This window comes from Pinibacter aurantiacus, from assembly GCF_019130065.1.
Taxonomy (GTDB): domain Bacteria; phylum Bacteroidota; class Bacteroidia; order Chitinophagales; family Chitinophagaceae; genus Pinibacter; species Pinibacter aurantiacus.
In genome coordinates this window covers 288,356-403,698 of record NZ_JAHSPG010000001.1, presented here as the reverse complement: position 1 = coordinate 403,698, position 115,343 = coordinate 288,356, and the positions used below count along the sequence as shown (strand labels likewise).

The 115,343-nt window shown below is 42.0% G+C and carries 93 protein-coding genes and 1 pseudogene (2 of these 94 running past the window's edge); 47 read left to right on the top strand and 47 right to left on the bottom strand.

All coding sequences use genetic code 11. The features are described 5' to 3' along the window. Nucleotides 1-728, top strand: the 3' portion of a protein-coding gene (locus tag KTO63_RS01485) for an LBF_2804 family protein (RefSeq protein ID WP_217789346.1). It extends 400 nt beyond the left edge of the window; 728 of the gene's 1,128 nt are visible here — the last part of the coding sequence; its start codon lies beyond the left edge, outside the window; the stop codon is at nt 726-728. A 73-nt stretch (nt 729-801) separates the two neighbouring features. Here KTO63_RS01485 and KTO63_RS01480 read toward each other — a convergent pair whose 3' ends face one another. The 4 genes from KTO63_RS01480 to KTO63_RS01465 all read right to left on the bottom strand — a co-directional run bounded on the left by KTO63_RS01480 (nt 802) and on the right by KTO63_RS01465 (nt 2,960). After that, nucleotides 802-1,158, bottom strand: a complete 357-nt coding sequence (locus KTO63_RS01480; RefSeq protein ID WP_217789345.1) for a glyoxalase superfamily protein — start codon at nt 1,156-1,158, stop codon at nt 802-804. Between the two features lie 96 nt (nt 1,159-1,254). Then, nucleotides 1,255-1,776 carry a TspO/MBR family protein gene (locus KTO63_RS01475; protein WP_217789344.1) on the bottom strand — a complete coding sequence of 174 codons (522 nt, stop codon included), beginning with the start codon at nt 1,774-1,776 and terminating at the stop codon, nt 1,255-1,257. Between the two features lie 113 nt (nt 1,777-1,889). Continuing rightward, nucleotides 1,890-2,501, bottom strand: coding sequence for a hypothetical protein (locus KTO63_RS01470; protein WP_217789343.1), 612 nt, complete (start codon nt 2,499-2,501; stop codon nt 1,890-1,892). 87 nt (nt 2,502-2,588) lie between these two features. Then, entirely contained in the window at nt 2,589-2,960 is a 372-nt protein-coding gene (locus KTO63_RS01465) for a hypothetical protein (protein ID WP_217789341.1), read from the bottom strand. Nucleotides 2,961-3,103: 143 nt separating this feature from the next. Between KTO63_RS01465 and KTO63_RS01460 the strand changes: the two genes are divergently transcribed. After that, nucleotides 3,104-5,515: a heavy metal translocating P-type ATPase gene (locus tag KTO63_RS01460; RefSeq protein ID WP_217789340.1), complete on the top strand. Its 2,412-nt coding sequence runs from the start codon at nt 3,104-3,106 to the stop codon at nt 5,513-5,515. Between the two features lie 98 nt (nt 5,516-5,613). Then, nucleotides 5,614-5,820 carry a heavy-metal-associated domain-containing protein gene (locus KTO63_RS01455; protein ID WP_217789339.1) on the top strand — a complete coding sequence of 69 codons (207 nt, stop codon included), beginning with the start codon at nt 5,614-5,616 and terminating at the stop codon, nt 5,818-5,820. Between the two features lie 146 nt (nt 5,821-5,966). Here the strand turns inward: KTO63_RS01455 and KTO63_RS01450 are convergent, their stop codons facing one another. Then, nucleotides 5,967-6,191: a hypothetical protein gene (locus tag KTO63_RS01450; RefSeq protein ID WP_217789338.1), complete on the bottom strand. Its 225-nt coding sequence runs from the start codon at nt 6,189-6,191 to the stop codon at nt 5,967-5,969. 6 nt (nt 6,192-6,197) lie between these two features. Continuing rightward, nucleotides 6,198-6,719 (bottom strand): RBBP9/YdeN family alpha/beta hydrolase, encoded by a 522-nt coding sequence (locus KTO63_RS01445; protein ID WP_217789337.1) that lies wholly within the window; start codon nt 6,717-6,719, stop codon nt 6,198-6,200. A gap of 167 nt (nt 6,720-6,886) precedes the next feature. Between KTO63_RS01445 and KTO63_RS01440 the strand changes: the two genes are divergently transcribed. The 6 genes and pseudogenes from KTO63_RS01440 (at nt 6,887) to KTO63_RS01415 (ending at nt 12,613) form a co-directional block, all read left to right on the top strand. Continuing rightward, nucleotides 6,887-7,384 carry a DinB family protein gene (locus tag KTO63_RS01440; protein WP_217789336.1) on the top strand — a complete coding sequence of 166 codons (498 nt, stop codon included), beginning with the start codon at nt 6,887-6,889 and terminating at the stop codon, nt 7,382-7,384. A gap of 194 nt (nt 7,385-7,578) precedes the next feature. Further along, nucleotides 7,579-8,181: a TetR/AcrR family transcriptional regulator gene (locus KTO63_RS01435; RefSeq protein WP_217789335.1), complete on the top strand. Its 603-nt coding sequence runs from the start codon at nt 7,579-7,581 to the stop codon at nt 8,179-8,181. Between the two features lie 97 nt (nt 8,182-8,278). Continuing rightward, a complete protein-coding gene (locus KTO63_RS01430; protein WP_217789334.1) occupies nt 8,279-8,818 on the top strand; it encodes a YceI family protein in 540 nt (179 codons plus the stop codon). A 169-nt stretch (nt 8,819-8,987) separates the two neighbouring features. After that, on the top strand, nt 8,988-9,560 hold the full coding sequence (locus KTO63_RS01425) for a YceI family protein (protein ID WP_217789333.1): 573 nt from the start codon (nt 8,988-8,990) through the stop codon (nt 9,558-9,560). 198 nt (nt 9,561-9,758) lie between these two features. Continuing rightward, nucleotides 9,759-10,475: pseudogene (locus KTO63_RS01420) on the top strand (DsbA family oxidoreductase); the annotation flags it as partial. A gap of 383 nt (nt 10,476-10,858) precedes the next feature. Next, the gene (locus tag KTO63_RS01415; protein ID WP_217789331.1) at nt 10,859-12,613 is read left to right on the top strand and encodes an ABC transporter ATP-binding protein; all 1,755 of its coding nucleotides are present in this window, start codon (nt 10,859-10,861) and stop codon (nt 12,611-12,613) included. 86 nt (nt 12,614-12,699) lie between these two features. Here KTO63_RS01415 and KTO63_RS01410 read toward each other — a convergent pair whose 3' ends face one another. Beyond that, complete coding sequence (locus KTO63_RS01410) at nt 12,700-13,848, bottom strand: histidine decarboxylase (RefSeq protein ID WP_217789330.1); 1,149 nt, start codon at nt 13,846-13,848, stop codon at nt 12,700-12,702. Between the two features lie 137 nt (nt 13,849-13,985). Here KTO63_RS01410 and KTO63_RS01405 point away from each other — a divergent pair, with 137 nt between their 5' ends. Then, on the top strand, nt 13,986-14,447 hold the full coding sequence (locus KTO63_RS01405) for an Lrp/AsnC family transcriptional regulator (RefSeq protein WP_217789329.1): 462 nt from the start codon (nt 13,986-13,988) through the stop codon (nt 14,445-14,447). 80 nt (nt 14,448-14,527) lie between these two features. Here the strand turns inward: KTO63_RS01405 and KTO63_RS01400 are convergent, their stop codons facing one another. From KTO63_RS01400 to KTO63_RS01355, 10 genes are all read right to left on the bottom strand, one after another. Continuing rightward, nucleotides 14,528-16,558 carry a M13 family metallopeptidase gene (locus KTO63_RS01400; RefSeq protein ID WP_217789328.1) on the bottom strand — a complete coding sequence of 677 codons (2,031 nt, stop codon included), beginning with the start codon at nt 16,556-16,558 and terminating at the stop codon, nt 14,528-14,530. A gap of 256 nt (nt 16,559-16,814) precedes the next feature. Then, nucleotides 16,815-17,207, bottom strand: coding sequence for an Hsp20/alpha crystallin family protein (locus KTO63_RS01395; RefSeq protein WP_217789327.1), 393 nt, complete (start codon nt 17,205-17,207; stop codon nt 16,815-16,817). A gap of 168 nt (nt 17,208-17,375) precedes the next feature. Beyond that, nucleotides 17,376-19,142, bottom strand: a complete 1,767-nt coding sequence (locus KTO63_RS01390) for an ABC transporter ATP-binding protein (RefSeq protein ID WP_217789326.1) — start codon at nt 19,140-19,142, stop codon at nt 17,376-17,378. Between the two features lie 92 nt (nt 19,143-19,234). Further along, nucleotides 19,235-20,995: an ABC transporter ATP-binding protein gene (locus KTO63_RS01385; protein WP_217789325.1), complete on the bottom strand. Its 1,761-nt coding sequence runs from the start codon at nt 20,993-20,995 to the stop codon at nt 19,235-19,237. 750 nt (nt 20,996-21,745) lie between these two features. Further along, entirely contained in the window at nt 21,746-22,066 is a 321-nt protein-coding gene (locus KTO63_RS01380) for a hypothetical protein (protein WP_217789324.1), read from the bottom strand. A gap of 321 nt (nt 22,067-22,387) precedes the next feature. Then, nucleotides 22,388-22,966: a chemotaxis protein CheB gene (locus tag KTO63_RS01375; protein ID WP_217789323.1), complete on the bottom strand. Its 579-nt coding sequence runs from the start codon at nt 22,964-22,966 to the stop codon at nt 22,388-22,390. Beyond that, nucleotides 22,948-23,775 (bottom strand): CheR family methyltransferase, encoded by an 828-nt coding sequence (locus KTO63_RS01370; protein ID WP_232372980.1) that lies wholly within the window; start codon nt 23,773-23,775, stop codon nt 22,948-22,950. The genes KTO63_RS01375 and KTO63_RS01370 overlap by 19 nt, the downstream gene beginning before the upstream one ends. Before the next feature lie 10 nt (nt 23,776-23,785). Beyond that, nucleotides 23,786-24,151 (bottom strand): response regulator, encoded by a 366-nt coding sequence (locus KTO63_RS01365; protein ID WP_217789322.1) that lies wholly within the window; start codon nt 24,149-24,151, stop codon nt 23,786-23,788. A 145-nt stretch (nt 24,152-24,296) separates the two neighbouring features. Then, nucleotides 24,297-27,914: a response regulator gene (locus KTO63_RS01360; protein WP_217789321.1), complete on the bottom strand. Its 3,618-nt coding sequence runs from the start codon at nt 27,912-27,914 to the stop codon at nt 24,297-24,299. A 34-nt stretch (nt 27,915-27,948) separates the two neighbouring features. Beyond that, on the bottom strand, nt 27,949-29,547 hold the full coding sequence (locus tag KTO63_RS01355) for a hybrid sensor histidine kinase/response regulator (protein ID WP_217789320.1): 1,599 nt from the start codon (nt 29,545-29,547) through the stop codon (nt 27,949-27,951). 282 nt (nt 29,548-29,829) lie between these two features. Here KTO63_RS01355 and KTO63_RS01350 point away from each other — a divergent pair, with 282 nt between their 5' ends. The 6 genes from KTO63_RS01350 to trhO all read left to right on the top strand — a co-directional run bounded on the left by KTO63_RS01350 (nt 29,830) and on the right by trhO (nt 33,337). After that, nucleotides 29,830-30,462 (top strand): DUF4142 domain-containing protein, encoded by a 633-nt coding sequence (locus KTO63_RS01350; RefSeq protein ID WP_217789319.1) that lies wholly within the window; start codon nt 29,830-29,832, stop codon nt 30,460-30,462. 3 nt (nt 30,463-30,465) lie between these two features. After that, the gene (locus KTO63_RS01345) at nt 30,466-31,059 is read left to right on the top strand and encodes a hypothetical protein (RefSeq protein WP_217789318.1); all 594 of its coding nucleotides are present in this window, start codon (nt 30,466-30,468) and stop codon (nt 31,057-31,059) included. A gap of 189 nt (nt 31,060-31,248) precedes the next feature. Continuing rightward, nucleotides 31,249-31,461 carry a hypothetical protein gene (locus KTO63_RS01340; RefSeq protein WP_217789317.1) on the top strand — a complete coding sequence of 71 codons (213 nt, stop codon included), beginning with the start codon at nt 31,249-31,251 and terminating at the stop codon, nt 31,459-31,461. Between the two features lie 111 nt (nt 31,462-31,572). Next, nucleotides 31,573-31,893, top strand: coding sequence for a hypothetical protein (locus tag KTO63_RS01335; RefSeq protein ID WP_217789316.1), 321 nt, complete (start codon nt 31,573-31,575; stop codon nt 31,891-31,893). Then, nucleotides 31,893-32,165, top strand: a complete 273-nt coding sequence (locus tag KTO63_RS01330; protein ID WP_217789315.1) for a type II toxin-antitoxin system RelE family toxin — start codon at nt 31,893-31,895, stop codon at nt 32,163-32,165. The genes KTO63_RS01335 and KTO63_RS01330 overlap by 1 nt, the downstream gene beginning before the upstream one ends. A gap of 134 nt (nt 32,166-32,299) precedes the next feature. After that, nucleotides 32,300-33,337 carry an oxygen-dependent tRNA uridine(34) hydroxylase TrhO gene (gene trhO, locus KTO63_RS01325; RefSeq protein ID WP_217789314.1) on the top strand — a complete coding sequence of 346 codons (1,038 nt, stop codon included), beginning with the start codon at nt 32,300-32,302 and terminating at the stop codon, nt 33,335-33,337. 135 nt (nt 33,338-33,472) lie between these two features. Here trhO and KTO63_RS01320 read toward each other — a convergent pair whose 3' ends face one another. The 3 genes from KTO63_RS01320 to KTO63_RS01310 form a co-directional block, all read right to left on the bottom strand. Then, nucleotides 33,473-34,663 carry a pyridoxal phosphate-dependent aminotransferase gene (locus KTO63_RS01320; protein ID WP_217789313.1) on the bottom strand — a complete coding sequence of 397 codons (1,191 nt, stop codon included), beginning with the start codon at nt 34,661-34,663 and terminating at the stop codon, nt 33,473-33,475. A gap of 227 nt (nt 34,664-34,890) precedes the next feature. Next, nucleotides 34,891-35,679, bottom strand: coding sequence for a DUF4397 domain-containing protein (locus KTO63_RS01315; protein WP_217789312.1), 789 nt, complete (start codon nt 35,677-35,679; stop codon nt 34,891-34,893). A gap of 53 nt (nt 35,680-35,732) precedes the next feature. Beyond that, nucleotides 35,733-36,413 (bottom strand): ArsR/SmtB family transcription factor, encoded by a 681-nt coding sequence (locus tag KTO63_RS01310; protein ID WP_217789311.1) that lies wholly within the window; start codon nt 36,411-36,413, stop codon nt 35,733-35,735. 77 nt (nt 36,414-36,490) lie between these two features. Here KTO63_RS01310 and KTO63_RS01305 point away from each other — a divergent pair, with 77 nt between their 5' ends. Further along, nucleotides 36,491-37,642 (top strand): cytochrome P450, encoded by a 1,152-nt coding sequence (locus tag KTO63_RS01305; protein WP_217789310.1) that lies wholly within the window; start codon nt 36,491-36,493, stop codon nt 37,640-37,642. A 14-nt stretch (nt 37,643-37,656) separates the two neighbouring features. After that, complete coding sequence (locus KTO63_RS01300) at nt 37,657-38,001, top strand: antibiotic biosynthesis monooxygenase family protein (RefSeq protein WP_217789309.1); 345 nt, start codon at nt 37,657-37,659, stop codon at nt 37,999-38,001. 201 nt (nt 38,002-38,202) lie between these two features. On the opposite strand, the gene KTO63_RS01295 is transcribed toward KTO63_RS01300, so the two are convergent. After that, on the bottom strand, nt 38,203-39,531 hold the full coding sequence (locus KTO63_RS01295; protein WP_217789308.1) for a serine hydrolase: 1,329 nt from the start codon (nt 39,529-39,531) through the stop codon (nt 38,203-38,205). A gap of 160 nt (nt 39,532-39,691) precedes the next feature. Here KTO63_RS01295 and secDF point away from each other — a divergent pair, with 160 nt between their 5' ends. The 3 genes from secDF (at nt 39,692) to pgi (ending at nt 45,839) form a co-directional block, all read left to right on the top strand. After that, nucleotides 39,692-42,811 carry a protein translocase subunit SecDF gene (gene secDF / locus KTO63_RS01290; RefSeq protein WP_217789307.1) on the top strand — a complete coding sequence of 1,040 codons (3,120 nt, stop codon included), beginning with the start codon at nt 39,692-39,694 and terminating at the stop codon, nt 42,809-42,811. Between the two features lie 210 nt (nt 42,812-43,021). Further along, on the top strand, nt 43,022-44,041 hold the full coding sequence (ltaE, locus tag KTO63_RS01285; RefSeq protein ID WP_217789306.1) for a low-specificity L-threonine aldolase: 1,020 nt from the start codon (nt 43,022-43,024) through the stop codon (nt 44,039-44,041). A 142-nt stretch (nt 44,042-44,183) separates the two neighbouring features. Continuing rightward, nucleotides 44,184-45,839 carry a glucose-6-phosphate isomerase gene (pgi, locus tag KTO63_RS01280; protein ID WP_217789305.1) on the top strand — a complete coding sequence of 552 codons (1,656 nt, stop codon included), beginning with the start codon at nt 44,184-44,186 and terminating at the stop codon, nt 45,837-45,839. A gap of 61 nt (nt 45,840-45,900) precedes the next feature. Here the strand turns inward: pgi and KTO63_RS01275 are convergent, their stop codons facing one another. After that, nucleotides 45,901-46,260 (bottom strand): carboxypeptidase-like regulatory domain-containing protein, encoded by a 360-nt coding sequence (locus KTO63_RS01275; RefSeq protein ID WP_217789304.1) that lies wholly within the window; start codon nt 46,258-46,260, stop codon nt 45,901-45,903. 200 nt (nt 46,261-46,460) lie between these two features. Here KTO63_RS01275 and KTO63_RS01270 point away from each other — a divergent pair, with 200 nt between their 5' ends. Then, nucleotides 46,461-47,585, top strand: coding sequence for a 5-(carboxyamino)imidazole ribonucleotide synthase (locus KTO63_RS01270; RefSeq protein WP_232372979.1), 1,125 nt, complete (start codon nt 46,461-46,463; stop codon nt 47,583-47,585). Nucleotides 47,586-47,794: 209 nt separating this feature from the next. Here the strand turns inward: KTO63_RS01270 and KTO63_RS01265 are convergent, their stop codons facing one another. Then, complete coding sequence (locus KTO63_RS01265; protein ID WP_217789303.1) at nt 47,795-48,814, bottom strand: hypothetical protein; 1,020 nt, start codon at nt 48,812-48,814, stop codon at nt 47,795-47,797. 278 nt (nt 48,815-49,092) lie between these two features. On the opposite strand from KTO63_RS01265, the gene KTO63_RS01260 reads away from it, so the two are divergent. The 3 genes from KTO63_RS01260 to KTO63_RS01250 all read left to right on the top strand — a co-directional run bounded on the left by KTO63_RS01260 (nt 49,093) and on the right by KTO63_RS01250 (nt 52,322). After that, nucleotides 49,093-49,959 (top strand): glucose 1-dehydrogenase, encoded by an 867-nt coding sequence (locus KTO63_RS01260; RefSeq protein WP_217789302.1) that lies wholly within the window; start codon nt 49,093-49,095, stop codon nt 49,957-49,959. A 25-nt stretch (nt 49,960-49,984) separates the two neighbouring features. After that, a complete protein-coding gene (locus KTO63_RS01255; protein WP_217789301.1) occupies nt 49,985-50,641 on the top strand; it encodes a YgaP-like transmembrane domain in 657 nt (218 codons plus the stop codon). 130 nt (nt 50,642-50,771) lie between these two features. Continuing rightward, nucleotides 50,772-52,322 carry an FAD-dependent oxidoreductase gene (locus KTO63_RS01250; RefSeq protein WP_217789300.1) on the top strand — a complete coding sequence of 517 codons (1,551 nt, stop codon included), beginning with the start codon at nt 50,772-50,774 and terminating at the stop codon, nt 52,320-52,322. Nucleotides 52,323-52,487: 165 nt separating this feature from the next. Here the strand turns inward: KTO63_RS01250 and KTO63_RS01245 are convergent, their stop codons facing one another. Both KTO63_RS01245 and KTO63_RS01240 read right to left on the bottom strand, forming a co-directional pair. Then, entirely contained in the window at nt 52,488-54,257 is a 1,770-nt protein-coding gene (locus tag KTO63_RS01245; protein WP_217789299.1) for a M56 family metallopeptidase, read from the bottom strand. A gap of 5 nt (nt 54,258-54,262) precedes the next feature. Next, nucleotides 54,263-54,649: a BlaI/MecI/CopY family transcriptional regulator gene (locus KTO63_RS01240; protein WP_217789298.1), complete on the bottom strand. Its 387-nt coding sequence runs from the start codon at nt 54,647-54,649 to the stop codon at nt 54,263-54,265. Between the two features lie 338 nt (nt 54,650-54,987). Here KTO63_RS01240 and KTO63_RS01235 point away from each other — a divergent pair, with 338 nt between their 5' ends. Beyond that, nucleotides 54,988-56,172: a L,D-transpeptidase family protein gene (locus KTO63_RS01235; RefSeq protein ID WP_217789297.1), complete on the top strand. Its 1,185-nt coding sequence runs from the start codon at nt 54,988-54,990 to the stop codon at nt 56,170-56,172. A 136-nt stretch (nt 56,173-56,308) separates the two neighbouring features. On the opposite strand, the gene argS is transcribed toward KTO63_RS01235, so the two are convergent. From argS to KTO63_RS01205, 6 genes are all read right to left on the bottom strand, one after another. Beyond that, the gene (argS, locus tag KTO63_RS01230) at nt 56,309-58,087 is read right to left on the bottom strand and encodes an arginine--tRNA ligase (protein ID WP_217789296.1); all 1,779 of its coding nucleotides are present in this window, start codon (nt 58,085-58,087) and stop codon (nt 56,309-56,311) included. Between the two features lie 270 nt (nt 58,088-58,357). Beyond that, nucleotides 58,358-58,957 (bottom strand): peptide-methionine (S)-S-oxide reductase MsrA, encoded by a 600-nt coding sequence (gene msrA, locus KTO63_RS01225; RefSeq protein ID WP_217789295.1) that lies wholly within the window; start codon nt 58,955-58,957, stop codon nt 58,358-58,360. 368 nt (nt 58,958-59,325) lie between these two features. Continuing rightward, entirely contained in the window at nt 59,326-60,504 is a 1,179-nt protein-coding gene (gene nhaA / locus KTO63_RS01220; RefSeq protein WP_217789294.1) for a Na+/H+ antiporter NhaA, read from the bottom strand. A gap of 187 nt (nt 60,505-60,691) precedes the next feature. Continuing rightward, the gene (locus tag KTO63_RS01215) at nt 60,692-62,437 is read right to left on the bottom strand and encodes an OstA-like protein (RefSeq protein WP_217789293.1); all 1,746 of its coding nucleotides are present in this window, start codon (nt 62,435-62,437) and stop codon (nt 60,692-60,694) included. 5 nt (nt 62,438-62,442) lie between these two features. Then, nucleotides 62,443-63,429, bottom strand: a complete 987-nt coding sequence (locus tag KTO63_RS01210; protein WP_217789292.1) for an MlaD family protein — start codon at nt 63,427-63,429, stop codon at nt 62,443-62,445. 212 nt (nt 63,430-63,641) lie between these two features. Beyond that, the gene (locus KTO63_RS01205; protein WP_217789291.1) at nt 63,642-64,589 is read right to left on the bottom strand and encodes an N-acetylmuramoyl-L-alanine amidase family protein; all 948 of its coding nucleotides are present in this window, start codon (nt 64,587-64,589) and stop codon (nt 63,642-63,644) included. A 167-nt stretch (nt 64,590-64,756) separates the two neighbouring features. On the opposite strand from KTO63_RS01205, the gene KTO63_RS01200 reads away from it, so the two are divergent. After that, the gene (locus KTO63_RS01200; protein ID WP_232372978.1) at nt 64,757-67,408 is read left to right on the top strand and encodes a putative LPS assembly protein LptD; all 2,652 of its coding nucleotides are present in this window, start codon (nt 64,757-64,759) and stop codon (nt 67,406-67,408) included. 1,035 nt (nt 67,409-68,443) lie between these two features. Here the strand turns inward: KTO63_RS01200 and KTO63_RS01195 are convergent. The 4 genes from KTO63_RS01195 to KTO63_RS01180 form a co-directional block, all read right to left on the bottom strand. Beyond that, the gene (locus KTO63_RS01195; RefSeq protein ID WP_217789289.1) at nt 68,444-70,345 is read right to left on the bottom strand and encodes an AAA domain-containing protein; all 1,902 of its coding nucleotides are present in this window, start codon (nt 70,343-70,345) and stop codon (nt 68,444-68,446) included. A 164-nt stretch (nt 70,346-70,509) separates the two neighbouring features. Beyond that, nucleotides 70,510-71,802, bottom strand: coding sequence for a DUF3472 domain-containing protein (locus KTO63_RS01190; RefSeq protein ID WP_217789288.1), 1,293 nt, complete (start codon nt 71,800-71,802; stop codon nt 70,510-70,512). A gap of 284 nt (nt 71,803-72,086) precedes the next feature. Next, nucleotides 72,087-73,187: a phosphotransferase enzyme family protein gene (locus KTO63_RS01185; RefSeq protein WP_217789287.1), complete on the bottom strand. Its 1,101-nt coding sequence runs from the start codon at nt 73,185-73,187 to the stop codon at nt 72,087-72,089. 15 nt (nt 73,188-73,202) lie between these two features. Then, on the bottom strand, nt 73,203-74,558 hold the full coding sequence (locus KTO63_RS01180; RefSeq protein WP_217789286.1) for a Gfo/Idh/MocA family protein: 1,356 nt from the start codon (nt 74,556-74,558) through the stop codon (nt 73,203-73,205). A gap of 399 nt (nt 74,559-74,957) precedes the next feature. On the opposite strand from KTO63_RS01180, the gene KTO63_RS01175 reads away from it, so the two are divergent. From KTO63_RS01175 to KTO63_RS01165, 3 genes are all read left to right on the top strand, one after another. Continuing rightward, entirely contained in the window at nt 74,958-78,167 is a 3,210-nt protein-coding gene (locus KTO63_RS01175; RefSeq protein WP_217789285.1) for a SusC/RagA family TonB-linked outer membrane protein, read from the top strand. Nucleotides 78,168-78,191: 24 nt separating this feature from the next. After that, nucleotides 78,192-79,835: a RagB/SusD family nutrient uptake outer membrane protein gene (locus tag KTO63_RS01170; protein ID WP_217789284.1), complete on the top strand. Its 1,644-nt coding sequence runs from the start codon at nt 78,192-78,194 to the stop codon at nt 79,833-79,835. 148 nt (nt 79,836-79,983) lie between these two features. Further along, nucleotides 79,984-82,971 (top strand): glycoside hydrolase domain-containing protein, encoded by a 2,988-nt coding sequence (locus tag KTO63_RS01165; RefSeq protein WP_217789283.1) that lies wholly within the window; start codon nt 79,984-79,986, stop codon nt 82,969-82,971. A gap of 245 nt (nt 82,972-83,216) precedes the next feature. Here the strand turns inward: KTO63_RS01165 and KTO63_RS01160 are convergent, their stop codons facing one another. Further along, a complete protein-coding gene (locus KTO63_RS01160) occupies nt 83,217-84,272 on the bottom strand; it encodes a LacI family DNA-binding transcriptional regulator (RefSeq protein WP_217789282.1) in 1,056 nt (351 codons plus the stop codon). Between the two features lie 106 nt (nt 84,273-84,378). Between KTO63_RS01160 and KTO63_RS01155 the strand changes: the two genes are divergently transcribed. Further along, the gene (locus tag KTO63_RS01155) at nt 84,379-84,957 is read left to right on the top strand and encodes an NUDIX domain-containing protein (RefSeq protein WP_217789281.1); all 579 of its coding nucleotides are present in this window, start codon (nt 84,379-84,381) and stop codon (nt 84,955-84,957) included. A gap of 4 nt (nt 84,958-84,961) precedes the next feature. Here the strand turns inward: KTO63_RS01155 and KTO63_RS01150 are convergent, their stop codons facing one another. Both KTO63_RS01150 and KTO63_RS01145 read right to left on the bottom strand, forming a co-directional pair. Next, entirely contained in the window at nt 84,962-85,720 is a 759-nt protein-coding gene (locus tag KTO63_RS01150) for an oxygenase MpaB family protein (protein WP_217789280.1), read from the bottom strand. Between the two features lie 123 nt (nt 85,721-85,843). Further along, the gene (locus KTO63_RS01145; RefSeq protein WP_217789279.1) at nt 85,844-86,380 is read right to left on the bottom strand and encodes a hypothetical protein; all 537 of its coding nucleotides are present in this window, start codon (nt 86,378-86,380) and stop codon (nt 85,844-85,846) included. 189 nt (nt 86,381-86,569) lie between these two features. Here KTO63_RS01145 and KTO63_RS01140 point away from each other — a divergent pair, with 189 nt between their 5' ends. After that, nucleotides 86,570-87,091: a class I SAM-dependent methyltransferase gene (locus KTO63_RS01140; RefSeq protein WP_217789278.1), complete on the top strand. Its 522-nt coding sequence runs from the start codon at nt 86,570-86,572 to the stop codon at nt 87,089-87,091. A gap of 66 nt (nt 87,092-87,157) precedes the next feature. Here KTO63_RS01140 and KTO63_RS01135 read toward each other — a convergent pair whose 3' ends face one another. Together KTO63_RS01135 and KTO63_RS01130 are read right to left on the bottom strand one after the other, a co-directional pair. Continuing rightward, entirely contained in the window at nt 87,158-87,661 is a 504-nt protein-coding gene (locus KTO63_RS01135) for a DinB family protein (protein ID WP_217789277.1), read from the bottom strand. Nucleotides 87,662-87,910: 249 nt separating this feature from the next. After that, the gene (locus tag KTO63_RS01130; protein ID WP_217789276.1) at nt 87,911-88,327 is read right to left on the bottom strand and encodes a nucleoside-diphosphate kinase; all 417 of its coding nucleotides are present in this window, start codon (nt 88,325-88,327) and stop codon (nt 87,911-87,913) included. Between the two features lie 277 nt (nt 88,328-88,604). Between KTO63_RS01130 and KTO63_RS01125 the strand changes: the two genes are divergently transcribed. The 5 genes from KTO63_RS01125 (at nt 88,605) to KTO63_RS01105 (ending at nt 93,270) form a co-directional block, all read left to right on the top strand. Then, nucleotides 88,605-89,618, top strand: coding sequence for a DHH family phosphoesterase (locus KTO63_RS01125; protein WP_217789275.1), 1,014 nt, complete (start codon nt 88,605-88,607; stop codon nt 89,616-89,618). Nucleotides 89,619-89,631: 13 nt separating this feature from the next. Further along, entirely contained in the window at nt 89,632-90,570 is a 939-nt protein-coding gene (locus KTO63_RS01120) for an FKBP-type peptidyl-prolyl cis-trans isomerase (RefSeq protein WP_217789274.1), read from the top strand. Nucleotides 90,571-90,937: 367 nt separating this feature from the next. Continuing rightward, on the top strand, nt 90,938-91,921 hold the full coding sequence (locus KTO63_RS01115; RefSeq protein ID WP_217789273.1) for a D-alanine--D-alanine ligase: 984 nt from the start codon (nt 90,938-90,940) through the stop codon (nt 91,919-91,921). Between the two features lie 187 nt (nt 91,922-92,108). Next, nucleotides 92,109-92,930: a PASTA domain-containing protein gene (locus KTO63_RS01110; protein ID WP_217789272.1), complete on the top strand. Its 822-nt coding sequence runs from the start codon at nt 92,109-92,111 to the stop codon at nt 92,928-92,930. 16 nt (nt 92,931-92,946) lie between these two features. Then, nucleotides 92,947-93,270, top strand: a complete 324-nt coding sequence (locus tag KTO63_RS01105) for a rhodanese-like domain-containing protein (RefSeq protein ID WP_217789271.1) — start codon at nt 92,947-92,949, stop codon at nt 93,268-93,270. 307 nt (nt 93,271-93,577) lie between these two features. On the opposite strand, the gene KTO63_RS01100 is transcribed toward KTO63_RS01105, so the two are convergent. The 3 genes from KTO63_RS01100 to KTO63_RS01090 form a co-directional block, all read right to left on the bottom strand. Then, nucleotides 93,578-94,489: a UbiA prenyltransferase family protein gene (locus tag KTO63_RS01100; protein ID WP_217789270.1), complete on the bottom strand. Its 912-nt coding sequence runs from the start codon at nt 94,487-94,489 to the stop codon at nt 93,578-93,580. A 144-nt stretch (nt 94,490-94,633) separates the two neighbouring features. Beyond that, on the bottom strand, nt 94,634-95,578 hold the full coding sequence (locus tag KTO63_RS01095) for a toxin-antitoxin system YwqK family antitoxin (RefSeq protein WP_217789269.1): 945 nt from the start codon (nt 95,576-95,578) through the stop codon (nt 94,634-94,636). 108 nt (nt 95,579-95,686) lie between these two features. After that, on the bottom strand, nt 95,687-96,574 hold the full coding sequence (locus KTO63_RS01090; protein WP_217789268.1) for a dienelactone hydrolase family protein: 888 nt from the start codon (nt 96,572-96,574) through the stop codon (nt 95,687-95,689). Nucleotides 96,575-96,711: 137 nt separating this feature from the next. Here KTO63_RS01090 and KTO63_RS01085 point away from each other — a divergent pair, with 137 nt between their 5' ends. Further along, nucleotides 96,712-97,146, top strand: a complete 435-nt coding sequence (locus tag KTO63_RS01085; protein WP_217789267.1) for a secondary thiamine-phosphate synthase enzyme YjbQ — start codon at nt 96,712-96,714, stop codon at nt 97,144-97,146. Nucleotides 97,147-97,487: 341 nt separating this feature from the next. Here the strand turns inward: KTO63_RS01085 and KTO63_RS01080 are convergent, their stop codons facing one another. Further along, complete coding sequence (locus KTO63_RS01080) at nt 97,488-98,102, bottom strand: hypothetical protein (RefSeq protein WP_217789266.1); 615 nt, start codon at nt 98,100-98,102, stop codon at nt 97,488-97,490. Nucleotides 98,103-98,376: 274 nt separating this feature from the next. On the opposite strand from KTO63_RS01080, the gene KTO63_RS01075 reads away from it, so the two are divergent. The 7 genes from KTO63_RS01075 (at nt 98,377) to KTO63_RS01045 (ending at nt 110,894) form a co-directional block, all read left to right on the top strand. Continuing rightward, on the top strand, nt 98,377-98,973 hold the full coding sequence (locus KTO63_RS01075) for an RNA polymerase sigma factor (RefSeq protein ID WP_217789265.1): 597 nt from the start codon (nt 98,377-98,379) through the stop codon (nt 98,971-98,973). A 90-nt stretch (nt 98,974-99,063) separates the two neighbouring features. Beyond that, a complete protein-coding gene (locus KTO63_RS01070; protein ID WP_217789264.1) occupies nt 99,064-100,266 on the top strand; it encodes a FecR family protein in 1,203 nt (400 codons plus the stop codon). Nucleotides 100,267-100,514: 248 nt separating this feature from the next. Continuing rightward, nucleotides 100,515-103,958, top strand: coding sequence for a TonB-dependent receptor (locus KTO63_RS01065; protein WP_217789263.1), 3,444 nt, complete (start codon nt 100,515-100,517; stop codon nt 103,956-103,958). A gap of 16 nt (nt 103,959-103,974) precedes the next feature. Next, entirely contained in the window at nt 103,975-105,396 is a 1,422-nt protein-coding gene (locus KTO63_RS01060; protein ID WP_217789262.1) for a RagB/SusD family nutrient uptake outer membrane protein, read from the top strand. A 107-nt stretch (nt 105,397-105,503) separates the two neighbouring features. After that, nucleotides 105,504-106,610 carry a TlpA disulfide reductase family protein gene (locus KTO63_RS01055; protein ID WP_217789261.1) on the top strand — a complete coding sequence of 369 codons (1,107 nt, stop codon included), beginning with the start codon at nt 105,504-105,506 and terminating at the stop codon, nt 106,608-106,610. Nucleotides 106,611-106,630: 20 nt separating this feature from the next. After that, nucleotides 106,631-107,833: a TlpA disulfide reductase family protein gene (locus tag KTO63_RS01050; protein WP_217789260.1), complete on the top strand. Its 1,203-nt coding sequence runs from the start codon at nt 106,631-106,633 to the stop codon at nt 107,831-107,833. A gap of 415 nt (nt 107,834-108,248) precedes the next feature. Continuing rightward, nucleotides 108,249-110,894 carry a CshA/CshB family fibrillar adhesin-related protein gene (locus tag KTO63_RS01045; protein WP_217789259.1) on the top strand — a complete coding sequence of 882 codons (2,646 nt, stop codon included), beginning with the start codon at nt 108,249-108,251 and terminating at the stop codon, nt 110,892-110,894. 87 nt (nt 110,895-110,981) lie between these two features. Here KTO63_RS01045 and KTO63_RS01040 read toward each other — a convergent pair whose 3' ends face one another. Next, complete coding sequence (locus KTO63_RS01040) at nt 110,982-112,070, bottom strand: SGNH/GDSL hydrolase family protein (RefSeq protein WP_217789258.1); 1,089 nt, start codon at nt 112,068-112,070, stop codon at nt 110,982-110,984. A gap of 281 nt (nt 112,071-112,351) precedes the next feature. Here KTO63_RS01040 and KTO63_RS01035 point away from each other — a divergent pair, with 281 nt between their 5' ends. Then, complete coding sequence (locus KTO63_RS01035; RefSeq protein WP_217789257.1) at nt 112,352-113,806, top strand: DUF1254 domain-containing protein; 1,455 nt, start codon at nt 112,352-112,354, stop codon at nt 113,804-113,806. Nucleotides 113,807-114,139: 333 nt separating this feature from the next. Continuing rightward, complete coding sequence (locus KTO63_RS01030; RefSeq protein ID WP_232372977.1) at nt 114,140-114,532, top strand: putative quinol monooxygenase; 393 nt, start codon at nt 114,140-114,142, stop codon at nt 114,530-114,532. 17 nt (nt 114,533-114,549) lie between these two features. Here KTO63_RS01030 and KTO63_RS01025 read toward each other — a convergent pair whose 3' ends face one another. Together KTO63_RS01025 and KTO63_RS01020 are read right to left on the bottom strand one after the other, a co-directional pair. Then, nucleotides 114,550-115,188: a response regulator gene (locus tag KTO63_RS01025; protein ID WP_217789256.1), complete on the bottom strand. Its 639-nt coding sequence runs from the start codon at nt 115,186-115,188 to the stop codon at nt 114,550-114,552. Next, on the bottom strand, nt 115,185-115,343 hold the end of the coding sequence (locus KTO63_RS01020) for a tetratricopeptide repeat-containing sensor histidine kinase (protein WP_217789255.1). The gene runs 1,908 nt beyond the window's last position; only the last 159 of its 2,067 coding nucleotides appear in the window; its start codon lies beyond the right edge, outside the window — the gene reads right to left on this strand; its stop codon occupies nt 115,185-115,187. The genes KTO63_RS01025 and KTO63_RS01020 overlap by 4 nt, the downstream gene beginning before the upstream one ends.

Here is a 115,343-nt window from a genome sequence, read left to right as displayed (position 1 = left end):
ATATTGGGCTTGAAAAAAAGAACAGGCAAGTGCTTGAATATGGCATCGATCCCTTGCAGCAAGCGAACCGAAAAGTGATCCTTGTATGGAACCTAATGTTCATGCTAAAAGCAACGCTATCTAACTTTGTATTTAAGTTGTTCATTCAGCGAGTTTTTGGGCGATACATGGTGCAAATGCTGAAAGACATGGCGGGCATTCCCATTTTCGCATTTTGGAACGCTTATGGAACACACGTTATTTTGAATAAGGCGAAAATCATTATCATGGGGCAAAACTTTATTGAAGGCATTTCCCAGTCGATCTATAAGGTACAGCCCGAAACCCCTGAATTTAAAGCGATGTTGTATGATACGTTGCAATTCATCGCCATCAGCAAGCGTGATTTTCATGAGAATCATTTTTTGCTTACAAAGAATCTTTTCGCATTGTACAACATAACTGCAAAGGACAAACATCTCTTAACCGAAGACTATCTTGATCGTGTAAAATCATTGGAAACAAAAGAGAAGAACATTGTCCTGCTTTTGATCATCACAGGTTTTTTGCTTGATGGAAAAATTTCTTTCAGGGAAAAACAGACCATTCGCGAAATGAATTTACATGGTGTGTTCGAAGAAACAGAAGCCAATATATCAAGATGGTCCCACGACTTTTTATATGGGAAAGGCCTGGATGAACTATTGGAAAAGTATTTAGGCGACGCATATAAAATGAATGTTGCCTAACGCATATAGCACCAAACGCAGAACGGTTGAAGTTAAACTCGCGTTAGGCGTTCTGCATTAAGCATTAAGCGTTTTATTTTATCTTTTCCACGAACTCAATTTTATTATAAGAAGGATCAATCACTGTTACCAATAAATAGTTTTCATCCCAAGGTGCTCGTTCCAATCCTGGGCGCATGAATTTGTAATCCTTGGCCATGATCTTTTCATGAAACAATTTCAAATCCTTTTTATCGGCCATCACTTTTGCGCCGGGGCTACAATCTCCGTGATGGCCCGATAACTGTAACACAATATCATTCAGCGAAATTTGCATGTACAAAGGCCCATCCTGTGGAATATCCTGCCAGTCAATTTTAAAGCCCAGCCAATCCACATAAAATTTTACTGATTTCTCATAATCATAAATGCGAAAAACAGGAACTACCATGGTGTTGATTTACTGCCAAGATACTATAAAACAAAAAAGACCTTTTGCAAACTTTGCAAAAGGCCCGTTATCGATTTATGCTGGGTAAGAATTTTTTTACAACAATGCTTTCGTTTTCATGAACGGATCTGGATTCTTGAGCGCCTGGTAATCTGCCACTGTACTCGCGAATGTTGTCCACGCTGCTAACGGTGCATAGTTCCACGAAAACTTTCTATCTTTTTTCATGGCAAGTATAAAACTGATAATTGCCAATACTGAGTCTGCCTTGGTCCAAACAGCCGCCAATACAGTACTTCTCTTGTTGAAATAGATATAATTGAACGTAAAAAATATTGCCCAGATCGGAAGTTGCAACCACAGCAAACTTTTCTTGTAAAGGCTATCTTCGCTATTGATCAAATCCTGCAGGGCCCATAGAAGAAAGAAATTATTAATTGTCCATGCGGGCCCGAAAAGCCACGCTGGCGGCGCCCACGGCGCTTGGTTGAATTTTTCCCTGTAAATAGTTTCTTCATCCTCCGAAGATTTACCACCAGCAATCTTTCCAAGGATAGAAACAGCAACAGATAATAAAGCCAGTTGCCACCATTTCAGTTTGATTTTAGCTGTACGCATAGGACGTTTTTGATAGCCCTGAAAAATTCGTGCCGCGGAGAAGTTGAATCATTGAGTTATTGAATAATTGAGTTGTTGACGTCTCATCGGGGTCTTTATCAATTATTCAATCTTCATTTACTCGGCTCCCGGCCGATGCTATCGATTTGCCATTTACCGTTATTGTTGGACAAAAAATATTGCATTTTATCGTTCTCGCTAAATGGCATTAGCACCAATGCTTTCGAATGGTCAGGGAAGCTGACCTTGGCTTTTGCTTCTTGTAATTCTTTTCTATCGATAATGTCTTGCCCCAACATCACAAAATCATAATCAAAGTATGCAGGAGGACCATCGTTCTCAGGATTCTTTTTGAAGTCCTCGTCGGCTTGTTTAAAATAGCTTCTCCAATAATCCAGATAGTGCTGTGAAATATAACCGGTATGTTGAAGTTTTGATAAATACTTTTCTGTTTCAACAAAATTGACTGAATAGAATTTTGTGCTATCGTAATCGCCACCAAAATTGTTTACCATTTGTGGGCTAATGATACTGTCCGCTTCTTTCAAATACCAGCTGAAAAAATTGTAAACAACTTTCTTTGCAGCAATTGATTCCTGGGTGGAGTCAAAATCACTTTTTGCAACCAGGGTATCAGTTTTACTTTTTGATGAAGTCGTGGCTGCTTCATTGCAACCAATTGAAAGCGCAAAAATAATAACGGTAAAAATGGGTAAGGATCTCATGAAGTTATTAACCAGGGTATTTGTTTTGAGGGGCAATAATAGGAAAATAAAGCAACGATATTATTTCGTTTTGAGAAAGACAAGCTTTTAACTTTTATACTTAAACCCCTTAACGACAAAGATTAATCCAAATACTATTAAGAAACCGGAGGCGATAAATTGTCGAGTTACGTCTTCCTGTTCGAAAAGAAAGATGTCACTATCTTCAAGATGTTTTAATCTGAGTATATCGCCTTTTTTATAATCAATGTTGCAGTCAATCCATTTATCATATCGCTGATCATTGTACTTGAAAATCAACAATGCTTTGTGATTAACACAAGATTCTACCCGGATAACAACAGTTTCGACGATTTCCCCCTCTTTTTGTGTTTTATATTCTTGAATTTTCCGAGGTAAAGGGACTAGCCCGGTAAATATGATGAGAAATAGCCCGCCAATAATCAAAAATAATTTCATGTCGCGTGTTTGATGGATAACTGAGTACGCTAAACGAGTCAGTTATTCAGTTATTGCCCCGAAATTATGTAAATGATTTCCAAAATTGTATAACAGCTTGCGGCCTGGTGCTTCGGAACTTTACGGCACAAAATTTAAACATCATGCCAGCTAATCATACCATATATCTTCCTTTAGAAGGAGTTGAAAGCGAACATTGTGCTTTGATCGTTGACAAAGGCTTACAGAAAGTAAAAGGCGTTGTTTCACACAAAGTTGAATTGAACAATCATCGTGCAGTTATTGAAACTGCAGATGAGAATGAAGTGATTCCCGAAGCAGTAAGAACCATTCGAGATCTTGGTTACGACGTAAATACCGTTAAAAAGAATTTTCCTGTGCTGAACATGACCTGTGCGTCCTGCGCTGCCGGAACAGAAGGTACGTTGAAAGCTTTAAACGGCGTGGTAAGCGCCAGTGTGAACTATGCCAACGCATCGGCTCAGGTAGAATATATTCCTTCCATCATTACGGCACAACAACTTAAAGAAGCTGTTCAGTCAACAGGCTACGATCTGGTAATTGAAGAAAATGAAGAAGCAAAAGAATCGCTTGAAGCACTGCGCAACGATCGATATAAATTGTTGCGGAGGAAAACAATTGGAGCAATTGCATTGTCTGTTCCATTGGTTATTATCGGAATGTTTTTTATGAACATGCCGTACGCGAATTACATCATGTGGGCGCTGAGCACTCCAATCGTTCTTATTCTCGGAAAACAATTTTTTGTGAATGCGTGGAAGCAGGCTAAACACAGGTCAGCCAACATGGATACGCTTGTAGCGCTAAGTACCGGCGTGGCTTATTTGTTTAGCGTGTTTAATACTTTGTTTCCCGCTTATTGGCACAATAAAGGTTTGCATGCACATGTGTACTTTGAAGCAGCAGGAGTGGTGATCACATTCATTCTGTTAGGCAAATTGCTGGAAGAAAAAGCAAAGAGCAATACTTCTTCCGCCATTAAAAAACTGATTGGCCTGCAACCAAAAACTGTTATGGTAGTGCATCACGGGGGACATCAAATGGAAATGCCTTTGGCAAACGTGAAACCGGGTGACATAATATTGATCAGGCCCGGCGAAAAAATCGCAGTCGACGGAACCGTAATTTCCGGAAGTTCGTTTGTTGATGAAAGCTTGATCACGGGAGAACCTGTTGCAGTCAGTAAATCAAAAGATGCGAAAGTATTTGCGGGAACCATCAATCAGAAAGGCAGCTTTCAGTTTCGTGCAGATAAAGTAGGTGCCGAGACATTGTTGGCACAAATCATCAAAACCGTACAGGATGCGCAGGGAAGTAAGGCGCCTGTTCAAAAACTGGTGGATAAAATCGCCGGTATTTTTGTACCCGTTGTAATCGGGTTGGCAATGCTTACGTTGATCGCGTGGATCATTTTAGGTGGTGAAAACGGTTTTACACAAGGCTTGCTCGCAATGATCACCGTGTTGGTAATAGCTTGCCCTTGTGCGCTTGGTCTTGCCACACCCACAGCCATAATGGTTGGCGTTGGGAAAGGTGCAGAGCACGGCATACTGATCAAAGATGCCGAAAGCCTTGAACTGGCAAAAAAAGTAAATGCAATTGTGCTTGATAAAACAGGAACGATCACAGAGGGCAAACCTGCGGTTACCAATATTGCCTGGTTGAGTAATGATAATAGCTTCGCAAATGTTTTTGCATCGATTGAAAAACAATCCGAGCATCCGCTTGCGGAAGCTGTTGTAAAATACTTTGATGTAAAAGATTACGTGCCTGTTCATCACTTTGAAAGCATAACAGGAGAGGGCGTAAAGGCACATGTCAACAGCTTGTTCTACTATGTTGGCAATGAAAAGTTGATGCGTAAGAACAATATAACTATCCCTGAAGATCTTCTGTCGAACGCTAAAACATGGCTGGCTACAGCAAAAACAGTGATCTATTTTGGTAATGAAAAACAAGCGCTTGCAGCAGTTGCGATTGCAGATAAAATCAAAGCAAGCTCCAGCGAAGCTGTGAAATTATTGCAACAATCCGGCATAGATGTGTACATGCTTACTGGCGACAATGAAGCCACCGCAAAAGCAATAGCGGCAGAAGCAGGCATTGCCCATTACAAAGCAGAAGTTTTGCCGGCTGATAAGGCGGTATTCGTAAAAGAGTTGCAGCAACAGGGAAAGGTAGTTGCAATGGTTGGAGATGGCATCAACGACAGCAGTGCGTTGGCACAGGCAGATGTCAGCATAGCAATGGGAAAAGGAAGCGACATAGCGATGGATGTGGCAAAGATGACCATCATTTCATCTGATCTTTCACGGATTCCTGAAGCTATCAAATTGTCAATTAACACAGTGAGAACAATTCGTCAGAATTTGTTCTGGGCTTTCATTTATAATCTCATTGGTATTCCGATAGCAGCGGGTATTTTATACCCAGTCAACGGTTTTTTATTAAATCCAATGATAGCCGGAGCCGCAATGGCATTAAGTTCCGTCAGCGTAGTCACCAATAGCCTGCGTTTGAAATGGGCACCGTAGAGACGCATGATAATGCGTCTCCGAACCCCGCAAAACAACATGTCCGTAGAACGAAAAACTATTATTAAAAACCAGTCTTTCAAATAAAAATCAAAACAATGAAAACATTAAAATTTAAAACGAATATCAATTGCAGTGGTTGTGTAGCAGCAGTTACACCCGCATTAAACGAAGTAGCAGGAAAAGATAATTGGAGGGTAGATACTCAAAATCCTTCGAAAGTATTGACTGTAAACACCAACTTGCCGGAAGCGAATATCGCAGCAGCGGTAATAAAAGCAGGTTATAAAATAGAAGCGCTGTAAAGAGTTGAGAGTTGAGAGTTGAGAGTTGAGAGTTGAGAGTTGAGAGTTGAAAAAATAAGGCCTTTCAAAATACAATATTTGTCCGTCAAGGCAGAATCTTTGACTATGAAAAACTCTCAACTCTCCATTCTCAACTCTCAACTTCTTTACAAAAACTTATACACTCTTTTCTTGTAAGCCTCTAAATCCTCGAGTGAAGTGAACTCTTCAAATTTATCCTTGCTGCCATCTCGGTTCTCGCGAACAAGAATAGTTGCGCAGCCTCCAACAATAGTTGATTTTGCACGTTGAAAAATAATGTCCAATGCCACAGTGTCCTTGGTCATCTGAAGGTCTTCGATCTTGTTAACTGAAATCACGTAATCTTCCATATATAATTATAGTCTTTTTAAAATTTCCATGCCCTCTGGCCATTCGGTGTAGCCGGCATCAACGTTAATATGTCCGGCATCGCCTATATTGATAAACTCGCTACCCCATATTTCTGCAAAATGTTTCGCCCTATCAATTGTAACCCAGGGATCGTTTGTGCTGGCTACCACAATGGTCTTAAAAGGAATTTTTGTTTTGGGAACAGAAAATCCAACCGCAGGAAAATCATATCCTGTTGCTTCGAGATCGCTTGGTGCCACGAGTAAAGCTCCTCTAATTTGCCTGTTGTTATCAATCGCCCATTGGGCAATGGTAGCACAGGCAAGGCTGTGACCAACAAGCACAACGGTTGACAGATCATAATCTTTCAAAGTCTCATCAATCGTTGCTATCCAGTCGCTGCAAACAGGTGCGTCCCATTCTTTCTGTTCAATGCGTTTAAAGTTCTCTCCCGATCTTTCAAAGTTTGATTGCCAGTGTTGCTCGCCGGAGTTTCCAAGTCCCGGAACAATAAAGTAATTAGTCATGGTGTCAGGTTTTTGAAATTGTATAGACAAGGCATTGCCTTGTCTGTACGGAAAGCATCAATGCCTTGTCTATACGCAAAAATCATTTTTTTTTTGCACCCTGCAAACTTACTGACATAGGGTTGGCACAATCGACGATTTACTTTGTATTCATAAAACAACACGTTATGACAAGAGTAGAAGTTTTCTTAAAAGAGTATGATCAGGAAGCAGACATCACGCGCAAAATGCTTTCAAAGGTTCCGGATGATAAATACGATTGGAAACCACATCCAAAAAGTATGTCAGTTCGCGAACTTGCTACACATATCGCCGAGTTGCCGGGTTGGGTAAAACTTGGTTTCACCACAGAAGGGTTGGACTTTGCTGCCAATCCTTATGAGCAGGAGCAAATCAGCAACACAAAAGAATTATTGGAATATTTCGAAAAAACGTTTGCGGATAGCCGTCAGTATTTGGTAGACGCGGACGATGAAATTCTGGATATACCATGGGTTTTGAGAAACGGCGAACAGATCTATGATGAAGGAACCAAAGGCGGAACAGTGAGGGCCTCTTTAAGCCAAACCATCCACCATCGTGCACAGTTGGGCGTGTTCCTGCGTTTACTGAATGTGCCGATTCCCGGAAGCTATGGGCCTAGCGCCGATGAACTGGGGCTGTAGAGACAAGGCGCCGCCTTGTCTGTACCGGAATCATCGTATTATTACCGCATTGATTATCAATGCGGTAACTTTTTTCACAAAATATTTAATGTTTAAACGATGATTTATTTGGAAATATCAATGTTGTAACTGTATCTTTGCTAACGCTGTTAGAAATAATAGCAGGTGCTGATAGAAAATAAGGAGTAAACAAAATGGGAGTAGCGGAAAGAAAAATAAGACACAAAGAGCAAGTGAGGGGAGCGATCCTGCAATCTGCCTGGAAAATTGCCACCGAAGAAGGTTGGCAAACACTTTCCATTCGCAAGATAGCGGACGCGATCGAGTACAGCGTGCCCGTAATCTACAGTCACTTTGAAAACAAGGAAGCAATCCTGCTCGAATTCACCAAAGAAGGTTTTACCCTGCTGACACAGGAATTATTGAAAGGAAAGGAAAGCGAACAAGAGCCCGGATGTCAATTGGTGAAAATGGCCAAAGCCTACTGGAACTTCGCGTTTGAGAACAAAGAGTATTACCAGCTGATGTTTGGTCTGGGGATGCCGGCCTGTGAAATGGTTAATACCGTACCCGAGATGAAAACCTTTACAGACGTTATGATCTCAAGCATCTCTGCCGCAATTGCACAGAGTAAAAATCCTGATGCTGAAGTATTTATGAAATATCATGCATATTGGTCAATTCTGCACGGCCTCGTAGCTATCCAGGTGATTGAGAAAAGTGTGTACCCCGATGAACTTAAACAGAAAGTTTTACAGGACGCAATTGAAGGATTTGTCAGAGGAATCGGCGGTTAAAAGTTCTTTTTTTATCCAATATCTAACACTGTTATATTTTATATCAATGTTAATTAATTATCAACAAATTTTTAAAAAACAATAAAAAACATCACATATGTCAACTAAAAAATGGGTTATCGACCCCCTGCATTCAGAAGTACATTTTAAAGTAAAACACCTTGTAATTTCTACCGTAACAGGTGCTTTCAACAAATTTGAAGGCGGTGCAGTTACCAACGGAGACGGTTTCGAAAATGCTGAAATCAACTTCAACATCGATGTAGACAGCATCCACACCAACCAGGAAGCAAGAGATGGTCACCTGAAATCTGCTGATTTCTTTGATACGGCTAACTATCCTGCGATTACTTTCAAATCAACTTCTTTCACAAAAGTTAAAGGTGACGTTTATCGCCTTGCCGGTGAACTTACAATGAAAGGTGTAACCAAACCGGTGGAAGTTGAAGCTGAGTTCGGTGGTGCTGAAAAAGACGCTTACGGCAACATGAAATATGGTTTCGAAGTAACTGGTAAGATCAACCGTAAAGAATTTGGTTTGACTTACAATGCACTTACAGAAACTGGCGGTCTGGCTCTTGGCGAAGACATCAAACTGGTAGCGAACATCCAGTTGTCTGAAGCACAAGCAAACTAAGAGTAAAAGCAAAAATAAAAAGTAAAAAATAAAAAGACTATAGAGCGATCTGTCCGTACAATATCAAGCACACGAACAATCTAACATTTTTATTTTTTACTTTTTATTTCTATCGAAAGCAAGCTAAATAAATAAAATTCATCCAAATTAACAACGTCTCAAACTCGTCATGAAAAAGATTTCATTATTTTTTCTTCTTGTAGCTGCATCATTTGCAGGTTTCTCTCAAAGCGTATGGAAAGCTGATAAAGCACACACGCAAATTAAATTCGACATTACGCACCTTGGCGTTTCTACTGTTTCCGGTGCTTACACAGATTTTGATGTAAACATCACTTCATCTAAAGAAGATTTTAGTGACGCAATATTTGATTTGAGCATCAAAGCTGAATCAATCAATACTGGTATTCAACAAAGAGACACTCACCTGAAATCTGCGGATTTCTTTGATGTAGCAACATACCCAACTATTACTTTTAAAAGCACTGGCGTTAAAAAAGTAAGCGAAGGAAAATATAAATTAACCGGTAATCTTACTATTCATGGTATTACAAAACCAGTTACAATGGATCTTTGGTACCGTGGTACAATTTCTCACCCTATGACTAAAAAGCCAGATGCTGGTTTTAGACTGACAGGTACTTTGAAGCGTTCTGATTTCGAAGTTGGTGGCAAGTTTCCTGCAGCAATGTTGAGCGAAGAAGTTACGATTACTGCGGATGGCGAATTCGCAAAAGACTAATGAAGTGGAGAGTTGAGAATGGAGAGTTGAGAGTTGGTTGCAAGTAGCGGGCGCTAAAGATTGAATATAATTAGATGATTTGGGACACTCGGCTGGCAAAGAAATGTAACAGGTGAATACATGAATCCTGTGACCTGCGACAAAGAATAACTCTCAACTCTCCATTCTCAACTCTCAACTAATTCAACAGGTTCAAAAAATTTAAGAATGAAAATAGATATCTGGTCAGACGTACGATGTCCTTTTTGCTACATTGGCAAACGCAAGTTTGAAAATGCACTGGAGCAATTTGCACATAAGGATAAGGTGGAAATAGAATGGCATAGCTTCGAATTGGATCCGACGGTGGTAACGGACACAAATAAAAATGTGTACGATTATCTTGCCGAGATTAAAGGGCAGAGCCGTGAGTGGTCAGTAAAAATGCATGAGCATGTTACGAAGTCTGCAGCAGAAGTTGGTTTGCAATACGATTTTGATAAGGCCGTAATTGCCAATTCATTTGATGCACACAGGCTTATCCAGTTTGCCAAAACAAAGGGCCTTGGTGATGAGGCGGAAGAAGTTCTTTTCAAAGCTTATTTCACTGAAGGGAAAAATATTGCCGATCATGCCGTGCTGATTGCATTGGGTGAATCGCTCGGTCTGGACAAACAGGAAACAACTGAAATGCTTGCAGGCAGTGCGTTTACGAATGAAGTAAAAGCTGACGGACAAGTGGCGCAACGAATAGGTGTCAATGGCGTTCCGTTCTTTGTGATCGACAATAAATATGGCATTTCAGGTGCACAACCATCTGAACTGTTTCTCGAAGCATTGGAAACAAGCTGGAAAGAAACACAACCTGCAATAGAAATTATATCCAACAACAATAATGAAGGAACTGTGTGCAGCACCGATGGTGAATGCATATAGGGTTTATTTTTTACAGTTTTAGAAATGGAAAACAGAAGTGGTCTCGCTTCTGTTTTTTTGTTTTTGTAGGATACTGAATTTAGTAATTTAACGTCCTTAGTTAAGTTGCTCGACAAATTGAAAGAATGTTGTTTGTCATCCCGACGAAGGAGCGATCTGGGTTCAACACCTGTTAACGCTCTTCGACGATATGCACTCAGATCGCTCCTTCGTCGGGATGACAAGCGGTCTTTGTGCATCGGATGTGGACATCGCCTGACATGGGAAAATGATTCCCTAAATGGCATGGAGTATGGAATAAGGGTTGCTGCATTTAACTACGGGAATTACAATCTTGCAGAATTCCTAATTCCTAATTCTTAATTCCTGATTACCTTAGCTACATGCAACACCCATACATATCACTCTTAACCACGGGATGGAAATATGCTCGGGAGCAACGAAAGAAATACATTCTCGTGTACTTCATGTTCATCTGTGCCAATCTCATCTTTTCATTAAACCCGTTGTTGTTGGGGTGGTTTGTGGGCAAATTGCAAAATGATGCGCACAACGTGTTGCGTTACACCGCCATGTTTGTGTCAGGATATTTTTTGTTGAAGCTGCTTGAGTGGTGCTTTCACGGTCCGGCGCGTGTGATGGAGCGGACACTGGCTTTTTACCTGAGCCGAAACTTTTTGATGGAGCGCTACCACCAGGTTTTGCACCTGCCGGTGAAATGGCACCAGGATCATCACAGCGGTTCCACCATTAACAGGATCCGTAAAGCTTATGAAGCGTTGCGCGATTTTTTCGACAGGGGATTTATTTATCTCTATGCCATCACAAAATTTGTTTTCTCCGTTACCGCAATCATTTATTTCTCGCCCATATTCGGCTGCATTGCAGTATTGATGGGTTGTTTGGTGGTGTGGACGATCACCCGTTTTGACAGGCCATTCATCAAAACCTTATCGCAGGTAAATGAAAGAGAACACGTTGTTTCTGCAACTTTATTTGATAGTCTTTCAAACATTATGACGGTGATTGCACTGCGTTTGGAGAAAAGTATGGAGTCGGGTTTGTTGCAAAAAGTAAACAGGATATTGCCGCCATTTCGCAAGAATGCAACAGTGAATGAATGGAAATGGTTCGCCTCGGAAATGTTGATCACCCTGATCTATTGCATTGTTGCCGGAGGTTATGTGTATCAGCACTATGAACCGGGAAAAGTGTTTAATGTTGCGGGTTTGGTAATGTTGCTGGGTTATATCAACCAATTCACCAGCGTGTTTCAAACCATCGCTTTTCAATACACAGAAATTGTGCAATTCGACACAGCTATCAAAACTGCATCAAACATCAACGCTTCGTATGCAGAACTACAACGTACCGAAGAACCCGGCGAGTTGCCTGCAGACTGGCGATCTGTTGAGATAAAGAACCTGCATTTCTCTCATCGCTTTGCTTACGATAACGACTATGTGCCGCAGAGTTTACACAATCTTCACTTGAATATAGAACGTGGTAAAAAGATTGCATTGATAGGAGAGAGTGGCAGCGGCAAAAGTACGCTGCTGGCGCTTTTGCGCGGCTTATATGCTCCGAGAACGATTGACTTGAATGTTGATGAGAAACCCTTCTCAATGGAGTCGTTGAATGAATCCATCACATTGTTTCCGCAAGAGCCGGAAATTTTTGAAAATACCATTTCATACAACATCACACTGGGCTTGCCATTTTCAAAGGAAGAAGTATTAGAGGCCTGCCAAAGCGCACACTTCTTAGAAGTAGTGAATAATTTACCGGAAGGATTGTCTTCTGACATCAGAGAGAAAGGAGTGAACTTATCGGGCGGACAAAAGCAAAGGCTGGCATTGGCCCGCGGCTTTCTTGCAGCGCAGGAAAGCGGTATTGTTTTGCTGGATGAGCCCACCAGCAGCGTGGACCCCAAAACAGAAGCGATGATCTACAGCAATATGTTCAAAGCATTTCCGGATAAAGCAATCATCTCATCCATGCACAGATTGCATTTGCTTCCTCAGTTTGATTATATCTACATTCTTCACCAGGGTCGTATACAGGATGAAGGAACGTTTGTGCATTTGATGCAGAATAGTGCGGCTTTCCAGGAGTTGTGGAAGCACCAGAAGAATTAGGAGTTAGAAATTAGGAGTTAGGAATTAGTGGTGTGTGATATCGTAAAGATGTCGCACGGTTGCTTCTAATTCCTAACTCCAAATTTCTAATTGACTGAAATAGGAGCTACTCTGCTACCATAAAACTTCAACATATCTGCTAAAAATAAATCGATCTGTTCTTTTGTAACGCCGGGCATACAAATGATATGCGCCATGTTTCCTTGTGTTGCTATTTGCCATTTGGCAATTAATTCATCTGCAGGTTTGTCAATCACAACCGTGAGTGAGTTAGGATTCATCCATGCTTTCCAGCCCATCAGGTTTAATTTCCTCTTTGTATATTTTGCCAGTTCCATACCATGTTCTGCTCTTTGCAGGAAACCTTCTTTGCCCCATTTTTTAATGGCATACCAAAGGAACATTGGTGTGTGCCCGTTGCGTGAACCGGTAATTGTAGTATCAAGCGTGCCGATATAAGGAATGAGCTGGCCAATGCGCTCTTTGTAATTTTTCTTTACGATCACCACTCCGCATGGTATCGGAGAACCAATGAATTTGTGACCACTTATTGAAATGCTGTCAGCCCCATCTTTAAAATCAAACGGATGATGTGGCTCCACTAAAGCTGTGTAAGTGCCTGCCAGTGCAGCATCGGCGTGTACGTAGTGTTGGCGTATGGCCAATTTTTTCAGGATGTTTTTTATTGTCGCTACGTTGTCTTTTGCTTCTGTCATCGTAGTGCCGATGTTTGCAAAAACGATCGCAGGTCTGTGACGGTGTTGCGACATAACTTCTTCAAGATCTTCGTAATCCATCTCGTCATTTTCCTGGCATCTGATAGTAATGCTGTCGAGTTTTAAAAGGTGCAGGTTTTTTTGCACACTGTAATGAGTTGCTTCGGAGAAATAAACCATTGCATCCGGGTACAATTCGCGGGCAAGATAAAGTGCATATAGATTTCCCTCAGTTCCGCCGTTTGTTACATAGCCCCAATAATTATTTGCCGGTGCACGAAAGATGTCTGCAAAAAAATCTACCACTTCATTCTCTTCCTCTCTTGTGTTGATCACAGATGTTGATTCCACCTTAGGATCGCCGATGTTGTTAAGGCCATAAGCTATCAGGGGAAGAATTTCACTGTAATCGAAATCCCGGGCGAGGGGATAGCCGAGCATAGTTTCATTGGCACGGATTATTTTGCTCAGCTTGTCTTCAAATCTTCTGCGGTCGTTTTTGCTTAAACCTTGTGACATGTGGGGTACTTTTTCTTGATGCAAAAGTAGAACTCACTAGAGGCGTTCCTATGATTTTCGTCATATACAGGAATCTAATTCTGTTTTTGACTAATTTGCAGTGAAAATTACTGTTAGTAAGAAAAAATCAGTAAAATATGATTGCGCTTGATTTGATTGATATTAAGATTTTAAACATGCTTCAAAGAGATGCTAGTCTTAGTGCCAAGGCAATTGCCGATAAAATCGGGTTGTCTGTATCGCCAACATACGATCGTATCAACAAGCTCAAAGCAAATGGTGTTATAGAAAAAAACGTGACCTTATTGGACCGTGAAAAGATCGGCCTCGGCGTTGTTGCCTATTGCCACTTGTCGCTGAAAAGTCATTCTACGCAAACTTCATCAGCCTTTGAAGAGCAGATCACTGTTTTTGAAGAGATCATGGAAATTGTAAAACTGTCGGGTAACTACGACTACATGTTGAAGATTGTGACAAAGGATCTGTCCACTTATCACGATTTTATAGAAAGCAAACTGGCAAGGCTTTCCAATATTGCAAATTTGCAAACCTCGTTTGTAATGAAGGAGTTGAAGCGCGAAACAGCGTTTAAACTGTAGTTAGTGGAGAGTTGAGAATTGAGAGTGGAGAGTTATTAGTTAGACACTAATTCAACTCTCCATTCTCAACTAGTTAAAAACTACCAAATCTTAATTCTCTTATCTTCCGGTACAAACATTTTTTCTCCAGGCTGCACATTAAATGTTGTGTAGAAAGGAGTGAAGTTCATCAACGGTCCATTAACGCGGTACATCGCCGGTGAATGTGGATCGATGTTCACATACATTCTTTCGCTTTCCGGTTTCAGTTTAAATCTCCAGCATTGTGCAAACGAAACAAAGAATCTTTCATCAGGAGTAAGTCCGTCAATTCTCACTGTATCTTTTCCTTGGTTGGTTAATTTGAAGGCATCGTATGCAATAGCGATACCACCAATGTCTGCCATGTTTTCGCCGGTTGTCAATTTACCCTGAAGATGTATGGTATCCTGTATGGTAAAACTATCGTACAGCGTATTTACCAGATCTGCTTTCGCTTTGAATTTTGGCGCATCGTCTTTTGCCCACCAGTTGCGCATATTGCCATCTTTGTCATACTGTGCACCCTGATCATCGAAGCCATGCGTCATTTCGTGTCCGATCACCATGCCGATGCCGCCGTAATTGATCGCATCGTCTGCCTGCGGATCAAAGAAAGGAAACTGCAAAATGCCGGCAGGGAAAACAATCTCGTTAAAAGTAGGGTTGTAGTACGCGTTAACAGTTGGTGGCGTCATTGCCCATTCCGTTCTGTCAACAGGTTTACCCACTTTGCTCAATTGATATTGATATTCATTTTTACCGCAGGAAACAAGGTTCTCAAAGTATTTTGACTTGTCAATGTTTACTTTGCTGTAATCTCTCCATTTATCTGGATAGCCTATTTTTTTCAGGAATGCGTGCAGTTTTTCTTTTGCCACAGTTTTAGTGCTGTCACTCATCCAGTCAAGTTTATTGATGCGGTTTTCAAACGCAATCTGCAGGTTGTTCACCAGTTCAAGCATGCGTTTTTTGTCGGCTTCCGTAAAATATTTTTTCACGTACAGTTCACCCAATGCTTCGCCAAGATTTCCATCAAGGTTTCGGATCATTCTTTCCCAGCGCGGCTTCATTGCCTGCTGGCCGGTTAATGCTTTTACGTAAGCAAATCTTGCGTTTACAAAAGCACTACTCAATGCAGGTGCAGCATTTTCTATCACGTGAAACTGGAAGTAAGCTTTCCATGCGTCGATTGGCGCGGACGTCAGCAATTGGTCAACTGCTTTAAAGAATGCGGGCTGTTGCACATTTACTGAATCTGTTTTTACGCCCATATCTGTCAATGTTGTCTCCCACGCAAAAGCAGGCTCCATTTTGTTGAGGTCCTTTACGGCAAACTTGTTGTAATTGGCTTGGGGATCGCGTAGTTCGATGGCCGTGCGGTGGCTTGCTGCCATTTTCTTTTCAAGATCATATACCGCGTTCATTTTCTTGTTTGCTGTTAGCGAATCATCGCCGGTGAGTGCAAATGTTTTTGCCATGAAAGTTTTATAGGCACTTACAACCTCCTGCGTTGCTGCGTCTGTTTTGAAGTAATAATCCCTCTCAGGCAAACCCAATCCACCCTGGGAATAAACGGCAATGTTCATTGAACTGTTCTTATCATCAGCACCAAAGCCTTGATTAAACAGTAAATTATTGTTCAGCGTGTGTTGTTCAGCAACAAACTTCATAATGTCTTTTGCGCCAGTAAGTGAGAAAACCTGTTGCAGCGTTGGCTTTACAGGATCATAACCGCGGCCTTCGATGGTTGTGGAATCCATTCCTGATAAATAGAAGTCGCCCACTTTCTGTTCTATCGATCCTTCTTTTTGCTTGCCGTCAGCAACGCTGGCAACTATCTCCTTTAATCGGTCCCTTTTTCTGTTTTCAACGTCAAGAAACCCTCCAACACCCGTTTCTGTGCCGGGGATTGTTGCAGTGTCCTGCCATTTACCATTTATAAATCTGTAAAAGTTATCGCCCGGTTTAGTGGCAGAATCCATGTACCGAAAATTGATCAGACTCTTTGCTACCGGTTTATCGGGTGTTTGGCATGCAGTTAGTGCACTTATTGTGATCAAAGAACCGACCACGAAGTTGCTTCGTTTCATGTTGGCTTTAATTTAGAGGTTCAAAATAGAAAAACCTTTTTTAGAAATAAAGCCGTTGGTGTAAATAGTGCGTCAGGTTATCTTGTTCGCAATTCAAAATTGAAAGTTGAGAGTTGAGAATGGAGAGTTGAGAGTTATGAGTTGGTAGCGCGTCTCAAGTTTCTAAACTTTCATTCTCAACTCTCCATTCTCAACTCTCAACTAAAAACAAAAGGCTGCCCGTTAAGACAGCCCGTTTGTTGATTCATCGATTGTGCTAATTGACCGCTATATTGTGCTTTGATTCCTCTTTTCCCGGAATGATTGGCAGGCTTACTTCCAATACACCATCCACATATTTCGCGGTGATGTTGCCTGCGTCAATGGTTTCATCGAGTTGGAACGTTCTTACAAAACCTCCGCGGCTGTATTCGCGTCTGATCCATTCCGGCCTTGGAAAACCTTCTGGCGGCGTGTAAGAAATGGTAAGTTCATTACCCTTTACATCCAGTTTAAAATGTTCTTTGATGCGGCCCGGTGCAAACACGAGCATTTCAAAGCTGTTGGCTGTTCTGTAAATGTTTACAGCAGCCCTTTCCATCGAACGGTTGAACAGTCTTTCCCTGCCCCCGTAATTGCCTTTTGCGGCGCATGACTGATTGTAGTACATGTTGTCAATTTTTAAATGAAAAAATAAATACCTGATTAGGTAGACGAATGAGCGGGGAAAATATTTTAAGAACGCCTAATGCTTAACGCAAAACGCCTAACGCGGGAGTGTTCCATTTGCGTTAGGCGTTCAGCGTTAAGCTTTGGGCGTTATGCGTTCAGCGTTAAACTAGCTTTCTCTTTTATTATGCATCAACATTTCCATCGCGTCGTTCAGTGAGCCGGCCCGGATGACCTGGCCACTGTTGACGAAGTATATCTCGTCTGCATTGGCGATGGTGTTGAGCCTGTGTGCAATGATCACACGGGTTGTAGATGCGGGAAGTTTTTGTAAAATATCTTCCAGCAATTGTTCTGTAATGGTATCGATATTGGCTGTTGCTTCATCCAGAATTAATATTGCAGGGTTGCGCAAAACCGCACGTATAAAGGCGATCAGCTGTTTTTGACCAAGACTCAAACTGTCGCTGCCGGTTTTAAGCGGTGTATCCAAACCTTTTTCAAAACGATTGAGCAATTGTTCCAGTCCCGCTTGTTTCAGTTCTTCCGTCAACGCTTCGTTTGAGTATGATGCATATTTCTCATTGCCGTACAAAATGTTTTCTTTGATCGTTCCGGTAAATAAGAATGGTTCTTGTAAAATGAAACCGATCTTGTTCGTCCGTTCTGTTGCTTCGTAAGAACGGATATCTTTCCCGTCCAGGTAAATGGTGCCACTTGTAGCATCGTACAGCCTGGCGATCAAAGAAGCGGTTGTGGTTTTGCCGCCACCAGTTGGTCCTACCAATGCATATGTTTTCCCTTTCTCCAGTTTGAAATTGATGTTGTGAATCACCTCTTTGCCATCAGGATAACTGAAATGAACATCTTTAAATTCTAACAGAGAGTTGCTTTTGTTTGCGGCGTTATCCGGTATCGTTTCAAGATTGGTTTGCAGTGCCAGTATCTGCGAAATTCTGTCCCAGCCCGCCATTGCCACCTGGAAGTTTGCCCACAGTGCAGCCAATTGTCTGAGCGGGTTGTAAAAGTTTGTAACGTAAGCCAGGAAACTGATCAACAAACCAACCGTAAATGCTCCGGATGCAATCATATAAATGCCCAACGATAAAACCACCAATTGCCCAAGGTTGGAGGTAAAGCTAAACACCGGCATAAACAGGTTATTTGCAAGCCCCGCGCTAACTGCCGTTGTGTATTGTTCTTTGTTTGCTTCGTTGAAACGCTGCCTGAAATAATCGCGCCTGTTAAATGCGATGATCACCTTAAAGTTGTTCAAACTCTCCTGGATCTCGGAACTCATGTTGCCAAGACTTTTCATGTTGATGGCATTTCTGCTTTTAACCCATGGCGAAATGGTACGCGTAAAAATGAAAAGTAATAAAGCCGGGCAAAGCGCCGCTGCTCCCAGCTTAAAGTTGATGGACAAAAGAAAAATACCGGCACCCGTCATGATGAACAAACTGCCTACAAACTGCATCAGGGATTGTGAAAAAAATTGGTTGAGTTTGTCCGTATCGTTGTTTACCCTTGAAATAAGATCACCTGCTTTGTTCTGATTAAAAAATGCAACAGGAAGTTCCTGAAGCTTGTTAAACACTGCATTACGCAATTGAAACAACATGCGTTGGCCAAAACCGCCCATTAATTTGCTTTGCACATAGCTTGAAACAAAAGCAAAAAGATAAATAGACAGCAACACGCCTGAAAAAACAAGCACGCCGTGGAATTGCTTTGTTTGAACATATTTATCAATCGTGTGACCAATGATCAATGGGCCAACAAGATTGAGTGATGAATTTATAATGATGGCAAAGAAAGCCATGATCAGCGTCTTTCTTTCGTTCGACATCATCGCCAGCAATTTTTTCAATGCTTTATAAGTAGCATTTTTTTGCTTCGGCGCGGTGGTGGATGTATTGAGAAGATTATAGTTCATTGTCTTGAATGGTGAAAGGTGAAACGTGAATTGGTTGTCGCAAAACGCAAGTGGAGATTAGTGAATGGAGAGTCGAATTGACGATTCACCTTTCACGATTCACCATTGACGAGCGCTGGCTGTTCGTAAACATTAGTGCTTTTCTGCGATTCATAAATTTGTACATATTCCGGACTGCTGTGCATTAGTTCTTCGTGTACGCCGGATGCAATAACTTCTCCTTCCATTAATAAAATGATCTGGTCGTAATCTTTCACTGCATCTATTTTTTGTGTAACAGACACGAGCGTAAGACCCGGATAATTTTTGCGCAAATTGTTCAATATCCTTTTTTCCGTATTTGAATCGACGCGTGCTGTGAAATCATCCAGTAATAAAATGGTTGGATTGATGGCGAGTGCACGGGCAAGCATTATTCGCTGCTTTTGGCCGCCTGATAAACTCGTTCCTCTTTCCGAAACAACCGCATCAAGCTGACCGGGCAAGGAGTCGATGAAATTTTTCAACTCCGCTGTTTCAATTGCTTTTTCCAGCGCCTCATCCGTTACCGTATTGCTGAATGCGATGTTTTCCCTGATGCTCATGTTGAAAATGATGCTATCCTGGAACACAAATCCAACCTGGCTGTAAAATTTTTCCTTTTTGTAGTCGTCAACGGGAATATTGTCGAAAGTAATTTGTCCTTCGTTTGCTTTGATCAAGGCTGTAAGCAGATAGAGCAATTGTGTTTTGCCCGCAGCAGTTGGCCCAATGATGGCGGTTCTGCTGCCCGGCTGTACTTCCAGTGAAACATCCTTTAAAGCTGGCTTCTCCCCATAAGTAAGCATCACATTTTTTAATGTAATTTCTCCGCTTAAAGGAGTGGTAACGGTGCCTGTGTCTTCAGTATCTGGAGAGTTGAGTGTTTCAGCAATGCGGCCATACGATGCGGACGCTTGTGCAATAACATTGCTCATAAATCCAATCACAAGGATCGGGAAAATGAGCAGCGAAAGATAGCCGTTGAATGCGGCGAAATTACCGAGCGTCATGGAACCATTAATTACAAAATGACCGCCCAACACAAGAATGGTAAGCATTGCAAGGTTGGCAACAAACGTGATCACAGGGATCAAACCGGCAAACATCCGTAGAATGCTCATGCCCAGATCGCGGGCCTCTCCATTGGCCTCAATGAATTTTTCGTACTCGGGTTGCTGTGAGTTTAAAACCCTGATCAACGCCGCGCCCAAAATACTTTCATTGATCACCTTATTCAGCTTGTCGATAACCTGCCTGCTTTTCATGAATATGGGACGCACTTTTTTCAATACAAAGAAGAAGGCGCCTCCAATAATAGGAATGATCATCAGCACCGCCAGCGCCAGTTTCCAGTTGATCATGATTAATAAGATGCTTGCTCCCACAATAATTACGATCGAGGATGCAATGGAAACAATAGCCTGCGACACAAACATTTTAATAGAATCTATATCTGAAGTCAGGTTGGTAAGCAGTTTGGCAGGATTGGTTTCCTGTATGTAAACATGGCTCTGCCTCGATATGCGATCGGAGAGTTTTTCACGCATGTCCCTCGCCACTTTTTCGGACGTGTAGGTCTGAACGATTGTTTGCAGGTAGTTGAAAAAGAAGATCAGCAATGCGGCTGCGCCAAACATGAAGATCAGGTTTTTCATCACCAGTGCGTTATGCGTATAGTCATCTATTCCTTTGGAAATCAGCCTTGGTATGATGAGGTTGATACCATTGCTTAGCAGGGCAAGAAAAATCAAAAGGAAGATCATGCGCCTGTATGGCGTCAGTATTTTGAAAATATTTGGTTTCGCTGGTGCTTTTTGAGATTCTTTTTTCATGGCTGTTTGGGCTCAATAAATCAGTTTGTTAAATGCTAAACGCTTAACGCCAAACGCTTAATGTGAAAACGCTGAACGCAAAGCGCAACGCTCAGACGACTGCGTTAGGCATTAGGCGTTGAGCGTTAAACATGGTAGACGGTTTAGTCAGGGAAATATTTTACAAGTATAGAGCTTTTTGTAAAAATGGCTGATGGGAAATGTACAGAGGGTAAATGGGGAGCCGCGGCCTCAAATATGCTGTATAAAACACTTTTTCCGACAAAAAACAGAAAAAAATAGGGGTGAAAAAATCGTTGGGCATTATTTAAAAAATCGATGGAATGCTTTGTGGTAGCCGATGTTAACATTTTTTTTAGTGTTTTGGCATAATGAAATCAATCATTAATTGTCTTGCATACCCTTAATCCGCATAGTACTTTTGATATATCAAAGCGAGAATGATACAGAAGATAGGATAGAGGACGAAGGAAAATCAGGAAATCGCTTAAACAAACAAGATTTTTAGAACTCTTTTTCATATGGCAAGCAATCGTTAGAGGCCATCTGTTTCTACAGTGTGGCTTTTTTTGTGCCCATACGTTTCTGCAATCACATTAAATATTATAATCTGAAACCTCATTGAATATAAAACCCGGCTTTTGGCCGGGCTTTTTTTTGCCTAAAGCTAAACGCTAAATGCTTAACACCTAATGCACAACGCAAAACACATAGTTTCCGCGCTGTGCGTTAGGCGTTAAGCGTTAGGCATTAGTTGCTTTTTTGTGCATCGTGTTTCTGCTTATAAATCGCTTTGCTGGTTTTGTTTTCTTCTCGGTTCAACTTTGCTTTTTCTTTCTTGGTAACAACTCCATCTGCTTTGGCTGTTTTTTTGTCGGCCTGAATTTTAGCTTCCCGGTTTTCAAGTCTTGCTGTTTCTTTTGCATTCAGCTGGCCGGAATCTATTCCTCTTGCAATTCTTTCCTGTTGGTTATGCTGGCGTTTGTTTATTTCAGGCGTTTTTGTTTGTGCGAATGTTACGCTTGTCATGGCGATCATTGCTAAGGCGAGTGTTAGCGCTTTAATTTTCATGTGTACGGTTTTTAAAAAATTGTAAATGTTATTTCAATCTGAGACGATATTTTTTTTGCCAGGTTTAAAAGCAGTTAAAAATTATATCACAGAAAGGGCGACTAACGTAGTCGCCAGATCGAATGTTGCCTCGTATTTTTTAATGAATGGTTAATGAGGGATTTTATCTCCTTGTGCCCATTGGCTAAAGCCAACGGCAATGAATCAGGTCTGAAATGCAGGAAGAAGAGAAACGTGTTTTTGTAATAAATAAGAGTATTGCACATACTTCATTGCCGTTGGTTTCAACCAATGGACAAAAGAAACAATAAATAGCAAAAATCAAACAATGTTATTGATGTAATCCTTGATCTGCTCCGCAGTCAAAATGTGATCAATCGCTACATGGTCAATTGCATATTGTGGCATATAGGGGACCTCTGCAGTTGAGGGATCCTGCGCAATACAAATGCCGTTGTTTTGTTTAATGGCCCCCAGTCCATCAGCGCCGTCAGCGTTTGCCCCGGATAATAAGATGCCCGTTAAATGCGGGCCATACACTTCCGAGGCAGATTCAAACGTGACGTCTATGCTTGGGCGACTGTAGTTTATTTTTTCTGAAACATCGAGTGAAAAAGTGCAATCTTTTTCTATGAGTAAATGATAATCAGCTGGAGCAATGTAGATGCACCCTGCCACTATCATTTCTTTTTCTTCTGCTTCCTTCACTTTAAGTTTTGTTTTCACGGTAAGCAAGTCTACGAGAATAGTGTCGCTCGATGATTTGCGATGGAGCACCATGATGATGGCGGCATTTATTTGTTGCAGCCCCGGTACAATTTTTAAAATGATATCCAGGCTGCCGGCCGAGCCACCGATGATAACAATATTTTCGGCGGGTTTTATCTTGTTTTCCTCCATATTTTTTCTTTGTTGGCCAATTGTTTGTATTTCCTGGCAACGGGCGAAAATTTAAGATTCTCCTTTGCGCCCAACGCAAGAAAACCAAGGTTTTCAAGGCTTTCATCAAAAAGTGCAAGCGCTTTGTCCTGAAGCGGTTTGTCAAAATAAATTAAGACGTTTCTGCAAAGAATAAGTTGAAACTCGTTAAAAGAGCGGTCCGACACCAGATTGTGTGTTGAAACGATCATCTTCTTTTGGAGGTTCTCATCAAATTTTGCGAGATCATATTTCGCCCGGTAGTATTTTGAAAATTCATTTCTGCCCCCGGAAAGAATATAGTTCTCGGAGTACTGTTTCATTTGACTCAATGGGAAAATGCCTTTCTTCAACCGTTCTAAAACAGAGGGATTGAGATCGGTGGCGTAAAGCAATGACTTCTGCAGCAGGTTTGCTTCTTCCAGCATAATGGCCATCGAGTATACTTCCTCACCGGTGGAGCAACCTGCGTGCCATATGCGAATCAAAGGTTTCGTTGCAAGTACGGGCAATACCTCTTCTTTTAGTGTTTTGTAAAACGATGGGTCGCGAAACATTTCTGTTACGTTCACCGTAATTTCTTCTACAAAGCGGCTGAAATAAGCTGCGTCATTTTTTATCCGGTACCTGAATTCAGCGAAGCTTGGAAATTTATCAAGCATGTAAATCCTGTTAAGCCTTCTTTTCAGGGAAGCCTTTGAGTAATCAGTAAAATCATATCCGTAAATACTCAAAATGTCGCTGATCAACAGTTCCATTTCGCCATCACTAACCATTTGAGTTTCCAGCATCTCCTCTGTATTAAATATATTTTTTTAACAAGGTTACCAGCACATCCACATTGATCGGTTTAGACACGTAGTCATTGGCGCCCGCTGCCAGGCAACGTTCGCGGTCGCCCACCATTGCCTGTGCAGTTACAGCAATTATGGGAGTGGCTATATGCTTTTCCATTTTGCGGATAATGGGAATTGCCTCATAGCCATCTATTTCCGGCATCATCATATCCAGTAGAACAGTTTTAATATTGCCGGTTCCGGTAAGTATCGCGAGTGCTTCTTTTACGTCCGGTGCTGAAATGCAGTAGTAGCCTTTTGCACGAAGCACTGCTGTTAAAGCAAATACGTTGCGGGCATCATCGTCGACTATTAATATTTTTGGTTGCATTGGCTGTTAAAGATTGATGTGTTCGATGTTCAGTGTACGAAGTACGATGTGCGGTGTACCACATTTTTTATAGTCTTGTACTATGATGTATTTCGTACATCGTACTTCTAACATCCTACATCTAAAAATTTATACCACTCTCACGTTATTTTCCACTATCATATAACCAAACTCTCAGCAACGACAATAGCTGATCAATATCAACAGGCTTGGTAATATAATCTGAGGCGCCCGCTGCAATGCATTTTTCCCGGTCGCCGGTCATTGCTTTCGCGGTAACTGCAATTACAGGAAGATTGCGGAACTTTGGGTTTGCCTTGATTCGCTTTGTACTTTCATACCCATCCATTTCAGGCATCATCATATCCATTAGCACAATATCAATTTGCGGATTAGCCTCCAATTGTTTCAATGCTTCGTTGCCGTCAATTGCGGAGATCACATGCATGTTAAAATTTTCCAGCGACTTTGTTAGCGAGTAAATGTTGCGAACATCATCATCAGCGATCAGTACCGTTTTATCTTTTAATACATCATGCAGCAGACTAAGATTTTTGTATTGCTTGGCGCCTTGCGTTTCTTTCTTTTCTTCTACCAAATGAAGGAACAACGACACTTCATCCAGAATGCGCTGATAGGAGTGGGCGGTTTTGATCACAATAGAATCCGCATATTTCTTAATGCGCAGCTCTTCGCCTTTGGATAAACTTTTGCCAGTGAAAATGATGATGGGCGTGTTTTCCAGGCCAGGTGATTGTTTTACCTGCTCCAGGGTTTCATATGCTTTCTGATCAGGAACGCCCATGTCGAGAATGACGCAATTCACTTCTTTTTCTTTTAGCGCATTCACACTATCATTCACATTGGTCTTGATTTCTGCGCTTACGTTAAATGTTTCAAGGAAGTAAGCCAGCGCTTTTGCATGCTTCGGATTCTCTTCCACGATCAGCACCTTACGAGGGTTCTTGTTTAGCACATGCTCTATCTTCTGGAAGATCTCCTGTATCTGTTCAAACGCAACAGGTTTGTTGATAAAGTCAATCGCACCCTTGGAAATGCTTTTGTTTTTTACTTCGTAAGATGACATGATGTGAACAGGGATGTGCCTTGTTGCAGGATCGCTTTTCAAATCTTCCATCACTTCCCAGCCGTCTTTTACGGGTAGTTGTATATCCAGCAGAATGCCCGTTGGTTGCAGGTTTTGCGCCAGCTCAACGCCTTCGTCGCCACGCACCGCTACCACGCCCTTGTAGCCCTTTTTGCGAGTGAATTCCAAAAGCGATTTGGCAAAGTTGGTATCATCTTCTACAATGAGAATCACTTTGTCGTTTGGTTTGAGCGCCGCCCTGTCATCCGGAATGTCTTGTGGAATAACATCGGCAATAAAGCGCTGGGCTTTTACTTTGCTGATGGTTTCTTCCAATATCGAAGTTTCATTTGGTTGTTGAGATTCTCCAACTGCGGGGATGTCTGTGGCCTGCAACACCTCCCTGGCGTTATTTGAAAGTGGGAGATAAACACGAAACTCACTGCCTTGGTCCGGTTCGCTATCGAGTTGAATTTCTCCGCCCAATAGTTTCGCCAGTTCCCGGCTGATAGAAAGACCAAGGCCAGTGCCACCATATTTGCGTCGCGTTGATCCATCGGCTTGTTGGAAAGCTTCGAAGATCAATTGCTGTTTGTCTTTTGAAATGCCTATGCCCGTGTCTTTCACACTGAACACGATGACATCTTTGTTTTCGCTGTCGGTAAATATTTTTAACTGAATATATCCTTGCGATGTAAACTTAAGCGAGTTGGAAATAAGGTTTTTCAATATCTGCTCGAGGCGCATTTTATCTGTCTCAATGACCTGCGGCGCTTTCGGCGAGAAGGTTGCTTCAAACGAAACGTTTTTTTCCTTGGCTACTGGGCCAAACAATGACTGTAGCTCAGCTACCATATCCCTGATGTTGACAGGGCTGTATTGCAGTTCCATCTTGCCGGCTTCAATCTTAGACAGGTCAAGGATTTCATCAATGAGTGACAATAAACCGTTTCCTGAACTTAAAATCACTTTTGCATATTCTATCTGTTCATTGCTTAAATTCTTTTCGTTGTTTTCCGACATCAACCTTGACAAAAGCAGAATGGAATTCAGCGGTGTGCGCAACTCGTGCGACATGTTTGCAAGGAATTCAGATTTGTATTTTGTGCTCAGTGCAAGCTCTTCTGCTTTGCGTTGTATTTCCACATTTCTTTCATGTATCTGCTGATTGCGCTCTTCAAGCATACGTGATCTTTCCTCAAGCTCCTGGTTGGCTTCGAGCAATTCTTCCTGCTGCACTTTCAATTCTTCTTCAGATGCCTGTAGTTTCTCTGCCTGCGCTTCAAGCTCGGTGTTCATGTTTTCAAGCTCGTTGTGCTGCGCTTGCAGTTCTTCTGATTGAGCCTGTGTTTCTTCGAGCAGTTCCTGCAGTTTTCTTCTGTTTTCAACGGCATTTAATATTACCCCGATGTTGTGTGCAGACGCTTGAAGGAAGTTGACATCAATGGGAGTATAAGTTTTCAAGGCTGCGAGTTCGATTACAGCAACTATTTTCCTTTCATAAAAAACTGGTATTGCTATAACGTTCTGCGGTTTTGCTGCGCCCGTTGCGTAGCTGATGACAATGTTGTCTGCAGGCACATTTGTAAGAAGAATTTCTTTTCCACTTAGAGCTGCCTGGCCGGAAATACCTTCCCCGAATTCAAGTGTTTTTCTGTAAGCGCTGTCAAAGGCATATCCATTTTTAAAAACAAGTCTGTTATCGGGTTCAACCACATAAAAAGCACCAACTGTACTGTTGGTATAGTTTGCAACGAATTCAATTATATTGTAGGTGAGCACATTTAAATCATACTCGCCAAGCATTTTATCAGAAAGCTTTACCACGCCTGTCTGGGTCCATTCCTTTTCTGAAAGCAGGTTGAAGGAATATTGTAGCGATTCCGCCATTTTGTTGAGTGAAAAAGACAAGTTGCCGAGACCGTCCGCGCCCGTGTCCTGCACGCGAACATCGTAATCGCCTTTAGAAATGGTATTGGCAACATTGTGTATAATGTCGATGCGCCTTTGGATGTCCTCGTCTTTATCTTCCAGGTCCTTTTGCAATTTCGCCCGCTTGTCAAAGTCATTAATGATTCGTACGGAAGAAACGATGGTAATAATGAACGACAATATTGCCGTTATAAGAATGAGTGCCGGCGTGATACCCACGAACTTGTTCATCTGGCCCACACGCTCATCCAATAATCTTTTCTCGCGGTTAATCATTAACGCAGTGATGTCTCTGGCCTCGTCCATGTATAATTTGCCTGTATCCAGGCCATTCAAATCAATGGAATTATGATCTCTCTTTGCCTGGATCATCGATTCAAGCCGGGTGAACCGTTTGGTGATAATATCATGCAGCTGTTCGCAGCTCTTTGTTTGTTCAGGATTATCGGCGGTTAAATCTTTTACAATTTGCAGAGACCTCAAGGCACTGTCATATGCACCATTATAAGGTTCCAGAAAGGCCTCTTTGCCTGTTAAGAGAAAGCCGCGCTGGCCACTTTCTGCATCCTTTAAAAGCGAAAGTGTTCTTTCAACTCTTTCCAGCACCTGGTTGGTGTGGTTTACCCACTTGGCACTGCTTATAAGGTTTTGAATGCTATTATAAGAAGCAACAGTACTGATGATGAGCAATAACAATGAAAAACCAAAACTCAAATAAAGATTTCGTTTAAAAGAGGATTTCATTTCTGATTTCAAGTATATATGTTTTTTAAGTTTTTTAATGAGATGTGGCAAAGCTTTGTATTGCCGTGTTTTGCATAAGTGGCAGTTTAATAATAAAGCAGCTTCCTTTGCCTTCAGCACTTCTTGCGGTTATACTACCATTATGCGTTTCAATAATCTTTTTTACAATGGCAAGGCCAATGCCGGTTCCTTCGTATTCTTCTTTTGAATTCAATCGTTGAAAAATCGTAAAGATCTTGTCCAGATAGGCTTCATTGAAGCCAATTCCGTTGTCGGATATTTCTATTTTACAAACGGCTACATTGCTAGTGCTATAACCGTCATGCTCATACGAATTTTCGATGTGCGCATGAACATTTACTTCGGGCACAACATCTTTCTTCGAAAACTTAAGAGCATTGCTTAAAATATTTTGGAACACCTGGCGCATTTGTGCAGCATTGGCTTCTATATCCGGAATTTGATCTACGTGGATCACCGCTTTTTTCTCCGTTATCAGCAGTTCCATGTCGCTCAGAATATCCTGTATGATCTCATTGAGATTTGTTTTCTCAAAACCTGCGCCGATCGAGAGTTTTGAGTATTCCAAAACATCGGTGATCAGGTTTTTCATTCTCTCAGAAGATAAAATGATACGGTTCATGTACGAGGAAGCTTCGGAGCCATTTTCAAGATAACGAGTCCTTACGAGGTCGCTGAAGAACTGAATTTTTCTTAGCGGTTCTTTCAGATCATGTGACGCGATATAGGCAAATTGTTGTAGTTCATGATTCGAGGTTTCGAGGGCGCTATTAATTTTTCGAAGTTGTTCCGTTCGCTCAATTACTCTCTGCTCCAGCAATTGCGTGGCCATTTTTTGTTCATGAATATCTGTAAGAATGCACACCCATTTTGTAATAACGTCATTCTTTTTTACCGGCGTCATCGTTAGCGTGTGATACCTGTACTCCGTATCGTGCAAGGCTTTGATGCTTAGTTCAAAAGAATTTTGCCTTTTTGAGTCGATCGTTTTTTGTATGCATTGGTCCAGCGTCAGTTCCCCCGGCAGTGTTTCGGGCGATATTTCTTTTGTATAGCTGTACAAATACCATTTTTGATTGATGAATTCAATCTTGCCTTCGGCAGTTGTTGTGAATGCTATGTGAGGAATGGATTCCAGTATGGAGCGCAATTCATCAACACTTTGCGAAAGATTATTTTCAGCCTGTTTCCTGTATTCAATTTCTTCTTTTAAAGTTCTTTGCGCGGCATTCAGCTCGTTGGTTTGTGTTTGAAGCTTGTAAAATGTTTTGACTTTGAGCATCAAAATATCAGGATCAAAAGGCTTCGCGATGTAATCAATGCCGCCTGAAGTATAGCCTTTGGTAACGAATTTTTTTTCCGTATTAACTGCTGAAAGAAAAATGATGGGAATGTCTCTTGATTTGCTGTAGCCTTTAATGGTTTCCGCTACTTCAAAGCCGTCCATGCCTGGCATTTGAACATCCAGGATAATGAGCTCGTATTTATTTTTTAGAATCTTTTTTAAAGCCTCTTCGCCGGATTCGGCAGTGTCAACTTCAAATTGATTAAGGGACAGGATCTTCTTAAGGGAAAACAGGTTTTCCTGCCGGTCATCTACTATTAAAATCATGGTTGGTAATGGGTAATTGTAGCAATATATAAGTTTTTACCTCAACTCGCGACTAAAAAATGTAATAATGGCGTGGTATAAAATTTGCATATACGGTTCATTTTAAATGATTTCCGGCACTTAACCAATTAGAAAAAGCGCCCGGTTTAGTTGCATAAAAAGCATGCCTCAGAAGGCATTTGCAATGCGAAGCCAAAATGAACTGTTGCCTTTTTTGCGCTTAATAATCTTCTTCGCTCAGGAATGATTCTTTTGTTAGATAGTAAAACAAAGAACCTTGTTATGAAAATCTTATATCTATGCATAGTCGCTGGCGGGCTTTTCGCCGCCTGTGGAAATCACAATCCGAGCGGCGACGTTACCAAAACCCAGAAAGAAAAACAGAAGCTGATCGGCGATACTTCTGATCTCTCAAACGAAGGAGTGGGCTCAACAGGAAGCGCAACTTCAGGCATACAATCTGGCAACGGAAATGACACCGGAAAAGGAAACAGTTCCCACAGTTCCGATTTTTATAGGACTGCCATTGAAGGAAATTTGGCGGAGATAAAAATGGCAAAGCTCGCGCTAAATAAAAGCTCCAATTCCGACATAAAACAGGTTGCCAATCGTCTCATAAAAGATCATAGCAATTTTTTGAAGCAGCTTAAAGTCATTGCCGATAGTTCTGCAAAAGCGGATACTTCTATTTCAACAGATGCGGCAACGGCACTCAAAGATCTTTCTTCTGCTTCGGGAAATGTTTTTGATAACAAATGGCTGAGTGTGATGATTGTAAATCACGACAAGACAATTGGTCTGTTTGAATCTACTTTGCCAACTGCCGACGATAAAATGAAAAACTTTCTGGAAGCAACACTTCCTCTCGTAAAGGATCACAAAAAAATGTTGGTAAACATTAAGCAAAAAAGTTAGGACATGACAAACGAAAAAGATATACCCGAGCAAACCAAAGGCTCGTCAAAAGACATTCAGGAAGTGGCACATTGTAAAACGGCTGATGAAGCACAATGGTTGTTTAACCAGGGCAGGTATAAATTACTGAATGTAAATAACTGGAACGAATGGTGTGGCAACGATGGCGCGGATTTTTGTCTGATGGATGAAACCGGTGAACACCTTGAAGGGGTTGCGAATGAGGGAGATTTTATTCGCATAGATATCCCCGGGCCAGGCTCAAACGAGGGCTCAGGATATGATTGGGTGAAGATTGTTGACATTAAAGACCGCGAGGGGATATTTACAATGACGGTAAAACCCGCCAGCGATCCCAATGCAGAAACGGAAGACACTGCTCATTTCTTTGACAAAGATGCTTCGAGTACGTTTGAAGTAAGTCTTCATGATAATGATGTGCTGGCAGCCGTTCATGGAAGAAATGAAAAACCTAATACAGAGGTCCAAAACTTCTTTGATAAAATAAGAAATTTTATTGTGGGCAAAACTGCTATTGCAGGTTTTGCCAATCTCCAATGGAGCAGGTTGGTGAAAGGGGTGTTGGATAAAGATTAGCGATGTGCGATGTACGATGGACGAAAGTCATTCGGGCGCGGCGCCCCGATATATCTCGTAAATCGTACTTCGAACCTCTTACATTTTCTTCAAACTCACTGATTTTCATTTTTCTAACATGAAAATTTGGTTTTTTCAAAAAAGCGCCTAGTTTTGCGTCCGGTTTTAACAATCCTTAAAAAAATAACAATGAAAAAATTTTTCGCTATCCTTGCTATCGCAGGTGCTATGACCGCTTGTAACAATTCTGCTTCTACAGAAACTAAAGCTGCTGATTCTACAGTAAAAGCTACTGATTCTGCAGTTACTGCAGTTGCTGACAGCGCTAAAGCTACTATCGATTCTACTGCTAAAGCTGCAGTTGACACAGTTAAAGCTAAAGTTGACTCTTTGAAAAAATAAGTTCAGCTTATAAGATATAAAAGGTCCCTCCGCTTGCGGAGGGATTTTTTATTTATAGAGGATTAGATGTGTAATTATAATTACGTAAGTTTGTAATTATAAATTCTGGTTATGATTGCAGCAGTCGAAAATTATAAAACCCTGAAAGCCAGCCTTGCCCATTTAATCGATATCAGTGGCTATCGCAATGATTATGTTGCAAAAAAAATAGGAATGCGCCCTCCTCACTTCTCTGTTAAGAAAACAAAAGGAAATTGGACAGAAGAAGAAGTTGAAAAGATTGTCGCCGTGCTTACTCACGTTAATGAGGAAGTGAACGATTTTATCTTGAGCGAGATAATGGATAAAAGGCTGAATGACAAAGACAAAGAACCTGTTATGACCTATGATGAATACAAGACCGAATTAAAAAAAATATTTGGTAAGGAATAATGGAAGTATTCATCGAGCGCAGTTATCTTAAAGATTTAAAAAGTGTACCCCAGTATATAATAGAGCAAGCTGATGCGGTAATTGAGAAGTTAAAGAATGCTGACTCTCTGAATACTAGTGGAGTGGATTATAAGTTAATGCAAGGCTGCAAAGACAAAAGCTATTACAGGGTTCGTGTCGGTGATTATAGGATCGGTCTCAAATATGTAAAACCTACCATTGTTATTATTACCATTCTAAAGCGAGGAGATATCTACAAGTACTTCCCTTAGCGAAAACAATAACTGCTTGTTGTGAAGGCCTAAAAGACATAATTTTGCCGCGAAAATGAAATTTGGTTCACCCTGCAAGTGTCCAATCATTTATTAAAAGATTATCCCGTAAAGCGGGATTCAAATTTCGAATTATGGCAGTATTACACAATCGCGTCTCACAAAAAGAGCTGAAGGAACAGCTATTGAAAGAAACGGAATCCCGTACTACAATTTCCTTTTACAATTATTTCCATATTGGTGACCCGAAAGCATTTCGCGATGAAATGTACAAAGCCCTGCATACGCTGAAGGTTTTTGGTCGCATTTATGTGGCACATGAAGGCATCAATGCCCAAATAAGCGTGCCAACGGACAATCTCGATGCGTTTACAAATTATCTGTATTCAATTGAACCACTCAAAGGGTTGCGCTTGAACCTCGCGGTAGATGATCACGGTAAATCATTCTGGGTACTAAAGATCAAAGTGCGCGACAAGATCGTTGCAGACGGCATCAACGACGCTGCTTTTGATATGAGGAACAAAGGGAGGTATGTGAATGCCGAGCAGTTTAACGAACTGACGAAGGACCCCGAGACGATTGTGATCGACATGCGCAATCACTATGAATACGAGGTGGGGCATTTTGAAAATGCCATCGAAATTCCCAGCGATACATTTCGTGAACAACTCCCGATGGCGGTTGACATGATGAAGGAGAACAAGGATAAAAACATCATCATGTACTGCACCGGCGGCATACGTTGCGAGAAAGCTAGTGCGTATATGCTACACAGTGGGTTTAAGAACGTTTTTCATTTGGAAGGTGGCATTATTAACTACGCCAATAAAATAAAAGAAGACGGACTTGAGAATAAATTCCTTGGTAAGAACTTTGTGTTTGACGACAGGCTGGGAGAAAGGATCGGCGATGAGATTATTGCCAAATGTCACCAGTGCGGCAAACCTTGTGATACACACGTGAACTGCGCAAATGACGGTTGCCACCTGCTTTTCATTCAATGCGAAGAGTGTGCGGCGAAATACGATAAATGCTGCAGCAAAGAATGCCAGGATTTTATTCATCTGCCAATAGAAGAACAAAAAGAGCTGCGCAAAGGCGTTGACAAGGGGCGGAATATTTTTAATAAGTCGAGAGCGAGGTTGAGACCGAAGTTAGGGGAGAGTTGAGAATGGAGAATGGAGAGTTAATTTATTGCCGGGTTCATATAAAAAAAGCAGTCACCAAAAATGACTGCTTTTAATTTATGTGCGATTGAAAGACGTAAGATCGAGGTTGTATAACTCTCCACTCTCAATTCTCAACTAGTGCAACTTAGCCAACGCGTCCTTAATTCTCGCATACGCTTTCTCAATATTCGGTAAGCTGTTTGCAAAAGAAAGACGGATACAATCTGGTTCGCCGAACGCACTACCGGTAACGGTTGTAACATGCGCTTTGTTTAAAAGGTACATGCAAAGCTCATCAGCATTGTTGATGGTTTCTTCACCGTCGGTTTTGCCAAAATATGTTTTTACAACAGGGAACACATAGAAAGCGCCGTCCGGTACTACGCATTTAACGCCAGGCAACTCTTTCAACAGTTCCAATACACGTTGTTTTCTTTTTTCAAATTCTTTACCCATCTCAACGGTTGGTTTCAAATCTGCTGTCAAAGCGATGATACCACCGCGTTGCGTTACAGCATTGATACCACTGGTAAACTGACCCTGCAATTTTTCGCAACCTTTCACCAGGTCCGCGTTACCGGCAAGGTAACCAAGACGGTAACCGGTCATTGCATAACCTTTACTTAAACCGTGAATGATTGCCACGCGATCCTTCAATTCAGGGAATTGCGCAATGCTTTCATGTTTGCCAACATAGTTGGTGTATTCATAAATCTCATCGCTCATGATAGCGACGTTAGGGTGCTTTTTGAAAACTTCAGCCAAAGCAGTCAGTTCTTCTTTGCTGTAAACAGACCCTGTTGGGTTGTTTGGCGAAGAGAACATGAACAATTTTGTTTTTGGAGTGATCGCTGCTTCCAGTTCTGCCGGAGTGATTTTGTAGCGATTTTCAAAACTCGTTCTTACCAATACTACTTTACCCTGGCAAAGTTTAACGATCTCAGAGTAAGTAACCCAATAAGGAGTTGGAATGATCACCTCATCATCCTTATCGATCAGCGCCATGATAAGGTTTGCAATGCTGTGTTTTGCACCGTTTGAAACGATGATGTTCTCTGGTTTGTAATCCAGGTTGTTATCGCGTTTCAATTTTGTGCAGATCGCCTGCTTCAAATCAGGGTAGCCCGATACCGGGGTATAGTGAGAGAAATTTTCATCGATCGCCTTATGCAAAGCTTCCTTTATATGCTCAGGTGTGTCAAAATCCGGTTCACCTACGCTAAGGTCAATAACATCAACGCCCTGAGCCCTAAGTTCTCTGCCCAGTTTGGCCATTTTTAGTGTTTCCGGCTCATTAAAGCGAGCAAGTCTTGAAGATAATTGCATAATGGATATAAATATTTTTGGTGAGCAAAATTAAAGGAATCGCCGTTTTAATAAAAAATAAAACAAGGTTTAAGTGGGAAATTTAGATAATATTTAGCGGGAATGGTCAGTCGTCAATCGTGAATCGTCAATTGTGAATTGGTTTTTTGTTCATTTCTCCAAAGTTATTCGCTCTTCATGTGTTTTGTGGCGACTTGCATTCACGATTCCCGATTTACCTTTCACGCCTAGTAATTCTTCATCACTTTTATGGTTGGCTTATACAAAGTTGGATCTGTAAAATTGTTGTAATAGTAGGAGCCAACCGCGACAAAGGAATAGTGGGAGCGTAGGTTAATCGCTACTTTTTGGCTGCTGTCAACAAGTTCATTATTGTGATAGACATGGATGTGGTACGCTGTATCCTGGTACACTATTGTATTAAAACCACTGTAGTCAATATCATCAACACCCGCGTAGGCACGCGACAATTGATTGGGCTTATTGGAAGAATTCGTGAGCCACTTCGTTAGGTTCACCGTGTCAGGTCTGTTTCCTATTAGCAAGTGGCGAATCAGGTATACCGTAAGCGAATCCTTATCCGTCCCCTTCACAAAATTGAAAAAACGAACCTTGGCAGCTGTGTCGACCAGTTGAGGTAAATCCTGTACCACATATAATGTAGTTGTTGGCACCGAGTCAAACAGAAAGAAACTGAATGCAGAAGCGGTACCGAAAACGAAATTGCTTTTGGTTAATAGATTGCTGTCGGGGTATCCTGCCGGGCTAAGTTTAATATTGCTAAATCCTGGTGTGAATAAAGTGTAGGGATTAGCAGTGTCGCCGGAAAATTTCCCAAAACTAACGGGCTGTGTGGTAATAAGCTTGCCGCTTACACTGACATCTACAGGAATTCCATTAAGCACAAAATTGCCCACTGTTAATTTGGCTTGAGAACCCTCCGAAACCTGGTCCGTTTCCTTATTGCAGGAACAGATTATAATACCTACCAAAAGAATAGAAAAAAGCGACTTCATGGCTGCAAGTTATGGCTATTATGCATTCGATGAATTGAAAAAGCGATCCGCATTTACACTTTCATGTTAAAGTAATCAAGAAAAGCTTTTTGCCCCCTGGCTGTTACGATAATTGCTCTTGATTCTCTTGTTCTTCTTATCCAATTGCAGCTCAGCATTTTATTTAATAGTGCTGCCCCAAGAGACCCGGCCATATGATACTTCCGCTCACTCCAGTCAAGACATGGTTTTGCGAAAAAGCGCCTGCTTTGACGCAGCGTTTCTAAGTCAATTTCCATTTTCTTAAAAAAGTCGGTTCCTTTTCTGGTGACGGAAAACTCATCGCCATCCTGCCTGATCATTTTCGTTTCCAGCAATTTTTCTGTCAGGCTCACGCCCACTTTTCCTGCGAGATGATCATAACAGGTGCGGCAATATTTGATTGGTGAAATAGCCGTTTCGTTTTTTTGTGAGGCCTTCATTCCTGCCGGAATTAAATTGCTCATGGCCTCAATTACATAGGCAACTTCATCTCTTGCGAACGTGTAATATTTGTGTCGCCCCTGGGCCGCTACTTTTAAAAAATTGGCATTCACCAGCTTGGCCACATGCATACTTATGTTTTGCGGAGATGTATCTGCCATGATCGCCAATTCTGTAGCTGTGTAGGCTTTGCCGTCCAATAAAGCCCACAGGATCTTTGCCCTCACCGGATCTCCGATCAACGAAGAAACCACCACAATTTGTTCTTCCATTGTACAATCACATTTAAGTGTAGAATGAAGTGTTCCTGATAAACTTATATCATTTTTGCGAAAGAAAAAACTTCATCATGGTCAACACCTTGCAGCCGCAATCGCAACTAGCTGATCCATATTCGTTATATGAAGAATGCCTTTTGCATCATCCTGTATATTGGGACGACGCGAATAAAATTTGGGCAGTGTATTCCTACGAACATTGCCTGAAAATATTAAGTGATAAAAACGCACAAATACCACCAGTAAAGCATTTCAGTATAGATGCCACAATTGACACCATTTCAGTGAACCTTGTGCGGTTAAGCAATCCACCTAATCATCAGGCGTTGAAAGCTGTCGCATTTTTTCTGTTTGATAAACTGAAAAATGTTCAGATCCCAGAAATACTTTTTTCCGGAATAGAAAAAATAAAAGATCAGCATACGGTTGATTGGGCCGTAGCCAGTAGAAAACTTTTTCCAACTCTCATTGTAAAAGGATTTGATTTTCCTGAAGAAGATGGAACATTTCTTGTTGAAAATGTTTTGTCGCTAGTGAAACTAATGGGTGGTTTGAATGATGAAAAGAGTTTCGAATTTGCTTCGACGATTATAAACGAAGCGTACGAAATTATTAATCGTTATTTCGCGGAAAAGCTGCTTACCAGGCAAGAAGTAAGACATCTTGCATCGGTCAGCCTGGTTGATGAGAAAGACATACTTACAATGCTAACGAGTAATTTTATCGGGTTGCTCATTCAGAGCTACGATGCCGGCAGAGGATTGCTGGCAAATGGTTTGGTGCAATTGCTGCGGTATAAAAATGAGGGTGGCGAAATGACTGCCGATGAAAATTTTTACAGGAAAATCATCATCGAAACATTGCGATTTGATCCGCCGGTGCATAACACAAGGCGTGTTGCAATGGCGGATATTTTAATAGGAGAGACGACGATTAAGAAAGGAGAAACAATACTGCTTGTGCTCGCCGCCGCCAACAGAGATGCCGCTAAATTTCTTCAACCCAATGTCTTTGATATCAATAGGTCGAACAACGAACATTTGACTTTTGGTGCAGGCGGACATGCATGTTTGGCAAAACATTATTGTATTGATATGGCGGCAAAAAATCTCGATTTGCTCCTTGCCAAATATCCGTCCTTAAAGTTGTTACAGCCAACACTTCGATATGAGCCTTTGATCAATGTGAGAATTCCGGAAAGCCTGTTCATTAAACTTCAGTAAACAAATCAAATATTATGATAGCAGTAATTTTCGAAGTAGTTCCAAATGAAAATGAAAAGGACGAATACCTTGCAATAGCCTCATCGTTAAAACCACTGCTGGCGGATATTCCGGGCTTTATTTCCATCGAAAGATTTCAAAGCCTTGCCGATCCGCAAAAGTTATTGTCGCTTTCATTTTGGGAAAATGAAGAAGCAATAAAAGAGTGGCGAAATGTCGAGGCCCATCGACATGCACAATCAGAAGGGCGCTCGCATATTTTCAAAGACTACCACCTCCGCATAGCCGAAGTTAAACGCGACTACGGCATGTTCAGCAGAGAAGAATCCCCAGCGGACAGCAAGGCGTTTCACGCATGAGGTTTCACGCAAAGGCACAAAGGGAAAACAAAGGACGCAAAGATTTCACGCAAAGGCGCTCTCACGTTTTTAGGTTGCAGTAATTATATCCGTGATCTCAGGTAAAAGACCGCTGCATTGTAGCTCCGCCGGTTTCGCTGCGAGAAACAAACTCCCTTTGCGCCCTTTGTTTTCCCTTTGTGCCTTTGCGTGAAATTGACGCTATTTGTCGTATGTTATTTTGAAGTTGGAGAGATCCGGTGCGTGCTTTCTTTTGCGTTGGAGTTCGTAGTTGTAGAAAACTTCACCGAGATGCTTTAAATATGGATAACCAACCGTGTCGTAGTCATAGTGATCGTCGTTCATCACGCCGTCGCTGTTGCAATAGATTGTGGCGCTTAGCATGAATTCTATGTTGTTCTCAAAGTCTGCGATGTACGCAATATCCGTAAGAAACCCATACGCATCGCCTTCCTTATTAAATATGCGGATCTGCTTTGGCAACGTGCCTTTCCCGCTGCCATACTTTAAGAGTTTTACGTACGCATCATAAAATTCAGTCGTGTCATACTGCGGAAAAGTCGTTTCGCCCGGAAATTGCGACATGTATTTTTTTACAAGTGCATAATCTTCCTCCGTTAGATTGAACCGCTGGTTTGGAGCAACTTCTTGCGGAAAAAGAATGCTTTTGAGAATATTGGTAAGATCCTGCAGGCTTATTTTGTTTTTGCGGGAAAAATTCATCGGTTGGTTGATCAACTCTCCATTTTTGTAATAAGCGTTCGCAACAGAATCATGTCGGTCAGGGTAAACGAAATTGCTTCTTTGCAGCGGTTGGGAATACAAAACGTTATTAGCAGAGTCTAAAAACTTGACAGGATTGGTATTTCTGTGCTGCTCCTCGTTCATTGAGACTTCCAGGCGGTGAACAATGCAGGGACTATTGTAGCCCATCCCATGCAGATGATCGTTGATGTATTCCTGGCCCAGAAATTCATACAATCGGTTATAAGCGTCGTTGTCACTCACCAGGAATATCTTTCGAACATAGTTGGCAATTGTTGGCCGGCCATCCGGAGTATTGGGATCATTGTAAACCGGTGTTTCACCTTCGAAACCAGTTTCGGTAATAAAGCTGGTATTTTTATCCACACCTTTAATATTTAGCTCGTTGAGTTTTTGGAGCGCCAAAAGTGCAACAGGCATTTTTACTGTCGACGCAGGGTAGAAGTAATTGTCGGCATTTACGTTAAAATAGTGGCTGACAAACGATGGCTGGTTTTTCTTATTTCTGTCAATGGCAGTATAAATGATCTGGAGCTTGAGATCTTTCCTTTTTGCGAGAATAGAATCAAAATATTGTGGATAAGCCTTTAATATATTTTCAATTAATTTATCTGAAGAGTTTGAGACATCGTTTCCGGTTTCATTAACCTGGCTACTGTCTGCCGCCGGCGGGTTTACTTCAATAGATTGTGCTTTTTTGGCATGACCACAGGCGCAGAAAAAAGCCAATGCGGCCACCGGATAAATTTTAAGAATCGGGTGCATTTTGTTGTTCTTTTAAAAAAGAAAGTTCTTCTTTCAAATTTACCCATTCCTGGGCATTGAGCCTATATAATAAGAATATTGGTTGGATATGTCAAAATTTCATTGTAAATCCTATATTTGCCACTCTTTAAAAAATTCGTAAACGTAACAAAGAATCTCAATGAGAAGTTTGGTAAGCATTTTTGCTGCTTTTTTGATTTTAATATCCCTTTACCAGCTTTCCTTTACTTGGTTTGTGAACAATCACGAAAAAGCCATGGAAGAAAAGGCACTCCGTTATGTAAAAACCAATTACCAAACGGCTGAGGCAAAATATCCTGGAAATAAAGAAGCGCAAGCTCTTTATGAGGATTCACTGGGTGATATTAAAAAAGAACGATTGCAACATTTGTTAGACAGTACCCGTGATCAAAAAATTACCTGGTGGGGTCAAAGCTATCAGAAAGCAAAAGAAAGTGAATTGCTTTTTGGTCTTGACTTACAAGGTGGCATCAACGTAACTATGGATGTCGCTTTGGATGGCCTTATCAGAAATTTAAGTAACAATCCCGCGGATCCTGCATTGAAAAAAGCCATTGAAGAAGCAGTACACCGGAAATCTACTAGTGCTACCGACTTCATCACTCTTTTTGCACAGGTGTACAAAGAGCAAAATCCGGGTCAACCCCTTGCGCCTTTGTTCTCCAACAGTACACGTAACAAATTAAAAGCAAACGCATCTGACGATGCAACCGTTAGCTATATACGCGATCAGGCAAGTGCTGCGATGAAGCAGACTTTCCAGGTATTGAGCAAACGTATCGACAAGTTTGGTGTGGCTCAGCCTAACATCAACCTTGACGAAAACAAAGGTATCATCACAGTTGAGCTTGCTGGTGCAACTGATCCTGACAGGGTTAGAAAATACTTGCAAAGCACTGCGAACCTTCAGTTCTGGGAAGTATACAAACTGAGCGAGATCGCAAATTCAGTTGTTGCTGCAGATGAGGCACTTGCTACTTCCTTAAAAGGAGGTAAAGCTGTCGACTCTACTGCTGTAAAAGCTGATACAAGTGCTACCGCTGCTCACGATACAACTAAGTCTTTGTCTGAACAGATGAAGGGTGGTGCTCAAAACACTGCTGCTGCGGCAAAAACGCCTGAACAATTGAAACTCGAGCATCCTTTGTTTGCTTCAGTTCAGTTCCTTTTCCCACAAAAACAGGGCGACAAAATGGACCTTGCTCCATATGTTGCCATGGTGAGTGTGAAGGACACTTCAGTAGCTAATTTGTATTTCAACAGCCCTGCTGTAAAAAATAGCCTGCCTGCTGATTTGAAATTCCTGTATGGCATGGCGGAGAAAAATAAAGAGAGCGGCAAAGTATCTGAATATTTACCAGTATATGCTATCAAAACTGTTCCTGGAACAACCAAAGCAAAATTGGAAGGAGAAGTGATCACAGATGCAAACCAGGATTACAATCCAATGAGCGCCGGCCAGGTTACTGTTAGCATGGATATGAATAAACAAGGAGAGAAGGTATGGGCAAAAATGACTGGCGACAACGTTGGCCGTTCTATTGCTATCGTATTGGATGACATCGTTTATTCTGCTCCAAATGTAAACGAACCAATCACAGGCGGTCGTTCTTCAATCTCTGGAAACTTCACAGCAGCTGAAGGTCAGGATTTGGCGAACATTCTTAAGAGTGGTAAACTGGATGCTCCAGCTAAAATCGTTCAAGAGCAAGTTGTAGGACCTACTTTGGGTAAAGAAGCCATCAAAGGTGGTACTATGGCATTCGCTATATCATTTGTAGTAATCTTCGCTTTGATGCTGATCTACTACAACACTGCGGGTTGGGTGGCTAACATCGCCCTTATCCTGAACTTGTTGTTCACGATCGGTGTATTGAGCGCATTGGGTGCTACGTTGACTGCTCCTGGTATTGCCGGTTTGGTATTGACCATCGGTATGGCCGTGGATACGAACGTAATCATCTTTGAGCGTATCAAAGAGGAACTTACAAAAGGTAAAAACTATCACCAGGCTGTAAAAGATGGTTACCGCCGTTCACTACCTCCGGTATTGGATGCGCACGTTACTACTTTGCTGACTGCATTAATATTGTTCTACTTTGGTTTAGGTCCTGTTAAAGGATTCGCCACTACGCAGATCCTTGGTATCTTGTTATCATTGTTCTGTGGTATCCTTGTATCACGCCTGATCACTGATTTCTATACTCAGAAACAACGTCACTTTAACTACTTTACAAACATTTCCCGCAAAGTGTTCAAGCACGCGGCTTACAAATTTGTTGAGTACAGAAAAGTAGCTTACGCGATCTCTGTAGTAGTATTGATCCTTGGTGTGACTGCTGTTTTCAACGGTTTCAACGAAGGTGTTGAGTTCAGCGGTGGCCGTAGCTACATCGTGAAATTTGACAAACCAGTTCACGCTGATGATGTTAGAAATGCATTGGATAAAGAATTTGGTAAGTTCCCATTGATCAAAACTTATGGCGACAACAGCCATTTGGACATCACTACGGATTACCTGATCCACCAGGAAGGTTTGAGCACAGACACTCTTGTACAAAACAAATTGTACGAAGGTTTGAAACCATTCCTTGGAAACAATGTATCTCACGATGATTTCGTAAAGAAAAACCTGCAAGGTTCTAAAAAAGTAAGTCCTACGATCTCTGATGACTTGAAGAGCGGTGCTAAATGGGCTACGTTCTGGTCATTGCTGATCATTGCGATCTATATCTTCCTACGTTTCCGCGACTGGAGATTCTCTTTGGGTACAATCTTCTCTTTGTTGCACGACGTATTGGTAACATTGGCAGTGTTCTCGTTCTTTAAAAACATAGTACCGTTCCCATTGGAGATCGACCAGCACTTTATCGCTGCGATCCTAACGGTGATTGGTTTCTCAATGAACGATACGGTAATCGTATTTGACCGTGTGCGTGAAAATGCTAAAAACATGAGAGGCGCAACAAGAGGTCAAATCATCAATAAATCAATCAACGATACATTGAGCCGTACGATCATGACGTCCTTAACTGTGTTCTTAACCATCCTGATCCTGTTCCTGGTAGGTGGTGAAGTAACAAAAGGATTTGCGTTCGCAATGTTGATCGGTGTTATCACAGGTACATATTCTTCTATCTTCGTTGCTGCTCCGATCCTTGTGGATTTCGGCAAAAACAAACCTTTAGGAGAAGCAGACTTGGTTCACCACGAACCTAAAACAACTGCACCTGCAGCGACGACTACAGCAAAATCATAATTATCTTTAGAGAGATTATATAACAAAGCAGCCTCCGGTTTTCGGGGGCTGTTTTGTTTTTGCAATAACTGAATAACTGAATGACTGAATAACTGAATGTTTGATATGCGTAGTATAAAATTGAAATTCGACCTTCAGTTATTCAGTTAATCAGTTATTCGGTTATTCAATTATTCAGTTTATTTTCGTGTCTCTTTAATAACTCACACCATGATAGACTTTCGTTCGGATACTTTTACGAAGCCAACACCTGCAATGATGGATGCGATGATGAGTGCGCAAGTGGGGGATGATGTGTTTGGAGAAGATACCACGGTAAACGAATTACAGGAGTATGCTGCGACACTTTTTGGAAAGGAAGCCGCGCTGTATTGTCCGACTGGAACGATGAGTAACCAGATAGCCATCAAATGCCACACACAACCCGGCGATGAAGTGATTTGTGAGAAAAATGCACACGTTTATATTTACGAAGGCGGCGGAATAGCATTCAATTCATCCTCGCAGGCAAGGCCAATAGAAGGCAACAACGGCAGGATAACGGCCGACCAGGTTGCTGAAGCCATTAATCCGGACGATGTGCATAAAGCCCGGACTTCGCTCGTTTGCCTTGAAAATACTTCCAACAGGGGCGGCGGTTCCTGCTACGATTTTGAGGAAATTAAGAAGATCAGAAAAGTTTGTACCGATAATAACCTGCAACTGCACCTTGATGGCGCAAGACTGTTTAATGCGCTGGTTGCTAAAAAAGAAACGCCTGCACAATACGGAGAAGTATTTGACAGCATTTCCGTTTGCTTGAATAAAGGGCTGGGTTGCCCGATAGGCAGTATTCTCATTGGATCGAAGGCCTTCATCAACAAAGCCCGGCGCGTAAGAAAAGTATTGGGCGGAGGAATGAGACAGGCGGGCTATATGGCAGCGACAGGTTTATATGCTTTGAAAAACAACGTCAGCAGGCTTGAGCTTGATCATACACACGCCAAACAAATTGCAAATGTGCTGAGTGCCAAAAACTTTGTAGGCAACATAATGCCGGTTGAAACGAATATCCTGATCTTCGAAATCAAGAAACCCTTTACAGCAAAGGCTTTCACAGATGCATTAAAACAACATCAGATCGCCTGCATTCCCATATCGGAAACGCATGTACGCATCGTTACACACCTCGACGTATCCGAAGCCATGGTACGTCAGACTTTAGATGTGATCAATTCAATTACTCTATAAATTGGGTGCAGATATTGATAACAATCAGCAACAAAATGGATGATTATAGAGAGTAACTATGGGAAGACATTTCTAAATTTACGCGGAAGTTTCTAACTCATAACTCATACTCACAACTTAAAACTTAAAAACTATCATAGTTATGTTACCTACAGTATCACCAACGCAGACTAGTGCATGGAAATCACTTCAGCAACACAAGGATAACGACATTAAGAGTATTAAGATGAAGGATCTGTTTGCAAAGGATGCCGACAGATTTAAAAAATTGTCCCACACATTTGGCGATATTGTAATTGACTTTTCTAAAAATATTATTACCGACAAAACATTAGAACTTCTGTTGCAGTTGGCCAATGAAACCGGCGTACAGCAAGGGATTGAGGCAATGTTCAAAGGCGATAAGATCAACGCGACTGAAGACAGATCTGTGTTGCACGTTGCGCTGAGAAACTTGTCCGGCACACCTATTTTGTCTGAAGGAAAAGACGTAATGCCGCAGGTTAAGCAAGTGCTGGCGCAAATGAGAACATTTTCCAACAAAGTGCATAGCGGCGAATGGAAAGGCTATACCGGCAAAAAAATCAAATACATTGTAAATATTGGTATCGGCGGTAGCGATCTTGGTCCGTTAATGGTGACTGAGGCATTGAAACCGTACTGGCAGGATGGTATGCAACCTTACTTTGTTTCAAACGTCGATGGCACGCACATCGCCGAGACACTTAAGAAAGTGACGCCGGAAGAAACGCTTTTCCTTATCGCTTCCAAAACATTTACTACGCAGGAAACAATGACCAATGCGCTTACTGCACGTGCATGGTTCATGGAAACGGCGAAAGATGAAGCGGCTGTGGCAAAACATTTCGTGGCACTTTCTACGAATGAAAAAGATGTTGTGAAATTCGGTATCGACAAAGCGAATATGTTTGAGTTCTGGGATTGGGTAGGAGGCAGATATTCTTTGTGGAGCGCCATTGGGTTATCAATCGCATTGACAATTGGTTACGATAACTTCGAATTGTTGTTGAAAGGCGCGCATGAAACCGACAATCATTTTAAAGCAACTTCACTGGATAAGAATATTCCTGTATTGATGGGGCTTGTGGGACTTTGGTACACTAATTTTTTCGGCACACAAAGCGAAGCCATTTTGCCTTATGACCAATACATGCATCGTTTTGCAGCATACTTCCAGCAGGGAAATATGGAAAGCAATGGCAAAAGCACCGACAGAAACGGAAAGCACGTTACCTATGCAACGGGCCCGATCATTTGGGGTGAGCCTGGAACCAACGGCCAGCACGCATTCTATCAATTGATCCACCAGGGAACACCAATTATTCCTTGCGATTTTATTGCGCCTGCCATCAGCCACAACCCAATTGGCGACCATCATGCGAAATTGTTGTCAAACTTCTTTGCGCAAACAGAAGCGTTGATGAATGGAAAGTCTGCGGAAGAAGCAAAAGCTGAGTTGGAGAAATCCGGCAAATCTGCTGAAGAGATCGAAAAACTGGTTCCTTTCAAAGTATTTGAAGGCAACAGACCAACGAATTCCATCCTGATCAAAAAGATTACTCCGTTTACGCTAGGCCAGTTGATCGCTTTATACGAGCACAAAATATTTGTACAAGGTGTGATCTGGAATATTTACAGCTTCGATCAGTGGGGCGTGGAACTTGGTAAACAATTAGCGAATAAAATTTTACCAGAACTTCAAAACGATGCTGAGGTTACATCGCATGATTCGTCTACAAATGGATTGATTAATACGTGGAAGAAGTTGAGGAATTAGAAATCAGGGATTAGAAATTAGGAGCGATTTTGAACTCCTAATTTCTAATCCCTAATTCCTGTTATTTCACCGGGCTGATCTCCTTTATTTCCGCATTTGCACTCAACGACACTTTAAGGTCAAGTTTGTTTTCAGCGCCGCTTTTCACCACAATGTCTTTTTGCTTTTTGTTGTAATCAAGAAAGTTGACGATGGTTTCGTAACTGCCGGCTTTTATGCTGGGAAAAATGAACTTCCCGTTGGCTGCCGTAATGGTCTTAAACACATGGTTATCAGCTTTGTTTTTCAAAATAACCACCGCACCTTCCACCGGTTGTCCTGTTATTTTATCCTCCACCGTTCCATTGCACTGCGTATTGGCTTTTGCAAAGCCAAACACCGTCAATCCACTCAAAAACATCCCTGTTAATAAGGCTCTCATAACATGCATTTTTTTAAACGTTGCAAAAGTAATACCTGTGGGTGTTAAGTGCTTGTGAATTTGTTTATTTGAAAATTTGATAATATGAGCATTGGAGAATTGAGGAGTGCAAATTGATGCCTTGCGTGGCCTGTTGGTAACAATGTAGTAACAAATGGTTATGCATCAACGGCAACGCATTATATTTGCGCAAAATTACGATGATGCAAAAAGTAGGAATACTAGGAGGCGGGCAGCTTGGCAGAATGCTGCTTCAACAGGCGGCAAACTATACGGTTGAAACATATGTGCTGGAAAATGATAAAGAATGCCCTGCCGCTCATTTGTGTCATCACTTTGTTTTAGGCGATATCCGCGATTTTGATGCGGTTTACAATTTTGGTAAGAACCTGGATGCCATAACCATCGAAATTGAAAATGTAAACATCGATGCATTGGAGAAACTGGAAGCTGAAGGCGTGAGAGTTTATCCCAAACCTGCGGCGCTTCGCATCATCAAGAATAAAATTTTACAGAAACAATTTTACGCCGATAACGAAATTCCAAGCCCTGCTTTTAAAGTGGTGCAGAATAAACTGGAACTGGGAAACACACAGGACTGGCTACCGGCTGTGCAGAAACTAGGTGAAGGCGGCTATGATGGAAAAGGCGTACAGGTGCTAAAAACAAAAAATGATTTTGAACACGGTTTTGATGCGCCCAGCGTAGTAGAGAAAATGGTGGACATCGATAAAGAGATTGCTATGATCGTAGCGGTGAATGCAAAAGGGGAAACGGCGCTTTATCCGCCTGTAGAAATGTTGTTTGATCCGCAATTGAACTTGTTGGATTTTCAATTGGCCCCTGCTTATATTCCTGAAAGAATTTTATGGCGCGTTGAAGCCATTTCGCTGAAAGTGGCGCGAAGCCTTAAATCTCCGGGACTTTTTGCCGTTGAACTATTTGTTGACCGCGAAGGCAATGTGTTTGTAAATGAAACTGCACCGCGTGTACACAACAGCGGCCACCACACAATAGAGGCACATTACAGCTCACAATACGATATGCTTTGGCGCATTTTGCTGGGCTATCCATTAGGTAATACTGCGGCAATTCTTCCATCTTCATTGGTGAACCTGATCGGCGAAAAAGGCTACAGTGGAACAGTGAAATATGAAGGTCTTGATGAAGTATTGAAGATGGACAATGTGTTCGTTCACCTGTACGGGAAAAAAGAAACCAAACCCGGCCGTAAAATGGGCCACGTTACTGTTATCGCAAATGACAAACAGGAACTGATTCATAAAGCGAACATGGTGAAGAGAACGCTTAAAGTTATTAGTTGAGAGTTGAGAGTTGAGAGTTGAGAGTTGAGAGTTGAGAGTTGAGAGTTGAGAGTTGAGAGTTGAGAGTTGAGAGTTGAGAGTTGAGAGTTGAGAGTTGAGAGTTGAGAGTTGAGAAAAATCCGGTCGTTGAAGATACAATATTTAAGCTTAAACATTGAGTCTTCAATTACAAAGAACTCTCAACTCTCAATTCTCAACTCTCAACTTTTTTAAAACTCAATGTACGCCAACGTAGTCACCTGCTTCGGCGCGTTGTTGTTCGCGTCGCTCACGATCAAAGCGCCCTTTCGGAATAGGACCATGCCTTCCCAATTATTTGTAAATCCCGGAAAAGAGACCACCTGTTTCCATTTTGTGTCACTGAGGCTTTCCAATGACACAATCCTTGCATATTCGTGAGTCTTTTGTTTCAGGTAATCAGGATCAGTATTTAGTTGTTCTGCAAGCTCTGGAATTGTTGTTTTAATATCACTGATTGTTGAGTCCGCATAGATCGCATGATCGCCGTGATAATAATAGTTCAGTGCGTAAATTTTATCCCCCGCAAAAAGATCTGTAATACGGAATGGCAGCTTCGGGATCTGTGTTCTGACAGGTTCTGAAGTAAAGCCGGTATCAACGAGATAGGCATAATTGACCGTGTGAAAATTGGCCTCGTATGCCGTCAGTAATTTATTTTCCGAAGGTAAATAAGTGATGGATTCAAATCCAGCGTTTTCCAAATTAAACTCACGCTTAAGACGTATTACTTTACTCGTGTCAATCGTCAGTTCGTTCGTTGCCGTGTCAAGATTTCCTTTCAGCATAAAACAATTGTCGAAGTTATCATGAGTTTCGATGTTCAGGAACACCGTGCCATTCACAATTGAAATGGCTTCGAAGCCTTCATAACCTTCCTTCACTTCCCTCGGTAACTTGTCCAGATTTTTTACCTTGATTTTCTGAAATTTCGTGAGCGGGATATTATTGTCCAATGCGAGATTGATACTGTCGATAAGGATGCTGTAAATAAAGAAGTTGTCCCCCACGAGGCGATCTGGTTTTTGCTGGTCACCATATTGGGGAAGCAGGTATGCGCGATTGTTCCACAATGCCATTCCGGAAAATTCTTCCGCAACGCCGCTGATTTCCTCAGGTAGCGGAATCGTGTGAAATTTTTCCTGCGCAAAAACTTTATCACAAAACAGAAATATGCAGCAAATAAAAAGGCAAAAACACTGCTTCTTCATAGTAGAATAGGAAATAAAAATTAGGAATTAGAAAATGACGCTTTCCTAATGACGTGCAAACCTACTAAAACATTCATTAGCAAATACCAATGGCACACAGATGACACGGATTTGACTGGTTTTCACTGATTTTTTCTAGGGTTTTGGTGACAAAGTTTCACATTGATACCGTATTAGCTAAGCCCAATTGTTCCACAAACAACGTTATTAATTATTCATTATTAATTATTAACTCCCCTCGCGGAACGCTTTTTTCATAGCAATACCAAACACGACGTATGCCACAAACGATACCCAAAAAGAAGGTGAGAAAGCCCCAAAGGGTGGAGAAGGCGCAAAAGGGAAAGGAAGAGAAAATGCAGCCTGTGCCTGTGTATGAAAAGGAGAAAATACCCTTTCGGTTACGTGGCAAGGTCGCCATCATCACGGGAGGAGATAGCGGTATAGGAAGGGCCATTGCTATAGCTTTTGCAAAAGAAGGAGCAGATGTTGTGATCTGCTACAAAAAAGATGACGTGGACGCCAAAATAACAGCATCGGAGGTTGAAAAAAACGGCAGAAAATATTTGTTGATCGGCGGCGATGTGAGTAAGGAAAATCATTGCCAGAAGATCATTGAAAGAACCATTAAAACCTTTGGTAAGATTGATGTGTTGATCAATAATGCAGCAGAGCAGACACCTCAGGATGAGTTGAAAAAGATCTCTGCACAGCAGCTAAGGCGAACTTTTGAAGTGAATATTTTTTCACAATTTTACATGAGCAAAGCAGTCGAAAAATATTTAAAGAAAGGCTCTTCAATTATCAATACAACATCCGTAACGGCGTATAGAGGAAGTGGTCATTTGCTTGATTATTCGGCCACCAAAGGAGCCATACTTGCCTTTACCCGATCGCTTTCCAGTTATTTTTCCGACAAAGGAATTCGTGTAAATGCCGTCGCACCCGGACCAATCTGGACCCCTTTAATTCCAACCACTTTCGATGCTGAAGAAGTAGCAACATTTGGCTCAAACGTACCCATGAAGCGTGCAGGTCAGCCTGTGGAAGTTGCCTATGCATACGTATTTCTCGCAAGCGACGATGCTGCCTACATTACAGGACAGGTCATACATCCAAATGGAGGTGAAATAGTAAACGGATAATTCTAAAATTTTAAAACATACATCTATGCTACACACAATGAATCCAAACATTAACAAGAAAGAAAGGATCGCTTCTGTAGTAGTCGGCGCAATATTATTGGGTGACGGATTGCTGAGAAAGCGCAAGAAATTGATACAGATGATTGCAGGCTCAATCCTCCTTTATCGTGGCATGTCTGGCAATTCGCCGGTTTACAGAGCACTTGATATTGATACCACTTATAAGAAATCATTGAGTCCATTAAACATTCGCGTGTCTGCCATTGTCAACAGGCCGCGCACTGAAGTATATAATTATTGGAGGCACCTTGAAAACATGCCGTTGTTTATGAGCCATGTGAGTGGGGTAGAAGTATTGAACCCAATCAATTCGCGTTGGTTCATTTCGCTTCCGGGCAATATAGGAACCATACATTATGATACGGCCATTGTACACGAGGAAGAAGGGCACATGATCGGCTGGAAGTCGCTGCCAGGATCGCCTGTAGAGCATGTGGGAAAAGTAACCTTTGAAGATGCGGGAGCTGATTCTACTAAAATAGATATACTGTTTAGCTACCAGGCACCCGGCGGCAAAATAGGAAAAGGCATTGCGCATTTATTTACAACTGTATTCCAAAAACAAGTGCGTAAGGACCTTGAAAATTTTAAATGGCACATTGAGAAGAGGCAATATGTTTGAGGAGTTGAGAGTTGAGAATGGAGAGTTGAGAGTGATAGGTGGTGTAAATATATTGATACCTACACTAGCGACCTTCAATTTTCAACAATTAACTCTCCACTCTCCATTCTCAACTCTCAACTAAAAAAAAATGCAAAGAGACGGAGCAAGAGTAAGCCTGTGGCAGCATGATCAAAGAGATTACGCGAGTGCCGATAAACAGATGGAGGATAAAATTTATGACGTGCTCATCGTTGGCGGTGGTATAACCGGCGTTAGCACAGCTTATCTTTTACAAAAGAATGGAATGTCCTGTGTGCTTGCGGAAGCCGCCACGCTTGGCTTTGGTACAACGGGTGGCACAACGGCACATTTGAATACTATGATGGATACAAGTTATCCGCAAATAGAAAAAAAGTTCAGCAAGCATGCGGCACAAACCATTGCCGACAGTGCAAAACAGGCCATTCATTTTATTGAAACGACCGCTAAAACACTTGGTATTGATTGTGATTTCGAATATAAAAATGCATACCTGTTGGCCAACAATGATGATCAATCGAAAGAGCTAGATGATATCGTTTCCGTTTCAAAAGAAGTGGGAATAGAAATAGACTATACAAACAAAATTCCTGCACCTGTTTCGTTCGATAATGCAGCAATAATCAGGAACCAGGCGCAATTCAACCCAATCAAATATTTATTTGGCGTAGCAAACTCATTCAGCAATTTTGGAGGCGTGCTGCTGCAGAATTGTTTTGTGTCTGATGTGAAAGAAGAGACGGAAGATATATTGCTGATCGCGACAACGAGGGGCAAAATAAGAGCAAGAAAGATTGTGTACGCCACACATATCCCGCCCGGTGTGAATTTGCTGCACTTGCGTTGTGCGCCTTACAGGAGTTACGTGTTAGCGGTAGAATTAGAAAATGAGCAATCCTACCCGGATGCACTGATCTATGACATGGAAGATCCGTATAACTATTATCGCACACAAGAAATAGAGGGAAAGAAATATTTGATCTTTGGTGGCAAGGATCATAAGACAGGACATGAAGAAAATTTGAAAGACAGATTCCGCCAATTGGAACAACATCTTAATCAATTTTTTTCCATAAAATCAATCAAACATTTCTGGTCATCGCAATACTTTGAACCGGCAGATGGACTGCCTTATATCGGCAACTTACCTGGACATGACGGACGATATTTTGTGGCGACTGGTTTTGGTGGAAATGGAATGATCTACGGAACACTCGCAGCCATTATTATGTTCGAGTTGATCGCAAAGAACAATTATAAATATCCTTTGGCAGAACTACTGGACCCAAACAGGTTAAAACTTGTTGCAGGTTTCAGCAATTTTGTGAAAGAAGGAGCAGACGTTGCTGCAAAATGGTTGGGCGGCCACTTAGCCAGTCATTCTATCGACAATCTTGCAAGCGTTACGCCGGGCGAAGCGCAAGTGGTGAAATACAATCATGAAGATGTTGCATTATATCGCGATGGAGAAGGGAAATTACATGCTGTGAACCCAACATGCACTCATTTGCAGTGTAAAGTGAAGTGGAACGATGCAGAGCTTTCCTGGGATTGCCCGTGTCATGGCGCACGCTACAGCACCGAAGGAAAAGTACTAACGGGCCCGGCCAACAGGAATCTTGACTACATTATTGTGGAGGAGTTGATCGCTAAAGAGTGAGCACACAGATGACGCTGATTAAACTGATTTGCACAGATTTTTTTCAACGTCTACAATTATAATTTGACTTTAAAAATAAAGGCCTGCCAAGTGTGTATCTTGTCAGGCCTACTTATATCTTCAGGTTTCAATTCTATTTTCTAACTCCTAATTTCTAATTCCTGATTACAATGAAACAACCGCTCTCTTCCTAACTACTCTGATTTCTTTTTGCAGCGAATCTATCTTCATTACGTGTCGGTCCCTGAGTTGCTGTTGTTTGTCTGCTTTGGCAACCAACATTTGTACAAGTGCCGTGGACTGCATGTCGATGACTTTGGCAACATTATCTTTTTCATAGTAATGCATGCTGGTAAGTGATTGTTCCAGGTTCAGCACGAGTTTTTCTTCGTTGCAAATGTTCGCTTGTTTGGCCATATCCAATGCGACAGAAGCTTTAACCAGTGCCAGTTTAAGCGCATGGTCTTCTGAGCTTAACGCATTGATAGAGTCCTGGATATTGTAATAACTAAAGCTTGATCCCGGAACGTATGGAGAATTCGTGCTGATATTTATTTTCACGTGAGGTTGCGGCGCCGCAGGAATCACAAAATCTCGCTTTTCAATTGATTGCACCGTTTCAACATGTATTGGTTCTGCATTTGGGGCGTCGTATGAAACCGCTACAAGCTGTGGAGCGGGAGGAGGAGGGGGCGCAAGTTCATCCGCCTGTTTTGTTTCTAATGAAGTGCTTCTTTTTATTTTCACTGACGCCAGAATATTTTGTACAGATACCTTGATTTCCTGTTTATCTGTATTTGCTGCCATTCTCGTTTGCTGGATATTACCTTGCATTTCCGCAACAGGCTTGTTGTTTCGCAACAGATAATTATACGATAATCCATTTGCCCCGGCACTACTGAATGATACTGTTTGCATGGTTGGCGTCAACGGTGTAATCGTTTCTTTATTCGTTGGCTGCACAAATAATGCAAATGAAAAAAGCAAAAGAAGTAACGGAAAAACAAGTTGTTGTTTATTGATCTTAGTATCAACGGGTACATTCATAATGCGTTTAACACGGGTCAATAAATGCTTTTCGTTTTTACCATTAGAAGATAAACTTAAGGAAGGCAGAACATTCAACCTGTTGTGCTCCAGTGTAAGCAATGCTTTCGCGTATTTTTCCGGAGAATATCTGAATTGAAGAACAAGGTCATCACAACTGTTTTCTCTTTCTGTTTCCAGAACTTTAATGAAAAGCTTTGCAAAAGGATTGAAGAACAGCATGATATTTACTACACCCAGCAGCACGTTTACAAAGTAGTCGTTCCTTTGAATGTGTGCCATTTCGTGCAGCAATATTGCTTCCAGTTGTTCAGCTGTCAGCTGATTGATGGCGGCCACCGGAAGCAGTATGACAGGTTTAAAATAACCGATCAACAGTGGAGCATCTACATTTTTGGAAATCCATACAGAAACTTTTTTCTTAATGCTCATGCGCATCGAAAGTTCCTGAATGTATATTTTATAAACAGGCGAAATTTTTACCAGGTCCCGCTTGTTGAGCAAATAGGAGGCTCTTATAAAAAATAAAAAGCGCAGCGAGAGAAACAGTACGGCTCCGAGATAGACGATAGAAATATACGGCAGAACCGCGTTGAAATAATTCAGCGATTGCTGGTAGAGCGTATTGTAATGCTCATGCGCGTAGCCGACAATGGAAAACGAAGCATCCGGATGGAACCAATACCTGTAAATGAAATTGCCCATCACGGTTATTGTACCGACGGACAAAAGCATTAACGCGATATTATATTTAACGGCGGCACTGGCTTTTTTAAAGAAAAATGAAAAAATGATGTACACAAGCCAAAGTGCAGCAAATTGCCAGAGGCTGCTGAGCAGGCTCCACGCAAGCTGTTGTAAAAAAGCAGAATGGCTCAAGGGCGACATATGTTTTAGGCTTCTTTTTTAAGATCGTCCAATAATTGCTGAATTTGATCGAGCTCTTCCTTGGATGATTTATGGCTGCCTAATGCCTGTATTACTAGCTGTGTAGACGAGCCACCGAACAATCCATTGATCATTTTCCCCAATAATTGTTTTTGTGCTTTTTCGCGGGTAACGGCCGGTTGGTATATGTGCGTTTTGAAAGTGTTGTCTCTTTTTACGAGACCTTTTTCGTGCATGATCTGCATTAATTTGAGCGTGGTGGTGTAACCAACATCTTTTGTGGCAGACAACGCTTCATGCACTTCACGCACACTGGCAGAGCCTTTCTCCCAAATCACCTGCAAAATTTCCAGTTCACTTTCAGTAGGTTTTATAGATTTCTGAACAGACATATGAACCATATTTAGCTCTAAAATACGATTCTTTTCGTAAATAAATGTTAAACCAATTTGAAAATTTGAGGATTTGAAAATTTGAAAATTCTCCCGGTGCATCCTTTTTGAAATTATGTATTTACGCCCCTGATATTTCGGGAGTTAAATTCAAAAATGAAAAGTTATGCAGAACGAATTTTCAAATTCTCATATTCTCAAATTTTCAAATTAGGCACAGCCTTGAAGTCGCTATATAAAAAAAACGTCACACATCCATAAGTTTCAACGTTTTTTGTCGAAATTGCACCTTAATCGACCACAGGTTCGTTTGAAGAGGTGGCAAAGCGTGTAGTACCATGAAAAAAATACTTCTAATTTTTTGTTTCATATCATCAGTAATAATTGGCCAATCGCAAACGAGCCAAAACAATTTTCAACCCACTTTTATCAACTATCAACGTTCTTTTCCTAAAATAAATGACATCATTAAAAGGAAGGAAGATACACTTGCAAAGCAGTTTGCAGAAAAGGGTTTGGTATGGCCGGCTTCGTATATCTATATCCGCTCTTTTAAGTACGACAGCCAAATGGAAGTTTGGGTGAAGAATGATAAAAAAGAGCAGTACAAATTATTCAAGACCTACAAAATTTGCGCAATGGCCGGAACGTTGGGGCCAAAGCGCATCCAGGGAGATTACCAGGTTCCGGAAGGATTTTATTATATCAATGAGTTCAATCCAAAGAGCCTTTACCACCTTTCACTTGGTTTGAATTATCCGAATCCTTCTGACCAGTTGCTGAGCGATTCTGCGCAACCAGGGGGCGATATTTACATTCACGGAAGCTGTGTGACAACCGGCTGTATTCCTATTACCGATGGCCAGGTGGAAGAGTTGTATGTGTTGGCGGCAAATGCTAAAAACAGGGGACAGGATTTCATTCCGGTGCATATATTTCCAATCCAGTTTAAAAACAAAAGGAGCGCGGATTATCTGGAGAACTACCTTAGAAGTTTCCCTTCTTATTATCCGCTGGCAAACACATTGAAATCTGTTTACTACTATTTCGATAAATATCATGAAGTGCCGTTGATCATGGTCGACAGCAAAGGTGATTATGTGATAGATGATGAAGTAAAAAAAGCCTCGATAGTAACAGCGCCTGTAAAAATTGAGAAAAAGAAATACGAAAAGAAGATTCGTCCGGAAGTTCATTTTGATGAGAAAGAAATTCCAACGTCTGTAAATAAACTGCCGGTATATCCTGGCGGCAACGAAGCATTCCAAACCTTTCTGCAAAAAACCGGAAAAGATGCGGCGGCATTTTTACCTGAAGAGCAACATACCGCCTATGTGCAGGTTGAGTTCATTGTTGATAAAACCGGTAAAATCATTAATCCACGTGTAGTGAAAGGTGGTAATGACGAGGCAAACGACGTGATCCTCGATGCGTTTGAAAAAATGCCGTTGTGGACACCGGCCATTCGCCTCGAACAAAATGTACCGATGAAGTTGAAGCAGACGGTGGTGGTGGGGAAGTAATTAATAATTAAAAATTAATAATTAATAGGTGCAGCACCAAAGTGAAAGAGCGACGTACTTTTTCTTTTAACACCAATAGCAAGGCCGCATTCAATCACGAATGCGGCCTTATTAATTATTAATTGTTAATTATTAATTACATTCTCTCCGGTACTCTTGCGCCCAACAAATGCATTGCAGATTTCAAAACATTTGAGGTCATTACTGCAAGGCGCAAACGAAGTTGTTTCTTTTCTTCGTTTTCTGCGTTTGCAATAGAGTGAACGTTATAGAATGAGTTGAAAGCTTGTGCTAGTTGAAATGCGAAGCTTGCAATGACAGAAGGGTTGTGTTCCTTCGCCGCCTCTGCAATAATGCCCGGATATTGTTCCAGCATTACCACAATATCTTTTTCATGTTTTAGCAAAGGAGACAATTCCAGTTTGTAGTTTACATCAACTCCTTCTTTTCTTAGAATTGACTTTATCCTCGCGTAAGAGTATTGTACAAACGGTCCCGTAAAACCATGAATATCGATTGACTCCTCCGGATTGAAGATCATTCGCTTTTTAGGATCAACACGAAGCAAATAGAATTTCAAAGCGCCTAGTCCGATCGTATCGTACAGGTCTTTTAATTCATCCGTTGTAAAGCCTTCCACTTTGCCCAGTTCTTCTGTATGTTTTTCTACCACTTTCACAATCTCATCTACAAGATCATCCGCGTCAACAACGGTACCTTCGCGTGTTTTCATGCGGCCGGTAGGTAGTTCCACCATTCCGTAACTCAAGTGGTAAATGCCGTCAGCGGAAGGCAGGCCAAGCTTTTGGCAGATCAATTTCAGCACTTTGAAGTGATAGTTTTGTTCGTCTGCTACCACGTAAATGCTCTGGTCGTATTTATATTGCTCGTATTTTTCAACAGCCAAACCTATGTCCTGCGTAATGTATACGGACGTGCCATCACGACGTTGTACAATTTTTTCATCAAGGCCATCTGCTGTAAGATCGATCCACACGCTGCCGTCTTCTTTTTGAAAGAAAACGCCTTTTTGCAATCCTTGTTCAACTAGTTTTTTACCAAGAATATAGGTTTCGCTTTCGTAATATACCTTGTCGAAATCGGTGCCGATGCGTTGATAAGTGATGTCAAAACCTTCGTATACCCAGCTGTTCATTCTTCTCCAAAGCTCCATTACGTCTGGTTTTCCGGCTTCCCAATCTACCAGCATTTGCTGAGCGGCCTTCATGATCGGGGCTTCTTTTTCGGCTTCTTCTTTTGACATGCCTTTTTCCATCAGCTCGGCCATCTGCTTTTTTTGTACATCGCCAAACATCACGTAATAGTCGCCCACAAAGTGATCGCCTTTTGTGCCTGTTGATTGCGGCGTGGCACCGTTGGCAAATTCCAGCCAGGAAACCATGCTCTTGCAAATGTGAATACCGCGGTCGTTTGCAATGCAGGTTTTGATGATTTCATAACCATTTGCTTTCAGTATTTCTGCTGTGCTCCAACCAAGGAAGTTGTTGCGCAAATGCCCGAGGTGCAAAGGTTTATTTGTATTGGGAGAAGAATATTCTATAACAACACGCTGGCCATTTGATGGCTTTCTGCCGTAAGCCGGGTTCTCGTAGTTTTCCAACAAAACGCCCTGCCAGTAATGATCAGAAACGGTAAGGTTCAAAAAACCTTTGATAATATTATAAGCTGAAAAATATTGAGGATAGTTCGCTGTCAGATGTTCGCCTAATTCACTTCCAATAGCGTCCGGTGATTTTTTTAATTGTTTTACCAAAGCAAACATCACCACGGTGTAGTCGCCCTCAAATTCGGGTTTTGTTTGGTTCACCTGGAAATCTTTCTCTGTAAATGTTGATCCATATAACTTTCCCAGACTTTCGATAACTGCCTGCTGTAAATGCTGAACTATTGCCATGAAATGTAATTAAGGACGGCAAAAATAGGAAATAAGTAGTGAGTTATGAGTTTTGAGTTGAGCTGGCGGTTGATGTGCGGCATCCCGAATCTTAACCACTAAGGCACTAAGGGCACTAAGCTACACTAAGGGTTGTTTTGAATTTAGACCTCTCTTAGTGAAACTCAGTGTCCTTAGTGCCTTAGTGGTAATAAAAAAGACTGCCATTGCTGACAGCCTTATATTGTAAGAGTGTGTTACTCTGAAAACTCAAAACTCACCACTCACCACTTAATTTGTTTTCTTCTTCAACTTATCCTTAAACACCTTCTCGAACTTTTCCATTTTTGGCCTGATCACATAGTAGCAATAAGGCTGGGAAGTATTGTTTACATAATAGTTCTGATGGTAGTTTTCAGCAGGGTAGAAGTTCTTCAGTGGTTCTATGGATGTTACGATTGGTTTGCTCCATGCGCCGCTTTTATCCAGCTCTGCTTTGTAGTGTTCCGCTTTTTGTTTTTGTTGTTCGTTATTGTAAAAGATCACGCTCCTGTATTGCGGACCGGCATCGTTTCCTTGTCTGTCAACCGTGGTTGGGTCATGCACTTGCCAGAATACTTCCAGCAATTCATCGTATGAAATTTTAGAAGGGTCAAAAACGATCTGAGCCACTTCTACATGGCCGGTATTTTTTTCGCAAACCTGTTCGTAGGTTGGGTTTGCGACATGACCGCCGGAATAGCCGGACGTGACTTTTAAAACGCCATCAAGCTGCTCGAATACAGCCTCCACACACCAAAAGCAACCAGCACCTAAGGTGGCGGTATCCGTTACAGTGTCGCTTGCCGACGCTGCAACCGTCGAGTTTTTTGTTGTTAAATTATTAGACATAGCATTATTAATATTTTCTTTCGGAGCACACGAATAGAGTGAAAAGAATAACAGCGAAAGTAAATTTGTAGTTATCGGCATCTTCAGTATCATACTATACTCCTTTTTTGAAATAAGTACCTAAGTTACGTTGGTATTAAACAATTAGATTGCTGGCCTTTGGCAAAGCGTCTCTTTTTAAGAAACCCTTAACGGGGAGAAGACGGAACGCTGATTTTCATGATTGTCATGATTCGTTATGATTTGAAATTTGAGATTTCGGTGCTTCACCGAAGATAGGGTTTTAAGCATCCTTTATTTCAAATCCTTAGATCAAAAAAAATCTTGAACATCTTGACAATCATGAAAATCTGCCCGCCCGACTAAAGTCATTCAGGCGGGCGTTCTCTCTCCGCACAGAAATACAAGACAACAAAACCACATAAAATTGCTGCAAGCGAGCCAATTAATACTGCAATTTTTGAAATATCCTGAAATTCCTGAGTATCAAAAGCCAGCATGGTGATAAAAATTGACATCGTAAAACCGATTCCCGCCAATAATCCTATTCCTGCCATTTGCCCCCATGAAGTACCGGAGGGCATTTCTCCTAATTTTAATTTTACGGCAATAAATGATAATATGATGATTCCCAGTGGCTTGCCAAGAAATAATCCTAACATCACACCCCAGCTGAGGGTTGTGTTTAGGTTGGCAATGAAATTTCCCGGAATAACTATGGCTGTATTTGCCAAAGCAAATAATGGCAGGATCGCAAAATTTACCGGCACATGGATCTTGTGCATATAATGTTCCAGTTTGCCGACAGGTATAAACATCGCCATTACGACACCGGCTATCGTTGCGTGAATGCCAGAGTTAAACACACAATACCACAATAGCAGTCCCAGCATGATCGACAGAAAAATGTTTAATTTTTTAAAATAGAAAAGCAAGCCCAGCACTCCGCAAACCAACGCGCCATATAACAAGTAGTTCCATTGAATGGTACCACCATAAAACAAGGCAATGACCAATATGGCGCCGAGGTCATCAATAATTGCCAGGGCCATCAGGAATACTTTTAAGGAAACAGGCACCCTGGAACCTAACAGCGATGCTACGCCCAAAGAAAAGGCAATATCTGTTGCCATCGGAATTCCCCAGCCGTTTATGTAGGGTGTTTCTTTATTGATAATTGAGAAAATGACAGCGGGAAACAACATGCCGCCAAATGCTGCGGCTATTGGTAAAATGGCTTTGCGAAAGGTAGATAGTTCTCCGGTCATCAATTCCTGCTTGATTTCCATGCCCACCAAAAAAAAGAAGATGGCCATTAAAAAGTCATTTATCCAATGAAGCAGGTGATGGGGCAGATGAAGATATTCAGGAACATGAAATGGTTTTTCCCAAAAAGAAATATAGGATTGAGCAAACTGCGTGTTGGACAGTATCATCGAAATGATGGTACACGCCAGCAATGTAATGCCGACGGCCCTGCTGTCTTCAATAAAATCTGAAATTGGCTGAACTATGCCTTCCTTTAAAATCTTCTTTATAAACGCCATGTGATCGAAGATAAGGTATTCAATGTCGTTTGGGTGTTTTGTCCGTGTGCAAGACTTTCACTTACCACTAAGGCACTAAGTACACCAAGTTTTCACTAAGAGAAGTCTAAGTTTTAAACAACCCTTAGTGAGGCTTAGTGTACTTAGTGCCTTAGTGGTAAATATCAGAGACTATAAATACTTAATGCTATTGCACTTTCTTGGCTGTATTGTCGGGCTTGGCTACGGGTTTTTCTTCAGGCTTCTTATTGTCTTCTTCGTCCTCTTCTTCCTTGTTGTCATCCTTCATCTTGAATTTCTTCTGAGGTGGTTCAAACAATTCGAATTTTGTTTTCGGACGATACTCATCCATCCACTTGAAATTTTTCAAACGCATTTCGTCATTGTTCACCTGGCGGAAAGGGTACATGGTCCCACTGACTTCACTAATGAAAACGACTTTATTTACTTCTTTGTTCACGAAGCGAATGTCAATGATATCGCCGGTTGCACGGTTTACACCCACAAACGCCTTGTGTTCATCCTGTGCATAGTAGATGCTTTCCGCGCTTCCTTTTGCACGCACATAGTCTATCTCGCCATCTTTAAAATAGCCATTGATCGTGTGACCCTGCAATTGATTGTAAAATCCGCCTTCATCCAGTTTGTTGATCACAATGCCGTTTTCGAATACGTAAAAACGTGAAGGCTTTTTGTTTTGTGTGTACAAATAAATCGTGTCACCTGTGACCTGGCTTTTGCTTGCCCAAACGATCGGGTGGGTGATAAGACGGAAAATGGAATCTGCGCCGGAGTAATACAAGCTGTCGCATATGGCTTGGGTAGAGTCGGAGTATATACGCACGTTATAGTAGCCCAGCAAATATCTTTTGCCGTTGTTGACAGAATCTTTTTTCACGCCATCAGCTTTTGCCTGCTTAACGTTTTTTATCATCAACGTATCTTTTTTGCCGGTGCTGTCATCCAGCATGCCGGAAAAAAGAATATCAGCTGAAATATAGATGGAGTCTTTGTCCTGTTTTATAATTGCCAGGGGCTGCTCTGTGGCAATCATCGTATTGGTGTTACGATTGCCTTGCATTCTGTTGGAAATAATGGAGATATTTTGAGCAGTATCCGTAAACACAACATTGCCCGTCGCAAGGTTTGCTCCGGTTTGATCATCAAAGCTCAAATTATTTGCCGTAATTGTTGAGGAGCCATCAACCACGGTTGTTCTTTTTGTAAACGAGGCCGCCTTATTCTTAGTATCGTAATAGCCTTCTGTAGTCGTAATCTTTTTCTTAGTGCTATCCTCGATATATGTTTTAGTAATGAAAGTGGCTATCTGCGACTGCGTGTTGTACAGCAAAGAATCTGAATCGAGCTTGTACTGTGGATCACGAAGCTTTACATTGTTTTTGAAATAAACATCCTTTATTTCCGAATAATAAATGGCATCGGTGCTTGTCATCACGGTTTTGCCATTTACCAGTTTACCGCCGTTTCTATAAGTGCCCGTTTTGTAGGCTGAATTGTATTCGAATTCATCGGTAGTAAGTGTCGCCTTACCATCGGTCATCTTTACATTTTTTTTCAGCGTGGCAATACGGGTAGCTTTATAGTAGATCATGTAGTCTCCCCATGCATGCACGGTGTCGCTGTCTACGATATGCACATGTCCAAACGCTTCCACGACATTTTCCGGTTGGCGGTAGATGGCACTATCGCAATAGAATTTGGTGGATCGGTCGATAAAAAAGACCTGCCCAACGATAATAGTGTTTTCTCTAACCGAATCCAGCTTGGTATCGGTCAGTTTAAGCCCACTGAAACGTATTGGCCGGGTAGTATCACTGTTTAACGCACGACCTGCCGGCTCCTGCGCTCTGGCTGAATGCTGCATTAACAAACCACATGCACATAGCAGGATGCCTGAAAAAAAACGGTTCATTAACATTAATTGGTTGCTTTGGTAGAATCAGCCAGCGGTGCTGACAACGGAGTCCCTTTATCTTTTTTGCCAAATACTGAAATGCTTACATAACGTTTAGGATGTACACGCAAATCATCTAATAATATATTAAGGCTGCGGCTTGTGTTCTCAAGATTCTTGTACAACTTAGGGTCGTTCATTAACAAACCAAGACTACCATCGTTGCTGTTGGCTTTTTTAACAACCGCATTCAGCTGGTTAAGCGTGCCCTGTAAAGAAGCCAGCGTTTCATCCAGTTTAAGATTGGCGAATTTATTGGTAGCCGTTTCAAGGTTGTTCAAAGAACCGGTGATCTTATCGTTGTTGTTGGCCAGATTGCCTGTAAAGGAATTCAGGTTTGTAAGTGATTTTGCCAAAGCGCCGGACTGATCATTTAAAAGTCTGTCCAACGAAGCAGATGCAATAGACAAGTTTCCAATAATTGTCTGGAAATTGTTTTTTGTTTTAGGATCGAAATAACCGCCGATCACTTCTATTGCAGAATCCAAGGATTTCAACGTACCGTTAACGCTTTCTAATGTTGGAGAAAGTGTTGCCTGCAATTGATCCACGAGGCCTGGAATATCTTTTGAAACCAAAGTATCGCCGTCTTGCAGATACAATTTAGAATCGCCCATGGCAATATTTATGGAGGGCGTGCCCAAAAGGCTTTGGCTGATCGCCGCCACTGAGTTGTTTGGGATGTTTACGTCTTTGCTCAGGTTGATCACCACGATAATACCGGACAGATTTTTATCTTTTTCCTGTAATTTATAAATAGTTCCAACTTGTAAACCATTAATCATTACCGGGTTAGAAGTGTTTATTCCATCCACTTTTGAAAATACCGCGTAGATCTTTTTGCTTGGGTCAAGCAGGTTTTTGCCTTTCAGGTAATTAAATCCGAGGATAAGTATTGCCAATGCTGCTGCAGCCAGAATGCCGATTTTAGTTTCGTTAGCGATTTTCATTCGTATTAATTTATTCCGGAAACGTTATGCGTTATGTTTAAAATTTAATGCCATAACGTAATAACCGCACAAATGTATGTAATCTGTTTGTGAATGGTAAACAGATGGGAGCGTAGATTGTTATAGGAATTAGAAATTAGGAATTAGGAATTAGGAAGTAGAGGTTAGACGTGCGATTTTCTAATTCCTAACTTCTAATTCCTGGTTCCTGATTAGTTGCCCGTATAGCGCTTCAATGCTGAAACTATATTATCAACGACCTCGTTCTGGCCGTCTTCGCTGTTAAGATATTTTTCTTCCTCTTTATTTGTAAGATAACCGGTCTCTACAAGAATGCTTGGCATACCAGTAGCCTGTAACACCCAGATTCCCTTGTTGTTTCTTTGCAAAACACCTTTATCATTGCGACCGGCTTTTTTAAACTCATCCTGCACATAGCTGGCAATCGTATAGCTGTTTTTAAAGAAGTATTTTGTATAGAGCTGCGCACGGATTCTCGCCTCAGGAGAGTTAAGGTCAAGCACATTCAAGGAGTCCTCGATGTTTTCGCCGCCTTCGTCGCCCATATCAATATTTTCACTTTTGGTTTCGCTTCTGTCAGCGGCCCAGATATAGGTTGAAGGCCCGTTCACCTTATTTTCTACGTAGTAACTTTGATATATAGGCTCATTCACCACTTTCTTACGGCGATGTTTGCCCTTTCCCACATAAACGGTTTTCTGTTTGTGGCCAATTATTCTTTTTTCATACCATCCGCCCGGCGTACGGACTGCGTCGCAGTGAATGCACAAGAAAAGATCAGCTTTTGATTTGTTGGCAAGCTCTGCACGATAACGAAGCGACTGGCCGATATTATTAAAGTTGCCGGGTAAAATATCGGTTGTGCGTGTAAAAATAATCTTCATGTCCGGATATGCCTCCTGGATAGCTTTGCCCAATTTCAGGCTTATTTGCAGGGCCACATCCTTCTCCTTGGAAAAAAGTCCATGACATCCCGGGTCAATTCCGCCGTGGCCGGGATCGATAATTAAAGTGCGTACAGAATTTTTCTTAATAACAGGTTCCTGTTGCTGATCAGTTACGGGTGTTTGCTTCTTCAACGACACCATTGAAAGATATAGACCGATAATACCAACAACAAAAAAGAGTTTTTTCAACATACTAATGGAATTATTTAACTGTTTCCGATGATCTTTTAGGATTTTTGTAAACGGTGAATCACTATTTTTGCCCACACTATTATATGATTAACGGCGGTAAATTTAGTTTAAAAAGTTTTTCAGCATCCTTTTTCACGTTAATGTTTTCTGTATTAACGTTAATAGCGATGGGGAATTATTCCGAAACTAATGTTTTTAATGAATCAACAGCAAAATTGACAGACACTGTACCTGTAGTAAATGCTCGTGATACTACTCCAAAGGTGCGGGGACTTGACTCAACGAAAAAGGATACGTCAAAACTTGTTACAAAGGTTGACACTTTCGGCGTGAAAGTGTCTAAGGATACTTTGGACGCTCCCATAAGCTATACAGCATCCGATTCCATGGTGCTGGATGCTCCCACTAAAAAAATATACCTCTATAATAAGGCCCATGTAAAGTATAGCGACATTACATTGGATGCTTATCAGATTGCCCTTGACCAAAACACGCAGATCATTACGGCCACGCACACTTTTGATACGCTTAATCAAATGGTGCAGAAGCCAAAATTTGCACAAGCCGATAGCAAGACCGAATCCGACTCACTGGCCTTCGATATGAAAACGATGAAGGGTCTTACCAGGAATACTTACGTGAATCAGGGAGAAATATTTCTGAACAGTGAAAAGGCGAAGGCCGTGTCTAAACAGATTTATTACGCCTACCGCGGCCGTTTTACAACCTGCGACCTGGATACACCCCACTTTGCGTTCCGCGCAAACAAAATGGAGCTGATCAATAAAAAATATGCGATCACCGGTCCGGTTCACCCCGAGTTTGAAGGCGTTCCGTTACCTCTGTATATACCATTCGGCTTTTTTCCGCTTTCGCAAGGACGCCACTCCGGTTTGCTACCGCCACAATTTGTGAGCAATGAGCAATATGGTTTGGGGTTGGAAGGCCTTGGTTACTACAAGGTTTTAAACGAGCATTTTGACGTGTTGCTCCGCACAAACATCTACTCCTATGGCGGGTGGATGGCTACGGTTACGCCTACCTACAGAAAGCGTTACCGCTATTCCGGCCAGATGAGTTTTTCGTATAACCACATGCGTATGCTAAGCAACGCAGGCGCCCAGGAATTTACCACCAGCAAGCTCTGGAGCCTTATGTGGAGCCATACAGTGGACAGCAAAGCGAGACCAGGAACGACTTTCATGGCGAGTGTGAACATTTCGTCTTCCAAATACAACCAGTATTCGTATAACCCAACGGTGAATTTCAACAACCAGTTGTATTCATCAATTGCTTATACAAAAAACTGGAACAACAAGTATAACCTTTCATTAAGTGCGGGTCACGATCAAAACAACGTAACACGTTTGTACAACATCCGCCTGCCGAATGGTGCCTTCACGGTAAATAACTTTTATCCGTTCCAGCCGAAAGAATTTGTAGGTACGCCTAAATGGTACCAAAAGCTGGGTATTGGTTTGAATACGACTTTCACTAACCAGACCTCCTTTTATGACACTGCATTTAGCATGTCGAAGTTGCTGGACACAATGCAGTGGGGCGTTTCCCATAATATTCCTATTTCACTTTCATTGCCACCAATATTGGGCGGGGCCGTTACGGTGGCTCCGGGCGTAAGTTTGCAGGAGAAATGGTACGGCGAACGCATTTACCGCGAATGGGATCCTACCAATAACCTTTTGCGCGTGTCTCACAACAAAGGATTTTACATGGCAAACGACGTGTCATTCAGTTTATCGCTGAGTACCGCATTGTTTGGAACCTATAATAAGTTCGGTAAAAACAGTAAGCTGCAGGCAATCCGCCACGTGATACGACCTACAGTCGGTATAAGTTATAAACCCGATCTCGCTGCCAAGGACTATTACTCCACTATTGTGAACGTAATAGATAACCAGCAAAAAGGAACCAGGGATACAATATACCAGCGTTATTCTTACTATACAGGAACGATAAACGGCCCATTCTCGGAAGGAACTTTTGGTGGTATCAACTTTGGGCTGGACAACAACCTCGAAATGAAAGTGCGCTCCAAAAAGGATTCCACCAATGGAGGCATTAAAAAGGTGAAACTGATTGACGGTTTTGGTGTAAACGGTAGTTACAACCTCATGGCAGATTCATTCAAACTCTCCACCATGAACTTCTATTTGAGAAGTACATTGTTTGAGAAAGTAAACCTGACCGCCAACGCCGTGCTGGACCCTTACCAGACAAATGACCGTGGTTACAGAATCGATAAATACGCGTGGCAGGGTGGTGGCAAGTTTTCACTTGGTCAGATAACAAACGGAAGCATTGCGCTTTCGACACAGTTCTCGAGCAAGAAGAAGGAACAAAAAGAGAAGGCTCTTAAAAACAACACCGATAATAGCCTGCCGATGACAATGGAGGAGCAGCAATCGCAGATAGACTACATAAGAAACAATCCGGCAGAATTTGCTGATTTCGATATTCCATGGAACGTCAATGTTTCATACTCATTGAGTTTTTCACGGGCATTGAAATACGATTATAGCGGTTATGAAACCCGTGTTACATCCAGCATTACACTGGGAGGCGACTTCAACCTGACACCAAAATGGAAGGTGGGTGCAAATACTTATTACGATTTCAAAGGAGGCTCCATTCAGCAGCTCACCATGTTCATATCAAGGGAAATGCACTGCTGGCAAATGGCGATCAACGTAACACCTGTGGGTATCACCAGGTACTTCAATATTACCATCAATCCTAAATCCAGCATTCTGCGCGACCTGAGAGTGAATAAGAGGAACTCGTTCTATGGTGGAACGTAGGGGCGAATCGCATTCGTCCTGACGCACAGTCAGGAATTAGGAATTAGGAATTAGAATAGTGCGACATTTAATATTTGACCTGGCAGGTTTTTAATCTGTCGGGTTTTTTATTAGTGCGGCTAGAGCGTCATTGTATTGTTTAAGAGCCGCACGTCATTGCGAGCGCACTGTCACGGAGCTCGTTTTCAAGAGAGATGTCACATGTTATGTGAGCCGCGAAGCAATCTCCAGCACCCGAAGCATGAGATTGCTTCGCTGCGCTCGCAATGACGTGCGACATACTTTATTGAATCTGGCGGATTAAAGATCTGTCAGGTTTTTTTATTTGGGTAATCGACCGCGGTATTTCAAGTGAGCTTCGTTGCGTCGCACACTTCATCAGTAGTAATGCTAGTCAACAAACAGATCAGCGTAAATCAGTTCAATCAGCGTCATCCCTGTCCGAACGGCTTTGGTCGGGCGGATGCGTGCCATTGTCGTAGCTGGCCGCCAAACAATATTCGTGCGGTTTTTTGTCATCACCCCAATCTGGCAAAATATTTCCTCAATGATTTTCCATTCTAAATTCCTAATTCCTAGCTCCTAATTCATGATTATCAGCGTATTGCAAAAACAGTGTGACATACATCACATTTTAATAGTGTAAATCCTCACGGAAACTAATAAAACCCTGATCTAATTTTGGCACATGGAACAAGAGAAAATTATGAACGGAACTATTTATGAAGTCTAAATTTCAAAAATTGAAATCCAACTAATCCTTTAAAAGCTAAGCTTAAGAGGCGCTGGTGTATCGAAGAGATTTTATTGATCTGCCCGATGACCACTAATTCGAATCAAGTATATTTTTCTCCCTCCATATCCGTCCCCTCCCTTTTTTTGTTTGTTACTTACCTTCTTTTTCCCCTTCTTTAGTTGAGAATTGAGAGTGGAGAGTTGTTGGTTGTCAGTAATCATAATATTGACCGGCCGCCATTTTCCATTTTCAACTTTCCATTTTCAATTAACTCTCCACTCTCAATTCTCAACTCTCAACTATTCCATAAACTCCCAAGCACTCTTGTACGCATCATGCTTCTCCGCGTACGCAATAAAATCACCATAAAAAGGAAATTGTGCCAGTGTAGCACTGTCGCCGATAACAACGAGTTTTTTGCGGGCGCGTGTCATGGCTACGTTCATGCGGCGAATGTCTGAAAGGAAGCCGATCTTATTTTCTGAGTTGCTTCTTGTCATGCTGATGTACACAACGTCACGCTCCTGACCCTGGAAACTATCGATGGTGTTAATAGAAATTTTGTCGCTATATTTTTTTAGTGGTTCAGCGTGTTGTAATTGCTCGCGCAAAATTTCAATCTGTTGTTTGTAAGGAGAAATGACTGCAATCGAAGGAAAATTTTCCGTTGTGTAATGATGGCTTAGATCGCTCACGAAGTTGGTTAAATGTTTCAAAGCAAATGCCGCCTCTTCCGGATTGGTAGCACTGGTGCCTTCAATTTTTTCATCAAAGCCGCAGCCTGCAGTATCTATAAAGGATAAAGCGCTGTCGTCAGGAAACAATGTGTGTCTTGCAACCGATTCGTGCGCTATCAATTTGTTGTGATAAAATTCCTGCGACGAAAATCCCATGATCGTTTCGTGCATGCGGTATTGTTCGTTAAGTAGCACAACCGCTTCAGGATGCAGTTCAACACATTTTTCCAGCAGCGTTGTGCTTAGGCCACCTCTCGCTGCTTCATCAGATTTAATGGTAGGCGGTAACTGCAAATGGTCTCCCGCCATGATTAGTTTTTGCGCTTTCAGAATGGGAATCCAGCAGGCTGGTTCTATGGATTGTCCCGCTTCGTCAATCACCAAAGTGCCATAACGAAGATCCCTTATGGTGTAGTGATTGGCGCCAACAAGCGTAGCCGTAATTACATCTGCACCGGCAATAAGATCGTTGATGATATACTGTTCAGTATTTTCAACCTCCTTCATTATTTTTCTTGCCTCATCAAACAAAGCTTTTCTTTGATCGCGTTCAGCCTTTCCAAAATTGCGCTTGTATTTATGCGCCATATTTTTAAACTCGGCTGCCTGTTTCTTGAGCCTTTTAATTTCCTTATTGCTGCTGTGCTCGGAAATTTTATTGTCGAGTGTAATTGATTGCAATCTTTGTGAAACGCGGGCCGGGTTGCCAATGCGCAAAACGTTCAAACCTTCTTCCGACAACTTTTCACTCAACAGATCGACAGCCGTATTGCTTGGTGCAACTACTAAAATTTGGTGATGATCTTTTTTATTTAATGCTTTTATCGCCTGAACAAGTGTTGTTGTTTTGCCGGTGCCGGGAGGCCCATGTACAATAGCGAGATCATTTGCATCGAGGATTTTATTGACAGCTTCCTGTTGCGAAGTATTCAGTTTGTTGTTTTGATACTTGCTTTCCCCGGTATTAGAAGTTGCAGATTTTTTGCCCGTTAAAATTTGAACGAGATTGTTCTGGTCCTTGTCGTACTGTATTGAAGCCAGTTTCAGGGCATTTTGCATTTCATCGTAACTGTTGTCGTCAAACAACAGATCAATGCCCAGTTTGCCATCCCGGCTCCAGTCGGGGAGTTCATCAGTGCGTAGGTTTATCTTCAGGCGATTACCACTTTGGTAAGTGATTACGCCTTCAACTCTGTCATTTTTAGGATCATGATTGGAAAACAGCGCCGCTGGAACGCCTGCCCTTAGTTGATGCATAACATCATGGTGCGTGGTTCGTTCCACTTCAACATTCAGGTAATCACCACGACCCAGTTCAGTATCCCTGATGGCAATCGGGTACCACGTAATGCCTTCTTCTCTTCTTGCATTAACAGAAGAGCGTTCCATCAATTCTTTGTAAACATCACTGTCGTATTGCCTTTCTATTTTCAGCAGATCCTGAAGGTTCTTGAAATAGTCCATCCGGCAAAGGTAGGGGCGAATCGCATTCGCCTACTCTGCATTAGTTGAGAGTTGAGAATGAGTTGAAAATTGAAAATGGAGGTTGTTAGTTATTAGAAGCCCCAACTTGCCATAAAATTGCTCCCAACAACTCTCAACTCTCCACTCTCAATTCTCAACTATTTTTATGGTAATTTCCCAAAATCTACCACAGGTTTAATCCCCGTTGCAGGTCTTTTATAATTTCCATTAAGCTGTGTGTAGTTGCTAAAGAAGCCGCAGTTCTGCAAATAGAATAAACCGCTTTTGTCCAGGCCTCCTCCGTAATCCATGCGATAACCAATGCGTGCAGTATTGTCGCCGGTAAACTTCGCATCTGTCAATTCGCTCCAGTTGCCATTTACATCGCATATCCATTGATTGCCAAACAAAACCTTTCTTGTTTTATTGCCCTGCTCCGGATTAAAGTTTTCAAGGAAGGAGTGGAGATGTTTTAGGTATGTATTGGTTTTTGGACGCTTGAAAGAAGCGATCAATTGCCACTCATTTTTTTCGGGAGCGAAAAAATACGCAGTGTAGGTTGTTGTGTTGTTGTTGTTATCAGGTTGAGCATGCAACAAGAATTTATAAGTGTTACCAGCCTTCCAGTTGTAGCGCAGATAGCTTTGTCCACCGGATCCTTCATTGCCAAACTCGCCAGTGTGAACGCCTTCACCTTTGCGAAGCATTACAATTTGCTGGTCTGCGGGAATTTTCTTTGGATCATCAGTAGAATATGGGCTCCAGATAGAAAACAATATTCTTCTTTCTGTTGCTGAATTTACCTGCATGCCAAAATAGCCCTCGGCAAATCCGTTGGCCATGTAATAAGAACCAATAACATCATCACCGGAAGGAACCGTGATTTCATTATAAAACCATTCTGCTTTCACATCGTTGTTTAGCGTATAACCAAGATGTACCGAAGGGCCGCGACGGCCCCAGTAAAAGAAATTGCCTTCATTGTTTTTTACGAAAACGGTTTTTGAATTGATGGCAGTTCCTGAAACGGTATAGCTCTTTATATCCGCAAAGTAGTTGCCGGTTTTTTCAATTCCTTTCAACTCAACTTTTACATAGCCCGTGTCTTTTAACCGCCATTCACCCGCGTTAACGAGTGTGTCGCTCTTAGTGAGTTTTATTTTCTTTGATTGGTTGCCAATAGTTGCAGTAATCGTGCTTTTGTCATCTGTCGATGCATTTAACGACAACTTCAGTGTGCCGGGTTGTGTAACACGCACATATATTTCAAGCGTTGCATTTTGATTGTTCCATCCGGAAACACCCTTCTGTTTTACAATGTCGTCGTTGTTGCTTGCAAATGTGTTGCCTCCCGCAGGGATCACAACTGTGGTGTCCATTATGTTTGCAAATGATAATTGCGGGAATGCTGCTGTCATGCAAGTAATCAGGCCCAAAAAGATTAGTCTGTTTTTCATGTTGAAGTTTGTTAAAATGCACGCGGCTACACGTCTTTGCGAGCCACAGCATTTGATGGCTGTAATTATTTTAATTGTGATGCTGCCTTAAAACAATGTGGCGAAGCAATCTCACACAGAGTGCCCGAGATTGCTTCGCCCGTTCGCCTCATTTTTGCCCTGGCTTTATAATTTACGAAATCCAATCTCCGCAGGGCTCGCAATGACGATGCGACCTGCTTCTTTTATCTTCCACTTTCGCTAATGTTGAAAGAGGCATTGGGTGCTTTCGTAATTCCTAATTTCTAATTCCTGATCGCTCCCAGCGCATCTTCCTTCTCCGTAAGCCTTTGCAGCAGCGTGATCTGGTTGTTTGCGCGAACGAAGTTTTGCTCAGGATATTTTGCACCGTAGTATTTATCATTGTTCAGGTAATCCGTCAGGAAACGCATCGCCTGCATGTAAATGATGAATTTTCCGGAGTAAAGAAAATGCTGTTGTTCATCTGCAGTCAGTTCCTTCGCCATGTATTCATTATAACCGTGCAGGATGGCCTGGTAAAAATCTTCACGAATGACGATCTTGCTAAAGTCGCTCTCTTCTTCACTTACAGGGGACAGATAAGTGCGCATCATATCGCCCACATCGCTGATGAAAAGACCCGGCATAATCGTATCGAGATCAATTATGCAAATGCCTTTACCCTGTTTGTTAAACAATACGTTGTTGATCTTTGTATCGTGATGCGTTACTCGTTGTCTGAATGAGCTGGCTGAATGTATTTTGTCAAACTCTTTTACAATTGGTTCAAACTGTCGAATGAGTTTAATGCTTTCCTGCGCCTGTTTGATTCTTTCTCCGTTGCCGTTTTTTAAAGCGTTGTGAAATTGTTCATAACGCAGTGAAAGATTATGAAAGTCCGGCAAAGTGATTTTCAATTTGCTCACATCAAATCCCGAAAGGGAGCCGGTGAATTTTCCAAATTGAAAAGCTGCCTGGTATGCCTGCTCCGGCGATTCCACAACGTCGATCGTATGCGAATCGGGAATGAACGGCATCAAGCGAAAATAGCCGAACGTTTCATCATGAAACATTTCATCACCGCCTATCGTTTGAACAGGTGTTACAAACAAATAATCCGGATGTTGGTCTCGAATAAAATCAGCAATTGCCCTCACGTTGTTGGCGATGAGCCATGGTTCATTAAATATATCGCTGTTGACATTTTGCAAAATGTACTTTTTGTTGCCAACCTCAACCTTCCATGTTTTATTGATAAGCCCGTTGCCAAAGGCTTCCGCCTGCACGATGTCATGATCGATGCCGTAAGCAAAGAAAACCCTGTGCAGGCACTCCTCCAATGATCCGGCTCTGTCCTTTATTGCCTGCTTTTCATGTTGATGCATAAAAAAAACTGTTTGTTAGAATTCATCATTTAATGCAAATACAGGTTTTCTATACATCCATTGACCGCCTGTAAAGTCAGGGAATTCCACTGTTTGATGACCCAGTTCAATAGACTGCTCGCTCAAAGGAGTAATTGCGCTCCATGCAGCGGCATCGTATACATCCATTGGTGTAGGTATTTTGCGTTTGATAGACTCAATGAATGAATGGATCACAAAAAAGTCCATACCACCGTGTCCTGCGCCGGCTGTTTCTTTTGACCAGCGTTGCCACAGTGGGTGGTCATATTTGTCCAGCCAGGATTTCGCGTCATCCCACACATCATTTTGTTTGGACTGTCCTTCGATGTACACGCTCTTGTTTACATCCATCCACAAACCTTTAGTGCCCTGCACACGGAAACCGAGTGAATATGGACGAGGAAGGTTAGTATCGTGTTGCAACATAATGGTTTCTCCATTTGAGCAACCGATCATGGTAGTAACTATATCGCCGAGTTTAAAATTGACTTTAGCGTTAGGGTGATTTTCACCACCTACTTTTACAATGTGCTCGTGTAGGCCTCTTGATTTGGTAGCGTAGGAGCACAATGACAAAAATCTGTTTCCTCTGTTAATATTAATGGTGTGAGCAATTGGTCCGATGCCATGTGTCGGGTACAGGTCACCGTTACGGAACACGGAATGATTCGTGCGCCAGTGTGCCTCTGAGAATCCTTTCTCGCCAAACTCAACACCACCGCCGTATGCATTTTTTCCATCGTTGAATTTCACTGCACGCAAATCGTGCTGGTAACCGCCCTGTAAATGGATCAGTTCACCAAACAATCCTTGTCTCACCATATTTAATACGGCCATTACATCTCTGCGGTAGCAAACGTTTTCAAGCATCATCACATTTGCTTTGTATTGTTCTGCTGCTTTCACAACATCCCAGTGGTCTTGCAGGGTAATGCCGAGAATTACTTCTGTAGCTACATACTTAACGCCTCTTTCAAGTGAACCGATAATCATCGGCTTGTGCCATTCCCATGGAGTAGCAATTACAACACCATCGAGTTGTTTTTTCTCGAGCATTGTTTTCCATGCATAATCATTGCCTGTAAAAATTTCAGGAGATTTTTTCCCGCTCTTAGCAATTGTTTTTTTAGCAAACTCAAGCATGCGATCGTCAACGTCACAAATAGCAACAAGATCAACATCATCTCTTCTTAATAACAGGTCGAGATGGCCAAGACCACGCATTCCGGTTCCAATAAGTCCTATTTTAACTTTCGCATCAGCATTGGATGCGAATAAATTTCCCGAGGGTAACAATGCCAGGCCGGCAGCAGTCAAACCGGTATTGCGTACAAAGTTTCTTCTATTCATGCAGCTGTAATTTGTAGTAGTAATGAGTTATAAGTGATAAAGTAAAATGTTGTCTGTTGTAAAATTTGAGTTGTGAGTTTTAAATGCAGCGTTAAGTTTCTTGTTGCTTAAAACTTATCACTTAGGACTTAAAACCTAAATCGGGAGTCAAAATAGAACAATATTTTTTACGAAAGACGCGCAAACGGTTGCGTGAGTTTTATCGGAAAGACGTTTGTAGCTTAGGATTACAAAAGGCGAAAAGCCTTTGAGACACCTACCCCAAAAGCCCTCGTAGAACGAAGATTATTGACCTTACCAAAGTACATTAAATATTTTACTCTGTTGTAAAAAGGGTAAAATAATACAGCGAAACATTGCCGTGATGAAAAATTTTCTAACAACAAAAACCAAAGCTGCATGAGAAAAACGCTCTTTTCTTTTAAGAGAAAAACAAGTAAAAAGTCGGCAGGTTTATTTCCCGAAAAGGAAAATCACCCGAGCCGCATTTTGAATTATTCCGTCGTTTTATTTCTGGCGTTGAGTCCTGCGCTTGCAGGGGCCAATGGCACATCACGTTACCAGGGACAAATCAATGCGGGACAAGAAAAAACAATTACAGGTCGCGTTGTTGACAAGAATGGTCAGCCGCTGCCCGGGGTTTCTGTTTTGGTGAAAGGCACCAAACAGGGAACCAGCACCAATGCTGAAGGTTACTTTTCCATTAAAGTAGCAAATGACAACGCAACGCTGATCTTCCAAAGCGTTGGCAAGAAAGCGAAAGAAGTGAAAGCTGGTAATGGTGCCAATCTAACAATTGTACTCGATGATGAAAATGCTTCGCTCGACACAGTTATTACCGTTGCGTTTGGTACGCAAAACAAAAGAACGATGACTTCTTCTGTTTCGCAGGTAAATACAAAAGTGATACAGGACAGACCTGTAAACAACCTTGCATCTGCGTTGCAGGGACAAGTGCCCGGTTTGAACATTGTATCGAGCTCAGGACAGCCCGGCGCGAATCCTTCTATTAATATTCGTGGTATCGGATCTATAATGAGTGGTACATCACCGCTTATTATTGTTGACGGTATTCCAAGTTCTATAGCACAGGTAAATCCAAACGATGTTGAAAGCGTGTCCGTATTGAAAGATGCGTCTGCTTCAGCATTGTATGGTGCACGTGCCGCAAACGGTGTAATATTAATTGTTACGAAGAAAGGTAAACTGGGTAAACCAAGCGTCTCTTATTCTGGTTATGTTGGTTGGCAAAAACCAACAGAACTGTTCCAGGAAGCAGATGCATACTCATACGCAAATGCATACAACACCGCGTTAATGCATGATGCGATTTCGAGAGCGAAACCAGATTTTGACCCAACAAAAAAAGTGTGGACAGATGAACAACTTGCTGGCTTTAAATCTGGTGCATTGCCAAGTACAGACTGGAGAGATGCATTGTTCACAGGCAACAATGGTTTTACACAATCTCACAACGTAGGCATCTCCGGCGGTTTAAGTAATGGTGATGTAAGCGTGAGAAACAACCTTATGCTGGGCTATCTGCAACAGAACGGAAATGTGGCGAACACAAGTTTCAAAAGATTCACGTTGCGTGATAACGGTTCTATAAAATGGAAACGATTCAGCATAGACATGAACCTCGGCATTACCTATTCTAACAGCCTGGCTCCGGTTTCAGCAGCAGTGGGTGACCTTGGAGCAATCACCAGTGCCATTAACAGGCAAAGGCCTATGGACCCTATCAAGACTGCTGATGGTGAATGGAACATCACTGCAACCAACGATACAAGAAACCCTATTCGCCAGGCATTGGAAGGCGGTCAGTCAAATACAAAGAACTACAACATTCTTGCGAACATCGTGATGGCTTATGATATCACGAAGGATATCTCTGTTAAGTTCACCAATGGTGTGAATTATTTAACAAGCAACCAGGATATGTTTAAAAATACGCTTGACTGGTACAATGGTGAAACTACAGGGCCAAACTCTTCTACAAAAACGGACTACACTGATATTCACTACCTGCAACAACTGGATGTTACCTATAAGAAAACTTTTGGTGATCATCACATCGGTGTGATCATCGGCGGTCAGCAGGAATTTCATACTTACAGAAGTTTGATGGGCTATCGTCAGGATTTTATTCTCAATACGTCAGGAAGTCTTCAACTAGGTGCCGCAGATGGAATGGATAACAGCAGCACTTACTACGATTGGGGCCTGATGGGTGCGTTCGGAAGAATCAGTTATGACTACAAGAGAAAATACTTGCTTGAGCTGAATGCCAGAGAAGACGGCTCTTCCCGCTTGTCTCCGGATCACAACTGGGACTTCTTCCCATCGGTGTCTGCTGGTTGGAGAATATCAGAAGAGAATTTCATGGAATCTTTGAAACCGACAGTATCTGAATTAAAACTTAGAGGTAGCTATGGTGTGTTAGGGAACCAAAATATACCAGGTGCAACCAACAGTGCCTTGTATTATCCATACCAGGCAACAATTGGTGCGGCAAATGATCCTTCTTATGCGGGACCACTTTACTATGTATTCGGTGATCAGCTGATAACGCCAATGACACTGAAACAAAATCCTAACAATACATTTACATGGGAAAGAACATCTATTTTGGATGTTGCCCTGGAAGGAACCCTGTACAAGTCACTCCATTTTAGCCTTGGTTATTTTGACAAAACCACACAAAACATGCTGATGACGGTGACGCCTTCAAGAGTGAATGGTGGAGACCCGTATGTAGCTAACATAGGTAAAATGCGGAACTCGGGATTAGAGGTTGAATTGGGATATAATAAGGCAACCAGAAGTGGTTTGGACATCCAGTTGAACGGAAACTTCAGTTATATTACAAACAAACTTTTGGACCTTGGTGGGCAGAATTTGACAGTGACGGGCGTTACAAAAAATACTGTAGGATATGCTTTGAATTCTTACTATCTCTATACCAACAATGGGTTGCTTACAAAAGATGATTTCTTAAATCCATCTGTTACATTGCTGGGTGGTCAAAAATATGGTGATCAGAAAATCCTGGATTACGATAAAAGCGGCAAGATTGATGCCGGCGACAAAACCATGCAAAAGAAAAGCAACACTCCAAAATGGATGTATGGTTTCAACTTTGATGTGGCTTACAAAAACTTCGGTGTCGCGGGTATGTTGCAAGGTGCAGCAGGTAACTTCATGTACCTTGGAGGTAGCACAGGCTATGGATTTAGCAGTGGCTATGGAATTACCAATTGGACTATTAAGAATTCTTATGATCCAATAAACAATCCGGATAACTATAATACAAGATTGCCACGAGTATCTGCAAGTAACACCATCAACGCTTCCTATCCATCCACTATATTTTTATTCAATGCTTCTTATGTGCGCTTGAAAAACCTGAGGGTTTACTACAATGTTCCGGGAGCCTGGAGCCGTAAAATCGGCGTAGGCAGTCTGAGAGCATATGTGTCCGGTCAAAACCTGTACACGCTTTCAAAATTGCCAAAGGACCTAGGTATCGATCCTGAAATCAGCAGTGCAACAGCAGGTTATCCTTTAGTGAAGATCTGGACATTTGGTGTCGACGTGAATTTTTAGTTCAATCATTAAACAGAAAAGAAGATGAAAAAAAATAGTCTAATTATTTCAACAGCAATTATATCAACACTGTTCGCTTCTTGCGTAAAGCTGAACAGAGCACCGGTGGATGATTATGCGCCTGAGGCATATTTTGTTTCGGAGCAGGCAGCATTGCAAAATCTCGCCTCGGCGTATCAGTATGCTAAAATGAGTGGTTTCTTTGAAGATGGAGATGGTATTTACATGGATGATATCAGCGACAACGCTTATTGTCCGTTCACCAACCAATTGCCATCTTACATTGCACTTGGAACGGCAACCCCTGCAAAAATTTCGGGCGCCGCTTACGTGGATCTTTACAGAACTTACTTCGATTATAAAGGCATCAGAAACGACAACTTCTTCCTGGAAAACGTTGACCTGGTGAAAACAATGGATAAGGACAAGGCAACAGGGATGAAAGCAGAGGCCCGTTTTTTAAGAGCATTTGATTACACAAGAAAACTAATGTGTTTTGGCGGTGTACCACTTGTAACCAAAGTATTGGATTATGGTGAGGAAAACTCCATTCCAAGAAGTTCTGAAGATGACATCGCGAAATTCATTTTATCTGAACTCGATACCGTTTCTCAAATATTGCCAGTAACAAGGTCTGGTGACGAATACGGCCGCGTAACAAAAGGCGCAGCATTGGCATTGAAAGCACGTCTGGAGCTTTTTAGGGGAGATTTTGCAAATGCAGAAAAAGATTCAAAAGCAATAATGGATCTTAACCTATATGGTTTGGCTGATAACTATGAAGGTTTGTTCTGGGAAGAAAACCAGGGCAAAGTAGCGAGAGACAAAGAAGTTATTTTAGAAGTAACATATCAGCAACCAAAATGGGGCTCATGGATTGATGGATTGTACACTGTTGCGGAAGGGGGCTGGAACTCAGTGAATCCAACGCAGAGCTTGGTAGACGCGTACGAAACAAAGAATGGTAAAGCAATAACAGCAGATCCAACTTACAACGCGGATAAACCTTACGAGAACAGGGATCCAAGATTCAATGCATCTATCATTTACCCTGGTCTTACATGGAACGGAAGAATATTCAATAGTCTTCAACCGGTAGGTCCAGATGAATATTACAACTCATCTAAAGGTAACAGATCACGCACTGGATATTGCTTAAGAAAATATTGTGCACCATTGGATCACTTGCCTGTAGGCGACCCCACATTGGCACAAAACCTGAATTTCATTGTGTTCCGCTATGCAGAAATATTGTTGATCTATGCAGAATCATTGATCGAACAAGGCAAAGATCTTGGACTTGCAGCAGGAGCTATCAACCAGGTACGTGCGAGAGTAAACATGCCTGCAGTTACAGAAGTTGACCAGGCAGGTTTGCGCAAGAGACTTCGCAATGAGCGCAGAGTGGAACTGGCTTTTGAAGGATTGAGATGGTACGATATGAAGCGCTGGAAAATTGGCGGCCAGGTAATGAATGGTCCGGTTTACGGCGTACGTCCGGGCACTGTTGACATGACAACAGGCGTAGTTACGTGGTCCAGTCCAAATCACATTACCGTTGGCGCAGAGAGAGTCTTCAACGAAAACAGGGATTATTATTTCCCGATTCCACAGGAAGACATCGATGCTGATCCAGCATTGCAGGGACATCAGAATCCGAATTGGTAGACAATAATTGAATAACTGATTAACTGAATAACTGAATGATTGAATAATTGAGTGTAAGATTGACCTTTAACACTCAGTTATTCAGTTAATCAGTTATTCAGTTATTTTATTTTAGGCAAGCTTTGCTTTTTTAAATTATCTTTCAAACATGAAAAATCTCCTCGCTGCAGCCCTCATTCTATCGGCTCAGGTAACCTTAGCTCAACAGATAAAATATACAGTTTGCAACGATTGCTGGAACCGCGATTCTCTCGGCAATCACAGAGTGGTAATACAGTTTAACGGCACAGGTAAAATTGCAAAGGCCGTTATTCCGTGGCGACGAAACGACGAAAACCCGCAGGACAAAAGGCTCATAGTGCAGGATGCCAAAACCGGCAATAAAATATTAAACGTAAATGCCGCTGATATTTCAAGAGAAAACGGCACTGTTTATTTTGAAGCTGTTTCCGGAAAAGGCACCTATAACGTATACTACATGCCTTACAGAAATGAAGGCAGAAACAACTATCCCAAAGGTGTTTACTTAAAGCCTGAACAGACTGCATCGGCAGAATGGTTGAAAAATATTAATACAAAGGCGCCGGCAAACGCAACGGTGGCAAGGATTGAAGCCATTGATTCTTTCAATACTTTTTACCCGATGGAAGTGATTGCAACAGCGAAGGAAACAAATGCGCTGAAAGCAAAATATGCAGCACAACCATTCATCGTATTTCCGGAAGACAGGCAGTACAGCATTCGAATGAAGCGCGATTTGCCTTATCGCTGGATACAAAAAGGATTACAAAATTCATTTCACGGCGAAGCAGCAAAAGGTGAGTTTTATGCCTATCAGTTGGGAGTGTATGCTTTGAAAGATTTGCAAAACGTACAAGTTGTTTTTAGCGATTTGAAAAGTGCAGCAGGAAAAACGATAAGCGCAAAACAGATCACCTGCATCAACACAACGGGCGTTTCATATGATGCGAAACCGTTCACCCAAAATGTAAATGTTACCGCGAATAGTGTGCAACCTCTTTGGTGCGATGTAGCAGTGCCTGCAAACACTGATGCGGGAACTTATACCGGGAAAGCAACTGTAACGGCCAATGGTGCAAAGCCCGTTACAATCAATATCAATCTAACCATTAACAATAAAACCCTTGCAGATGGCGGTATTAACGAGCCATGGAAACAAACACGTTTGCAATGGTTAAACTCTACATTGGCGCAGGAAAATGACGTGATCGCTCCATACACACCGCTTGAACTAGTGGGCGATACCGCTGTGAATTTGCTGGGCAGAAAGATCATCATCAATAAAGATGGTTTTCCAAAACAGATTCAAACATTCTTCACAGAAGAAATGACAGGTCTGTCAAAAGAACCAAACTCGTTGCTATACGAAGGAATACATTTTCATTTCACAAGACAAAGCAATGGTAAAAATATCGACCTGAAAAGTTCAGGCGTATCTTTCACAGAAAGAAAGCCCGGCACCTTAAAATGGCAGGCAACAAATACCTCTGATTCTTTGCAAATGGATGTAAGTGCTTCACTTGAGTTTGACGGCTTCTTGTCATACACCGTGAAAGTGACGGCCTTGCAGGATATGGATTTCAAGGATATTGTGATGCATATTCCATTCCAGAAGAACATGACCACGTATATGATGGGGCTTGGACAAAAAGGCGGCAATCGCCCCGAGTTGGTAGATTGGAAATGGGATGTGTCAAGTAAAAACCAAGATGGAGCGTGGATAGGAAATGTAAATGCCGGTCTGCAATTTTCTTTGAGAGATGAAAAATATGTAAGACCTCTGAACACTAATTTCTATTTACAGAAACCATTGCAGTTGCCGACATCATGGGGCAATAACAATAAAGGAGGCATACAGGTAGGCATCAAAGGTTCTTCCATGCTGGTAAACGCATACAATGGTGCACGCAGCATGAAGAAAGGAGAGGTGCTGTATTATAATTTCAATTTGCTGATTACACCTTTCCATCCAATCAACACAGAGTTTCAGTGGAACACACGCTTCTATCATCAATACAACGATATAGACAGCATAAAAAGAACGGGCGCGACAGTTATCAATATTCACCACGCAACACCGATCAACCCGTGGATCAATTATCCTTTCATTGAGTGGAAAAAAATGAAATCATACATTGATGAAGCGCACAGCAAAGGGATGAAGGTAAAAATCTACAACACTGTTCGCGAACTTTCTAATCATGCATATGAAACATTTGCGTTGAGAAGCCTGGGGCACGAAGTATATTCTCCGGGCAAGGGCGGCGGCTACAGTTGGCTGCAGGAGCATATTGCAGACGATTATATCGCCGCATGGTTTGTTCCTGAAATAAGAGATGCTGCCATCATCAACAGTGGCATGAACCGCTGGCACAACTATTATGTAGAAGGCATGAACTGGCTCACGCAAAATGTTGGCATCGATGGTATCTATCTCGATGATGTGGCATTTGATCGCATTACAATGAAGCGCATCAAACGTGTTCTAACGAAAGATGGGCATCCCGGCATCATCGATTTGCATTCTGCCAATCAATACAACAAAAGCGACGGCTTTAACAACAGTGCGAATTTATACATGGAACATTTTCCGTACCTCAACCGCTTGTGGTTCGGTGAATATTTTGATTACGAAAAAAATGATCCCGACTTTTTCCTGACAGAAGTAAGTGGTATTCCATTCGGACTGATGGGTGAAATGCTCGAAGGTGGCGGGAATCCATGGCGTGGCATGATCTATGGCATGACCAACCGTATGCCGTGGACAAGCAACAGCGACCCGAGACCTATCTGGAAATTGTGGGATGAGTTTGGTATCAAGGGTTCTGAAATGATTGGTTACTGGAGCTCTAATTGCCCTGTAACAACCGACACCGAAAAAGTAAAAGCTACCGTTTATAAAAGCAAAGGCAAAGCGCTTGTATCAATAGCAAGCTGGGCGGCAGATAACGTAGATGTACATTTGAAAATCAACTGGCAATCGCTGGGCATTGATCCTTCGAAAGCAAACATCACTGCAAAAGAAGTAACGAATTTTCAACCGGCTAAAACATTTGCTGCAAGCGATGCGATAACGGTGGAGAAGGGAAAGGGATGGTTGTTGATTATTAATTAAGAATTAGGAATTAAGAATTAAGAATTAAGAATTCTTTCGGTGCAAGTTTCCACATATGGATATACCACCTTTTAGAGCTAAGCATAGCTTCGATAAACAAAGTCCCGATCAGATGATCGGGACTTTGTTTATCGATATCTTTTAAGTGATGGTCGTTATAATTTTCGGCTGGAATACGTTGAATTAAGTGCCAGTCTGCAATATGACAAGGACTTCGACTTTAATGAATTCTTAATTCTTAATTCCTAATTTTTAATTGAATCTTGATTCAACTCAAAGTCCTTATTAATCATCACCAATCCGTCTATTTCCTCATGATAATATTTGCCCGCAACGTTTGCATGTTGTAGTTTGTCGTTGATGATGCGGATGAGGATCTCCATTGCTTTTTCTCCCTGTTTATAAGGATACTGTTCAATAGAGGCTATTGGCGGAAATGCCGTGTAGCTTGTGATCGGCAGGTTCGCATAACTTGCAAAGAAAATATCTTCATTGATCTTTAAATTATGCTGCCTCGCATATTGCATCACATCAAGATGAACATAGTCGTTAAACGTGATGATCACTTCCGGTGGCTGTTTTAGCGCAAGTAATTTTTCCATCGCTTTGTAAGTACTCTCGCGGGAAAGATCGGTTTGCTCAACCAACCGCATATCGACTTTCAGTTTCTTTTTTGTAATACCCTCAATATAACCTTTAAGGCGTTCGTGCGTTGCTAGTAATTTGTCCGGCCCGTTTATAAAGCCGATCCTCTTGAAACCCCTGCTGAACAGCCAATTCACCATCTCAATCGTGCCTTTGTATAAATTGCAATAGACCTTATGCGCGTTTTCAAATGGTGGTACGCGGTCAAAATACACTACCGGAATATCATATTTTTCCAGCGTTGCCAAATGATCAAAGTTGTTGGTATATTTCGAAAGAGAAATGATCAGGCCGTCAACACGTTGTTTCTTCATCGCTTCCAACACTTTCTTTTCACGTTCAGTATCATCAAAACTTTGTCCGAAAAGTATGGTATAATCGTGCGCCATAGCTGCAGTTTCAATGCCGCTGATAGCTTCCGAAAAAAATTCTTCTTTAATATAAGGAAGGATCACACCGATGATAAAAGTCTTTTGCTGCTTAAAAAAAATGGCTTTTGTGTTGGGCTCGTAGTTTAACTCTTTCGCCAACTCCTGAACACGTGTGCGGGTGCGCAAGCCAATGCTTGGGTGATTGCTTAAGGCGCGGGATACAGTGGACACGGATACATTGAGCCGCTTGGCAATCTCTTTAATCGTGGGCAGTTTGTTTTCCATCTCTAATTTAGTAAGGTCAAGGTAAGCAAAAGTTTGGTTATAGTTTTTCCTTTTGGGGAACAATTTGGAAATTATTGCTGTAATATTGAAACAATAACGGTTTACCATGACGAACAACGTGAAAATCCTTAGCACCGAAACGATCTCCCCCTTTTGGCATAAGCTTCACAGAATAACTTACGAGCACATCAACAAGCGAAATGAAAAAGAGACGATGACCCGCGAAGTGTATGATCGCGGTAATGGTGCGGGTATTCTTTTGTACAATAAAGAAAAGAAAACGGTGGTGCTTACCAAACAATTCCGTATGCCGTCATTCATAAATGGCAATGCATCTGGCATGCTGGTAGAAGTATGTGCCGGACAATTGGATCAGGATAGTCCCGAAGATTGTATCAGAAGGGAAACCGAAGAAGAGACCGGCTATAAAATTAAGGATGTTACAAAAGTCTATGAAGCCTATATGTCGCCAGGCTCCGTATCAGAGATATTGTATTTGTTTATTGGTGCCTACACAAAGGAAATGAAACAAGGCGAGGGTGGAGGTGTTGATCACGGAGAAGAGATAGACGTGCTTGAAATCAGTTTTGATGAAGCGATGAGAATGATGGAAGCAGGAGAAATAAAGGACGCCAAAACAATTATGCTTTTGCAGTATGCATGGATCAAAAGGATTTTTGAATAGACAGCTATATCATGTTCATTTGCCTGATCTGTGTTTTATACTGTGCGGGTAGCAGAATAGACTGAATGAACCACTCTGCGTTAATTCGCCTGAAAATTTTGTACACATTTACCAAAGGCTTTATAGCAGAGCCATTTCGCAAGCTGAGATGGTTAAGCACAACTTTATTTGCCACCAGTTTTTGTGACTCCAGCAAGATGTAATACCTGAAGCTGCCCAGGTGTTTTTTATATTGTTTGAAGAGGTCCGCTGTGTAGCCGCTGTATTGCAGGTTGGTTGATTGTTGGTCTGAATACTGTGCATGCCATGCTGCGTAGTCCGAAGGAATATTCTCCAAACCCATGCGTGTTGCCATTCTGTAAAAGACTTCCACTACATCATCCTTTTCCAGGGCAGTCAATTTTCTATCCAGAACCTCAAAAGATGCAATAGAATAATGGATCAACATGTACAATACATCGCGATATGCCCAGTCTGGAATGGCCGTGCCACGCGCAGTTTCAACGCCCGTGTGTATTTTTCGCATCCTGTCAATGGCTGCATGTGCTTTTTCCTTCGGAGAAAAAATGATTTGTCTTGCATAACCAACGGTGGTGAATAATCTGCCCAATGGATCAGCGGGCAATTTGCCTGTAAAGTAGAGCCAGTCAACAGATTTGTTCAAAGCGAACTCTGCCGCGGCGCCGGCAAATATCAGCAGGATCACATCTGCCTTGCCCCATATCTTTTGCACAATATGCCCTTCTTCAACAAAGTATTCCATAACTACTTTTAAAGTTAACGATAATGGGTGTTAAGTAAAAAGTAAAAAATCAAAAGTCAAAACCCTGAAAGACTGGTCTTGCCCGGTGGCAAGGAGATTGAACTAAAGCTTTTGACTTTTTACTTAATTAAAAACCTGTATTTCCCTTTTTGAGTAGTCGTATAAATTTGTTTGGTTCTCAATATTCTCAAGTACTTCAAGACGTTTAATTTTTTTATAGCAAATTAAAAGCGGAACCAGTCCGATCACACCGAAAGAACAATCGATCAGTTTCCAGTATAAAGGAATTTGCCGCACATGCCCAGCGATAAAAGCAGTTGGCCATATAAGAATGCAGGCAATGCAGCCAAATTGTATGATCCAAATATTTTTCACCGGGTCCCTGTATGGTCCAATAAACGCAACTGCGATAACAATGTGAGCAAAGGCCAGCCAGTCATAGCCATATGCAAGAAAAGGATACTGGGCATTCATGTCCTTAATCGCCACGTAACATTTTTGAATAAAGAAAAACAAATGGATGTCTTTTGGAATCACGGTGCATAGCCAGGCAAGTTCTGACTCTAACGCAAATGCAGTGGCACCGCTTAATATCAATGTGATCACAAAGAATACGATCCATCTTCTGATGGATGCTTTCAGCGAATATATTGTCTCCATAAAAAGCACTTTGAAATACAAAGTAAGTGTGAATTTTTCAGATACGCAATTATTTTTTAGATTGGGGGGAGAGAGCACGCACCCGCCCGGCTGAAGTCGTTCGGACGGGGATGACGCTGATTAGACTGATTTACGCAGATTTTTCTTTTGAAGAAAATCAGTCCTTCTTGTAACTAAAAAGGATTTAGTATGCAATTAACAGAAGCAATTGAATTAATAAAAGATCCTGAGATAGGAGCGGATGAACCACAGAGCTGGGCTGATTTTGGCTGTGGCAGTGGGTTGTTTACAAAAGCGCTTGCCTCAATGTTACCTGCATCGAGCGTAATCTATGCGGTGGACATGCAGCCCTCTCTTGCGCCAAATGTTCTTCCCAATAAAACGAGAATAGAAGTTATAAAAGCCGACTTTGTAAACGATCAATTGGAACTCCCAAACCTCAATGGAATTTTGATGGCTAACTCATTGCATTATGTGAAGGATAAAAAATCGTTCCTTTTATCGGTGACGGGTAAACTTGTTAGCGATCCGCAATTCGTTATTGTAGAATATAATACATTAAGTTCTAATCGCTGGGTGCCTTATCCAATCGACTTTTCATCGCTAAAACAATTATTTGCCGGTATAGGGTTCACAACAATCAAAAAGATCAACGAACGTACTTCCATTTACAACGAAGTAAAAATGTATAGCGCTTTGATTAGGAGTTGAGAGTTGAGAGTTGAGAGTTGAGAGTGGTACCATTTACCACAATGCTTAACTCTCAATTCTCCACTCTCAACTCTCCACTAAGAGCCTCACCGTCACCAACAACTGTCCCGTGTGCCTCATAGTATGTTCTGCTGCATGAAAGAGCAAGCCGATAACGGTTGATGGTAGTTGTTTTCTACCCACGCCTCGAAAAGCTGTTAAGGAATCTTCATTGATTGTTTTAAGCTGCTCCAGTGAACGATCAATTTGTTTATTAAAATTATCAAGCAAAATATTCAATGTTGCATTTTCATTTTGTTTGCCTTCGGCAGAAAGGTAGGCAAGCTGTTCCTGGTTCAATGGTTGCGCGTTTGCGTAGGTAAATAATCTGTCAAGCACACCGGACAAATGTTGCAGGTGAAAAGCAGGAGAAGCAACATTGGCGGGTCTTTCCCAAAGAAGATGCTCGGGGAAATACTTCATCAGTTCGTTTACTTCGTCGCGTGCCTGCAGTAAGGCATGGGCCACAGGTTGTAGCAGTGCGGCTATGTCTTCGATTGGTCCTCGCATCCAGTATTCGGGTTGTTGCATGATGGGAGATTTGTTTGAAGATACGGAGTTGCGGGCAGGTGCTGCTCTCGAATCTTTACCACTAAGGCACAGAGGGCACTAAGTTTCACTAAGAAATGCCTGAATTTTTGGGAACCTTAGTGGGGCTTAGTGTCTTAGTGGTTTTATTTCGCCCTTGCTTAAATTGTGATTTGCAACTGCTCAAGCTGGTGCACAAAAAAAGCGACCACTTTGTAGTGATCGCTCTAAAAAAACTTACTGTTTCTATAATTAGAATTTCTCTAAACCAGAGAAGAAGAAGCTACCTTCGATTTCAGCGTTTTCGTCGCTGTCGCTACCGTGAACTGCGTTTTCGCCAAGAGAAGTAGCGTACATTTTTCTGATGGTACCTTCGTCAGCTTTAGCTGGGTCAGTTGCACCGATCAAAGTACGGAATGAAGCCACAGCATTTTCTTTTTCAAGAATAGCAGCAATGATAATGCCGCTGCTCATAAATTCTACCAACTCACCGTAGAAAGGTCTTGCGCTGTGTACTGCGTAAAACTCACCAGCTTTTTCAGCAGAAAGTTTTGTTTGTTTCAACGCGACAATGCGATATCCTTCTTTAATGATTCTATCTAAAATTGCACCTGCGTGGCCATTTTTCATAGCATCAGGCTTAATCATAGTAAATGTTCTGTTGCTCATATCACTTTTTTGTTTGGCCGGCAAAGATAGAGGGAAAATTAAGAATTAGGAATTAAGAATTAAGAATTCTTTCTCTGTGACAACGGAACTTATTAAAGGAGAATCTTTTTGTGCATCGAATTTCAAATCTCCGAGCACTAATTTCAAATCAATGGTGTTCTCCCTCCGCAATAACAATTCGTTAACTGCTTAAGTTTCAGACATTAAACGTTCTTTGCCAAGTCCCAAAGCTTGTTTTGACAATTTATCAATTCCGCTTACCTTCGCTCCGTTTTTTATGAAACCCATACAGGAAATATACAACCAGCTGACTTCACCACGCAAAGTGGTCATTACCATGCATCAGAAACCAGATCCTGATGCCATGGGTTCTTCGCTTGCATTATATCATTTTTTAAGACAGTTCGGGCATACTGTAACAGTTGTTTCGCCTACAAACTGGGCGGGATTCCTTAACTGGATGCCAGGTTGCGATACCGTACTGGATTTCGAAAGCCAAAAGGGCAGAGCGGAAGTGCCGGGTATTTTGCAACAGGCGGAGTGGCTTTTTTGCCTCGACTTCAACACATTGCCACGCACGAAGTCTCTTGCGGCTCCTTTAAAAGAGCTGAAATGCGTAAAAATGCTGATCGACCATCACCAGCAGCCGGAAGTTGAATCCTTCGATTATGGCATTAGCGATACTGGCAAAAGTTCGACTTCAGAAATGGTGTACGACTTTATCGTGGGCAGCGGTCATGGAGATAAAATAAATATTGACATGGCGGAGTGCCTTTATGCAGGTGTCATTGGCGATACAGGATCTTTCCGCTTCCCCGCAGCGACTGCCGGTGTACATACCATGGTGGCGCACTTGAAAGAAGTGGGGCTGCAGCACACACAGGTACACGAAAATATTTACGATAATTATCTTGAAAACAGGCTTCGTTTTATTGGACATGTTCTTTCCAATAGAATGGAGATCATGTACGAATACAATACTGCTTTGATCGCTATTTCCAAAGGCGATCTGTTGCGTTTTGAAATAAAAACCGGCGATACCGAAGGGCTGGTGAATTTTCCACTAAGCATTCAGGGAATTAAAATGGTTGGCCTGGTAATTGACAGGGACGAGGAACGCAAATGGAGTTTCCGTAGCAAGGGCAATGTGGACGTGAATACATTTGCCAGAAAATACTTTGAAGGCGGCGGCCACTTTAACGCGGCAGGCGGCCATACGAACGACTCTCTTGACCAAACGGTAAAAAAATTTAAACAAGCAGTTAAAGAAAATGCTTTACAATTGCAATAACAATAAACAAAAAATGACAAAAATTACATCGATTGCTGTAGCGGCTGCTGCAGTATTGGGTTTGACAGCATGCAACAATGCAGGCTATAAAAAAACTGCGAGCGGGTTAATGTACAAGATCGTAAAACAGGGTAGTGGTCCGCAGGTGAAAATAGGCGAGGTATTGAAAATAAACTACGTTCAAAAAATAAACGATTCTGTTTTGGCAGATTCGTACAAAACAATGGCTGTATATGCGCAAGCTGACAGCGTTGGTGCAATTTATCAACCAAACGAAATTTTCCGTTTGCTGCACAAAGGTGATAGCGTTGTTATCCTGCAATTTGCGGATAGTATTTTGGCAAAAATGCCAATGGCAGGTGGTTCTATCTTGAAAAAAGGTGACAAACTTTACCTGAATTTCAAAGTAGAAGATATCATGGCAAACGAAGAAGCTGTGCGCGCAGATCGTGAAAAAGAAATGAATGCAATTGGCGACAAACAAGTTTCTGCAATCGAGGCTAAATTGAAAAGCAAAGGCATTAACAATGCACAAAAAACAGGTAAAGGAACATTTGTAGTAATACAAAATCCAGGTGAAGGTGCTTCAATTGATTCCGGTAAATACGTATCAGTAAGATACACTGGTAAATTGTTTGACACAGATAAAGAATTTGAAAACAACAGAGGCGCAGAAAAACCTGCATTCGGTTTCACAATTGGTCAGCACCAGGTGATCAACGGCTGGGACGAAGGTTTGAGATTGCTGAAAAAAGGTGGTAAAGCTACATTGTACATCCCTGGTTTCCTTGCTTACGGTCCTCAGCCTGGCCCTGGCGGTAAACCATTCGAATCATTGGTATTCGATGTAGATGTTGAAGATGTTGCTGACAAAGCTCCAGCTCCTAAAGCTGCTCCACAGTTTGAAATGCCACATGCGCATGATTCTGCTGCAGCAAAAGCAAAAAAATAATCTCTTAGAATAAGATTTTGGAAAGCATCGGCGTTTGCCGGTGCTTTTTTGTTGCCTGTTGCTTTCTGTGCGTCAGGTCGTAGGTGCGAGATTTTCTTATACCACTAAGGCACTAAGGGCACTTAGCCGCACTAAGGGTTGCTGTAAGTTCAGGGTTCTCTTAGTGAAACTTAGTGCCCTTAGTGTCTAAGTGGTAATTCTTGGTCACTCTCATTACTGCCTGCGCCTTTGTAATAATGAAAGACTGCTTTCTCAACACCGGCCACTGGCATTCGCTCTTCCAACTTTTTTTTTCCACTTCCATTTTAGGTTTGATATTTGATGATTAAACGAACATTATTTCACCCAACAGCAAACCAATTATTTAATGAAGCCGAACATCGCTTTTGTAACAGGAGGTTATTCCGGAGAGGCACAGATTTCGTACATGAGTGCCATTACCATTGAAAAAAATCTGGACAAAGAAAAATTTAACGTTTACAAAATTGACATCAGACCGGACGGCTGGATATATGAAAGCAATAAGGGTGAAAAAATAGCGGTAGACAAAAACGACTTCACAATCACCATCAGCGGCGAAAAGATAAGGTTCCAGGCCGTGTTTATCGGTATTCACGGAACGCCGGGTGAAGATGGAAAATTGCAGGGATATTTTGACCTCATGAATATTCCTTACACTTCATGCGATGCAGCCACTTCTGCACTTACATTTAACAAGCGCTATACCGTTGCCGTTGCAGCTTTCGGTGGAATCAACGTAGCAAAAAGCTTGCATTTGTTCAAGCACACAGGCATTGAGCCGTCAGTGGTAAGCTCATTGTTGCAATTGCCAGTATTTGTAAAGCCAAACAACGGCGGATCCAGTATTGGTATGAGCAAAGTGAACGACAAAGAAGATATGGCCGCTGCTTTGGAAAAAGCATTTAAAGAAGACGATCAGGTGCTGGTGGAAGAGTTTATTTCCGGAAGGGAATTTACGATCGGTGTTTATAAAACAAAAGGAGAAATAAAAACACTACCGTTTACAGAAGTAATAAGCAAGAAAGAGTTTTTCGATTTTGAAGCCAAATACCAGGGCCTTAGCGAAGAAATTACGCCCGCTGTAGTGGACGAATCGATTGCAGAAAAAGTAAGGTACACCGCCAAAAAAGTATACGAAGTGTTCAACTGCCGTGGTGTAGTGCGCATAGACTTCATTTACAACGAAGCCAAAGGTGAGCCATACATGCTCGAAATTAATACCGTTCCCGGGCAAACCGCGGAAAGCCTCGTGCCTCAACAGGTTCGGGCTGCTGGCATGGAGCTGAAGGATTTTTATACTGAGTTGTTGGAAGAGGCGTTAGGAGCTTAACGCGAAACGCCTAACGCAAAACGCGAAAGGCCTAACGCCTAACGCGAGGGTCTCCGACATTGAACCATAGCGTTAAGCATTGAGCATTTGGCGTTCTGCGTTCCGCGTTCCGCATTAGGCCTTTCAAGCTTTTTTTCATTTCTTTGGGCGCACATTAGATAATCCATGAAAACAAAACCAAGTTATTGTGTTTAAATTCCTTACAAATAAGCCGCTTTGGGTCAATATAGTTGCAGCCTTTGTGCTGGGCGTGGTACTGATCTTGCTGGTGCTTTCATCTCTCAACTTTTTCACGAAACATGGAAAGGTTTTGCGCATTCCGTCTGTTACCGGAAAAACTTACGAAGAAGCTAAGAAATCATTGGAGCAGCAAGGCTTTGAAGTAGAAATACAGGATTCAGTTTATCGCGATACTGTTAAGCCAAGCGTTGTCTTGCGACAGTTTCCCGATGCCGATGAATTGGTAAAGGTCAACAGAACTGTGTTCCTGACCATCAACAGAACCGTGCCGCCAGACGTGGTAATGCCGAACCTGGTAGGTATGAGTTTTAGAAATGCAGAGATAGTGATCAGGCAGTTTGGCTTCAAAATGGGAGATACCCTTTATAAACCCGATTTTACAAGAAATACAGTATTGAATCAATCTGTAAACGGAAAAGAAGTGCAACCAGGCACCAAATTGCCAATGGGTTCAGAGATATCGCTAACTTTAAGCGGAGGCCCATCGGGTATTGATCTTGCGGTGCCGGATTTAACAGGGATGACTTATAACGAGGCTAAAGCAAAACTTAGTGTGGTGGGCATTAGTTTCGGGTCAGCTGTATATAAACCGGGCGTCACAGATTCAGTCAATGCCTATATTTATGATCAGGAGCCGAAACATTATACACCGGATGGAAGGGTAAGCAGGATCAGAGCAGGCCAAATGATCGATATTTGGTTACAAACTGAAAAGCCTGTGCGCGATACAACTGCTGCGAACCCTCAGGATGACGGATCTTCTTACTAACGATTAAAGTTTTATTATGAGAAATATTACAGTTGAAGAACTAAAAGCAAAACTTGATGCAGGCGAAAAGCTGCATGTGATTGACGTGCGCGAGCCAAACGAATATGCAGAAGCAAACCTTGGCGTGCCTTTGATTCCTTTGGGAAAAATTCAGGCAATGCAGATCGATGAGATCGAAAACCTGAAAGATGAAGAATTGTTCATTCATTGCCGCAGCGGCAAAAGAAGCGCCACAGCCGCGATGTTCCTTGAAACAATGGGTTTCACAAACACAGTGAATGTGGAAGGTGGAATTTTAGCATGGCAGGAGAAGTTTGGCGATGAGAAAATTGTGAAGTAATTAATAATTAGTAATTAGTAATTAATAGGGCGTCATTGCTTATTGCTGCAAGCAGCAAGAGTGATGACGCTTTTTTATTAACTGAATAACTGAATAACTGAGTAACTGAATAACTGAAGTGTTGAAAGTTAGACTGCGAAATGCAATCAGAGACATCGATTGTCTATTGTTCAAAGAAGAACTTCTGTTGAAGTGTGCGACGCAAGAAAAGCCCAATCAGTGTACTTCCGCTTACCCAACAACAAATAGATAACCGGATATGAACAACTCAGTTATTCAGTTATTCAGTTAATCAGTTATTCAGTCATTAGAAAAACTTCATCGCCACAATCCCGCACAGCGCTTTCACCAGCATTAATCCATCAATTACGACGAGGTAATAGAAAATGGACCTGCGGTTATGCAGCGAGTAGGCAACAAGAATAAGTAAGATAAATGGTATGGTGTTTATCAGAATCTTCATTACTCCGAAATGACGACTCAGGGCATAAACGATAAAGGAGCCGAGGCCAACAATGCTTAATGGAATGACGATATAAAAGATCGTTTTGCGCAAGCCGGCTTTTACCACAAAGGTTTTCAATTGCAGGTTGTGATCGGTCGCATAATCCTTAATGTCAAACAAAATGCAAAGCACCGTTATGAACATCAGGTTTTTTACAAACAAAAAGAACTTGACCCATGTAATGTCGTAACTGATGTTGTGCGTGATGCAATAATACAAAACCGGGTAAATCGTCACCATTCCCGCCCACACAAAACCGATCATAAAAGGCTTCAACCAGCCAACACTTCTAAGATTGTAGGCTTTTGTTGTGCGTAAGTTAATGCCATAATACATCAGGCCCGCCACCGGCACCAAAGCGATCAGGAACCATTCAGGAACGGTTATGCTGCTAAGTTCTTTTAAGGGAAATACAATCAATCCGCAAACCAGGCAAACCGTATACAACACAAGCTGGCAATAAAAAATAAGTTTTGCATTCGCAGCATACCATATGGACCTTATGTTGGTACTGTTGTGTTCGTTGTCGGTTATATATGCTTTGGTGTAGTAAAGAATAGTTAGAGCAGTCACTAAAAGATAATATGGAACCGTATTCAACGGAAACTCCTGCTGCAAGCTGGCTTCAATAGAAAGAGCGACGGCACAAAGACCATAAAAGTAATTGCCGAAAAAAATAAATTTCATCAGGCTGCGATCTTTCCTTTTCAACATAATGCCCTGCCGTTTTTTTGAATGCTTGCTGCACAAATATAGTAAATGCTTAACGCTTAATGCTTAATGCCTAACGCCTAACGCGGAGTGCACCTTGCGTTAGGCATTGAGCGTTTAGCATTGAGGGATATTTTATTACAAGAATCATTGTACAATAATCTTTCGCTTTCTTTTCGATGCACAAGGATAGGTTCGAACATCACGGATTTTTCCTTCCTTGTCATAGTACGTTATTTTGATTGGATTGCCACAATCGTCGTAGTCAATCTCTTGGTGTGTTTTATTAGTTTCATAATCGTAGATGCGCCATTTGCCTGCCGGGACAGCATCTGCATCGCCAAAAACCTGGTTGATATCTTCATAGTCTCGTTCAAGTTCTTTTACAGAATCCTTCGCATTAAGAATAACATAAGAATTGAATATATTTTTTAATCCATTAAAAGCGGCTGTATCAAACACGTCGATCATTTCAGTACCGCCAAGTTTATATTTTACTTTAAAGGCAGGAAAATAATTTACGCATTGCGGTTTATAACGAACCTCGCCAGCAACCGCAGTTGAACCCCAAACATCTTTGTGGAGATAGGGGCCGTCGACATGCCCATTTTTGAAAGTTCTATAGCCAAGATCTTTTCCTGACGCGCTTAAAAAAGGCAATGTGCCGTTTCCTTGTGATAGGCTTCCAGGATAATAAGTGTGGCCGCAAGAATCCGACAATGATACCGCATCCCAGGGCAAGCCATTCAAATAGTACATTACCGAACCCACGATGCCATTTGGATAATACCCAACTTGCAGGCCGTTTAGTTTTCCATTAATAAAAGAGCTTTCAAATGTTATAGGTCCATTGTCCCTGAACCAACTGTTCCAAAAACTTCTTTCTAAAGTATCGTTGGATGATGTAAGCATGGCCCTGTTATAATCAAAAATTGAATGGGCTTCAGTATATTCTTTTCGATAGTCATGACCAAAATTGATCCAGCGTGGCACTGTTGCAGAGTCTTTTGACTGGCCCTTCGCCGCGAATATGATCAGAGTAAATCCAAATTGTAATAAGAAGGGTTTGAGTTTGAGATGAGAAATTTTCATGGGTTATAGTGAGTTGGGTGTTAGGAAAGGCTAATTGCTGAATGCCTAGCGCTCAACAGTTAACGCAAGGCGCACCCTGCGTTAAGCGTCAGGCGTTTTGCGTTGAGCTCACTTCAGCTTTTGGTTAAAGAAATCTATCGTCCTTTGCCATGCAAGTTCTGCGGCGGGTTTGTCATAACGAGGCGTGGTGTCATTATGGAAACCGTGGTTGACATTCGCATACGTGTAAGCAGTGTATTCTTTTTTGTTTGCCTTCAATGCTTCTTCATACGCGGGCCAGCCTTCGTTTACTCTTGTGTCAAGTCCGGCATAGTGAAGCAGGAGCGGAGCCTTTATTTTCGGCACATCATCTGCTGCCGGTTGTCCCCCATAAAAAGGAACGGCTGCGGATAACTCAGGAACGCGAACGGCCATCATATTGGCGATCCAGCCACCAAAGCAAAATCCCACTACGCCCACTTTGCCATTGCAATCTTTATGGTTTTTTAAGTAATCAAATGCTGCAATGAAATCTTCAAGCATTTCATTTTTGTCACGTTTAGCCTGCATTTCACGGCCTTTGTCATCATTGCCGGGATAGCCGCCGAGAGGTGTGAGCGCATCTGGCGCGATGGAAATAAATCCCGCGAGAGCTGCTCTTCTGCCCACGTCTTCTATGTATGGATTTAATCCGCGATTTTCATGCACCACCACCACGCCGCCGAGTTTGCCGGTAGCATCTGCAGGCATTGACAATAACGCTTTGATCGTGCCTCCGCCTTTGGGTGACTGATAGTTGATATATTCGGACTTGATGCGCGGATCGCCTGCTGTTGTTTGCAATGTGCTCTTATAGTCCGGCATCAAAAAACTCATCAGTGAAGTAACGGTAAGACCGCCAACGGCATATGTAGAAAGCTTTGCTACAAAGTCGCGCCTGTTAATACGGTCATGTGCATAGTCATCATACAGGTCAAATACTTCCTGCTTAATGTCTTCTTTTTTTATGTTTTCCATAATGGTGTTGTTGAAACTAAAATTAATAATTAATAATTAAGAATTAATAGATGGGGCAGTATGTGAACTTTGCAAACAGGCGTTGAGTGACGCCTTATTAATTCCTAATTATTAATTATTAATTGTTTTTTTGCCTCATGAAAATGTTTCAGCAAATAATAGAGTTGCCGGAGAAGCGTCGAGGATTTCATTTGATCACTGGCGAAGTGCTTAGAGCGTTGCCTGCGATTGGCGAATTGAAAACGGGAATGTGCCAGGTGTTTATTCAACACACGTCTGCATCCCTTACCATTAATGAGAATGCTGACCCTACTGTTAGAAAGGATTTTGAAACATGGTTCAATAAAGCGGTTCCCGAGAATGATCAGGATTTTCTGCACAACGATGAAGGTTCCGATGATATGCCGGCACACCTCAAAGCTGCTCTGCTAGGCAGTTCTGTAATGATACCGATACGCAATGGCCGCTTTGCTTTGGGTACATGGCAAGGCATTTATTTATGCGAGCACCGGAATTATGGAGGAAGCAGGAGGCTTGTGATTACGGCGTGGGGAGAGGGGCTGAGTGACTGAATAATTGAATAATTGAATAATTGAATAACTGAATAACTGAATAGACTGAATGAACTTAGTAGCTGAATAACTGAGTAGCTTGACAAGTGGAATCAGCGAAACCGCATCGTCATTGCGAGACCAGCGGGGAATGAATAACAGAATTACAACAATAATCAAGCGCAGCGGAAAGCGGGCGAAGCAATCTCGTGCACGCTGTGAGAGATTGCTTCGCCACATTTGTTTTGTTGCAAGTCTCAGTACAATATTAGAACACTTTTATCGTGCGGTGGCTCGCAATGACGGTTCGGGCTTATTGACTAAATGGTACTTGCGAAACCACTGAAGAAAACTATTACTAATTACCGTTCAACATTCAAGATATTTTCATGCACCCACATTGCCTCTTCATCGGCTGAGACTCTGTCGACCGTGCTGCCGGTTCTGCTAAATGTCGCGTGCGGGAAGTCATAAGGCTTGCTGTGGTCAAAATAGGGGCCCACAACGCCCAGTAGCCATCCGTCTTTGGCCGCCCAATGGGGCGCATTTACTTTGTATTTGAAAACCTCATAGTGGACAAAATTGTTTTGCCCATCGAAGTCAATCGTCACACGTTTTATATGCTCCAGTTCGTCGGGACATGCCGCAAGTTCAGTAGGGAATTCGAGCCAGTTGGCAAGGTTGCTTTCTGCGCTCTTAACAATGGTAAGATATTCGGGAGGAAATAGTTCAAGTTTGTGAAAATCGTGCAGGAGTTGAAAAGTGGCCTCTCTCGTCATTACATTTTTGGCGAAGGGTAAAACATCATCGGCGTTTACATTTTCCGCGTTTTCCAGTTTGTCGTACAAGGGGCGGATGCGTTCGAAGCGTTGGTCAACCAGCTTCCTGATCTGAACTTTCACTTTCCGCGATCGATAAATTACTAAGAAGACGGCCGCCACGGCAATGGCTCCCGCAATGACTAAAAAAATTATCATAACGGCAATGATTAGGGTTTGTAATCAGTAAAATAATAGTTATTCCGGAAAACCATAGTATTTGGCGGGTTAATTATTTAATAACTGAATAACTGAGTAACTGAATAAACTGAAGGTTGAATTATTGAATAATTGAATTATTGATGGCAGATCGACGTTGAACCTCAGTTATTCAGTTACTCAGTTATTCAGTTATTCAGTCATTTTTCGCCTCCCTGCTCTTTCAACCACTTTTCTCTCTATTTTTACAACGATACCAACACTGCTTACTCTATTGAACGAAAACGGAACATATAGGGAGAAAGAACTGCTGCTACAAATTTCTGAAGGGGAAGAATCGGCTTTCCGGCAGATCTTTCAGCATTATGGAGACCAGGTGCACGCCAATATTTACACGATCGTAAAGTCGCATGCCATTGCGAAAGATCTTGTGCAGGATACTTTTCTGCGTGTTTGGCTGTACAGGGACAAATTGCCGGAGATCGAAAACTTCCGCCAGTGGCTCATGCGCATCGGTTACAACCGCGCGTTTACCTACCTCAGAGACAAGGCCACTCAAGACAAAGGACTCAATGTTTACATAGATAAATACGCCGATGCCAATTCCGACAATCCGGCTGAATCAGCGCTTTTGGTGGACGCATTGCGCCGCGCCATTGGTAACATTGTGGTACAAATGCCGCCCCAGCAAAGGAGAATCTATACCCTCAGCCGCGAGCAGGGCCTGAAAATTCCCGAGATTGCCGATCAACTCGGTATTTCTCCAAACACCGTTAAAAATACGCTTGTAAAGGCCCTTCACACCCTTCGTGACGGAATGGAAAAGGCCGGATTTAGCCTGGTCATTATCTCCATCTTAAATATTTTTTAACTTTTTTCATTTTCGACTAGTCCTAAAATTTTCCCCGGGAGTCTGTTTTATAGAGACAACCTTATTCCTCTTAACGTAAAAACTAGTCAATTGAAAAGCCAGGAAAGCATTCTGTTGCTATTAAAAAAAATTAACGAAAACCAAGCCAGCCAGGAAGAACTTAACGAACTGATCGAACAATTGAAGAGTGATGAGAAAAGTGAGTTGACAGAGCAATTGGAGATCATGCTAAACCCCTACAAAGAAAACGGCCGCAAACCTTTGACCACTTCTGAAATTGAAAACATGGCAAAATCCATATTCACGATGGATCATGTAAAAGAAGAGGAGGACGAGGAGAGCAAAGTTCTTTTAGTAAAACGGGTTTCATTCATGCGAACGTGGTGGGCCGCTGCAGCGGTATTTGTTTTGGCAGTTGCCGGTGGTGCCTATTTGTGGAATCATGGGAGCAAAAACGAAAGGGAAAGCGCTGCCGTAACAAAGCCTGTGCAGGATGTGGCTCCGGGAAAAAATGGCGCCATCCTTACTTTGGCTGATGGCAGCCAGGTAGAACTTGACAGCTCCAAAGGCGGTGTGATCGCTACGCAGAACGGCGCAAAAGTATTGTTGAAAAACAATCAACTGGTGTATGATGCGCAGGCTGCCGAGAAAGACAAAGTGGTGTATAACACGGTGAGTACACCGAGAGGCAGGCAATATCAGATCACTTTGCCAGACGGCTCAAAGGTGTGGCTGAACGCCGCCAGTTCCATTCGCTATCCTAACCATTTCACTGGTTCGGAGCGTAAAGTGGAGATCACTGGTGAAGCATACTTTGACGTTGCGAAAGATGCATCCGCACCATTCGTGGTACAAGCTGGCAATGAAGACATCCAGGTATTGGGAACGGAATTTAACGTGATGTCTTATGATGATGAGGCCTATGTAAAAACCACGCTTGTAAACGGTTCTGTAAAAGTAGGAGTTGACTACGCTGCAAGAATTTTAAAGCCGGGACAACAATCGCAAGTGGCCAAAAATCAAAGCCTGCAGGTAAAAAGTGACATAGATGTCGACGAAGTCATTGCATGGAAAAACGGACGTTTTGCTTTTTCAGAAGTCAGCCTGGAAACTATTATGAAGCAAGTGGCAAGATGGTACGACGTGGAAGTTTCGTTTAACGATAAAATTTACGACATCTACACGATGAATATATCCCGCAACGTACCTGTTTCGAAATTGCTGCAATACATGGAAATGAGTGGCGGTGTGCATTTTGAAATAGAGGGAAAGAAAATAATTGTCAGGAAATAACCATTTGAACAACATTAAAAAAACTTAAAAACAACACCATATGTAAAGAGAAAAAGGATCGCCTTTCACAGCGTTTACCTGATAAAAAAACCGCTCCGAGTACGAGTCGGAACGGCAGGAAGATTAGGTAAATCAGATATTCAATTTGTTAGAACTGCTTATTGTTTAACCTAAACTAAAACAAAGTTATGGATTTAAAGGCTCATTCTATTCCTTTCCAAAAAGGGATAGCCAAAACTGCGCGGATTATGAAATTGACGGCGTTTATCTTACTCATCTTTAGTCTTTCAGTTAGCGCTTCTGGTAGAGGGCAGAATATTACAATTTCTCTCAAGAACGCATCGCTGGAAACTGTTTTTAAAGAAATTCAAAAACAGTCCGATTACAATTTTGTCTACAATAGCCGGCTGGTAAAAACTGCTAAAAGCATTGATGTCGATGTAAGAAGCGCATCTGTGGAAGATGTGCTGCGCCAGTGTTTTAAAGGTCAACCGCTTACTTATTCCATAGAGGAAAAAACGGTGATCATCAAGCCATCTCCTCATGTAATTATCATAACAGAAAATGAAACGGCAGACCCCGTGCATGGTGTAGTGACAGACAGAACGGGGCATCCATTGCAGGGTGTTTCTGTATTAAACAAGAAAACAAAGAAGGGTACAAAGACCGGCCCCAACGGAGAATTTACACTGCATGCATCTGTAAATGATGTGCTGGCTTTTTCTATCGTGGGTTATAAATCGATTGACAAAAAGATCGACAATACTGATATCGCTTTAGTAATTCCTTTGGAAATTGAAGTGTCTTCACTGACTGAAACAGTCGTGATCGGTTATGGCACTTCTCAAAGAAAAGACCTTACCGGATCTGTCGCAACCATTGCTGCGAAAGACATTCAGGACATTCCATTTGCAACAGTCGACAACGCACTTGCCGGTAAAGCAGCGGGTGTGGAGGTTACAAAAACGGATGGTACGCCGGGTGGCGCGGTGCGTATTCGCGTGCGTGGCTCCACTTCATTGTTGGGAGGCAACGATCCTTTGTACGTAATTGACGGAGTGCCCATGCAGGTGCAATCTGCATACATCAACCCGGGTTATGACGTGAGCAGCCCCGTAGGTAATGACGTTACAGGTTCAGGTGGTGTAAGTGCAGGTATGTCAACCGCATTTGTAAATGGATTGAATAATTTGGGTGGCTTGAACATTGACGACATCGAGTCCATTTCTATTTTGAAAGACGCATCTGCTGCTGCTATCTACGGTTCTAAAGCCGCGAATGGCGTAGTGTTGATCACTACCAAAAGAGGTAAGAAAGATATGAAGCCCGTGATCACATTCAGCTACTACGGAACTGTGAGCATGTTGGCTAAAAAACCAAAACTGCTGGACGCCTCTCAATATAAAACTTTGCTGCAGGAAGCTGCGGTAAATGACAATGCGGCGCGTGTTGCAGCAGGAAGAGCACCACGCCCCGAAGCAGTAAAAATTGTAAACGATCCAAACTATTTTGGTAAATACAATACAGACTGGGTTGACCTTGTTACCAGAACAGCATTTGCAAACAATGCAGAAGTGTCTGTACAAGGCGGTGGCGGTTCAACAAGATACTACACATCTTTTGCCTACAACAATACACCGGGAGTGGTAGTGGGAACGGATTATGAACGCGTATCCGGCAAGGTGAACCTGGAAACAGAGTTCAGTAAACATTTCAAATTTATCACCAACCTTAACCTCGGTTATGTGAATCAGAACATTACCAATGGTGCATATCAACAGGCTTTGCGAGCAAGACCAGACTGGAGTCCATACGATTCTACAGGAGCTTTCCAAAATTTTGCTACAGTAGCGGCCAGCTACCTGGGATATGAAAACCCATTGGCTATGACTACAGCAGTCAACAATTCAAAAAGCACAAGCCTGCTGGGTTCTATCAGTGCGATTTATGACTTCAACCCACATTTGCAATTCAAGAGCACCGTATCGTTAAACAGCCAGAACTATACGCAGAAACTGTATACTCCTGACTACCTGCAAATCGGAAGTTTTTACGGAAACGTGTCTTCCAATGGAGGCATAGGTAACAATGCCAACAGTCGTTTCACTGATTGGTTCATTGAAAATACATTGGGCTATACCAATAAATGGAAAGATATTCATGCTGTAAATATCCTGGGTGGATTTTCTTACGAAACAGTAAAGACAAGCTTCTTCAGCGCAACAGCTTCAGGTTATCCAAACAACGATGTGCTTAATAATTTGTCATCTGCAACCACACCAATTTACACACAAGGTGATCAACCTAATAAACCACAGAGCTATCTTGTTTCTTATTACCTGCGTGCAAACTACACTTTGATGGATAAATACCTGTTCACCTTCACGGGTCGTGCAGATGGTTCATCAAAATTTGGCCCGGATAACAGGTTTGGTTACTTCCCTTCAGGAGCTGTTGCATGGCGTTTATCCAACGAAAACTTTTTGAAAAATGTTAAGTGGATAGAAGACATCAAAATCAGAGGTAGCTATGGTTTGACAGGAACACAAAATATCGGCGACCAAAAATATCGTACACTTTACTCGCCGCTGGCTTATGCTGGAACCAATGCACTTGTGCCAACACAACTCGGTAACCCTGCATTGAAATGGGAAACAACCAAACAAGCCGATTTCGGCGCAGACGTATCATTGTTTGGAAACAGGTTGCAGGCAACATTTGACTACTATAGAAAACAAACAGATGGTGCATTGTTGGCATTGCCGGTACCGCCAAGTTCTTCTTACTCAACTTTGTTAGAGAACACAGTTGACATCAGGAATACAGGTTATGAATTAAGCATTTCAGGTGACATCATTCGCACGAGAAATTTCCGCTGGAACGCTTCCGTGAACATCACATGGAACAAGTCGCTTGTTACCAAACTCAACAACAATGCAGATCTTACGGGCATACCCGATAAAACAGGTCTTGAATATGGCAACACCACACTTATTGAAGGACAGCCTTTGGGTTTGATCACAGGAATGAAAGTGGATGGTATTATCAAATCTCAGAAAGATCTTGATGATTACAAACAGCGTTTGAATTTTATCGGCAACATCGTTTTCCCATACCTCAATATTGGAGATCCAATGTTCCAGCTCGATTCAACCGGCTATCCTGATTTTCACGTCGTGATTGCAAACGCAGCGCCTAAATACTACGGAGGATTTTCACAAGGCTTCAGCTACAAGAACTGGGATCTGAATCTTTACTTCCTCTTCTCCCATGGCGGCAAACTCATGTGGGGCGACCATGTAAGTAGTATTAAGTTCATCGGTACACCGAATGCCAACCAGGTAATGCTTGATCGTTACAATCCTGAAAACACCGGAACCAATTTGCCAAGATTGTTATGGAACGATCAGATCATCTACAACAGCAGTCTCAGCATTTTCAATTCTTCGTATTTGAAATTGAGAACACTATCACTCAACTACAGGTTCAACAAAACACCTTGGATGACAAGAACAGGTATTTCAAATGCATCTGTGTATGCTACTGCAACCAACCTGTTCACTATTACAAAATATCCTGGCAACGATCCTGAAACTTCAGACGACGCGTACAGCGTGGCCGGCGGATACTTTGACGTGAGCAACTATCCTGCGGTAAGAACAATTTCTATCGGATTGAAAGTTGGTTTCTAAAAAACAAATACGACACATGAAACAGAATAAAAATTACATCATCATATTGGCACTGTTTAGCTGGGCAATTACTGCCTGCTCGAAACAGTTGAATGTTTATCCATCCAGTTCCGAAGTGGACGGCAACGTGATCACCGATGTTAAAAGCGCAGCCACTACTTTGAACGGTGTCTACTACAGATTTGCCGTAGGAGGCGTTGACTACAACAATGTACCCGTATCATCGTGGTACCAGGTAAATGAAAGGTTTGCATCGCAGTTAAGCGGCATGCTTTCATACACCTATGGTGGTGGCGGCCTGGGCGAACACGCTTACGATGCAAAAACGCCTGGCATTGATAATATATGGACCTATGGTTATAGCATTGTAAATGCAGCAAACGGTTTTCTGAAAAACATAGCGCCTCTCAGTAACATATCAGCAGACACTAAAAAACAAATGATCGCAGAAGCAAAATTTCTTCGCGCTTTTGGAAATGCAGAGTTGTTGTTGTTTCACGGCGAATACGCTGACCCTGCCAGCGCTTACGGCATCATCATCAGAAATGAATTTGTAGAACCAAAAAATCTTTATCTGGCGAGGTCGTCTGTTGCAGAAAGCTACGATTCCATTCTTGCTGATATAGACAACGCGATCTCTGGTCTGCCATCGCTGAACTCATCCATTGCACATGCAAATGCTTGGACAGCAAAATTGCTGAAAGCGCGTGTGTTGATCAATCGCGGAACTGCTGCGGATATGGACAAAGTAATCAGTCTTACTACAGACATTATAGACAACGGACCATTTGTGCTTGAAGGAAGTGTGAAAGACATATTCTTGTCCAAAAACATTGCCAGCAAAGAAGTAATGATGGGCATACAACCATATCCTTCACAACAGGTGAAGTGGCAGGAGTATGTTTATTATAATGACTACGGTCCTAATGATTTTATGCAGGAGCTGTTTGCAGGCGATCCCCGTGCGGCATGGCAAATACAAACAGTTGAGGGCCCTTACGGCGCCAGCATTGCAGATACAAAATACTATCCGGGTTCAGTAACGGATATTACTTTTACACCTGTCTCAGAATACGCGTATGCATTTAGGCTCACCGAAGCTTATTTGCTAAAAGCGGAGGCATTAATAGCAAAAGGAGGCTCATTGGATGCTGCAAAAACATTATTGAAAACAGTTTTGTCACACGCTGGCGTAACAGATTTTTCAGATGTTGATGCCGCAGATTCAGGTCCGCAATTACAGCTATTGACAATTCAGGAAGAAATGAAAAACTTTGTAGACGAAGCGAGCCAGGATTGGTTTGCCGTAAGGCGTTTGCCATTTTCTACTTTGCAGACTTTGCTACCATCTATAAAAGACAAACATCAATTAGTGCTGCCTATACCAGATGCTGAAATAGTTGCCAATAAAGCAGTGAAACAAAATCCGGGTTATTAAGAAGTTATGAGTTATGAGTAGTGAGTTTTGGGTTGTAAAACAGCAAACCTCCTTACTCAGAACTCATAACTCACAACTCAAAACTTTCTTCAAATAAAAAGTGTAAAATGAAAAAAACTCTGATGCTGCTAACTGCATGCTTCTGTGCATCTTTACTACATGCCCAAACCAACACAACCGTTACTGCTTCCATCAAAGGATTGGAAGCCGGCAAATGGGTTTATTATAGAACATTGTCCGGCGACGGAAAGGACTCCGTTCAAACAAAAGAAGGAGGCTTCGTCATCAAAACGAACATACCGGAAGGAGAGGGCAATGCATACATCATCCAGATAGGAAATAAGTACGTTGAAAATTGCATGACATTCTTATATCTCGACAAAGGAAACGTAACACTTAAAGGTGATGGTCCTATGATGAAAGATATAAAAGCTGAAGGTCCACAATACATCAAAGATTATAATGCGTATAACGATTTTATAAAAAATGCACCCGCATTAAAAGGCAAAGACGAGTTGTACAAAAAAGCAAATGAGCTGTATGCAAAAGATACAGCCGCATTTGCAGCGCTTCAACCTCAGTTGGAGAAAATGGATTCCACTGAAAAAGCATTGACAAAACAATGGGTACTTTCCCACAAAAATTCACGCTACAGTGCCTTCCTTCTTTCTTTTGAACTGGGAAGATTGGATTTTGACGAGCAGGAGAAAATACTGAATCAGTTAACTGCCGATGCAAAAAACAACGCACCCGGAAAGAAAGTAGCGAACAGCATTCGAATCAATAATTTGACAGGCATTGGCAAGCAGGCGATGAACTTTACACAGAATGATACGTTGGGAAAACCGGTGTCATTAACTGATTTCAAAGGCAAGTATGTATTGGTGGATTTTTGGGCAAGCTGGTGCAAACCGTGCAGGGCAGAGAATCCAAATGTGGTGGCTGCTTACAATAAATACAAAGGAAAAAATTTTACCGTACTCGGCGTGTCACTTGATCAGCCAACAGGAAAAGAAAAGTGGTTGAATGCCATTCATGCTGACAACTTAACGTGGACGCATGTTTCTGATCTCAAATACTGGAATAATGCTGTGGCAAGACAGTACGACATCAATTCCATTCCCGCTAATTTATTGATCGATCCAACTGGAAAGATCATCGCTAAAAATCTACACGGCGAAGAGCTGGAGAAAAAATTGAATGAAGTTTTATAACCACAAAGAATTAAACTACGATGAAAAAGTATTTTGCTATAGTGCTTGCTACAGTTGCAGTTCATAGTGCCAATGCACAACAATTTACATTGAACGGAAAAATAACAGGAGCTGCTTCCTCAGAAAAAGTAAAGCTCTACTACACAGACGCCTCCGGTAAACGAACCACGGATAGTACCACTGTAAAGGATGGCAGTTTTGTATTAAAAGGAAATATTGCCGCACCTACGATGGCGTATATTGAATATGGTAAGGGTACGCCTGGCCAGAACCCAAACACTGCGAGTTTTTTTATAGAACCGAAACCAATGAGTGGAAGCTTTAAAGTAGGAGACTTTAAAAATATGGTGATCACAGGTTCTAGAACACAAGATGAATTTCTAGAACTGGAGAACTCAAAAGAGTCAATCAGAAAAGAGATGGAGCCATTGTCCAAAGCATATGAGAAAGCAGGTGAAGCAATGCGCAAGGCGCAAAAGGAAAAGAAAAGTGATGACGTGCTGGACTCGTTGAGATACGAAGCTGCTGCGATACATGACAAGTTTGAGCCTTATTTTCAAAGACAAGCCCAAAAGGATTTTCAGTTTTTTGCAAAACATCCACAGTCATATGTAACGGCGTACTATCTGCGTTTTCACACAACAGATGTATCGCTTGATTCATTGCAAATGTTTTACAATGCACTTGGATCAACCATTCAGCAAAGCAGTGACGGCAAGAACATTGCCAGGGAAATTGAAAAATTAAAAGCAGGCTCTCCCGGTAGCGTGGCGAAAAATTTTACCACTAAAGATATCAACGGTAAGTCAGTTTCTCTCGCTGACTTCAAAGGAAAATATGTGTTGATAGATTTCTGGGCTAGTTGGTGCGTGCCTTGCCGCAAGAGTATGCCGCATGTAAAAGAACTCTATGGAAAGTATAAGGACAAAGGGTTTGACGTGATAGCAGTTTCTGATGATGACAGGGATTCGACAGCGTGGAAGAAAGCGATTGCAAAAGATGGAACCGACATGTGGAACAATGTGCTTCGCGGAATGGATTGGGAAAAAATAAGAAAAGGAGAATCCAACGATAAGGACATCAGTGAGAAATTTGGTATTCACAGTTTGCCTACAAAAATACTCATTGATAAAAATGGCGTCATCATTGGCCGCTACGATAAAGGAACAGAAGAAGAAGCACTTGCACTAGATAAGAAACTTGCAGAAGTAATGAACGATTGAGAATTGAGAGTGGAGAGTGGAGAGTTGAGAGTTGAAGGTTGAAATGTATGATGGGCAACACGCCTCCTAACAACTAACAACTAATAACTAACAACTCTCCACTCTCCACTCTCCACTCTCCACTCTCAACTCCCTCCCGGCAATTGGGTATCAGCCTTTTTGAATTTTTACTTTTTACTTTTTATTTCCTACAATCTACCTTACAAATATTTTCACCTGCGCTTACCCGTAAGTAAAAACACTTACTTTTGGCAACCGTTGATCCAGAGACTGTTTTAGCTGTTACTTATCTTGTGACAGTTTAATATTGTTGGTTGATATCAACTCCAATCCGAGCATCCTCCAGGAAACTTTTCATGAACCTGTCCCCGTGTAAGCTTTTAAACTTATTACCTAAACAACACTAAACCGAGCAATGAAAACTTTTCTGCTATGGGCAGGCCTTTGCGTGTCTGTTATTCTCACGTGCATTTCAAACACATTTTCACAAACTATTTCATCGCCATGGCCCGCTGCATATGCAACAGGAGGTTCCGGAAAATCCGGCAACGAAATATGCTGGCTCACCTGGGGAACAAACGGCGCCAGCGTTTCAAACGGTACCTACTACTGGAGTCTGGCACCGGGTGTTACTATCTCGGCAACTGTTTCGGGATTGACCAGTACGAACAACGTTGCATCTCCTTTACAAGCATATAACAGCGGTAATTATTCAGAAGATGGTTTGCAAAAATTATACTCCGGCGTTAATCCTATAGGCCTTATCAACAAAGGAGATGGCGACAAGGTATCTTTTAATATTGCTGTTCAGTTAACCATCAATGGTACGTCAATTACATATCCCGGGCTTGTTGTAGGCGATGCAGAGTCAATGGCGACAGGAGAATCTATAAGCGCAACCACTCCGGGAAGTGGCTGGCAGTTGCTGGACCTGCGCAACAACACCAACATCTTTACATTCCTCGACTATACGATGAACGTTAGCAACTCGAAGAAAACTTTTTCTTTTTACGATAATGTATTTTCCAATGTGGATATGCAAGGCGTTGCCTATTCTGCAGGTGTCAGCAGCCTGAGTAATGTAACGGTCGAAGGAAGCGGACGTGCCGCAGTGGCGATAGGTCTTGTGTTGCCGTTCGATCTGGGTGATGCACCTTCTTCCTATGGCAAAGCACTCCACTATCTTAATAACAATACAGCTTCGGGAAGCGTGTTGAATAACACTACGCTTTCCGCGATTTTAGTCGGTCAAACAACATTGACGAATACGGCCAATACCTACCTGGGAGCGGCAAACGTAGACCCAGACGGTAGTTTGGGCGGAAGTGCATCGGCAGACGCAGATGATAATGATAACAATGATGATGAGGATGGAATAACTTTTCCTCCAACCGGAATTAAAATAAATCAAACAGGTAACTATACAGTAAGCATCAAAGCTGTCAATAAAAATGCAGCCAAAGCGGCTACAATCTACGGCTGGATTGACTTTAACGGAGATGGTATTTTTTCTTCAAGCGAATTGGCAACAACAACTGTAGCGGCGAATAAGACAACATCACAAAACTATACGCTTACTTACAACCTTGATAATTACAAGTATGCCGCCAATACCTTCCGGTCTGGCACTACATATGCACGATTCAGAATTACTACCGATGCATTAACAAATGGCAACGGTTCTTCGCAGATAGACCAGCGAAGCTATGGCGCAACGACAGATGGCGAGGTTGAAGACTATGCACTTACCATCAACCCGATGTCTGTAAGCGGAACTGTTAATATTGACAAAAACGGAGTGACGAATAACGCCGTTGATGGTACACCAAAAGGAACCATTGATGGTACACAATTGTATGTTTATTTGACTTCCGGCGGTACGATCGTTTCTAAAGCTACAGTTACTGCGAACAATGGAAAGTACACGCTTAGTGGTGTGAACCCGAGCTCAAGTTATTCAGTACTTCTGTCTACCGACGGTACTAAAAATGCCGGTGATGCAGCGTCTTCTGTGTTAACAACTTTAACTGGAACCTGGGCGCATGCAGGTGTTGAGTATGGCACCAACAACAGCAGTGGCACGGGCCTGGCCGCATCTCCATACAACGGTTCAATAGCCGTTTCAACAGGTGCCGGTAACAGTGACATAACAGCCGTGGACTTTGGTGTAGAAAAATTGCCAACAAGCAATTCGTTTAATTACACCATCGCCAAGCCGGCTTACAACAGTTCGAAAATATTGAATGCAGCAAATGGTTTGGCGCAATTGGCCGGAACAGATCCTGAAGATGGCACACTTGGGTCCGGCAAAACAATCATTATACTGAGCCTTGCAAACATGAATGGTAACTGGCTCGTGTATAGCGGTAACAAACTTTCTGACGGCAGCATTATTACAAATTACAATCCGGCGTTATTGTCGGTACGTTTTTTAGGCAATCATTCAACTTCTGCGGGCTTTGCATACAGCTTTCTGGATGCTGCAAACCTGTTTGCACTGGTGCCTGGTACATATACCATTAGCTGGGCATCTGCTATTCTTCCGCTCGATCTGCTAAATTTTACGGTAAAGCAAAACAATGACAAAGTGTTGATTTCATGGACAACGGCAAACGAAGTGAATGTTCAGTCATTCGATGTGCAATACAGTGCAGACGGTTCTCATTGGGCAACGCTGCAAACAGTTCCATCGTCAAACAAAGGCGGAGATGTGTATACAACACAAACCGCAAAGCCTTTTGCAACGAATAACTATTATCGTTTGAAGATGAATGATATTGATGGCGACTATAAATATTCTCCGGTAAAAGTGTTAAAATACTCGTCAGATATGATAGTCAGCTTCTATCCAAATCCGGTAAGAGATATTTTGCACATTGTGTCTTCAACAGGAGAAACTGTAAAACGTGTTACAATATATGACCTGCAAGGAAATACAATTCTTCAGGTGAACAGCAATAACAATAGTGTTGATCTGCGAAATGTTACAGCAGGAGAATATGTTGTGCGAGTGGAATATGACAGCGGAAATGTTGCGACACAAAAAGTGATCAAGCTCTGAGATATTTACCATTAAGGCACTAAGGACACTAAGTTTCACTAAGGGATTTTCTTAGTGCAGCTTAGTGTCCTTAGTGCCTTAGTGGTTTTATTTCGAATCCCACTTTACTTCCTTCTCCATAAATTTAATCAAATCTTCCGCTGCCTCTTGTTGTTCGCGAATACTGGGATGTCCAGATGTTTTTTTATAAGGAATAAAATGCGTTAGAACCCGTTTGTCATTTAATGAATGAACAGCTTGCGTAACATAACCAGGCCATGGCGAATTTGCTGCAGTAGCATCCATGCTGCCAAGAGTGCAAACAATAGTTGCAGAAGGATACTTTGCACGTACACTGCTGATGAAATTTTTATAAGCAGCAACGATCTGTGTTTCAGAAGGCGCTGTTGTTCCGAAGCGAGCTTTGAACTGTTCGTGCTCCGGCTTTCTTGTGAGCCAGCTGTCATTCTGGAATAAATTTACAATTACCACTTGCGGTGTATCGTTGCTAAAGTTCCAATGGCTGTTAGCATCACTGGGATTTAGCCGGTCATACATCTCTGGCATGATCAACGGGAACCAGCTGATCAAAATGCCAATTCCACTTTTAGAAATGCTTATGTAGTCAGCATCGAAATGTCTCGCCGTAATGGCCGCGTAACTGATATAACCGTTTTCGAATGGTGCAGTTCCCTGGTCATGTCCCGTTGAGTCTTCCACCGCATACCCACAAGTAATCGAATCTCCATATACTTCTATCTTTCTTTTTTTTGCCGGAGGAGCTGCTAATAACCTGGTGCCTTTGTTAACAGTAAAACCGTAGATTGTCGTGCTGCCCATGGCCCATTCGGTTTGTTTGAAAAGCTCCACTTCGTGCGTGCCAGACGAAAGGCCACTGGCAAGTTTGTATGTTCTTTTTGTGCTATCAACGTTTAATGTTTGTTGTACTTTTCCGTCCACTACTACTGTAAAGCGATTAATGCCCGTTTGATCTTTCAGCATCACATCAATACCCGTTCCCTTAAATTTTATTTTAGCAGATGAGGCGGTCCAGTAAAAAACAGTTGTGCTATCCGTCTGCAGTATACGTCCCGTATAGCGAATGTGAGGGTCGTTGTGTTTAATGTTTTGTGCTCGAGAGGGTTTGTTTGCAAACAGTGATACAAGGGTGAGGAAAATGACAGCGAGTGAGCGCATAGTTAAAAGTTGGTTTGAGTAAAGATATCTGAAATTTGAAAAAAGAAAGCACACTGATGACACTGATTAAAGTGATTTACACGGATATCTTACTCAACACCGCCAGGGATCGCAAATTTGCCTAAAGGCGGTTTCGAAGATCCCCAAAGTATTTTCTAGTAGCGCTAAGTAGTGAAGAGTCTTTGCGTCCTTTTCTTTTTCTTTGCGCCTTTGCGTGCAACCCCAGGGTGTATCACAACAATATTAAGTTTCCGCTGTTATTCGACCAACAATATAGTTATATGAGAAATCTAATCTTTCCGTTGGGCTCGTTCTTAATAATGACAGCCTGCAATCAGGCGCCAACAAGCTCTACACCCGTAAAAGATTCAACAGCGGCTGTGCAGTCCTCGACATTTGTACCCGCCAATGAAAATGAAAAGGCAATCTATAGTCGTGCATTTAATGTTGTTGTGTGGGGGCTACCTGCCGTAAATTCTGAATTAATGTACGAGGACCTGGTGAAAGCCAAAGGAGATTACAACCAGGTGATATATTGGTCCGGGCTCGTCAATTCAAAAAATCAAACACTCACGCCCAATCCTGATGTCATCTACATCAACCCATTCTATGATACAAGAAAAGGCCCTGTTGTATTAGAGATTCCGCCTGCGGAAGGCGTTTCTTCCATTACTGGTTCATTGGACGACGCCTGGCAAACTGCCATCGAAGACATCGGCCCAGCTGGATTAGACAAAGGCAAGGGCGGCAAATATTTGATATTGCCTCCGGGTTACAAAGACAAAGTTCCGGCAGGCTATTTCCCAATGCCATCTTCAATTTATACCGGCTTTGCCATTCTGCGTTCAAACCTTACCAATGGCACTAAAGAAGATATCGCAAGGGCTGTTGAATACGGTAAGAAGATAAAAATGTATCCATACGCACAAGCCGCCAATCCTCCACAAACTGCGTTTCTTGATTTGCTTGAAACATCTTTCGGCAACATCATTCCTTATAACATTCATTTCTTTGAATCATTGAGCAATTTTATTCAAAGAGAGCCGTTGCTCACGCGTGACATGGCTATGCTCGATCAGTTAAAATCGATCGGCATTGAAAAGGGAAAAGACTTTAAGCCCGATGCCCGCACAAAAGAGATCTTGGAAGCTGCTATAGCTGATGCGCATAAATGGGTGGACGCGCAATATGCGGCCACATTCAAGCATCCTTTCTATGAAGGTACGGGATGGGCGCTCCCTGCTGATCCGCAAACTACAAAGGGAATAATGGAAAACTATGCCGATCCTTCCAATTATCCTGTAGACGGAAGGGCCATTATCTATTCGATGGCTTATTTCAGTGCAAAGCATTTAGGTACAGGTCAATTTTACCTGTTGAATATAAAAGACAATACAGGCAAAAGGTTTGATGGCTCAAAACAGTATCATTTGCATTTGCCACCAAATGTGCCTGTAAGGCTTTATTGGTCCGTAACGGTTTACGATGGAGAAACACATGCGCTATTACCCGGTATGCCATATTTCAGTCGCGCTTCCACCACTCCGGGACTTCAGAAAAATGCGGACGGTTCTGTTGATGTTTATTTTGGAACAAAGGCCCCGACAGGAAAAGAATCCAATTGGGTGCCAACTGATCCCAAGCGTAGCTTTGAATTATTGGCAAGATTCTACGGACCCGAAAAAGAATTCTTCGAGAAGACATGGAAAATGGGAGACGTGGAGGAGGTGAAATGAATTTGAAAATGATGATTGGCACGCAGATGACACTGATTAAACTGATTTACGCGGATGTACTTTTTAACCGCAAAGAGCGCAAAGTTTGGCGCAAAGGAAACGAAGGGATTTAAGAATGTCATACAAGCTTTTTAACAAAAGCCTCTCAGCTATGGGAGCGAAGATGCCTTATAGCCTTCGTTTTCTTTGCATCTTCGAAATGCTCTACTTATTTTGTTGCCGTGTTCTTTGCGCACTTTGCGGTTAAAGGGATTTACATCAAACAAAAGATCAGTGTAAATCAGTTTAATCAGCGTCATCTGTGTGCTATATAATTTCAAATAACTTTGTGAGATGAGCAAACAAAAATTACTGCGGCTAACAATTGGGATCATTGTCTCCTCAATTTGTTTTGGCAATAATTCTTTTGCGCAGGATAAAAAACAAATGGTGCGCATTGCCAAAATTGTGGTCGATTCATTGCAGTTAGAAAACTACAAAACTGCACTGAAAGAAAATGTAGAGGCTTCTGTGAGCAAGGAGGCGGGCGTTATCACCTTGTATGCAGTATACGACAAGGAAAAGCCCACACATGTTACAGTTTTAGAAATCTACGCGGATGCCGAAGCTTATAAGGCGCATTTGCAAACTGACCATTTTAAAAAGTACAAAACTACCGTGGCGAAGATGGTTAGTTCACTGGAACTTACTGACGTTATTCCTATAGCATTTGCATCTAAAAAATAACGAAAGAACGCAGATTTTCACGCATCTATCAAGCCATACTCGATTGCTTTGCGCACGAGGCCCGCTGTATTTTTAACCTGTAATTTTTGCAATAAACTTGAGCGATGATTCTCCACTGTATGCAAGCTGATAAATAACTTATCTGCAATTTCCTGGTTGGTAAGTTCTGCCGTAATTAATTGCAGAATTTCTTTTTCGCGGCGTGTAAGCGCTGCATGTTTCTTGTCCTGTTTATTTTTAAACATGTCATCCACCAAACGCTGTTGCAATTGTGGCGATAAAAATTGGCCACCCTGGTGCACAGTCTCTATTGCTTCAACAATAACCGTGTCTTCAGAATCTTTCAGTAAATAACCATAACAACCAAGCTGCAACATTTTTTTTACCTGTGCAATAATGTCGTTGCTGGTAAGCACGAGTATTTTTACAGAAGGGAAATCTTTCAATATTTTCTTCGCAAGATCGGGGCCTTCACCATCGGGTAACTGCATGTCGAGTAGCAGTATGTCCGGCTGCTGCTGTTTGATGCCTTCCAGCAAAGCCTTGCCAGATGCGTATTTTGCCAGCACTTCTATGTTCTTGAAATCCTGAAGGATCTTCACCAATCCATTTGTTACAATAGGATGATCATCCGCTATGCTTACCTTTATACTCATGTTGTCGCGGTGTTTTGTTTCACTGCAATAATACCTAATTCGATGTAAATACAAGTTCCTTCGCCCGGGCTACTGGCAATGTCTATCTGTCCGTTGAGGTATTTTACCCGTTCTTTTATAGTTTTTAATCCCATGCCATCGTTGGATTGCAAGAT

Excerpts from the sequence above, each read along its gene's own strand:
- KTO63_RS01480 (WP_217789345.1), bottom strand. The coding sequence starts at position 1,158 with ATGGTAGTTCCTGTTTTTCGCATTTATGATTATGAGAAATCAGTAAAA.
- KTO63_RS01475 (WP_217789344.1), bottom strand. The coding sequence starts at position 1,776 with ATGCGTACAGCTAAAATCAAACTGAAATGGTGGCAACTGGCTTTATTA.
- KTO63_RS01470 (WP_217789343.1), bottom strand. The coding sequence starts at position 2,501 with ATGAGATCCTTACCCATTTTTACCGTTATTATTTTTGCGCTTTCAATT.
- KTO63_RS01465 (WP_217789341.1), bottom strand. The coding sequence starts at position 2,960 with ATGAAATTATTTTTGATTATTGGCGGGCTATTTCTCATCATATTTACC.
- KTO63_RS01460 (WP_217789340.1), top strand. The coding sequence starts at position 3,104 with ATGCCAGCTAATCATACCATATATCTTCCTTTAGAAGGAGTTGAAAGC.
- KTO63_RS01455 (WP_217789339.1), top strand. The coding sequence starts at position 5,614 with ATGAAAACATTAAAATTTAAAACGAATATCAATTGCAGTGGTTGTGTA.
- KTO63_RS01450 (WP_217789338.1), bottom strand. The coding sequence starts at position 6,191 with ATGGAAGATTACGTGATTTCAGTTAACAAGATCGAAGACCTTCAGATG.
- KTO63_RS01445 (WP_217789337.1), bottom strand. The coding sequence starts at position 6,719 with ATGACTAATTACTTTATTGTTCCGGGACTTGGAAACTCCGGCGAGCAA.
- KTO63_RS01440 (WP_217789336.1), top strand. The coding sequence starts at position 6,887 with ATGACAAGAGTAGAAGTTTTCTTAAAAGAGTATGATCAGGAAGCAGAC.
- KTO63_RS01435 (WP_217789335.1), top strand. The coding sequence starts at position 7,579 with ATGGGAGTAGCGGAAAGAAAAATAAGACACAAAGAGCAAGTGAGGGGA.
- KTO63_RS01430 (WP_217789334.1), top strand. The coding sequence starts at position 8,279 with ATGTCAACTAAAAAATGGGTTATCGACCCCCTGCATTCAGAAGTACAT.
- KTO63_RS01425 (WP_217789333.1), top strand. The coding sequence starts at position 8,988 with ATGAAAAAGATTTCATTATTTTTTCTTCTTGTAGCTGCATCATTTGCA.
- KTO63_RS01415 (WP_217789331.1), top strand. The coding sequence starts at position 10,859 with ATGCAACACCCATACATATCACTCTTAACCACGGGATGGAAATATGCT.
- KTO63_RS01410 (WP_217789330.1), bottom strand. The coding sequence starts at position 13,848 with ATGTCACAAGGTTTAAGCAAAAACGACCGCAGAAGATTTGAAGACAAG.
- KTO63_RS01405 (WP_217789329.1), top strand. The coding sequence starts at position 13,986 with ATGATTGCGCTTGATTTGATTGATATTAAGATTTTAAACATGCTTCAA.
- KTO63_RS01400 (WP_217789328.1), bottom strand. The coding sequence starts at position 16,558 with ATGAAACGAAGCAACTTCGTGGTCGGTTCTTTGATCACAATAAGTGCA.
- KTO63_RS01395 (WP_217789327.1), bottom strand. The coding sequence starts at position 17,207 with ATGTACTACAATCAGTCATGCGCCGCAAAAGGCAATTACGGGGGCAGG.
- KTO63_RS01390 (WP_217789326.1), bottom strand. The coding sequence starts at position 19,142 with ATGAACTATAATCTTCTCAATACATCCACCACCGCGCCGAAGCAAAAA.
- KTO63_RS01385 (WP_217789325.1), bottom strand. The coding sequence starts at position 20,995 with ATGAAAAAAGAATCTCAAAAAGCACCAGCGAAACCAAATATTTTCAAA.
- KTO63_RS01380 (WP_217789324.1), bottom strand. The coding sequence starts at position 22,066 with ATGAAAATTAAAGCGCTAACACTCGCCTTAGCAATGATCGCCATGACA.
- KTO63_RS01375 (WP_217789323.1), bottom strand. The coding sequence starts at position 22,966 with ATGGAGGAAAACAAGATAAAACCCGCCGAAAATATTGTTATCATCGGT.
- KTO63_RS01370 (WP_232372980.1), bottom strand. The coding sequence starts at position 23,775 with ATGCTGGAAACTCAAATGGTTAGTGATGGCGAAATGGAACTGTTGATC.
- KTO63_RS01365 (WP_217789322.1), bottom strand. The coding sequence starts at position 24,151 with ATGCAACCAAAAATATTAATAGTCGACGATGATGCCCGCAACGTATTT.
- KTO63_RS01360 (WP_217789321.1), bottom strand. The coding sequence starts at position 27,914 with ATGAAATCCTCTTTTAAACGAAATCTTTATTTGAGTTTTGGTTTTTCA.
- KTO63_RS01355 (WP_217789320.1), bottom strand. The coding sequence starts at position 29,547 with ATGATTTTAATAGTAGATGACCGGCAGGAAAACCTGTTTTCCCTTAAG.
- KTO63_RS01350 (WP_217789319.1), top strand. The coding sequence starts at position 29,830 with ATGAAAATCTTATATCTATGCATAGTCGCTGGCGGGCTTTTCGCCGCC.
- KTO63_RS01345 (WP_217789318.1), top strand. The coding sequence starts at position 30,466 with ATGACAAACGAAAAAGATATACCCGAGCAAACCAAAGGCTCGTCAAAA.
- KTO63_RS01340 (WP_217789317.1), top strand. The coding sequence starts at position 31,249 with ATGAAAAAATTTTTCGCTATCCTTGCTATCGCAGGTGCTATGACCGCT.
- KTO63_RS01335 (WP_217789316.1), top strand. The coding sequence starts at position 31,573 with ATGATTGCAGCAGTCGAAAATTATAAAACCCTGAAAGCCAGCCTTGCC.
- KTO63_RS01330 (WP_217789315.1), top strand. The coding sequence starts at position 31,893 with ATGGAAGTATTCATCGAGCGCAGTTATCTTAAAGATTTAAAAAGTGTA.
- trhO (WP_217789314.1), top strand. The coding sequence starts at position 32,300 with ATGGCAGTATTACACAATCGCGTCTCACAAAAAGAGCTGAAGGAACAG.
- KTO63_RS01320 (WP_217789313.1), bottom strand. The coding sequence starts at position 34,663 with ATGCAATTATCTTCAAGACTTGCTCGCTTTAATGAGCCGGAAACACTA.
- KTO63_RS01315 (WP_217789312.1), bottom strand. The coding sequence starts at position 35,679 with ATGAAGTCGCTTTTTTCTATTCTTTTGGTAGGTATTATAATCTGTTCC.
- KTO63_RS01310 (WP_217789311.1), bottom strand. The coding sequence starts at position 36,413 with ATGGAAGAACAAATTGTGGTGGTTTCTTCGTTGATCGGAGATCCGGTG.
- KTO63_RS01305 (WP_217789310.1), top strand. The coding sequence starts at position 36,491 with ATGGTCAACACCTTGCAGCCGCAATCGCAACTAGCTGATCCATATTCG.
- KTO63_RS01300 (WP_217789309.1), top strand. The coding sequence starts at position 37,657 with ATGATAGCAGTAATTTTCGAAGTAGTTCCAAATGAAAATGAAAAGGAC.
- KTO63_RS01295 (WP_217789308.1), bottom strand. The coding sequence starts at position 39,531 with ATGCACCCGATTCTTAAAATTTATCCGGTGGCCGCATTGGCTTTTTTC.
- secDF (WP_217789307.1), top strand. The coding sequence starts at position 39,692 with ATGAGAAGTTTGGTAAGCATTTTTGCTGCTTTTTTGATTTTAATATCC.
- ltaE (WP_217789306.1), top strand. The coding sequence starts at position 43,022 with ATGATAGACTTTCGTTCGGATACTTTTACGAAGCCAACACCTGCAATG.
- pgi (WP_217789305.1), top strand. The coding sequence starts at position 44,184 with ATGTTACCTACAGTATCACCAACGCAGACTAGTGCATGGAAATCACTT.
- KTO63_RS01275 (WP_217789304.1), bottom strand. The coding sequence starts at position 46,260 with ATGAGAGCCTTATTAACAGGGATGTTTTTGAGTGGATTGACGGTGTTT.
- KTO63_RS01270 (WP_232372979.1), top strand. The coding sequence starts at position 46,461 with ATGATGCAAAAAGTAGGAATACTAGGAGGCGGGCAGCTTGGCAGAATG.
- KTO63_RS01265 (WP_217789303.1), bottom strand. The coding sequence starts at position 48,814 with ATGAAGAAGCAGTGTTTTTGCCTTTTTATTTGCTGCATATTTCTGTTT.
- KTO63_RS01260 (WP_217789302.1), top strand. The coding sequence starts at position 49,093 with ATGCCACAAACGATACCCAAAAAGAAGGTGAGAAAGCCCCAAAGGGTG.
- KTO63_RS01255 (WP_217789301.1), top strand. The coding sequence starts at position 49,985 with ATGCTACACACAATGAATCCAAACATTAACAAGAAAGAAAGGATCGCT.
- KTO63_RS01250 (WP_217789300.1), top strand. The coding sequence starts at position 50,772 with ATGCAAAGAGACGGAGCAAGAGTAAGCCTGTGGCAGCATGATCAAAGA.
- KTO63_RS01245 (WP_217789299.1), bottom strand. The coding sequence starts at position 54,257 with ATGTCGCCCTTGAGCCATTCTGCTTTTTTACAACAGCTTGCGTGGAGC.
- KTO63_RS01240 (WP_217789298.1), bottom strand. The coding sequence starts at position 54,649 with ATGTCTGTTCAGAAATCTATAAAACCTACTGAAAGTGAACTGGAAATT.
- KTO63_RS01235 (WP_217789297.1), top strand. The coding sequence starts at position 54,988 with ATGAAAAAAATACTTCTAATTTTTTGTTTCATATCATCAGTAATAATT.
- argS (WP_217789296.1), bottom strand. The coding sequence starts at position 58,087 with ATGGCAATAGTTCAGCATTTACAGCAGGCAGTTATCGAAAGTCTGGGA.
- msrA (WP_217789295.1), bottom strand. The coding sequence starts at position 58,957 with ATGTCTAATAATTTAACAACAAAAAACTCGACGGTTGCAGCGTCGGCA.
- nhaA (WP_217789294.1), bottom strand. The coding sequence starts at position 60,504 with ATGGCGTTTATAAAGAAGATTTTAAAGGAAGGCATAGTTCAGCCAATT.
- KTO63_RS01215 (WP_217789293.1), bottom strand. The coding sequence starts at position 62,437 with ATGAACCGTTTTTTTTCAGGCATCCTGCTATGTGCATGTGGTTTGTTA.
- KTO63_RS01210 (WP_217789292.1), bottom strand. The coding sequence starts at position 63,429 with ATGAAAATCGCTAACGAAACTAAAATCGGCATTCTGGCTGCAGCAGCA.
- KTO63_RS01205 (WP_217789291.1), bottom strand. The coding sequence starts at position 64,589 with ATGTTGAAAAAACTCTTTTTTGTTGTTGGTATTATCGGTCTATATCTT.
- KTO63_RS01200 (WP_232372978.1), top strand. The coding sequence starts at position 64,757 with ATGGGGAATTATTCCGAAACTAATGTTTTTAATGAATCAACAGCAAAA.
- KTO63_RS01195 (WP_217789289.1), bottom strand. The coding sequence starts at position 70,345 with ATGGACTATTTCAAGAACCTTCAGGATCTGCTGAAAATAGAAAGGCAA.
- KTO63_RS01190 (WP_217789288.1), bottom strand. The coding sequence starts at position 71,802 with ATGAAAAACAGACTAATCTTTTTGGGCCTGATTACTTGCATGACAGCA.
- KTO63_RS01185 (WP_217789287.1), bottom strand. The coding sequence starts at position 73,187 with ATGCATCAACATGAAAAGCAGGCAATAAAGGACAGAGCCGGATCATTG.
- KTO63_RS01180 (WP_217789286.1), bottom strand. The coding sequence starts at position 74,558 with ATGAATAGAAGAAACTTTGTACGCAATACCGGTTTGACTGCTGCCGGC.
- KTO63_RS01175 (WP_217789285.1), top strand. The coding sequence starts at position 74,958 with ATGAGAAAAACGCTCTTTTCTTTTAAGAGAAAAACAAGTAAAAAGTCG.
- KTO63_RS01170 (WP_217789284.1), top strand. The coding sequence starts at position 78,192 with ATGAAAAAAAATAGTCTAATTATTTCAACAGCAATTATATCAACACTG.
- KTO63_RS01165 (WP_217789283.1), top strand. The coding sequence starts at position 79,984 with ATGAAAAATCTCCTCGCTGCAGCCCTCATTCTATCGGCTCAGGTAACC.
- KTO63_RS01160 (WP_217789282.1), bottom strand. The coding sequence starts at position 84,272 with ATGGAAAACAAACTGCCCACGATTAAAGAGATTGCCAAGCGGCTCAAT.
- KTO63_RS01155 (WP_217789281.1), top strand. The coding sequence starts at position 84,379 with ATGACGAACAACGTGAAAATCCTTAGCACCGAAACGATCTCCCCCTTT.
- KTO63_RS01150 (WP_217789280.1), bottom strand. The coding sequence starts at position 85,720 with ATGGAATACTTTGTTGAAGAAGGGCATATTGTGCAAAAGATATGGGGC.
- KTO63_RS01145 (WP_217789279.1), bottom strand. The coding sequence starts at position 86,380 with ATGGAGACAATATATTCGCTGAAAGCATCCATCAGAAGATGGATCGTA.
- KTO63_RS01140 (WP_217789278.1), top strand. The coding sequence starts at position 86,570 with ATGCAATTAACAGAAGCAATTGAATTAATAAAAGATCCTGAGATAGGA.
- KTO63_RS01135 (WP_217789277.1), bottom strand. The coding sequence starts at position 87,661 with ATGCAACAACCCGAATACTGGATGCGAGGACCAATCGAAGACATAGCC.
- KTO63_RS01130 (WP_217789276.1), bottom strand. The coding sequence starts at position 88,327 with ATGAGCAACAGAACATTTACTATGATTAAGCCTGATGCTATGAAAAAT.
- KTO63_RS01125 (WP_217789275.1), top strand. The coding sequence starts at position 88,605 with ATGAAACCCATACAGGAAATATACAACCAGCTGACTTCACCACGCAAA.
- KTO63_RS01120 (WP_217789274.1), top strand. The coding sequence starts at position 89,632 with ATGACAAAAATTACATCGATTGCTGTAGCGGCTGCTGCAGTATTGGGT.
- KTO63_RS01115 (WP_217789273.1), top strand. The coding sequence starts at position 90,938 with ATGAAGCCGAACATCGCTTTTGTAACAGGAGGTTATTCCGGAGAGGCA.
- KTO63_RS01105 (WP_217789271.1), top strand. The coding sequence starts at position 92,947 with ATGAGAAATATTACAGTTGAAGAACTAAAAGCAAAACTTGATGCAGGC.
- KTO63_RS01100 (WP_217789270.1), bottom strand. The coding sequence starts at position 94,489 with ATGTTGAAAAGGAAAGATCGCAGCCTGATGAAATTTATTTTTTTCGGC.
- KTO63_RS01095 (WP_217789269.1), bottom strand. The coding sequence starts at position 95,578 with ATGAAAATTTCTCATCTCAAACTCAAACCCTTCTTATTACAATTTGGA.
- KTO63_RS01090 (WP_217789268.1), bottom strand. The coding sequence starts at position 96,574 with ATGGAAAACATAAAAAAAGAAGACATTAAGCAGGAAGTATTTGACCTG.
- KTO63_RS01085 (WP_217789267.1), top strand. The coding sequence starts at position 96,712 with ATGAAAATGTTTCAGCAAATAATAGAGTTGCCGGAGAAGCGTCGAGGA.
- KTO63_RS01080 (WP_217789266.1), bottom strand. The coding sequence starts at position 98,102 with ATGATAATTTTTTTAGTCATTGCGGGAGCCATTGCCGTGGCGGCCGTC.
- KTO63_RS01065 (WP_217789263.1), top strand. The coding sequence starts at position 100,515 with ATGAAATTGACGGCGTTTATCTTACTCATCTTTAGTCTTTCAGTTAGC.
- KTO63_RS01060 (WP_217789262.1), top strand. The coding sequence starts at position 103,975 with ATGAAACAGAATAAAAATTACATCATCATATTGGCACTGTTTAGCTGG.
- KTO63_RS01055 (WP_217789261.1), top strand. The coding sequence starts at position 105,504 with ATGAAAAAAACTCTGATGCTGCTAACTGCATGCTTCTGTGCATCTTTA.
- KTO63_RS01050 (WP_217789260.1), top strand. The coding sequence starts at position 106,631 with ATGAAAAAGTATTTTGCTATAGTGCTTGCTACAGTTGCAGTTCATAGT.
- KTO63_RS01045 (WP_217789259.1), top strand. The coding sequence starts at position 108,249 with ATGAAAACTTTTCTGCTATGGGCAGGCCTTTGCGTGTCTGTTATTCTC.
- KTO63_RS01040 (WP_217789258.1), bottom strand. The coding sequence starts at position 112,070 with ATGCGCTCACTCGCTGTCATTTTCCTCACCCTTGTATCACTGTTTGCA.
- KTO63_RS01035 (WP_217789257.1), top strand. The coding sequence starts at position 112,352 with ATGAGAAATCTAATCTTTCCGTTGGGCTCGTTCTTAATAATGACAGCC.
- KTO63_RS01030 (WP_232372977.1), top strand. The coding sequence starts at position 114,140 with ATGAGCAAACAAAAATTACTGCGGCTAACAATTGGGATCATTGTCTCC.
- KTO63_RS01025 (WP_217789256.1), bottom strand. The coding sequence starts at position 115,188 with ATGAGTATAAAGGTAAGCATAGCGGATGATCATCCTATTGTAACAAAT.